The following is a 115,343-nucleotide window of genomic DNA, read 5'->3' as shown; positions in this document are numbered from 1 at the left end:
GATTTTTACCGTACCATTCTTTCGCAATTTTTAATACTAGAGTTGGGTGATCTTTCGAAATATCGTTTAAATTATTTGCTACACTTTTGCGAACATATAATGACTCGTCTTCCTTTAAGTTTTCTAGAATAGGAAGAATTGGAGTTGGGTCTTTTTTTAGATTTTTTAGAACCATCCCCCAAGGTAATTTTGGACGGCATCCTTCACTTGCAAGTCTTCTTACATGTTCATCTGGATGAGTAGACCATTTCAGCATTTGTGTCATCATTCGTTCTTGGTCTTGAACAATGAACGGTCTAACAGCAAATTCTGATGTTGAGTGCTTTGTGAATAATTCTAGGGCTTCTATTGATTTTTCCCAATGATCTAAGCCGTACACTTCAACAAAATCAGGAAAAAAAATACTACTTAATTGGCCTTTTGGAAATTTCTCTAATATACTACTTAAAATCTCTATTGATTTTTCATATTTGTTTGGAAGTGTCTCTCCCAAACAAATCGTAATATGTCTCATTCTTTCCTTTAATGTTTTTTCTTCCCAGCTCTCATTGAAAACCTTATCCATAAATGTTTCTCGATTAAAATCTGTATAAACGGTATTAATTTCGTTTGAAATTTTTGAAATTAAATTGTCGTTATATAAATCTTTTAAAGCTTCTGCCATATTAAATCTCCAAATTTTTATTTCAATCGATTCATTAAACGATCTCACCTAGTAATGTGATTGGCTGTAAGATTTCCCTTTTTAATCCCTCAATCGCATCCTTTTTAATAATTGCTAGAGCACATGTCGCGGGACCTGCCGATTTATGTAATGGGATACTAGATTGATTAACTAATTTTATATCGATAGTATGTGTTTCCATCAACTGATTCAATTCATATTGAACGCCTTTTGAACCGGTCGGTAATAGATCTGAGACTTCTTCGCAATTTGTTAATTGCTTTAATGAATTAAAGTTAATGATTTCGTTTTTATTTTCATTTAAATCCTCTAATACTTCATTTCCTACTTTTGGATAACCAATTAATATTACACGATCCCCTGAAATGACTTCTTTTCTATTAAACGGATTATAAATTTCTCCCATTAAAGTAATTCCTAAACCTGTTTGTTTTGTTGGAATATTTTCTTCTGTACTTCCTGTAATATTTATTTCTAAGTTGTCTTCATAAAAATTAGCTTCATTATATTCTTTAATCGCTTTTTCAATCCCGTTTATTATTCGCTTACCTCTTCCGTTCATTTCTACACATAAAGTATTAATTAAAACAGTAGGCTTAGCGCGAAATGCTAATGTTTCAACTAAACATAATTTGGCTGTTAAATAACCTACAATTTCTTCATCAACTTTTATGAAATCAAGCTCACTCATCCCTATTCCACCGCAGCTATCACAAGCAATAGTAAAATAACGACTCCCATCTATATGCATTAAAGTTAAATCTCTATATTTTGAAATTTGCACGTTTCATCACCTTTTGAAGTATAAATGCTAAAACAATATTTGCCGCTGAAGCTAAAGTCAATGGCACAACCATTAAGATAAAAAAACTACTAATAGTCTTTACTGTAAACGAGTGATTCAAATAAGCAATTAATAGACCACTTAACAAAGTTGCAACTGGACCATTTAAGATAATTGCCACGATCATTGCGATGTATTGATTCATTTTTTTAAATAATACGCCAAAAATCCAAACAATCACAAGCATTTGTATTGCAATAAATAGATGCACTGGTACTGTAAATGGAAAACCTGAAGTGATTGCTGTGAGAAGATGACCTAGTGCCCCTACAATCCCGCCTGCAATCGGTGAAATCATCATAGCAGCAAGAAATGCCGGCAATGAATCAAATGCAATGGAATAGACAATTTTTATATTAGATAGTACTGCACTTAATGCGATAAATAATGAAAGTAAAACAATTCTTTTTGCGTTCAATTTTCTCCATCCTCTTAATTTAGTTGAATGATATTTTTCAAAAATCCAAAACCATCGTTATACTCAATTTCAATAATACATCCATTACTCGTATAAAATTTCCAGAAATGACTTAAATCTAAATTTAGTAAATTTAAGAGTAGTAGCTTCATAATTCCTCCATGTGATACGACCATTACATCTTCATTTTTCGATCTAATATCATGACAAAATGTATTAACTCGTTCTGCACACTGCTTTAAGCTTTCCCCATTCGGAATTTGAAAATGAATCAAATCTTCATTCCACTTTTCTACAACTTCAGGCACTTCATTTAAAAGATCAGTATATGATTTCCCTTCAAATAGTCCAAAATTAGTCTCTTGTAACCGATGATCAACTATTTTTGATTCTCCTATTAATTCTTCAATCGCATCACTTAATAAAGTGCATCTACGAAGTGGACTAGAATACAAAGTATAGTGTGAAGTAGGCTCAATCATTTTCGTAAACTGGGTTATCACACCACCTATTTGACTTAAGCCTTTTTCTGTTAAATTAAAATCAGTCATTCCTGCATAAACCTTTTGTCTATTTCCAATGCTTTCTGTATGTCTAATTAAAAATATTCTCATACTAATCTCTCACCTATTACAGAAAAAATTAAAAAGCATAATTGGGATACTTCAATTGTAAATCCAATTACATCCCCTGTAATTCCATCTAGTTTTTGATTGATTCTTTTCGTTACAAAAGCTATAAAAATAAATGTAACACAGACTGCAAATATAATAGCTATTTCATTTAAAAAGATACTACTTACACAAATGAGTAGCACATAGACAATTAGAACAAATAATGAATTAGATTTTTTGGCTTCGATTATAAATTGGCTTCCAAATCCTTCATTTCTAGCATAAGTACTTATTCTGCATGTGAATAAGGCGATGCATCTTCCAATAATCGGAAATAAAAAAATAACAAATATTGTACTCTTTGATAAAAATAACCAATCCCCTAAAAATATAACAATTAAAGAAATTACCCCAAATGCACCAATGCGACTATCTTTCATAATCTCTAGTATTCTTTCTTTTGAACGATGACTAAATATTCCATCTGACGTGTCAGCTACTCCATCAAAATGTAATCCACCTGTTAAGAATAAATAGACTAGTAGAATAAGAAATGCACCCGCTTCTTTGTCCAAAATAAATGAAATTCCACTATTCAAACTAACAAGTATTAAACCAAATAACACACCTACTAATGGAACCAATCTAATTCCTTTTCCTAGTTCGGCTTCAATAAAATTGTAATTTTTAACCGGGATGGTTGAAAAAAAACTGAGGATCATTTTAAATCGATTCATATTGGTACTCCTACTTTATTCTTAATGGTATACCAGCTGTAACGAGTATAACTTCTTCTGCTCTTAAAGCTATTTTTTGATTTATACGCCCAGCTATATCTCTAAAAATCCTTCCTAATCGATAAGATGGAACAAGTCCATAACCTACCTCATTCGATACAATTATGAATGTTTTACCGTGTTGATCACAAACGTCTATCAACTCGTTCACTTCATTTTCTATATCTACTTCTAGTTTATTTATTTGTTCATTATTCATCGTCTCAAAATCAATATCAGTATAAGATTCAAACATTAAATTTGTAATCATAACTGTCATGCAATCTAAAATGACATATTTGGATTGGATAAATTCCTCATTCATTTTTAATTGATTAAATTGTTTATATCGCTCAACAGTATGCCAATCAATCGGACGATCTTCTTGATGTCTTTTAATTCTTTCATTCATATCTCCGTCAAATGGTATTGCTGTAGCAATATAAGCTACATCATTGGCGTTTGTTTGTAACTCCTTTATTCGTCTTTCGGCATAGGAACTCTTTCCACTACGAGCCCCACCAATAACTAGAATCAACGTCTTCACCTCCACGTATAAAATAATCTACCTTAATTAAAGGATCGCAATATCTTGTCCTAATTATCCTAACTCTCCAAGTACAAATAAACCAATTAACAAAATGATTATTAATATAACTGAACCAATTATTTTCTTCAAACTAGGTCTCGAACCATCTTTTAAAACTCTTAAACCAAGTGGTACAAGTGCAATGCAAAGTGCTAATGTAGCTACAATAGAAAATGGAGTTGTACCTTTTAGTACGCCTAGTGGTAATGAACTCATAAGTCCTAACAGTATGGAACGAATTAACCCCAATACATTCGCACGATATGAGCCAATAGCTAAAATAATCCAGCCAAACATAATTAAAGGGGATAGACTATGGAATATATGAAACGCTCCATAAGATTGTTCCATAACTTTTGTAGCGGTGTCCACACCTAAAATTCGAACCATTTGAAAAGCTAGATGATCGACTCCAGCATGAAATGTACGAGCAAAAAGGCCAAATATCGCAAAACTTCCTCCCCATACTGCCCAATTTGGCTTTTTTATACTGATTAATCTACAAAGTGAGATAACTGCTGGCCACAATAAGACATTCCCAGCAATAAAGAAACTATAAGATAAAAATAATAAAGTTGGATGAGCTTTGTATGCTTCAAGTTGGTCAGGAAAAAAGAAATGAAACTTACTTCTTAAAATGACACCAATCAGCATAAAAATTGGACCTAAAATTAAGGATACCCCACCTAACCATCGCCCTGGAAACCAATTATCTTTTACTCCTTCAGTCATAACCTTTCTCCTTTTACTTAGTTCATTTCTATCATAATTCATTTTTAATAAAAATGAGCATAAAAAAGAAGGTCTCTTTGATAAAAATTAACCTTCCTTTTTCGCTCTTCTCAATTCAAAACAACTTTCATCTTTTATAAACTTTACTTCCTATAATATGCACATTTACTTTTATATCTTTTATCGAATTAGTATCAACATCATTCAAGGCTCTTAAATCCCATTCTTTTCGATTAAATCGATAAGGCTTTTCCGAAATATTTAAGAGATCGGCATGAAGCTCTTCTCCTTTTTTCATTGTCTTTATAATTTCTTTTTTCATTTTATTTCTGATTTTAGAAGCAATTTTATTTCTACTTAAATTATTCTCGTTCTGTACAATAGCTACATTTGTTTTTATATTTATAATATACTTTGGCTTCTTACCACCTTTTATGACTTTAACTGAACCATTTGAGCTTCTAATTTCTATATTCAATTTATCTTTTTCAAGTATTAGTGGCAAACTATAATTTTTTTGCTGCAAATAATCCAGTGATTTTATATCTTTTAATTTTACTTGACCTTTATATTTTTGCTGCGAGATTACATAGGCACCATCAATATAGGCTATCTTATCCTCTTTTTGCTCATTAAAATTCTTATCTTCAATATCTAGTGATGGTATCAATACTGTTCCTACTGGTTGAGTATATCTTGAAATAAAGTCATGAAATTGCTTACTTAAAAGAATTAGGCTACCTCTGCTCTTTTCAGCAGGGTTATTCACTACTGTATATAAAAAGGGTAAGTTAAAAAAACTTTGACTTAACAAGATATCTTTAATTTCCAACTCGGTACCATAGTACCACATTGTGTATCTTAATAACGGTCTTCCGCTAATAAATGAATTGACATCTTTCATTTTTTTTTCTATTACCGATTTACTTAAGATGACACTGTTCACATGACCAAAATATAAAGGTATTGGTGATTTTGATTCCAATTTAGTAAACGCTGACTGTATACTTTTTCCTGTTGCTTGACCGATTAGTGGAGGAGCAGGTACTTGTAATGCCCCGCTTTCTTGCTTCGCTATATTCGAAAAGTTAAGCGCTTGAATTGTTACAATATATTGATTGTCCTTATAATCAATTCCAAAACTCGTTACCAAAGTTTGATCAATAATCGTTCGCTCTCCCCAGCATCCTGTTAAAGTGAATAAATAAAAGACCATCAGTATGATGATTAGTAATTTTGTCATCCTATACATCACTCCTTCTGACGGTCTTCATCAATTGGATTGAGAGCTTGATGTCTTGTCTTCTTATACTTTTGCGGCAACTTAAAAACTACATTTAAGAAGTCAGATAGTTTCGGAACTGACAATAAAGTTATATACGGTTGACCAAAGCTTTCTAACGAAACAATCATCGTACTAATTAGAAAAAAGCCAGTAAAAAAACCTATCAACCCTAAAATAGACGATAAAAATAAAACAAAAAAGCGGAGGATTACAATATTTCCTGATATATTTTGATTAATTAATGTATAGCCTGAAATAACAGTTAGAGCTATTACAACAAGCATAGAAGGTGATGTTAATCCTGCGCGTATCGCGGCATCACCAATGAAAAGTCCCCCTAAAACGGCTACAGTTTGACCTACTGCTTTCGGCAAGCGTATCCCGGCTTCTTTAAATAATTCAAAAAATGCTAGCATTAAACAGGCTTCTAATGGTGCTGAAAAAGGTAGTCCATTCCTAGCCATACCAATCGTGGCAAGTAATTGATAAGGTATTTGATCTATATGAAATGTCACTAATGCAATATAAAATCCCGGTAGGAAAATAGTTGTTACAATAGCAATAATTCTAAGATATCTAACTACGTTATTATAATAAAAGCTCGCATGTATATCTTCAGGTGAATAAACAAGTTGATTTAAATTAGTAGGTCCTAATAAACAAGTTGGATTTCCATCAACAATTACTGCAAATCTTCCTTGATTTAACGATTGTACAACGAAATCGGGTCTACCTATATTATCTAATAGTGGAAAAATTGAAAATGGTTGATCATATAGTGCCTCTTCAATTTCATAGCTACTTACAATTACGTCTTTTTTTATTGAGTTAAGTCGTTGCTTTGCATCAGATAGAATCGAAGGATTAATAATATCTTCCATATAAACTAATAGAACTTTCGTTCGACTTCGTTCACCGATTGTAAATCCGACACTTTTTAATGTTGAGGTCTTAAGTCTTTGACGAATTAGTGCCATATTATCGGAAATATTTTCTACAAATCCATCTCTTGGGCCACGAATTGAATTTTCTAAATTAGATTCTTCTGGATTTCGTTTTGGTGGATTCGCTACTTGTATAAAGAATACATCATTTAAATACGAACTAAATATGACTAAATCTCCAGAAAATAAATTTTCTTCAACTTCCTTTTTAATATTTGATATTTCTTTCAACCTTTTAGTCTCGACTAAGTTACTTAATAACTCAAAATTGAATTTCTCTTCTTTCTTAATCACATTAAAGATATCATTAATGATTTGATTACTAAATTGAGTGTCAATCAAATTTGGACAAAACATTATAATGACAAAATGCGAGTCTTCTCCTTCCTTATATGATTTCGTTCTGAAATCTATATCCGATGAATGATTAAAAGACTCCATAAATTTTAATAAATTAAGGTTTTCTAAAGTTGTCGAATCTTTAGTCATGCTGAATCACCTTTTAATTTTGAAATAACTAAGAATATTATCATGGTACACGATAAAAAGATTAAATTTATTGGAAAATAGTAGTATTGTAAAAAGTTATAAAATGACGTTGCATTCCAAGGAATCATTACTGCTACGAATAAAAAAAGTGACAATACTGGTAAACTCCACTTTTTTCTTCCACTATAATTGATGATGTAATTTGCAATATATAGATTTAAACTGATCCGAACAAACGCGCCTGACAACCACTGAAAAATTGATAAAAAATCCAATCTAGTAATATTCACTCCTAACGTTAGAAGTTTCCATTGTTCATAAACGGGATTTCTCATTTTTTCTGCCTCAACAGGTCCAAACTCCATAATCGCTCCTGTCAGTGGCCCTAGGATTAACATTAATAATATAAAACTTACGATCATTAACCATTTTACTTTTACTTTATCTTTTAAAAAGGAATTTAAAAATAATATGAAAATGATTTCAAAAAAACCTGAGCAAGTATATACAAAGCCATGAAAAAAATCATGATATCCTTTTTCGAAAATAGGAAATAGTAAACCATAATTTTTGTTCTTATCGTTCCCTATACCGACTAAAAAACCAAACAGAACAACTGGTGGTAAAATCAAAAATGCAATCGTACCAATTGTACGAATCCCTTTAAATGCCGCATAAAAGCAGATCATTAAAATTAAAAACGCTACAATAATATCCGGAATATCTTGGGTATAATTTGTATTTGCCCAAATAAGGGTAAATCGAAAGGTAACAAAAGCTGATAATAAAAAGTAGGCAACAAAGATGGTGGATAGTATGTACGCTATCGGTTTATGCAATACTTTAAACATCACAGATAAAATATCTTCATTTTTAAGCTTTTTATACAAATAAAAAACTAAAGTTGTCCAAATCACGAAAGGGAGAATACTAGCAACAACCGTTACCCATGAATCTCTATGAGTAGATGTCAAAATACCAGGAACGATAAATACATGCAACATAAATCCGGTAGACATAATAATCAAGATATAAATATGAGTTGAATAAATAAACTTTTTATTCATAAAAAGTCTCCCTACAAATCCTTTATTTCTTTAAATTAACCTGAAGTGAATTTTATTATGTATAAATTTACCAATAAACTAAAATAAAAAGCCTTCTCCCATAAAATAATCGGGAGAAGGCTGCTTAATATCCTTATAAAATCTCTTACTCTTTATTACTTGTTTAATCCTAACTCTGTAAAGATACTATCTAATGTAGCACCTTTATATGAACTTTTCGCTTTAGGAGGATTTGGAACTGTTGAATTTTGCAATCCAAAATTCTTAACTACATAATCCATATCTTTTGCATCAACTACTTTATCAAAGTTGAAGTCAGCAGATGCTTTGTTTGTGCCCCAGTAAGTTTGTACAGCAAATGCATCTAGTACGTCGATTACATCGTCTTTATTTGCATCACCAGCAGGTGCAACATCTAATAAGTAGCGCAATTGCTTACCAATTAAATCACCTCTGATATTATCAAATAAATTATCCATTTTTTGATTCATTGTAAAGTGTCCTGGTACATCAACAGATAATGTATAAGGTTTACTGTCTAATTTCACACCATCGAATGCATAATCACCTTGTTTTGATGTGATTGGTGTTTGTAAAACAGTTTTACCATCATAAGATGTTAATGTAATTTTCGCACCTAATTTACTTTGATCAATCGCATAGTTTGTTTCACCCGTTACAGGGTTTTTTGCTCCTTCTACTTGAAGTGTTCCTGAAAGTTTTGAAACTGTTGGTTTTACATTGTAACCTTCAATATAAGTGTAGACATTTTTCGTTTCAACATTTGATGTGTCAATTGTAGATGCACCGTTACCTGAGAAGTTGATCGCTGAACCTGTTGTGAATGATTTATCGATTGTTTTAATATCGAAATTAAATAATTGAGTATCCTCTGGTAGCTTAGCTGAACCTGAGTAAGTAAAAGTAAAGTCATATTGTGTAATATAGTCCCAAGTAGTTGGTGATGTTTTAACTGTAACTTGTGCATCGCCATATTTTTTAACTTCATCATTTACTAGAATATTGTTAAGGATACCTTGATTATTATTCAATTGAAGCGTTAATTTAGTCGTTTTTAAGTTACTAATATTATTTGCTTTCACTGAGTAGCTTACAGTATCACCAGGTACGATATTTTGCTTATTCGCTTTTAAGTAGTAATACGGAGTTGTATTTTTTACAAAAGAAATTCTAATTTGAGCAGTTGGATTTAACGCTGCATCCATTCCATAGAATGTTAATGGTAATACTGAATATTTACTATCAACTAAAATTTGATCCGTATAATCCCCATTTTTATCTACGTTAATAGGTAATGATGGGAAGAAAGAATTATAAGTATAAACAATTGTGTTATCTGATTGATCCGCTTTAATACCGTATTTTTTCGCTTCGTCAATTTCTGGATCATTTACGTTAATGTTGAAGTCGTATAACATTTGTCCATTTTTATCTAGTTGACTATCACTATACTCGATAACCTTTTGATCTAATTTGTCAAAGCTTGAAGTCATATTAGGAACAGCATATTCCAGCACAAAGTCTCTAGCTTCAGCAAATGTTTTTCCACTTTCACTCAAACCAACTAGTCTTAATTTGTAGTGGCCTGGTTTAATTAATTCATATTTACTGCTAATCGGGTTTTTCGCATCTCCAGTGAATGGGAAGTAATATCCTCCTACAAGTCGACCAATATTGTACACTACATCTTCTTTTATTACTGAGGTATTAAATGATCCAATAATACCTAAATCTTGACCAGTTGTTGGATCTTGAACGATAACATCTAATGATTTCATATGTGTTTTCAGAGAAACACTTCCATCAATAAATGGGTACGCATAAGTTGGATTTGTAATTTTATTTGAATAAAGTGGGTTGATTAAATTAAATGATTTGATCCCCTCTTCAACTACACGAACACCAAACGGAATTTGATATTGCTCAGTTGGATCCCCTGTATTCGTGAATGTAACATACCCTTCATATGTTCCTTTTTCAGCAGTTTTTGGAATGTTTAAATTAAACTTAATTGATTTTGAACTAATTCCATTTAACTTCACTGATGTAGGTCCCGAAAGTGTAACATTATTCGAAGCTGCATCCTTAGATCCTCTTAAACCAGTTTGATATTTCACGTCAACACTAAATGTTTTTGCTTTTTCACTACGATTCTTTAAAGTAACACTGCGAGAATCTGCAATATCATTATTATCAAATCCAAATGAACCAAAGCTCATCCCACCGGTTAACTCATTAATTAATTTTTCCTTGCCGTTTACGATTGTTGGTGTCTTATCAACCACTTCTAATTCTACATTTGAATGAATTGCTTCATATGCATCTACACGTCCACTACCTACTTCAAATACACTATACGCTTTTGATAATGGATCAGCTGTATTCATTAGGATTGATTTGATATCTTCTGGTTGCAAGTCTTTATTTGATTGAAGTAATAGGGCAGATACACCTGCTACATATGGTGTTGCCATTGATGTTCCAGACATACGCTCATAAGCATACTTATAATCTTCAGGCTTTGATCCATCGCCTGTTTTATTATTTACATAAAATGGTACACTTGAAAGAATTGAAACACCCGGAGCAGTCACTTCTGGCTTGATATCATAGTTTACACGTGATGGTCCTCTTGAACTAAACGTCGCTAATTCATCTGAAGCTGTTTGTAGCTTAGTATAGTCACCAAAAGAAACATCATTTCTACCTGCTTTAACCGCTGCTGTGATTTTTAATCCCTCTTCATATGATACTGAGAATGAAGGAATAGCATCTACCGACTCACCTAAGAATGCTTGGATTGCTCCTTCACTTTGGTTATCAATATTATTAGCCATTAATACACCAACAGCGCCAGCTGCTTTTGCATTTTTAATTTTATCAATCAAAGCAATCGTTCCACGTTGAATGTAAGCAATCTTGCCTTTTAACTCTTTTCCTGTAAAATCAGATGGATTTGCTAAACCTACGTCAACGAGTTGATAGTTTTTACCTTTTAATGTCGTTAAATTATCAGAGTAGTTTTGAGCTAATTGTCTAAAGTTGTATTTGTTTCCATCCTGTGATCCGTTAAATTGATAAAGATCAATTGCAACTGATGAAGCTCCGACAGTTAATGCTAATGCAGCCGCTCCCGGTGAACCTAATGTGTCCATTTTGTCTCCATCATTTCCTGCAGCTACGACAGTCGTTACGCCACTTAATACAGCATTGTTAACCGCGATAGAAGTTGCATAAAGTGGATCATTTAACGATGCACCTAATGACATATTAATAACATCCATGCCATCTTTTACTGCTTTATCAAGACCAGCGATAATCGCTTCACTTGTTCCAACCCCACCAGGTCCAAGTACACGATATGAATAGATATCAGACTCCGGTGCTGCACCAACCTGTTTGTATTCACTATCTGATGCACCACGTCCACCAATGATACCTGCTACGTGAGTACCATGCTCAGTATAATAATCAGCTCCATTTGCAAAACCTGGTTTACCAGCTTTTACCCAATCAGCATATGTAGTCTCCATTGGATCATTATCATTATCTACAAAATCATATCCACCTTTGAAAGCGTCTTTTAAATCTGGGTGGTTGTAATCGATACCTGTATCAAGAATACCAACTTTAATGCCCTTTCCTGTATAGCCTTCAGCATGTAGCTTATCCAATCCATCATATGGCGTATAGTTTGCAACTTTAGACTCGTCTGCTTTTAACTCGCTATTCTTATCTGATTCTTTTGGAGGGTCAATAGAGAACTTCTCGTTACTCCATACAGTTTTAACTGCTTTTGATTTTAATAGATTCTTAATTTGATTAGCTGGTAGACTCATTGAAACGCCGTTAAAGGCATTTTTATATGAATGTTTAATTTTAAAATCTACCTTTTTATTATTTTCATCTTTAAGAACTTGTCCCACTTCTGCACTAAAGGTAGTATGATCTTGATCAACTAATTTCCCTGCTTGTGTCTCAGTTAATGATTTACCTTCTACTTGCGCCTGAATTTGGGCCACTTTCGCAGGCTTATTTGCAAACTCTACAATAACTGATGTTTGTTTTGTAGTCGTTTGATCTATGTCTGATGAGATTTGAAGCCCTGTCGATTCATTCGTTGAAATTTGTTTTAAAGCAGCTCGTTGCTGGGAAGTTAAATTTGCAAGTATTGTTTCTGTCTTCGTTTTCCCCGCTGCCTTTGAAACATTTGTTACATGTGCAATCGGTGCAACAACAACACTAGATGATAGAGCTAATACGGTAAAGCCTGATACAAACTTACTTTTCTTCACTCTTTTCCCCATTCTTCTTCCTCCTGGCTTTTATTTATCTAAAGTAAAATTCAATGAAGATCTATGATTTATAAAATAGTAAGCTACTTTTTATCTTCATATATACCTCTTTACATCAAATTTACTTTCTACATTTATTATCATTTTTTTCCAATTTTCGGTCAATTGGGTTATCCCTCCCCTAATTTACCAAAGTTATAAATTCTCCCTCTCTACATTCGACAGAATTCTTCTAAATTCTCCTGTGAAAAACAATCGAAATAACCCAATTTTATTATCATTTTAAAAGAAGTAGTCAGTTCTTTGAAAACGCTTACCTTTTTTAATTAAACTTTAATCGTTTTAGATAAACCTCAGGATGATCGCTTTATCTTACTGATTGGACATGATAAAACTATTTTAGAATATTTTAATTCATCATTTTAATGGTCAAAAATTAACACATTTTATTGTAAAGAGTACCGAACTAGAGAAGGATGAGTTACCATTAGTAACAAAGAATACGAACGTTTGTGGACAATCTGAGAGAATGCTATTTGAGTTCTCAGTTTGAGCATTTCGATTGTTTCATTGGATTTTACTTCTGTTTTTGATCATTTTTCAATTTATCATTTTACTTATCTATGTTTTTTCACTCAATTTAATTAAAATTAATAGCTTTATATGTTGTTCCAGCAATCTTATTTGCAGATTTGACTTTTTTATTTGTAGATTTGGCAATTTTATTTGTAGTTTTCGAATATTTATTTGCACACTCCCCAATTTATTTGCAGATTTCTATTTTTTAATTGCAGTTCCAACTTTTTTAATTGCATTTTTCACTATTTTATTTGCAATTCTCTACTTCATCATTCCACGTATATTCCTATAATATAAATAAGGGAAGCCAATCTAGCTGGCTTCCCTCTTCTAAATTATGATTAATTTAAACCTAACTCTTTTAAAATACTATCTAAAGTTGCACCTTTATAAGTAGTTTTTGCTTTTGGAGCTTTATCAACAGTAGGATTTTGTAATCCAAAGTTTCGAACAACAAAGTCCATATCCTTTTTATCTACTACTTTATCAAAATTAAAGTCTGCTGTTGCTTTATTTGTACCCCAATAAGTTTGTACAGCTAATGCATCTAGTACATCGATTACATTATCTTTGTTAACGTCTCCAGCTGCAGCAGTTGCTAAACTATATTTATAGAATTTACCTACAGTTTCACCACGAATTTCATATGATAAAACAACTTGTTGGTTCATCGTAAAGTGCCCAGGTACATCCACTGTTAATGTATAGGCATTTTTATCAGCTTTTATTCCATCAACATCATATGAACCATATTTGTCTGTAATTGGTGCTTGAGTAACTGTTTTTCCATCGTACGAAGTAACTGTTACTTTTGCATTGGCTTTACTTAGATCAATAGCATAATTCGGTTCACCTGTAACTGGATCTAAGCCACCTTCAACTTGTAATACACCTCTTATTCTAGAAACAGTTGGCTTTAATTTATATCTTTCCATATAAGTGTAGATATCTTTTGTCTCAACATTTGCTTGATCTATTGTTGTTGCATTCATATCAAACCAGTAAGGACTTTCATTAAGATACTTGTTATCTATTTTAAGGTCAAAATTAAATAATGGTAAATCTTCTGGTAATGCTTTATCTCCAAAATATGTAAATGTAAATGTATGACTCGTTGGTGTAGTATTTACACTAACCTCTGCTTTACCATACTTTTTAACTGCATCATTTACAACTACATTCTCAATTGAAGCATAATTATAATTTCTCATTGTAATTTTAGTTGTCTTTAAATTTTCCACATTGTTCGAACGAACAGTGTAATTTACAGCTTCACCAGTCTTAAGAAGGTTTTTATCTGCTTTTAAATAGTAGTACGGTAAATTTTGATCCACAAATGCGACGCTTAACTTATTAGTTGCGTTAGCAGTAAAGTTTTTTGCTGCATCAATACCATAGAACGAAACTTCCAACGGCGCAGATTGTTTTCTCACTACAATTTGGTCACTATAGTTTCCATTTTTATCTGTTTTAATTGGATTTGCAGGAAATGGACTATTATAAAACGAAACAACTGAGTTACTTGATTGATCTACATCTAAACCTAATTTATTTGCTTGATCTGTTTCAGGGTCATTTAGATTAATATTAAAGTCGTATAAAAATTCTCCATTTGAATCAAACTGTGCATCATTATATTCAATTACCTTTTGATCTAAAGAGTCAAAACTTGACGTCATAGTTGGAGGGGCTAAATCGTAAATGAAATCAGAAACTTTTGTGAACGTTTTTCCATTTTCATTTGTTCCAACCATCTTTAATTGATAATGACCTGGTTGCGCAAAGCTCGGTTCATTGCTAATTGGATTTTTAGAATCTCCTGTAAATGGATAGTAAATCGAATTAAATCCTCTTCCAATAAAATACGACTGATTATCATTTAAAGTAATTGGTGTAAATGAACCAACTAAACCAAGATCTTCACCTGTCTTTGGATCGGATAAAAGAATATCCAATGTCTTCATGTGAGATTTTAATGAGAATTCAAACCCAAGAAATGGAAATGAATTTGCTGGCCAGCTAGTATCAGTTGAAAACAATGGGTCAGCTTTAAAGAAATCGATTCCTTCATTAACAACACGTCCACCAAATGGAATTTGGTATTCTTCAGTAGGGTCTGCATTATTTGTAAATACAATATACCCTTCATATGTGCCTTTTTCAGCTGTTTTTGGAATGTTTAAGCTAAAATTGATTGATTTAGAACTAATTCCATTTAACTTTACTGAAGTAGGACCAGTTAATGTTACATTATTTTTAGCCGCATCTAAAGATCCTCTAGTGCCCGTTTGGAATTTAGCTTTTACACTAAATGTTTTCGCTTTTTCACTTCTATTTTTCAATGTAACATTGCGAGATTCTGAAATATCTTTGTTATCAAATCCAATTGAACCAAAACTAAATCCACCGGTTAATTCTTTGATTGTTTTTTGTTTTCCATTAATGATTGTCGGTGTTTGATCTACTACCTGAATTTCTACATTAGAATGGATTGCTTCATATGCATCAACTCGACCGCTTCCTATCTCAAATACACTATAATCCTTTGTTAATGGATCAGCTGTATTCATTAAAATAGATTTTACATCAGCTGGCTCAAGATCTTTATTTGATTGAAGTAATAATGCTGATACACCAGCTACATAAGGAGTGGCCATTGAAGTACCTGATAGTCGTGCATACGCATATTTATAATCTTCAGGTTTTGAGCCGTCAACGTTCTTATCATTTACATAAAATGGAACAGTTGCTAGTATTGATACTCCAGGTGCTGTGACTTCCGGTTTGATATCATAATTGATTCGTGAAGGACCTCTTGAACTAAACCCTGCTAATTCATCAGATGCTGTTTGGATTTTTTTGAAATCACCAAATGTGAAATCTGATTTACCAGCTTTTAATGCTGCAGAAATTACTGAACCCTCTTCAAATGAAACTGAGAATGAAGGAATCGCATTCATTGATTCACCAAGGAATGTCTGAATTGCTCCCTCTGCCTTGTTTGCTTCATCGTTAGCCATGATAACACCCACAGCACCTTGAGCTTTGGCATATGCAACTTTAGAGTCTAATGTATAAACTCCTCGGTTCATGAATACAAATTTCCCTTTTACATCTTTATTTTTATAACCAGCTTGATCTCCAAGTCCTACATCGACTAGTTTAATCGATTTCTCTTTTAATGCTGATAAATCATCTTTGTAATTTTTCGTTAATTGTCTTAGATTGTAATTTTTACCATTGAGTACACCGGCATATTGATATATATCAATTGCAACAGATGAAGCACCAACTGTTAAAGCTAATGCAGCTGATCCTGGCGAACCTAATGTATACATTTTGTCTCCATCATTACCAGCTGCAACAACTGTCGTTACCCCACTTAATACTGCGTTGTTTACAGCGATAGAAGTAGCGTAAAGTGGATCATTCAATGATGCTCCAAGTGACATGTTAATAACATCCATGCCATCTTTTACTGCTCTATCAATTCCTGCAATAATTCCTTCACTTGTTCCGCCACCATATGGACCTAGTACACGATAAGCATAAAGATCTGCTTCTGGTGCAGCACCAACAGATGAATACTCACTATCAGCTACTCCACGCCCACCGATAATTCCTGCAACATGTGTACCATGTTCAGTATAATAAGTAGAACCGTTTACTTCTGGTTTTCCTGATTTCTTCCAATCCTCATATGTTGTTTCCATCGGATCATTATCATTATCGACAAAATCATATCCGCCTTTATATGCATCTTTTAAATCTGGATGGTTATAATCCATACCTGTATCTAAAATACCAATTTTAATCCCTTTACCTGTATAGCCTTCTGCATGTAGACGATCTAGCTGATCATAAGGAGAATAGTTTGCAACATTAAACTCGTCTGCTTTTAATTGTTCGTTTTCTTGATTTTTTGCAGGCGGATCAATTGAGAATTTCTCATTACTCCAAACTGTCTTTACCGCTTTTGATTTTAATAGATTCTTTATTTGGTTTGCTGGTAGTGTGATCGAAACACCATTGAATGCATGTTTAAATGAACGATTAATTTTATAATCTACCTTTTTACTTTTTGTATTTGTTAAAACTTGTTCTATGTCTTTTGTAAAAGTAGCATGGTCTTGATCAATTAATTTTTGTGCATCAGTTTTTGTTAATGTTTTACCCTCAACGCTCGCTTCAATTTGAGCAACCTTAACTGGTTTATTGGCAAACTCTACAATGACATTCGTTTGTTCAGTAGAGTCCAAGTTAATATCTGAAGAAATTTGAAGCCCAGTTTCTTCACTAGTAGAAAGCTGCTTAAGAGCTGCTCTTTGCTCTGAACTTAAACTTGCCAAAATATCTTCTGCCTTACTTGGACTTGCTGCATTTGATACATTTGTTACTTGCCCAAGAGAACCTAAAATAAAACTAGATGTTAAAGCTAAAACAGTAAAACTTTTTAGAACTTTACTTTTTTCTCTCTTTTCCCCCATTTTTCTTCCTCCAGTTCATTTTTCTTCTTAGATTGCCTTTTAAGTTAATACTAGAAATAAGTTTTTTTGACAACATCTTCAAGTAATCAACAAAATAGAATGACATTTGTCGTTTATTTCTATTAATTATATTATTGAGAATTTTCTATATTTAATCAATTGGGTTATAGCAAACCTTGATTTATCAACGTTTACTCAATACCCTTTAAAAAAATCGACAAATTACAACATAATTCTCCATCGGAATAAACCAATTTCATGCAATTTACATTCAATCTATTAATTTATTAGCCTATTACCACGAAATAAATTTCTATAAAAGACAAAAAAAGGAGCCATCTCAAATTTCACACGATGTCTCCTTAACTCTTTTGGAACAATTATTTGTTAATCTAAATAGTGGGGGTATTTCAGGATGTACTTTTCATTTGTGGTTGAGATACTTATCTATCTTTAAGAATAATTAAATCGTTTAGTTGAAATTGTAAGATTTAGATTACATTAGCTAGTTTTCCATTTAAACTGATCTGCTATTATACAATTTCCGATTCACAATACCCCATCCGGTATGGGTAATTATTAACTTTATTTGCGATTTCCTTGGATTTAATTGCAGTTTTGGCAATTTTAATTGCTATTCTCTAATTTTAATTGCTGTTTTATTAATTTTAATTGCGATTCTCAGATTTTATTTGCAGTTCAATGTTTTTTTACAACTCGCCAATATTTATTTGCATAGTTGGACCTCTTATTTAAATTTTTCAGCAAAAAAAACGAGGGACCCCTTTTGGGATACCCTCATGTTATTTACATGCTTACAAATGTATGTTCAATGGACTCATATAACTCGGCAGCTTTTTGAAACTCTTTAATCTCTATATAGTATTTATATAATTTCTTACCAAACTGTTCGATATAAAATTTATTATTAGTAGAATAAAAGAATGGGAGTGCCTCATCCGATAGATATTGATAAAATTTTTCACGGGCTCCCTCAGCCTTAAGCTTAAATAGTTTAATCAATGTAATATGTACTGGGCTTTTTAACATTTTTGCTAATGCTAATGCTCTTTTCATCACACCAAGAAGTATCTCTTTTTCTAATAGTATGCCTTCTGTACATGTCTCTAAATAATTGCACAAACGTCTTAAATAATTGATTGATTTTTTATTTTCGGTTTCATTAATACTTTCCTCAAAATAATACAATGCAGTTTCATACTCTTCTCGCTTAAAGTATTTCACTCCGAGATTATTTAATAAAATGGCCTTGCGTTCGCGATCTCCTAATACTTCACAGTTATGAATCAGATCTTTATAGCGTTCGACAACTTCACTAAAATTCATTTCTAATTCACTACCGTACTGCAATAGCATAAGGGTTTCGGAACTAATTGCAAATAAATAATTATTCGTCTTCTGAAAAAACTTAAGTGCCATTTCGGCATATTTATACGCTAAGATTTTTGAGCTTCCATAATGATAGGCAATTGCTAGATGGTGATAATATTCTTCATTTCGATACTCATCAATATTAATCATCTTTAATACTTTAATTGCCTTTTGATGGTCTTCACTACTTAGGCTAGTATAGTTCGATATATAGTACATACCTTGAAGATGATAGAATAAATTTTTCTCGAAAGGAGATAAATCACTAAATTCTTTTTTTACATATGTAAGTATTTGCTTAACCATATCTAAATTTTGATAATGAAAATAATACCTTGCTCTTAGTAAATTATAGTGGGCTGCATATTGTGAATAGTCAATAAAGGGCATTTGTTCAAGTTCTGCTTTATATTCTTCTATTTGAGCTTCTTTTTTCATGATTAATGCATCATGCCATAGTTGTAATTTTTTCTCTAAATTATAAAAAGATTGGACTTCTTGATTAATATTAATTCCTAAACGATCTGAAAATAAAGCAATAATATCAGGTGAGTATGCCGTCTTACCTCTTTCAATTTTACTTACATGAGTAGTTGTACATATACCTTCTCCAAGCATAGCTTGAGTTAACCCCATTTTTTCACGATAAAACTTTATGATTTCCCCCTCAATCATATGCACCCTCCTCTATCTCTATAAACATACTTATCTAAATATTCTTTACTAAATTTTAATATCCTTTTAAGGCAAAAACAATTAATGATTTTTACCTAATACTAGGAAATTCCCTTTCAATTTCAATACAATATAACTAAAAAAAAGATAGGATTTAAAAATGAAATCCTATCTTAAAGACTAATGTATTATTTTTTATTTATTCCTAAAGACCTATTCAGCCAACTATGTTTAATTTCATCCTTCTCCATTTAAACCAAATAATATTCCTTTATTGACTCTTTTTTTATCACTTAACCCACTTATTTTGAAAATTTGCTATACTAAATAGGTGTGAAAAAATTTTTTTGACAAAAATAATAATATGCGAAATTTTTTTCACATGAAAGGGTTTTCATATTATTATTAAAAAAAACTCTTTTTTCCTATATAATAATTATTAAGCAAATAATAATGCTTTTCTAAACCTTTAAAATACAAACAATTTCAATTTAATACTATATTAAAAATTTATTTATTCTAAAAATCAATTTCCTGAGGAAAGGTGTAAAGAATATGGAACAAACGAACAGCTTAGGTAAAATTCGTTCTTATTATGCGCGATTAAGTGATAAAGAAAAAAAAATCGCTGATTATATATTACAAAATCCAAAGCATATTATTCACAGTACGATTACAGAAGTAGCTGAAGACTTAAACGTTGCTGATGCAACTGTTTTTAGATTTTGTAAAAGGATTGGATTTAAAGGATACCAAGCGCTTAAAATTGCATTAGCAACTGAAATTATGACGCCGATTCAGCAAATCCACGAGGAGATTAACGAAAAAGACGATGAAATAACAATCGCAAATAAAATATTTCAATCTAATATTCGAACACTTGAAAATACTGCCCAAATTCTAGATGGTGCATCAATTAAAAAAGCAGTAAATCTTATATTAAAAGCAAATAAAGTTGAATTATATGGTGTAGGTGGATCGTCTGTTATTGCGATGGATGCGTTCCATAAATTTATTCGTACAGGAATAAAAGCGAACTCGTACACGGACTCTCACTTTCAATTGATGTCAGCTTCTCAACTGACAAAAGAAGATGTGGCAATCGTTATTTCACACTCAGGCTCAAATAAAGACATCCTTCGTATTTTGCAAGTACTAAATGAAAACGGTACCAAAACAATTGGAATTACAGGTTTTCCAAAATCACCTTTAAGTCAAAATGTTGATGTCTCCCTTTACACATCTTCTGAAGAAACAGAATATCGACCAGAAGCACTTGCTTCAAGAATTGCGCAATTAAGTATTATTGATGCATTATACGTAAACTTAATGATTTTGAACTCTCATAAAGCTAAAACATCATTTGAAAAAGTTAGAACAGCAATATCAGAAACAAGATCTTAATATTATTAGGAAACTGATGTCTCAAATAAAAGTCTTGAGACATCAGTTTTATTGCATATATTATTTAGCGATTTGACTAACAAATTTCTTCATAAACTTCAAAAGCTTCATATGCATGATTGCCATTTCTTCAGGGGTAATTGGTTCTTCTTTTTCTAGCCATTGCTCCATAAGTCCAAAAAATGCCGATGAAATAAATGCAGTTGTGTATTCATGTGGAATTTCAATCATGTATTCTTCTTCTAATAAATCCACTAGTTTTTCATAAATCGTCTCTTTTATATGTTCCTTCATTTTCTTCTGAAAAGCTGGGTCACCTTTTGTACTGATTAAAATTTTTATCAATCGTTGATTTTCTTTTAAATAATGATATACATTAAGAATAGGTGGATAGACAATATCATTTGAATAAAACTCATTCATTTCTTTAGGCCTTATAAATATAAGTCGATCCTGTAATCCTTCCAATATTTCATTTTGACTTTTTTCCATTAAATCATATTTATCTCTGTAATGTAGATAAAATGTACCGCGATTTAATCCTGCTTTTAAAGTAATATCTCTAACTGAAATAGCTTCGAATCCTTTTTCTTCTATTAAATCTAACAACGTCTCTTTTATTAATTTCTTTGTTTTTTCAACTTTTATTTCTCTCAATGATTGACTCATTTTAGATCATCCTTTTAGTTCTTACTAAACAAATCATACAAATGTGTTTAGTAATGAACACATTTGTATGATTTGCTTATTGTGATTTATTAAAACTCATTGTAATATCTTCACATAACAATAGTCAACACGTTGTTCAGTTATTTAATTAAAAGAATTAGGAGGTTATTGAAATGAACTTATTTAAACAAAAACAAGCTATATTAGCTCCTATACTAGTACTAGTCGTTGCGATTATCTTCAGTCTAACATTAGCATCATCCGTTAATCCTACACCTAAAAATCTTCCAATCGCGATCGTAAACGAAGATCAAGGATTTCAAGTACCTTCAAAAGGGACTGTTAATATAGGTGATATGATGGTTGCAAAAATAAATGCACTATCTAAAACGAAAAATGGTGAAAAACCAGCGATTAAGTGGATTCAAGTATCAAGTGAAGAAAAAGTACGTAAAGGTCTAAATGACCAAAAATACTATGCTGCCCTTATTCTTCCGAATGATTTAAGTAAAAATCAGGCTTCATTAAAAACAGCGAATCCTTCACCTATTACAATGAAAATTTTAGTTAATCAAGGTAAAAATACAAATGGATCAACAATGGCTAGTCAAATGCTGACTCATTTAGTAGAAAATCTTAACTTAACTATTCATACTGAAATTTTTAATGAATTAAAGAAAAACGTGCGCTCAATTTCAGTTAATCAAGCTGAAGTATTATCAAACCCAATCATATCGAAGGTTGAAAATGTAAATGCTATTGGAACACATACAGCAAATGGAAATGCACCAGTAAGTTTAATCACACCACTTTGGATGTCTAGCTTAATTGGTGCCGTAATCGTCTTTTTAGCGAAAAAGAAAACAGTAACATCAAATTCAATTAGTAAATTAAAAGTTATTTTTGAACAATTACTATTAGGAGTAATCCTATCCTTCCTAATCGGTTTCGGCATAACTTTAATGGCAAAGTGGATTGGCTTTACTCTTCCAAACTTCTTGGACGTTGCGCTATATTTAACGATTACTTATTTCTGTTTCCATATCTTAATTTCTGCTGTCATGTCTTGGATCGGCTTTGGTGGGGTAGGGATCTTTGCCCTAATCTTTTTCTTCTCGGGTTCTTTAATCGGAATGCCAAAAGAGCTTTTACCAACTTTTTCAAAAGACTGGATTTACTCATGGGTCCCAATGCGATTTGGTGCTGACGGATTAAGAGAAATTTTCTATTTTGATAAAGGATCTTCGATGAGTCATCCATTAAGTATTATTATTTGGATAGGTGTAATCTCCGTTATTCTTTTATCCTTATCTGCGTTTAAGCCAAAAAAAGAAGAACTAAATCAAACAGTAGTTATGAAATAAATTTCGAAATGGAACCAAAAAGGGAAACCGTATATAGGTTTCCCTTTTCTTATTACTGATTTAATCCTAAATCCTTTAAAATACTTTCTAAAGTCTTTCCTTTATAAGTAGTTTTTGGTTTTGGCGCATTATCAACTGAAGAATTTTGTAATCCAAAGTTCTTCACAATATAAGCCATATCCTTTGCATCCACTACTTTATCAAAGTTAAAATCGGTAGTATTTTTATTTGTACCCCAATATGTTTGGACAGCTATTGTATCTAAAATGTCGATAACGTTATCTTTATTCACATCACCAGCTGCTGCCCTAGTTAAATTCCAATTCATTCTCTTCCCTATTAATTCACCACGTACGTTATCTGCTAAATTCATTTTTCGATACATTGTAAAATGACCAGGTATATCGGCTTTCACAGTGTAAGGTTTATGATCAGCTTTTATGCCTTCAGCAATGTATTGACCATTTTTGTTAGAAATTGGTGCTTCTACAGTCGTTTTTCCATCATAAGAAGTAACTGTTACTTTTGCACCAATATTACTTTGATCAATTGCATAATTCATTTGACCTGTAGTCGGATCAATTGATCCTTCAGATAATATGGCTCCATCTACCCTTGATTGAGCTTCCTTGATTTTATAAGTTTCCATATAAGTATAGACGTTACTTGTTTCTACATTTGATTGATCAATCGTTGATGACGTCATTGTATACCAATCAAATGGCACACCTTTAGTCCATTTCTCAGCTGTTTTTATGTCGAAATTAAATAATTTCAAATCTTCTGTCAAACCTTTCGTTCCATTATAAGTAAATGTAAATGTATAAAGAAGTGTACCCGTTGCAGTAGGTACTGATGACACAGAAACTTGCGCATCCCCAAATTGTTTTACTTCATCACTTACATCGACATTTTGAATAGTTGCAAGATTTGGGTCAACTTTTAAATTGATTTTTGTTGTTTTTAAGTTTTTCACGTTATTTGAACGAACACTGTAATTTACAGTATCACCTGTTGTAACGGTTTGTTTATTTGGTTTTAAGTAATAGTATGGAAAATTTTCATCGACAAATATGATTCTTAAATCATTCGACGCATTTCCAGTAAAGTTTCGTGCTGCATCAAATCCATAAAATGAAACTTGCAATGGAGTAGAACGCTTTTTAACTTTAATCTTATCCGTATAGTTTCCATTTTTATCTGTATACTTTGGCTTTGCTGGGAATGGACTATCGTAAAACGATACAACTGCATTGCTTGATTGATCAACCGGAATACCTAAGGCGTTTGCTTCAGTAGTTTCAGGATCATTTAAATTAATGTTAAAGTCATATAAAAATTGGCCATTTGAATCGAATTGACTATCTTTATATTCGATAACTTTTTGATCTAAATTGTCAAAGCTAGTTGTCATAGTTGGTGTGCCAGCGTCAAAAAAGAAATCAGCTGTTTTAGTGAATACCTTACCTTCTTCATTTGTTCCAATCATTTTTAATCGATATTTACCTGCTGTTGTATTAATCGGTTCGCTACTTATCGGATTTTGCGCATCTCCAGTAAATGGATAGTAGATCGAATTAAATCCTCTTGAATTCGTATAATTTTGATTTTCGTTCAATGTGATTGGTACAAATGAACCTACTAAACCTAAATCCTCACCAGTTTCTGCATCTTGTAACACTACATCTAATGTTTTCATATATGATTTTAATGAGTAACTAAAACTTATATAAGGATACGCATTTTCAGGCCAGTCTATATTATTGCCAAACATTGGATTGTTGATCTTAAAAGTATCAATTCCTTCATCAACAAAACGTCCACCAAATGGAATTTGATACGTTTCCGTTGGATCTTGTGAATTTGTAAATATAATGTACCCTTCGTATGTTCCCTTTTCTGCAGTTTTTGGAATGTTTAAGTTAAACTTAATATTTTCTTGGCTAATTCCATCTAATTTTACAGAAGTAGGACCAGTTAATGTTACATTATTTTTAGCTGCATCTTTAGATCCTCTTAAGCCAGTTTGAAAATTTACATCTACATTAAATGTTTTCACTTTTTCACTACGATTTTTTAATGTAATCTTACGAGAATCTGTAACATCTTGATCATCGAATCCATAAGATCCGAAACTAATGCCACCAGTTAATTCTTTAATTGATTTTTCTTTTCCATCAATAATCGCAGATGTTTGATCCACCACTTCTAACTCTACATTAGAATGAATTGCTTCATATGCATCTACTCGTCCACTACCTACTTCAAAAACGCTATACGCTTTTGACAATGGATCAGCAGTGTTCATTAAGATTGATTTAATATCCTCTGGTTGTAAATCTTTATTTGATTGAAGTAATAATGCTGAAACCCCCGCTACATAAGGTGTTGCCATTGAAGTTCCAGATAAGCGAGCATAAGCATATTTATAATCTTCAGGTTTTGATCCATCAGCTGTTTTATTATTTTCATAAAATGGTACAGTTGAAAGAATGGCTACACCTGGAGCAGTTACTTCTGGTTTAATATCATAGTTCCTGCGAGATGGACCTCTTGAACTAAATGTTGCTAATTCATCTAATGCTGTTTGTACTTTACTAAAGTCTCCAAATGTAAAATCTGTTTTACCAGCTTTGATTGCCGCTGAAATAGCTAAGCCATCTTCATTTGAAACAGAGAATGCTGGAACTGCATCCATTGATTCACCAAGATATGATTGGATTGCACCTTCTGCTTTATTTGTTTCATCATTATACATTAATACGCCTACAGCACCGTTTGCTTTTGCGTTTTTAATTTTATCAATTAAAGCAATCGTACCACGTTTAATAAAGGCAATTTTTCCTTTTACATCTTTACCAGTAAAATCTGCAGGGTTTCCAAGACCCACATCAACTAATTGATAAGTTTTTCCTTTTAGTGATGTCATATTATCTGAATAATTTTGAGCTAATTGTCTTACTGAATAGTTCTTTCCATTATTTACTCCTGCATATTGATAAACATCTAAAGCGATTGATGATGCCCCTACCGTTAAAGCTAACGCCGCAGCACCAGGTGAACCAAGTGTATACATTTTATCGCCAGTATTTCCTGCTGCAACCACTGTTGTCACACCACTTAAAGCTGCATTGTTAACTGCGATAGAAGTTGCATACATTGGATCATTTATAGTTGCTCCAAGTGACATATTAATTACGTCCATACCGTCTTGAACTGCACGATCGATTCCTGCTAGAATATCTTCAGTTGTTCCACTTCCATATGGTCCAAGTACACGGTAAGCATATAGATCTGACTCTGGTGCTGCTCCTAACGTTTTATACTCACTGTTTGCTTTACCACGGCCACCAATAATACCTGCTACATGTGTACCATGTTCAGTGTAATATGCTTCTGAATTACTAACCTCAGGTTTACCAGATTTTTTCCAATCAGCGTAAGTCGTTTCCATTGGATCATTATCATTTTCAACGAAATCATATCCACCTTTATAAGCATCCTTCAAGTCTGGATGGTTATAATCCATACCCGTATCTAATATTCCAACTTTAATCCCTTTACCGGTAAACCCTTCTTTATGTAAACGATCTAAAGCATCATATGGCGTATAGTTTCCAACATTAGCTTCATCTGCTTTTAGTTGATCAGTTTCTTTTGGTGGATCAATTGAAAACGTTTGGTTACTCCAAACTCTTTTAACAGCTTTAGATGTTAGTAGATTCTTAATTTGATTTGCTGGTAATGTCATCGAAACGCCATTAAATGCATGTTTATAAGAACGATTAATTTTATAATCTACTTTTTTACTTTTTTCATTTTCATTTTTCAATACTTGAGCAACATCTTTTGTAAAAGTATCATGATCTTGATCAATTAGCGCTTCAGCATCTGATTTTGTTAAAGTTTTACCCTCTACACTCGCTTCAATTTGTGCTACTTTAACAGGTTGAGTTACAAATTCAACAATGACACTTGTTTCCTCTGTAGAATCCAAATTAATATCAGAAGAAATTTGAAGCCCTGATTCTTCATTCGTTGAAAGCTCTTTAAGAGCCTCTCTTTGCTGTGCAGTTAAGTTAGCAAGAATGTCTTCTGCTTTATTTGGACTTGCTGCATTCGATACATTTGATACTTGTCCAAGAGAACCTAACATAAAACTAGATGTTAAAGCTAATACTGTAAAACCTTTAAGAACTTTACCCTTCTCTCTATTTTCCCCCATCTTTCTTCCTCCAGTTCGTTTTCAATAAAATAGCTAATACAATTAATTACAAAAATTATCTTATATTGACAAAATTCACTGTCATTAATCATTTAAAATGATCAATTTTCGTTCATTTATCTTACTTAAATTATCGTGAATATTCTGTTTTTAATCAAATGGGTTATTGCTAGCCTTGATTTATCAGCATTTATTCCACTCGTGAAAAAATACGACAAAATTCTGCGTTTTTTTTAATAAAATTAACGTGATTTTTAACTATTTTAGGGATTCATTTTATAATTCAATTAGCTAATTAAAAATTAAAATATAAATAAAGTTATTTAGATAAACGATGGAATGTTCTAAGTAAGATTGTAAGATACCTAAAACACAAAAAAGAACCAAACAGAGTTGGTCCTTTTTTCGTAGATTAACTGTCAATTAAGTATCAAATAATATACCATGCAATGCTTCAATATATCTTTTAGCAGAATTAGAGACAACGAGCTTTGCATTCTCTTTTACAATCCCATGAAATGCATTATAAATTCTATCAAATGTTAACTTCTCTACGGCTAATGATATCTCTTTTACTTTTTTTGCTGGTAATGGAATTAAATTAGGATAACTGTACATAAAACTTACCCAATTTGGATCTGCAACTACTTGAATAATATCACCTGTTAACAGTATTCCTTTTTGCTCATTTCCAGCTTTCCATTCTAATACTGCCCCACCTTTAAAGTGACCACCTAATCGATGAATTTGAATTCCTTTGTTAAGCTTTAACGATTCGCCAGACCAAAAAATAATTTTATCACTTTTTCTCGTGACCCACTCTTGATCATCTTCATGTATGTATACAGGTACATCAAATCTTTCAGCCCATTCAATTTGACTAGAGTAATAGTGTGGATGTGATAGAGCAATCGCATTGATTTCTCCTAATCTCATAATTTCTTCAATCGTCTTCTCATCTAGATAAGTAACACAATCCCATAAAACATTAAACCCTTCATTCTTAATGAGATATGCAGTTTGACCAATCCCAAACTTGGGGCTAGTTACAATACTATATAAATTTTCTTCTTCAAAACGAATAATATTTTGATAGTTCTCTTCTTTCATTGATTGTAATGTTGTCCAACTTTGACCACTTGGATTGATGTATTGTCTTTCTTCAGAACAAATTATGCAGTACTCAGGAGGATCAATAGACTTGTTATACTGAACGCCACAAGTCGTACAAATAAATTTGAACATTTACTTATTCATCTCACTTTCCCTCTAATTTAATCTGACGTATTCCATATAGATTTTAAGGTGAAAATCCCCAATATAAATAGACACATTTAAGTATAGTAAATCAATAACTGATTTATTACACTTGAATGTGCCTAAATGATTTAGGTTCTATTATTTAATTTTTACAACTTTCCCTTTTGTCATTTCAATTAATTCATTTGGTGTTAACTGAAAAATTGCTTTTGGATGACCCGCGGCAGCCCATACTTCTTTATACTGTAATAGATCCTCATCAATAAACGTCATTACTTGGTTTTTATGACCGATTGGTGATACCCCTCCAATTACGAATCCTGTTTGTTCACGTACGAAATCAGCATCTGCTTTACCTAGTTTATCATTAATTATTTTCTCGATTTGTTTCTCATTTACACGGTTTATTCCACTTGCTACGATTAGGACAGGACTATTTGAACTTTCTAATTTAAATATAATAGACTTTGCAATTTGAGCCACTTCACAATTTAATGCATCAGCTGCTTCCTTAGCAGTTCTTGCACTATTTGGTAGTTCAATCACTTTATTTGAGTAACCTAACTCAAAAATTAAATCTTGTACGATTTTTGCACTTTCTTTTAATGCTTCCATTAACATCACTTCCCTAAAAAATTGATTTTTTATTTATTCAATAATAAAGTGTACAATCCTGCTTTTTTTCAAATAAATAAACTACTTCCACCAAACTGAATTAGGATATTCACCTGCACTTATATTAATTGTTTCTCCAATTTTAGGTGTTGCATACTTTACCCCATTTTCTTTAGCAGCCTTCACAGCAAGTTCAATTGGATCATTCCAGTCATGAAATGCTAATGTAAAAGCACCAAAATGAATTGGAACAAGAACTTCACCTTTTACATCAATAAAAGCCTGAACTGTTTCTTCTGGCAGCATATGAATTGCAGACCATCGTTTATCATATTGACCACATTCCATTAGCGCTAGATCAAACGGTCCATATTTTTCTCCTATTTCCTTAAAATGAGGTGCATAACCACTATCTCCACTAAAGTAAATTTTCGTTTTCTCACCAATGATGACCCACGAACACCACAATGTACTGTTACGATCAGTTAAATTTCTTCCTGAAAAATGTCTTGCAGGAGTACAAGCTAAAGTTAATTGATCAAATTTAAATTCATCCCACCAGTTATGTTCAGAAATACTCTCTTTTGATACTCCCCAACTCACCAAGTGACTCCCTACACCAAGAGGAACAATAAATCGATCAACTTTTTGTTTGATTTTTTTTATCGTACCGTAATCTAAATGGTCATAATGATCATGCGATAATATGACAGCATCTATTTTTGGTAATTCACTGATCTCAATTGGTAAACCTCCACTATATCTTTTACCACCAAATTGCGGAAACGGGGTTGGTGCGTTCCCAAACATTGGATCAATTAAAATATTTTTTCCATCGATTTGAATTAATAAAGCTGAATGTCCAAACCAAGTAATTTTTGAGTCGTTATTTTTCGAATGCAATAATGAAACATCGATTTTCTCCATTGGGATCCCATCTTTAGGCGTACGATTCGGATTTTTCTTAACAAAGTCTCTAATCATGGAAATATTTGTTTTGAAATCCATACTCATACTCGTAGGGACTTGGTTTATAAACTTACCATTTTTATAATGATCTAAAGCATAAAATGACTGCATTTTATCCTTTGAATATTTCTTCCCAAAATGAGGATATCTATTTAAAAACATTGTTATTATGATAACTAGCAATACTAAAATTAGTAAAAATAACATTTAATTTCTACCTCCAAATTAACTTTTACTAAATTTTACACTACCACAAATTTAGAAGATTAAACAAATATTCAGATTGCTTTTTTTTAATGAAAAAACACCTTTTATGATTCATAAAAGGTGTTTCATTTTATAGTCTAGGATCGATTTCTTTTGCCTGCTGTTCTTCGAATAATTTATTTGCAATTAATTGTTTATACTGCTCATTATCATTTGAGATTGAAGATAGTGGATATTCTAACATCTTTTGCCCTAAAACATAATCTTTAATTGAGGCATTTATCTTCTTATTGATCCGCTTTTGTTTGATTAACTTCTGATATTTATGTTCTAATTTATAATCATATCCATAAACAAGCGTTAAATAATCAGCGTTTCTAACCTTCAAGAATGGAGCACTATTGAAAGATTTATGGTTAGGTTTTATGACTACCCCTTCCATTTTTCTAGTTGTCGTTAGCGTTTCATAATAATGATTAGCTTTTTCAAAGTAATGTTCATCATCCAATGAAAGAACTAAATAATCGTCACCCGATACGAGTGAGAAAATTTCAGCAGTACTTAATGAAGGTAATTTTTCCTCACCATTTTCATAAACCATTTTTAAGAGATTAAATGGCTTATACTCTATTTCTGATTCCGCTCCATATATTCTCAGTTGCTCATCATAAATATCTAATAACTCTTCATGCTTTTTAATCGGTACGTACGACTTTAATGTTTCTTTTACTGCACTAAATGTTGAATAGTCATTATGACCATATTTATTCGTTAATATTTGTTTCGTAGTATGATTTACTTCATCATGAAAATCCGTTTGCTCATATCTAGAGATCAGTTTGTTAAAATGCTCATCAAATCCAGTCTCTTTTAATATGCTTAATTCAGACCTTAATGATTTTGATAAGACATTAAATTTACCTTCTATTAATCCCGTGCCTAATACGCTCCAAGGTAGTAACTCTCCATCTAGAATTAAAGTTCTAATATTCTCTTTTTCCATAAAGCTACCTAATCGCTCTAATAGCATTGAATACACGCCCGAAACATCAACATTTTTTACACGATATCCATTCCGACTGACTGCATAACATTCTTCAATTGTTTTAGATAAATAGATATTACATCTTGAAACCATATACTTTGGTTGAAGTACAACTTCTTGAACCTTTTTATCTTTAAAGTATTGTAGTCCTTGCTTTAAAGACTCTAAATCATTCGCATTTGTATCCTTATCAGCCGGACTCATCGTACCAGAAATATAATTAATTGAATTTTTTAATACATAATTGAGACGTCGTTTATCTCTTTGATCCAATTCATTTAGATTGATACTTTTTTCTCTTCCTTTGAATAATTCTGGTAATTCTTCTTTATTCACGACATCCTCATCAACTGAAGGAACACTATACAAATATGGGTTATTTGAATATATTCTAATACTAGTCAGTTGATTCCCACTAGCAGCACCAGTATCAATTCCATATTTATTCTTAATACGAATTAATTTCTTACTCGCAACATGACCAAATACATGATAAGGCTGATTTGAAACTGCTTCCTCAGCTAAAAATTGTAATTGCTCCTGAATCGGTTTATTACGATCAATTCGGAATGAACGTTGATGGCGTAATGAATTATTATCCATTTTTCCAATATATTTCTTTTTACATCGAGCATGAGTAATATAATATGAAGGAAAGTCTTCACCTATATAGTGATAAAACTCCTTACTTTCATTAACCAGCTCTAAAAACTTAACTTGGAGCACTTCATCTTTTTCCAACGTTTTAATAGAAGTAAAGTATGTTTCTACTAAGCTCTGATCAATCGAAGAATCTTTTAATTGACCTAATAAATACTTACTAACAAAATTTTCATGATTACCTTTTATAAAATAAAACCATTTGCGGTTTGAATAAATAAACTCAATTATTTCTTTAACTTTGTTCCCTTTATCAATCCAATCTCCTACTAATAGTATGCGGTGATTACTACTTTTCTCTGATTCTATTATTTGATTATTTTGAACCGTGAAACCAGCTTTCGATAATAGCTTTTGAAATGTGAGAACCTGTTCATGAATATCCCCTACGATTGTATATTTGTATTTTGTAGGCAGCTTTCGAGAAATATACTCCTCCATATTATCCACTTTAATCTCAAATTCAGTCGGATTAAGAAAATTCTTCTGACGAATACGATGTATATTTCGATAATTACTTCTTTTTATATTTGGAATTACTTCTGTTCGAAGACGTCTTACATGATTATCAATTAATTTCTTTGATCGGTCTGAAGAATAGTACTCACGTATATTTTTATAGTCAAATAATACTAAATCAACATTATATGAATTTTGATTTGCGATCTCTACAACTTGATCACGGAATGATTCTGATAGTCCAGTTGTATCGACAATTACAAATTCTGCATTAATGGGGAATGTTGTAACCATCTTTAATTTAGTAAATAGTAATTCAAATGCTTGTTCACTCGCCTCGAGCATAATCGTACTATGTTTATCAAAATCTTCCCCTAATATTTCTCGTCTAATATCATCAGATGATAAATACTGTATATTTGTTTTATAATTTCTCGACTCGTCTCTATAAGATAAAGATAGAATTAAAATTTTTTTTGCAAAAGTCGATTTTCCACATTCACTAGAGCCTACTAAAAGAAAAACCGTATGAACATTTGTTGAGATTTTCATTCCTGATGCTCCTTTACTTTTTGCTTCGTTATAACAACTGCCTGAGAAAGTGAGATTCCGTCTACACGATCTCCTACATCCGAGAATGTATACGTATATGTCGTATTACTTAAGATTGAATCAATCCATTTAACGAAATCTTCTTTTGTCATTTCCCATTTATGATCATCATGCCTAAATCCATCTAATTGGTATAGATTATTAAACTCTGCATTTGGAGTCGTTATGATGAAATTCTCAAAATTAACATAAGATAGTACGCTCTTTATTAAATTGGTAGCATCCTTAACACTCATATGTTCAACAACTTCAGTTAGCAATACATCAACATTCAAATCGTTGTCGTAAAACTCTAGAAAGTGAGATAAAGACTCATAGATTGCAATATTTTCAATCACTTTGTTATTTATTTTATATTTCAATCGTTCTCTTATTTCGGCATCAATATCAATTGCGAAATAATCATACTCACTGATTTTTTGACTATAAGGAATTGCATACGCTCCCTCACCACAACCAATATCAAGAATAGAACGCTCAAATTTTAACTGTTCTGAAATCCACTCTTGGCGCTGTCTTGCAGTATTTCCAAATTTAAAATCGATATCATAATGATTTGTTTTTTCAAGTTCATTTTTAAATGCAAGAAATTTTTTACGACTATTTAACACATTTCTATTAAATAAATAACGTATATAATAAGGTGCATCAATGACTTGCATACTAATTATATATTTTCTTATAACATCGTCTGTAAAATCGATATACTCATCTGAAACGATGCTCAAGAAAACTAACATGGAATTTCTATAGATTATTGGTAATTTAATAAAAAAAAGAGAGGTAAAATTCACCTCTCCTTAACCAGTTTCTTCTATTATATATATACTTAGTTTAAAGTTCTTAATAAATTAGCCATCTCAATTGCCGAAATACCAGAATCCCAACCTTTATTACCAGCTTTCGTGCCCGCTCTTTCAATTGCTTGTTCAATATTTTCTGTCGTTAATACACCAAAAATAACAGGGATACCAGTTTGTAGAGTAATAGCTGCAACCCCTTTTGCCACTTCGTTACATACGTAATCATAATGAGTAGTTGCCCCACGAATAACTGTTCCAAGCGTAATAATCGCATCGTATTTTTTTGAATCTGCTAGTTTTTTTGCAACTAATGGAATTTCAAATGCTCCAGGTACCCAAATAACATCAACGTCTGATTCTTCTACACCATGACGATATAGTGCATCTTCTGCACCACCAAGTAGTTTTGATGTAATAAATTCATTAAAACGTCCTACAATTACAGCAACTTTAAGTCCAGATCCTACTAAATTTCCTTCAAATTTCATCTTAATCTCTCCCATTTTTTAATAGTGTAATAAATGTCCCATTTTTTCAATTTTAGTAATTAAATATTTTTCGTTTTCCATTTTCATCTCAGTTTGAATTGGCACTCGATTATTAATCTGTATTCCGTGAGATTTTAACGCATCTATTTTAACTGGATTATTAGTTACTAAATCTATACTCTCAATGCCTAAATCTTTTATAATTTGAGCACTTATCGCATAATCTCTTAAATCTGAATCAAATCCTAAGTTTAAATTTGCTTCAACAGTATCAAAGCCTTCTTCCTGTAACTTATATGCTCTTAACTTATTAAGTAAGCCAATCCCTCTGCCTTCTTGTCGCATATAAACAATTACGCCTTTGCCTGCTTCTTCAATCATCGATAATGTTGATTGTAACTGAGGTCCACAATCACAACGACATGAGCCAAATACATCACCTGTTAAACATTCCGAATGAATACGTACAAGCACTGGTTCACCATCGTCAACTTTACCTTTTACAATCGCAATATGCTCTTTACCATCGATCTCATTTGTATAACCAATCATCTTAAAATCACCAAAATCAGTTGGTAATTTAATTTCAACTTCTCTTTTTACAAGTTGTTCAGTTTCTTGTCTATAATGAATTAAATCTTTAATTGTTATCATTTTTAAATTAAACTTGTTTGCTATTTTGATTAAATCGGGTACTCTTGCCATAGTTCCGTCGTCATTCATAATTTCACAAATAACACCAACTTCTTTCGATCCGGCCATTCGAGCTAAATCTACTGCCGCTTCAGTATGTCCCGGTCTCTCAATAACGCCTCCGTTTTTAGCGACTAGAGGAAACATATGCCCAGGTCTTCTAAAATCTGCTCCAGTTGATTCATCATTTAACATTTGTAAAACAGTATGTGAACGCTCAAATGCTGAGATACCAGTAGTAGAATCGATATGATCAATACTTACCGTAAAGGCAGTTCCATGTGAATCTGTATTGTTTGTTACCATTTCATATAAATCCAGTTTTTTGGCTATCTCTTCAGAAACAGGTGCACATATTAAACCGCGACCATGTGTTGCCATAAAATTTATATTTTCAGGAGTTGCAAATTCTCCGATAACAACAAAATCGCCTTCATTCTCTCTATCTTCATCATCACAAACAATAATAATTTTTCCATTTTTCAAATCTTCAATTGCTTCTTCTATTTTAGAGAACATGATCTTACTCCTTTATATATAGCCATTTTGAGATAAAAATGAAGTTGTTATTGCAGAACTCTTTTTCGTCTCATTCATACCAAGCATTTTTTCAACATACTTACCTAATAAATCAAACTCAATATTAACAACGTCTCCCGTTTTTTTACTGCCTAAGATGGTATGTGATCGGGTATGAGGAATTAAAGAGATTGTTACAATATCAGTTTCAACTTCAAATATTGTTAAACTTGTACCATCAATCGTTATACTGCCTTTTTGTAGGCAATATTTAGCAAACGAACTTGGAATAGTAATTTTATACATTACTGCGTTTTCCATTGCATTTACAGATATAATTTTACCTGTGCCATCAATATGACCCGATACAATATGTCCACCAAACCTTCCATTTGCAGCCATTGCCCGCTCTAAATTTACTTTTTGGTTTGAAACCAAAGTACTTAGATTCGACGCTTGAAACGTTTCAGGCATGACATCAACAGAAAATTCATTTTTAGTAAAATCCGTAACGGTTAAACACACTCCATTTACAGAGATACTATCTCCTAAATGAACATCCTCTAAAATGACTGGTGCCTCAATTGTTAGCAATAAAGTTTTACCTTTTTTTACGATATTTTTTACTGTTCCTATTTCCTCAACGATTCCAGTAAACAAGTTTTTTCACCTCATTTCGAAAAAGCACATTACACTCAAGCCCTTTAAATGACTTTATAAGATCTATCTCTAATTTCATAAATAGTTGATCCACCTTATCACACCTTCTAATTCAAATTAATTTGAAAAAGTGAAAAGCCCCTTAGAAAACTCCTAAGGGGCAATAGATGTTTAAGAAAGGATGCATACTTAAATAAACGCTAGTACAATATGAACTATTAAAAGACAATATTGTAGCACGTCTATTGTTGTACAAATAAAATATGTACAACGAACTAAGCCTATACGGATAGTATTTTTGAAAAAACAAATAGCCATACCGTATATGCACTCCATCCTTCTCCCATCCAGACTATACTGTCGGCTCTAGATTCTAACTAGATCAGCAACATATAAAAAATCTATATGAAGCTCACGGGCTTAGTATAAAAATATACAACACCGCCGGTTGGGAATTTCACCCGACCCCGAAGGACACTAATTATCAAATTTGGTTTCATTATAACTAGCAATTATTTGATTGTAAAGAATTTAAGATTCTATTTCTTTTAAAACGATCTAATAGAAAAGATAATTTAAGCGAAAAAACCTTATAAAATATGGAAAATTCCACACTCGATTTAGTTAAAAATTTTTTTATTTTTTTCTACTAAATTTAATCACCTTGCTATATATATTTTTTTGCAGCCAATACAAAAGTGTATAAATATTAATATCAAAGTAATTTCAGAAATTATTAGTTCATGCAATTAATGTAGACATTAAGACTTACAAATTCCAGAATTACGTTTAATTAATAATACAATTGAATTGTTTTTTCATTTGTATAAAATCAGATTTTTCATTATTTATTTATAGCAAGAAGTAATAAACTCCACTTAACAATGCTCCTATAATCATTAGGATATCAGAAATAGAAAGATGTAAACCTGATAACTACAAAAAAATATTTAATTCTAAAATAACAAAAGGCCTTTCATCTGCACTAAAAAAGCAATAGCTTCATCGTATACCAATCTGAAAAAAACGTGTAAAACTTGAGTAAATATCCATATAAAAATAATAATAAATATACAATAAGTAGAATTATTATAAAAAATTTTTTCAAAAAAAGAAACTTCTTTTAATAGAAGTTCCCTCTCTTATCCATTATTCATTTCCAACTTGTAAAATTTTTTCATGTTGTTTTAAATCTCTTTTTTGTAGCCAAATAAAGTACACTGAAACTAATATGATCAATATTAATATGACCGGTGAAGAAAATAAAAGTATTCCTAAAAAGCAAATTGCTAGAATACATGAACCCATTTTAAAAAATATGGAATCAAATAATCGGAAACATGCCAATACTCTTAGTAAGGCGTTGCATAGGAAGAATGCATTTGCAATTGCTACAAGTGTTTGAATGCTTAGGAAGTCATTAAAATAAAGAATAAATACAATTATGTGAATGCAAAACAAACTAAATAACGATCGAGTTGCCACATTATTTTTATTTTTAAAAGAAAGCCATGAAGGTAATAAACCGTTTTTGGCTTGATCGGCGATTAGCCGTGATACTGCTCCTATTACTAGGAGAACCGTACTAATACAAAGAGCAATTGTAATTGATGAAATAATCGGAGTTGACCAACTTCCAAATAAACTCTGAAGTAACGGTGCTAATGATTGATCCATCATATTTCCATTTTTAGAATGAATCCACTGGAAAGCAAATGCAACGGTTAAACTTACTATTGCTATAATCGAGAAACTTAAGACTACTGCCCTAGGAATTGTTCGTTCTGGCGTTTTTACTTCTAAAGAATAGCTACCGATGACCTCCCACCCGATTAAAGCCCAAAATAATAAAAGTAAACTTTCTCCAAAATCAGAAACAGTAATCGGATTCGATAAAGTAAAGCTCCCATCTACTGTAAATAATGTATGAATACTGCCTACTATAAGTGTCACTACAATGAAACTAGACATAAAAAAGGCAAATTTTCCAACATCGGCAATGCTTCTAGTTAAAATGATATAAACAAAACATAGTATTCCTAAAGCTAGCCACTTTTCATTGAAGAAGCTTTGATTCGTCAGTAGTTGTAGGTAATGCCCTGCCGTACCTGTAACTGCAATTGGTCCCAAACAAACTGCAAGTAAAAAGAAAATAGCTGAAAGGTTTTTTATTTGTGTACCAAATGCACGTTCAACTGCTAATGGTACGCCAGAATCTCCTGGGATAAGCAGACTTAGCTTACCAAACATTAGTGCAAATATTAAACTTAAACCAAGCATAAGAACCCAAGCAAAAATAGCATAATTACCAGCAGTCTCATACACTGCAGGTGGTAAAATGATAATTCCCGAACCTAAAATAGGTCCAATCATTAACCCGCTGAGCAAAAGAAAACCAATTTTTCGATTCCTCATTAATATCCCTCCAATAGTTATTGAAACAAATTGTAATCTCGTATACTTTAATTATATGAACCGACCTATGATCGGTAAAATGAATAGTTATGATATAAACCATAGTAAAATCCGATACTTAGGAGGTTATTATGGAAATCCGTCATTTAATTACGTTTAAGTCAATTGTGGATATGGGTGGGTTCTCTAGAGCTGCGGTCCATCTCGGATATGCACAATCTACAGTTACTGCACATATACAAGCACTTGAGCAAGAGTTAGGAGTACCTTTATTTGACCGTTTAGGTAAAAAGGTTCATCTGACTGAAGTCGGTGAGAACTTTTTAGTTCACGCAATCGAAATGATTCAGCTCTATACAAAAGCAAAAGATGTATTCCAAATGGAAAATGAAGAGGTATCCACGTTAAAGATTGGAGCTCCTGAATCTTTAACAATCTATCGTCTTCCACAAATTATTCAAGCATTTCGATCACAAAACCCGAAAGTAAATATTATGATGAAATCTGGATCATGTTGGGAATTACAAGATGAATTACGTCGAGGTGATCTAGATATTGGTTTCTTCCTACAAGCCCCATTAACGGATTCAGATTTGTATACGGAAACACTAATTGAAGAACCACTTGTCATTTTACTACCTCCAACTTCTGATACTAGAACACTTTCAACGTTTACACTAAATGCGAATGAAAATATAATTCTCACAGAACAAGGTAGTTATCGTGATTATTTTGAAGCATTTTTAAGAAGTAAAGGGATCGCAACTGAGTCTGGAATGGAATTTTGGAGTGTTGAGGCAATTAAGCAATGTGTCATGTGTGGACTTGGTATATCCATACTCCCACTCGTAGCAGTTCAAAATGAAATGCAACAACAAAAACTAAAAGTCATAAATTGGGATACAAATTTAGGAAGTGTATCTACGATCATGTCATGGCATAAAAACAGATGGCAATCCCGTGCTGCTAGAAAATTTATGGAAGTTGTTAGAGAACAGTCATCTTTATGGAATCAGTCTATCAAAAGCTAGTTTTTACTTTGGAGTTATCGTCCGGACATATAGTTTAACTTTATTGATCAAATTTTTTTGAAAAATATTCGGCCTAATCCTTGAAAATTTATTGTTTATTAATATGGTTTTAGTGGATTTTGTTTTGTTTTAGTTGTTTCTCAGTCCATTTTATTGTTATTTTTTCTATTTTTTTGATGCATTTACTCTATACCATCATGTTTCGAGACTTAATTTGCAGTTATGCTGATTTTATTGCTGATACCACTTTTTTATTTGCACTTCCCCATTCAACGTCATGAAAAAAAGCTAGCCCCTGACTAGCTTTTTTATTATACCGTCTGCCTTTCAATTAATTTAATCGCTATCTCCTCTTGATTAATGACAGAATCAATCGCTTGTATAAAAAGTTTCTTCCCTATTTCTCGTAATGGAATTTCGACTGTTGTTAACTTCATTACTTTTGCAATTGGTTGATTATCGAACCCAATTATCGCTAGATCATGAGGAATAGCGATTCCACAATCATTACAGCAAGTCTGCACACCCGCTGCCACTTGGTCACTTGTTACTAACAAAGCTGTTGGTCTCTCTTTTAAATTTAATAAAGATTGGACGATTCTTTCACCATCTTCAAAATAGTAACAATTATCGAATACGAAATCGTTATTTAGTGATTCATTATATTTATTATGAAAATCAATATAGGCAGATTCTCTTTGTTTACTATTCTTGCCTGTTCTACGGCCAATACTATAACCGATTTTCCGATGTCCTTTTTGATATAAATATTCTAATGCAATCATGAAGCAATTGTATTGATCAATAAATGTTGAGGAAACCCCCGTATTTCTCGTATCTTCAAATAATACTATTTGTCCATATTGCTTATAATTCTCGATCATTTCAATCGAACAAATTCTAGAACAAATAATGAGCGAATCTATTTGTTTATGCTGCAGCATCTTTAAAGCCTCAATTTCTCTCTTCTCCTCATAATTTGATTGAAATAGTACTAACTTATAATTATTTTTTATCGCTTCGTTAGCAATTCCATCAATTAGCAATCCAAAGTACGGATGTTGCGAGAACGGTATAACCACTCCAATTAGGTTCGTTTTGCCTTTGCTTAAATTGACTGCATTTTGATTTCGTTGATAATTTGTTAACTCAATTGCATTTAAAACTGCTTTTCTTTTTTCCTCACTAACGTATGGTTCATCATTTAAAACTCGTGAGACTGTTGTAACCGAAACGCCGGCAATCCTCGCAATTTCTTTAATATTAGACATTTCCTCACCTTTTCTAAACTTTTTCTTGCTCTGAAACTAGTTCCATACTTTACGATGTTCTAAATCATAAAAAGGAGGTACGAATATGCAAATACTTTTTGGTTTACTTTGTTTACTATTTATGTGTAGTTCAATTTTATTTTTCGCTTTCTTTGCTATCATACAACAAGAAAAGAAACGAGTTAAGTAATGCAGGCAAAACTTAAAACAATCGCTTCAACAATTACCCTCCTTGTCCTATATTACATAATCCTTTAAAAAAGCTCCTATTTTCCATGAATACTCTAACTTTACTATGTAAATAATAAAATAGGTTAGTAATTAAAGGAGGTATTATGATGGATACTGAAAGAGCCTTAGAAATCGTAGCTGCACCTGGTATGATTAATGTAACTTGCGATGGAGTACCTGTTTATATTCAGCATGTTAATAAAAATGAGGGTACAGCAAGAATTTATCCTCTTGATCAACCACAAAATGATAAAGAAGTATCATTAAGTCACTTAAAAGAACATTAAATGATAAAAAAGTCCCGAAAATAAACCTCTATTATGGAGGTTTATTTCATTTTCGGGAAAAAAGCCCAATTTTATAACTATTTAGTCTGATTTCAACTGAAACCTTTAGGAATATAGAGCTTAATGAGTGCAGTATTACTTATGGCATAACTATTAACTAGTTTATTTTTACCAAACACCTAGGTATTGGGTAATAAGTCAAATTTACTACTTATTTAAAAAAAATTTGAAAAAAAAGTCGAAAAATTGTTTGAATATTTCTATAAGTGTGTTATCATAAAAATCACTTAAGAGAGACAAATTGTTATATTACTTCGGAGCTAATTGTCAGAATTTTCTATTTTTTAATGTAAAATTAGAAAATACTAAACTTTCTTAATAGAAAATTAAAAAACTACCAAAAAAGATTAGAGGAGGCTCATATGAATTTATTTCGAAAAAAATCAGTTACAAGCAGTTCGCCTAGTTCACTTAAACAAGTTCTAGGGGCGTTTGATCTTACAATGTTAGGTATCGGTGCCATCATCGGTACAGGTATATTCGTTTTAACTGGTGTAGCAGCAGCTGATTATGCAGGTCCAGCACTTGTTCTTTCATTTATTATCGCAGGTTTAGCTTGTACATTCGCCGCACTTTGTTACTCTGAATTTGCCTCTATGATTCCAGAGGCTGGTAGTGCTTACACTTATAGTTATGTTGCTTTTGGTGAAGTTATTGCTTGGATATTAGGTTGGGATATGGTACTAGAGTATGGACTTGCCTCTTCAGCAGTAGCAAGTGGATGGTCTGGATATTTCCAAAGTTTATTACATGGTTTTGGAGTAAATCTTCCAACAGCTTTAACAAGTGCATTTGATCCATCTAAACATACTTTTATTGATTTACCAGCAGTAATCATTGTTTTACTTGTAACGTTCATTCTTACTAGAGGTGTTAGAGAATCAGCAAAACTTAACACGATTATGGTAATTGTAAAATTAGCAGTAGTAGCACTTTTCATCGTAGTTGGTGTTTGGTACGTTCAACCGCATAACTGGACTCCATTTATGCCAATGGGATTCCATGGGGTAACAGCTGGTGCTGCAGTAGTAGTATTTGCTTACTTTGGATTTGATGCAGTATCAACTGCAGCTGAGGAAGTTAAAAACCCTCAACGTAACTTACCAATCGGTATTATCTCAGCTTTAACAATTTGTACAATCTTATATATTGTCGTTTCATTAATTCTTACTGGTATCGTTCCGTTTGATCAATTAGGTGTTAAAGACCCTGTTGCTTTTGCACTAGCATTTATTCACCAAGATTGGGCAGCTGGTTTCATTTCACTTGGCGCAATCATCGGTATTACAACTGTATTAATCGTAATGATGTTTGGACAAACACGTCTATTCTATGCAATCAGTAAAGACGGTTTATTACCAGGTAAATTATCAAAAGTTAATAAGAAAACTTCAGTTCCTGTAACAAGTACTTGGGTAACTGGCGGACTAGTTGCTTTATTCGCTGGCTTAATTCCATTAAACAAATTAGCTGAATTAACAAATATCGGTACTCTATTCGCTTTCTCTGCTGTTTCTCTTGGTGTTCTAGTATTAAGAAAAACTCGTCCAGACTTAAAGCGTGGATTCAAAACTCCTTGGGTACCTGTAGTACCAGTATTAGCTGTTGTATTCTGTGTATATTTAATGCTACAACTTTCATCATTTACTTGGAAAGGTTTCGTAGTCTGGTTAGTAATCGGTTTAGTAATTTATATCACATACGGATATAAAAATTCTAAACTAAACGGTAAAAATAAGTTTGATAAGGATTCAAATCAAACTGCATAAGTAATGAAATCCCACTATAGTAACCTATAGTGGGATTTTTTTGTTCGTTACATATTTTCCTTAACAATCTAGAATAATTATAGATATCTACAGCAAAAACAGATTTACTTTATGATATGATACGACTTAAGAAATTTTATTTTCGAATGAACAGGAGCTGTTAAAATGTTCCCATTAAAAAATTATTATGAATCATTTATTAAAAAAGATCTTATTGGAGTGAAAAGAGAGATTGCATTAAAACGACTAAGTAATTTACTTGCTTGTCAAAAGATTAGTAAAGATACGAAGGAAGTTGTACATATTCGCTATTTTACTTGTACTGAAACACTTCAGCCTACTGACACTTATTTAGGTACAATTGCAGTGAAGTTTCAAAATGGTTATGTAGTTGAAACAGCAATTTCACTTCCTAAGGAAAAATAATTCATTTATTAAAACTTACTTCTAGGTATAAGCCTAATTACATAATAGACTAGTTTCATAGTTGGCAAAAAAACATACGATACATTATCCACCTCTCCTAATTGTAATTTTCAATTAGTTACATGACCCTAAGGGAGTTATCCCTTAAATATCGTATGAAGGAGGTCAAATGTATGAGTACTGGACATCACGGACACCATCTTAACGGTTTTGCTTTAATCGTTGTTCTATTTATCTTATTAATCATTGTTGGAGCAGCTTGCTGGTCTGGACATGACGGATATGGATATGGACATCACTGGTAATCTTTAAAAACTATAAAACTCCTGTTAAATTTTAACAGGAGTTTTTTTATACATAAAAAAGCTTGTACTTGATTATGTATACTCAAGTATACTTCTGTTAATAATATGGTAGGTTTCAATTATTAATGTAGAGGAGGTTATGTTATGAATAAACAACGAGCTCAAGAAATTGCTTCTTCACCTGAAATGGCTAATGTGACATATAATGGAGTACCAATTTACATTCAACATGTTGATGAAACAAATGAAACTGCTAGAATCTATCCGCTAGGTCAACCAGATCGAGAGGAAGAAGTTTCAATCAATAGTTTGTCAGAACATTAATTCTTGAGTAAAAAAACAAACCTCTTTGTTGTGAGGTTTGTTTTTTATTGTTTCTCATTTTACCAAGACAAGCTTTCAATTAAACTGCATTTAAGGCATTCTTGTATCGTATCTTTCTTCTGGAAATCGTGTACACAATTTTTTTGAATTGTGCTCAATTCGATTTTTAACTGACTCATATTTCTTTCCAAATTCTTTATTTCTTTTATGATTTCTTCTACCCTATTCATATAAGGCTCACACCCTTATTGATAGATTTCTCCGCCCTGTTTTCTAAATTCGAGCGCTTTTTCTTTCATTCCTTCTTCAATGATTGAATCATTCTGAAGTTCTTCTTGTTTTACTTTATCTCGAATATCTTGTGAGATTCTCATACTACAGAATTTTGGACCACACATTGAACAAAAATGCGCTGTTTTAGCTCCTTCAGCAGGTAATGTTTCATCGTGATATTCAATTGCTCTTTCAGGATCAAGGGAAAGATTAAACTGATCACGCCATCTAAATTCAAATCTTGCTTTTGAAAGTGCATCATCTCTTTTTTGTGCACCAGGGTGTCCTTTTGCTAAGTCAGCTGCATGCGCTGCTATTTTGTATGTAATAACACCTACTCTTACATCTTCTTTATTTGGAAGACCTAAATGCTCTTTCGGAGTTACATAACAAAGCATTGCAGTACCAAACCAACCAATCATTGCTGCACCGATTGCTGATGTAATATGATCGTAGCCAGGCGCAATATCAGTCGTTAACGGTCCTAATGTATAAAATGGCGCTTCTTGACAAATTTCTAATTGTTTATCCATATTCTCTTTAATTAAGTGCATTGGTACATGTCCTGGTCCTTCAATCATAACTTGAACATCGTGTTTCCAAGCAATTTTCGTTAACTCACCCAGTGTTTCTAACTCAGCGAATTGTGCTTCATCATTTGCATCGGCAATTGAGCCTGGTCTCAGTCCATCTCCTAAAGAGAAGGTTACGTCATAACGCTTCATAATTTCACAAATTTCTTCAAAATGAGTATATAAAAAATTCTCTTTATGGTGAGCTAAACACCATTGAGCCAAAATAGACCCGCCACGAGATACAATTCCTGTCACTCGTTTTGCAGTTAATGGGATATAGCGTAATAATACTCCCGCATGAATCGTAAAATAGTCTACCCCTTGTTCCGCTTGTTCGATTAGAGTATCTCTAAACACTTCCCAGGTTAAATCTTCAGCGATTCCATTAACCTTTTCAAGCGCCTGATAAATCGGAACTGTCCCTACTGGTACCGGCGAGTTTCGGACAATCCATTCACGTGTTGTATGAATATTCTTCCCAGTAGAAAGGTCCATCATCGTATCCGCTCCCCAACGAGTAGCCCATGTCATTTTTTCTACTTCTTCTTCGATTGAAGACGTAACCGCTGAATTACCTATATTGGCATTAATTTTCACATGAAAATTACGACCGATAATCATTGGCTCACTTTCAGGGTGATTAATATTCGATGGAATGACAGCCCTTCCTTTTGCAACCTCATCACGAACAAATTCGGCTGAAACATTCTCTCGAATCGCAATAAATTCCATTTCAGGTGTAATAATCCCTTTACGAGCATAATGCATTTGAGTAATATTTCCATTATCTTTTGCACGTAACGGTTTTCTCTTTAACCCTTTAAATACTTCAACATTATGTTGATCTGACTCTTTTCTATATCCATTATCTTCAGGCTTTATTTCACGCCCTTCATACTCTTCAACATCATTTCGTTCGATTACCCAGTTTTGTCTAATCGCCTTAAGTCCCATTCGAATATCAACTGAGCTAGCTGAGTCTGTGTAAGGTCCACTAGTATCGTATACTCTAACTGGAGCATTTTCTTCTTCGCCAAAAGTGCCAGTTGTTGGACTTAATTGAATCTCACGCATTGGCACCTTAATGTCAGGTCTAGATCCTTCAACATATACCTTCTTACTTCCTGAAAAACTAGACATGATGGAAAAATTCATTTCATTTACAGAATTGTTCATTTGATTTCATTCCCCTTTTTAATTAGTTTAAAAAGGACGAAATCCAATCCATTTAAAGCATGAAAAAAAGCCGGAATCTTATGTTTAAGACCCGGCTAAGTGTTAGCAAAACTACATTAATAATTATGTAATCATTAATGAAAATTTCTAACTTCCCCACGCTGGTATGAACCAGATCAGGTCCTGAGGGTTAAGAAACTTAATCACGTTTCTCTCTCAGCCCAATTAATTGGACACCCCTAGTCAATCTATTAAATTGTTCAAACTAAATATAAACCCATAAATTTAAAATGTAAATGTTTTTATTTCCCTAAATTTTTACAGAAACTCCAAACAAAAAAAATTTTGGTTTTTTTATACTCCTAAAAACACTTGATTTCACTATACTTCAAGCCCAATTTCTGGTAAAAAATTAGACTAGTAAAAATAATTTTAGTATTGAATATTATTTTTTATATGCTATGCTAAGATTAATTTTCATACATATTCATCACTAGGGGATCCCTTGATAAGGGCTGAGAATAAGGTAGTTACTTTTAAACCCTCAAAACCTGAACAGGCTAGTACCTGCGTAGGAAAGTGGCGCATTTTATACTTTTTTCGCGTGTAATGTAACCACTTTCTTTTTTTAGGAAAGTGGTTTTTTTGTTTGAAAAAATTTTGCAAATGAAAGAGGCTGGGCCATGGAACTTATTGCAATTACAGATGATCAGCACTCAGTCGAAGTACTTGCTACAAAAATAATTCAAATAATCGATGCAGTCGACTATGTACATATTCGCGAAAAGTCGAAAACGGCAATTGAGCTACTATCACTCTTAAATCTACTAAAAATAAACAAGGTAGATATGAAAAAAATTGTTTTAAATGATCGTTTAGATATAGCAATTTTCTCTAACCTATCAAATATTCACTTACCGGGACATGGTCTTCCACTTGTTGATGTAAAAGAATATTTTCCTAATTTACGAGTAGGAAAATCAGTTCACACACTTACTGAAGCAATACAGGCAGAAAATGATAAAGCTGACTATATTCTGTACGGTCATTGTTTTGAAACAGAGTGTAAAAATGGATTAACACCTAATGGGATTGAACTAATTCCAGAAATGAAAAAAACGTTAACTATACCAATCTATGCAGTCGGCGGAATATTACCTGATCATATCCAAGTTCTAAAAGAGAACGAAATTGATGGTATAGCTGTCATGTCTGGCATATTTTCTGCCCGAAATCCTCTAGAAGCTGCGCTGCAATATTTTGAAAGGTGCAAATTCGCTTATGAACAAGAAATTTAATGTTGTAGTAATTGGTGGTGGAATAATAGGTTGTTCCATTGCTTATTATCTAGCGAAAGAAAATATTCATGTCGCAGTTCTTGAAGGACAACAAGTTGGACAGAAAACAACTAAGGCAGCTGCTGGAATGCTTGGTGCCCATTCCGAGTGGGATCACTCCGAGTCGTTTTTTACTTTTGCTAGAAATAGTCAATTAACTTATTTTCACCTTCAAGAAGAATTAAAAGAATTATGTGGAATTGATATTGAACTTAAAAAAGGTGGCATTTTCAAACTAGCTTATACAGATTTAGAAAAAAAACAATTAACTCCGCTACTCACTCAAACTTCGGCACTTTGGTATAACCAGGAGGAGTTAAAAAAACAGATACCTGGCATTCATCCAAACATCATTGGAGCAGCTTATATTGAAGACGATGTGAATGTATTACCTGTTTCTGTCTGTAATGCGTTTTGCAAAAGTGCTCAAATTTTAGGTGCATCTATTTTTGAATATACACATGTATTTCAGATTCAAAAAAATGATTCACATTATTTAATTAAAACAACAAATGGCGATTTTGAAGCAAAAACTATTGTGGTTGCAAGTGGCGTTTGGAGTAATTCATTGTTTGGACAGCTTGGATTACAGCACGAAATTATTCCCGTTAAAGGTGAATGCATCTCGGTCAAAAGTGAAAAGGTTGCATTAAAGCATACTCTCTTCCATGAACAAAATTATATTGTTCCAAGGAATGACGGCCGCCTTGTCATCGGAGCTACCATGGTTGATAACGAATGGAATGAGAACCCTAGCTTAAGGGGGATTGAGTCATTAATACAAAGCGCTAAAAAAATGCTTCCCGAAATTGATGACATGAAAATTGATTCATTTTGGGCAGGATTACGACCGCGAACTCTCGACTATAATCCCTTTATTGGAACTCATCCAGAAGAGGATCAAATCTTATTTGCGACCGGCCATTTTCGAAATGGAATATTGCTTGCACCAGCAACTGGAAAATTAATTCGAGATTTGATCCTTAAGCGGAAAGTCAATCGTAACTGGATCGAAGCATTTAAAATCAATCGTTAATTTTAACTCTTTGGGGGTGTAATCTTTTGGAAATAAGATTAAACGGAAAGAATATTGATATTTCGAGCGAAACCTGTACAATTCAGGATCTGCTGAATGAATATCAATTAGAAAACCGAATTGTTATTGTCGAGGTAAATAAAGAAATTATTTATAAGGAACAGTATTCGTTAACTCATCTCTCTAACGGAGATTCTGTAGAATTAATACATTTTGTAGGTGGTGGCTAATTATGTTAAAAGTAGGAAATCATACGTTTCATTCAAGATTATTATTAGGAACAGGAAAATACCCTTCATTTGAAGTCCAGAAAGAAGCTGTTGAAGTATCGGAAGCCGAGATCCTAACTTTTGCTGTTAGAAGAATGAATATTTTTGAGGAATCTCAACCAAATTTTCTTGAACAATTAGATCTAACGAAATATAAATTATTGCCAAATACAGCTGGTGCAAAAACTGCTGAAGAGGCAGTTAGAATTGCACGATTGGCAAAAGCGTCAGGCTTGTGTGATATGATCAAGGTAGAAGTAATTGGGTGTGATAAATCATTATTACCTGATCCAATCGAAACATTGAAGGCATCAGAAATGTTATTAAACGAAGGCTTTATTGTATTACCTTATACTTCCGATGATGTTGTGCTAGCAAGAAGACTAGAAGAACTTGGTGTACATGCGATTATGCCAGGTGCATCTCCAATCGGTTCCGGAAAAGGAATTATTAATCCATTAAATCTTAAATTCATCATTGAGCAATCGAATGTTCCTGTTATAGTAGATGCCGGAATCGGGTCTCCAAAAGATGCAGCTTTTGCGATGGAACTAGGTGCTGATGGAGTCCTTTTAAATACTGCAGTTTCTAATGCGAAAGATCCTGTAAAAATGGCCGTTGCAATGAAGCTTGCTATTGAAGCAGGAAGGCTTGGTTATGAGGCAGGAAGAATTGAAGAAAAAAATTATGGTGAAGCTAGTAGCCCAATCACAGGGTTGGTGAATTCTTGACAAACCGTTATGCAAAGCAAGAATTATTTTTAGGAAGAGATCACCAATCAAACTTACAAAAAGCCAGTGCCATTATTATTGGTGTAGGTGCACTAGGCTCATCAATAGCAGAAATGCTTGTAAGAGCAGGAATTGGAAATATAACAATTGTTGACCGTGATTACGTTGAATGGAGTAATTTACAAAGGCAATCTCTTTATACTGAAGAAGATGCTAGAAATAAACTACCTAAAGTAATTGCAGCTAAAAATCGGCTTCAACAAATTAATAGTGAAGTGTCCATTACTAGTTTAATAACAGATATTACTAGTCTTAATATTGAAGAGCTGATTAAAGGTCAAACAATCATACTAGATGCAACAGATAATTTTGAAACTAGAATGGTAGTGAATGATGCAGCAATTAAGCATGGGATTCCTTTTATTTTTGGTGCGTGTGTTGGAAGCTATGGCCTCTCGTTTCCAATTATTCCAGGAAAAACTCCTTGTCTTAACTGTTTATTAAATCATATACCAACTTTAAATATAACTTGCGATACAGTAGGAGTAATCAGTCCAATTGTGCAAATGATTGCTGCCTACCAAGTAACCTATGCCATGCAATATCTTACTAACTATGAACTTTTACCAATCTTACAATCGATTGATGTTTGGAAGCATGAAAAGTCTGATATAAACATCGAAAAATTAAAAAATAAAAATTGTCCAACATGTGGCTCTATAAGAAGTTACCCATTTTTAAAAGATGATGACCATATGAAGTCATATGTTTTATGTGGAAGAGATGCAGTCCAACTAAGAGTATCATCTTCTAAAAACCCAACACTAACTAACCTGTCTGAAAGATTACAAGGGTTAGTAAATGATTTGATTGTAAATCCTTATTTATTGTCATGTACTTATGAAGATCATCGCATTGTTTTATTTAAAGACGGTCGAGCGATCATTCACGGTACAAAGGAACCATCTGTTGCTAAAGAACTCTATCGCAAAGTTTTAGGTTAAAATAGAAAAAATACCCTTTCAAAGACTAATAATTTACTAGTCTTTGAAAGGGCTACTTATAAACAATCTCTAAAAATTAATTAGACTCATTCCCTACTGAACTTGCTAATGTTAAGCTAGATTCTTCATCGATTGGAAATTCAATAACTGTTCTTCCAACATTAATACAGCAGCTATCATGGAAGGAATCAAACGCTGAGTTAATATCATCCAACTTAATTCGATCTAAAACTAGATCATCGAGATTAAATTTTCCATCTAAATATAGTTTAGAAATGATTGGGAAGTCTCTAAAAGGTTGCGTATCACCGTAAAAGCTACCTTTAAGAATCTTTCCAACACGGTGAAAACCATTAGCTGGTAAATTAAGAACTTTAGACGGATTAAAGGCACCAACAACTACTACTGTTCCCCCTTTTCTTGTTCCTTTCCAAGCACTTTCAGCCGCATTTGTATTTCCTGTACAATCAATCGCATAGTTAACACCAAATCCACCTGTTAATTCTTTAAGTCTTTCTTCAGCATTTTCTTCAGTAACATTGATTGTATGTGTCGCTCCAAACTTTTTCGCGATTTCAAGATTAGATTCTTTTACATCACAAGCAATAATTTTAGACGCACCAGCAATTTTAGCTCCTTGAATGGCATTAACTCCTACTCCACCAATTCCGAAAACAGCTACGGATGAACCTGGCTTTACACCAGCAGCATTGACAGCCGCACCATAACCAGTTGCAACCCCACAACCAATTAAGGACGCTTGTGCAAGGGGCATTTCATCAGGAATTTTTACACATGACATTTCAGGGACAACTGTATATTCAGCAAAAGTAGATAATAGAGAATTATGGTAAACCTTTTCTCCATCACAACTTAATCTAGAAGTCCCATCAAGTAATGTGCCATCAAACATAGGACCAAAAGCTGATTCACATAAATGAACATCCCCTGTTATACAAAACTCACATGTTCCACAATACGGAACCCAACTTAAAGCTACTTTATCACCAGGTTTTACATTTTTTACATTTGGACCAACAGCTTCAACAATTCCTGCACCTTCATGTCCAAGAATAGTTGGGATTGGTGTTGTTTTATCATCTAATGCGTTTAGATCACTATGGCAAACACCAGTTGCTACTATTTTAACAAGTACTTCATTCGCTTTAGGCTCTGCTAGTTCAACCTCTTTTATAATAAGTGGCTCACCATGTCCGGTCATTACTGCTGCATTTATTTTCATCTTTTTTCACCCTTCTATTTTAGTAAGCAAACCAAATTGCTTTTGTTTTTGTGTAAGATTGTAATGAATGAATAGCATATTCTTTACCCCAGCCACTTTGTTTCCATCCACCAAATGGACTTGCAAAGTCATAACAACCATACTTATTAACAAATACCATTCCAGCCTCTAATTTCTTAGCCACGCGATTCGCACGAGAAACATCATTTGTCCATAAGCCGGCAGCTAAACCATAAATTGTGTCATTTGCCATTTCAACGACCTCTTCTTCAGTGTCGAATGGAATGACACAAAGGACAGGACCAAAAATTTCTTCTTGAGCAATCGTCATTTTATTATGTACGTCTGCAAAAATAGTTGGGCGAACAAAATAACCGTTAGCATTTTCACCTGTTAGGTCTCTTTCTCCACCGGCTGCCAGACGCGCGCCTTCTTCTATTCCGCTCTTAATATACTTTAAAATACTTTCCATATGTGCTTCTGAAATTTGAGCACCTTGATTTGACTCTGGATCAAATTGGTCTCCTAATTTATAACTGTTTGCATATTCAGCTAAGCGACTAACTGCTTTTTCATAAATATCACGTTGGACAAATAATCTTGTTGGTGCAGAGCATTTCTCACCTTTATGAGTAAATAATCCATAGAAAGAACGTTCAATTGCTGCATCCACATCTGGAGCATCGCTGAAAATAATGTTTGGAGATTTCCCTCCAAGCTCAAGCGTAACTGGTTTAAGATTTGAATCTGCAGAATCGTGAACAAGCTGCTTTCCAACACCTGTACTACCAGTAAATGAAACTTTATCAACGTCCATATGACGAGAAATATATGAACCTATTTTTCCTTTACCTAGTATTAGATTAAGAACACCAGGTGGTAAAATATTGGCTTCATGAATGATTTCAAATAGTCTAATAGCCGAAAAAGATGTCGTACTAGATGGCTTTAAGATTACCGTGTTTCCCATAGCTAGAGCTGGCGCAAGTTTCCATGCAGCCATATCGATTGGAAAGTTAAACGGGACGATTTGGCCGCAAACACCAATCGGGTCTCTTGTTGTTACACTCAAAAAGTCACCTTCAACAGGGTTATTTTCACCATAATATTTATCAGTCCAGCCTGCATAATATTCGAACATTTCTAATGCTTCCTGAACGTCGTCATTATAAGCTTCTGTATATAATTTTCCGTTATCCAGTGCTTCTAAAGTAGCTAATTCTGCTTGATGTTCTTTCATCAACTCACTAATTCTACGTAGAATCTTTGCTCTTTCTTTACGTGTTACTTTACGCCAAGGACCGTGATCAAAAGCAAAACGCGCAGCTTCAACTGCTTTATCAATGTCTTCTTTTGTTGCACCTTGAATTTTTCCAATTACCTGTCCGTTTGCTGGATTAATCGATTCAAGCTCTTCCCCATTACTGCTATCTACCCATTCACCATTAATATATAATTTCTTTGATTCTAGTAACCACTCTTTTGCCCATTCCAATTTTGGCTGATCGATACCTTCAAAATGTTTTTTATTCTCTACTTTAGTCAATTACAAGTCCTCCTCTATGTAATAATGCCTTTACATCATTCTTACTTTTTTCTTTCATTAATTTTGAAACAACCGAATATCCATGCTTTTCCTTTAATTCAACTACTGAAGGAATTAAGCTATTTGCGTACTCTTTACATTTTTCTTTATTTACTTTTATATCTTCCAAACACTTCTCGTTAAATAAGATCAAGGACTTTTCTAGCATTTTCATAGCATCTAAAATATTTGCACCAGCTGCACCTTCAAAGATATTTAAATTTAATTCGCCATGCTCTAAAGTTGCCTGTACAACTCTGTCACAGCCTAAAACCTGAAAACAGCTTTGGATCAAGGTTTCAGGTATTACTGGATTCACTTTTCCAGGAAAGAAAGATGAACCAGCCATTACAGATGGCAAAATGATTTCAGAAAAACCAGCTTCTGGTCCAGAAGATAAAAGTCTTAAATCTTTCCCCATCTTGATTAAACATGTTGCAAGTAATGCTAATTGATTCGAAACGTTTGCTAGATCATCTATGTTTTGTGCAGCATCAATTAAATTTTCACGCTTTTGAAGCTGATACCCAGTTATTTTAGAGAGATTATGAATAACTAAATCTTGGTACGCTTTTGATGCGCCAGTACCAGTTCCAATTACGGTGCCACCTAAGTTTACTTTTTTGAGTTCCATCACACTCTGTTCAAGTAAATGATGTCTTCTCGATAACATAGCAGCATATCCACTAATAAAATCTCCTAATTGAATCCTCATCGCATCTTGTAAGCAAGTCCTTGAAATCGTTGTTATTTCAATAAATGAATCGACCATTTCTACGATCGTAGTTTGAACTTTTCTTGAAACTAAATCGAGTCGTGCAAACTGCTTAACAACTGCAAGTCTCATGGCGGTATGACAAACATCAGAGGTAGATTGAGAAGCATTCACATCATCGTTTGGATGAATAGGTGAATAAATCCCTCGCGTTCCCCCATTTAATTCATTGGCTATATTTGCAATGACTTCGTTAATGTTCATATTTGAACCAATTCCTCCCCCACCATGGAGTATATCAACCGGAAATTGGTCCAAATGTCTACCAGAAATTATTTCCTCACAGGATTGTAGAATAAATGATCCGATCGATTCTTCTATTACACCTGTTTCTATATTTGTTATTGCAGCAGCTTTCTTAACCAATGCAAGAGATTCAATATACTTGGGATATTGATTTAATGTTTTTCCAGAAAATGAAAGATTTTGTACTGCTCGAACTGTTTGAATTCCATATAAGAACTGATTTGGTATTTCTACAGTTCCAAATGAATCTACTTCTTTTCTTACTTTCTGGTTCTCAATGACACTAATGACAATCACCACCTTTATTAAAATGAAAACGTTTAAAGATTTTTTCAAAAAAAATCAATAACTATAATGAAGAGCCATTAATCAGGAAGTTTGAATACCATAAATTGCTCACATTATGAACATATAAGTTCATAATAAGAACTTTAACTAGATTATAAAACTGAAAAATTAACTGTGTCAAACAAATAATTAAATTTTTTGAAATTTATTTATTATTGTTTTTTTAATTTGTAATTAAGCTATAATGGGTAACATGAAGATAAATAACGATGTAAAAACCCAAAAAAATTCAAAGCAAGACCTTTCATCAGTACAAGCTGTAGATCGTGCACTTTTATTACTAAAGATCGTTGCTGATAGTGAAACTCCTATCTCTATAGGGAATCTTGCTGAAAAATCAGAAATGAATCGAACAACAGCTTGGAGACTTATTGGAACTCTTGAGAACCATGGATTTGTAGAGCGTGATCCTCAAACTAAGGGCTATCAGCTTGGTTATGCGGTTAATCATCTTGCGTCTAAAGTTCCGCAATACGGTTCTCTTGTTCGACGCGCAAGTAAAAGTATGGAGAATTTAAAAGAGGAAATTCAGGAAACAGTTCTCTTAAGTGTTCCAAAACAAAATGGAACTTTAACGATTGAACAAATTGATCCAGAAAACAGTGTTAGATTAGTCGTGGATTACGTTAATGCTTTTCTACCTTTACACTGTACTTCAAATGGAAAAATCCTTTTAAGTCAGCTTCCACCAAAAGAATTAGATATATATCTGGAAAAATCTTTGGAAAAATTGACTCCTTATACGATTACAGACCGTGAGCAATTACGTAAAGAAATTATTAATGTTCGAGAAAGGGGATTTGGCACTTCAATTTGCGAACTAGATGAAAATGAAAATGGTATTTCCGCACCAGTTTATGACAAATCTCAAAATCTTGTTGCGTTCATAAGTGTTTGTGGACCAAGTTTTCGTTTTACAAAAGAAAAAATGTTAGCATCAGTTGATTTATTAATTAGTACTTGTCAACAAGTAACCAATTATCTTGATTAATCATACTTCCATGTTTTTATTAGACAAAAGGCATCTGAATAGCTATTCAGATGCCTTTTTACTTTGAACTTTAGTTTTTATAAATTAAATTAATCTACCTGATTGTTAAAAATTATCTTCCTTCAATAACATTCTTTCATAAAAATAATCTCCAAAAATAGTTTGACAATTTTGTGAACTTTATTTTATACTCTTCATATATTTCACATAGTGAATAAAGACGTTCATAATACGAACTCATCTCTTTTGTTCAATCACTTTTTTTCTTTTTATCTGAAAACGCTACCAATACATAATGATATTTTCTTTTTTAGCTTTTCTATAAAAAGAGTTAAAAGTATGTTATTAAAATCTACTATACTATTATTACTAAGGGGGAAACGAGATGAAAGAAAACCAATCGATAAGAATGGATGATGCACCACTTAACAAGTTTCACATTAAAATGGCTGGACTTACATTTGGAGCCCATTTTAATGACGGTTATATTCTCGGTATAATAGGAACCGCACTCACATTACTTACTCCCCAAATGCACCTAAACGCATTTTGGCTAGGATTAATCGGGAGCTCCGCATTAATTGGGCTATTCTTAGGAAGTTTAGTACTAGGTTGGGTATCAGATATTATCGGCAGACAAAAAATATTTGTTCTAAGCTTTGTTCTTATTACAATTGCTTCGTTACTACAATTTTTCGTTGATAACCCAACACAGTTATTTATTCTTCGACTATTAATTGGGATCGGAATTGGTGGAGACTATAGCGTTGGTCATACAATGTTAGCTGAGTTTGCTCCCAAAAAACATCGTGGCGTTTTATTAGGTTCTTTTAGTGTAATTTGGACTATTGGATATGTTGTATCAACATTCGTAGGGCTTTGGATGCAAGATTTAGGACCTGATGCTTGGCGTTGGATGCTAGCTTCTTCAACAATCCCATCAGTGATTATTTTGTTCCTACGAATCGGAACGCCAGAATCACCAAGATGGTTAATTAATAAAGGTCGTATTGATGAGGCAAGAGAAATAGCAAAAAAATATGTTGGTAAAAATATAGTTTTAGATAATGAAACTCCAATAAAAGAAGATAGTAACTTTTCTGTTCTATTTAGCAAAAAATATAGAAAGAGAACAGCATTTAATAGTCTTTTCTTTGCATGTCTAGTAATGCCTTACTTTGCAATCTATACTTTCCTTCCAAATATTTTAAGTATTATGGGCCTAAAAGAAGGCTTTGGAACAGACTTCTTTTTAAATGTAATCTTAATCATTGGAGCAGTTTTAGGAATCTGGTTTACAATTATCTTTTCTCGCAGAGGTTTCTTAATTAGTTCATTCATTATTCTTGTAGTTTCCCTATTCGTATTAAGTGTTTCACCTAGTAGTGCAACAACATTAATGATTATATGCTTTGCAATTTTCACATTAATTTTATCAGCTGTAAGTAATCTTGTAGGGGTCTTCCCTGCTGAGAGTTTTCCAACCGAAGTGAGATCTTCAGGAGTTGGACTTGCTACTGCTATTAGCAGACTTGGATCAGCAATTAGTACATTCCTATTACCATTAAGCCTTACACATTATGGATTAAATCACACAATGCTAGCATTAACAGGAGTATTAGTCGTTGGAACACTAGTTTCGATTGCATGGGCACCTGAAACTAAATACTTATCACTTAACGATGCTAGTAAGACTGATGGTTTAAAAAAACCAAATAGTCATCCAGCAGATATTAAGCCGAATATTTTATAAAACAATTAATATGTAAATATATAACTTTAAGAAAATATAAAAAAGCAGGAAAACAAAGGGTTTCCTGCTTTTTATCTGTTTAATTTATGGCACATTTACAACAAATGGTACTATAAACACATCTCCATTTTGTTTAAACTGTCCCCATATTTTATATAATCCTTTTTTAGGAAAACTAGTCATAAACTCTGCGTCAGGTCCACTTGACTTTTCATTCATTGGATGGACATGTAAGTAAGTATTCGTATCACCACTAATCGCAACAACATGACCAATAGCACCCAAATAAGGCTGTAAATCAGTAATACCTTTTTTGGTTTTAGCATCCTTAATCGTAAATGTCATTTTAACTTCATTCTTTGTCGTCAATTTATCAAATTTTAAAGTAACCTCCTTTCCATCAATTACTTTTGTTAATACTCTATCTGGTATTAGTGAAACTGGTTTAGCTTGCTCACCTGACACTTGTACTAGTTTTGTTTTTACGTTTTTATCAGAGCCCTCAGGTATAAAATCTGCAAATAATTTATATTCACCACCACTTGGAAAATCCGGTGTGACTGTAAATAACCCTTTACCTTTGTATACTGGGTGCAAATGGTCAAAATATGATAAATCCTTACTTACAACAATTAAATGCATTAATTTTTCGTGCTCGAACTCAAATTTATTTACTGTTTTCCCCATCAAATCATTAACTTGAATGTTTAGATTTACTTTCTTACCACTTTCAGGATTACTGTTAAACGTAAATTGTACCTTTGTTGAATCTTTTTCTTCTTTTGTTTCATGATTCATACTTTCATGAGTAGAAGCTGTATGGGACATATTTCCACATCCACTTAAACCAATAACTGTAACAAAACTAAGTAACAACAATAAGTATTTCATCTAATTCTCTCCCCAGTCTCGCATTTTTTCCAAATAAAAAGCGAACCATTAGTTCGCCTTTTATTTTTTTGCTAAGATTAAACGATATCGTAACCTTGATCTTCAATAGCCTCTTTTACTTTCTCAATTGTTTCAGCGTTTGAAGTATTGAATGTTACTTCTTTATTTTCTAAACTTACGATTATATTATTTGTACCAGACACTCCTTCTACCGCTTTCATAACTGCAGCTTTGCAGTGTCCACATGTCATACCTTCTACTTTTAAAATTGTTTCCATTACTAAATCCTCCTAAATTTTTATACGTTTTAATCTTAATGCGTTTAAGACAACCGATACAGAGCTAAATGCCATTGCAGCACCTGCAATCCAAGGCTGCAACAACCCTAAAGCTGCAATCGGTATACCTAAACTGTTATAAAATAACGCCCAAAATAAATTTTGGCGAATATTATTCATTGTTTTCTTACTTAAGCTAATAGCTCTCGGAATATGTGATAAGTCGCCACCTACTAGCGTAACATCCGCTGTTTCAATCGCGACATCTGCACCAGTACCGATCGCCATCCCAATATCAGCTTTTGCAAGAGCTGGAGCATCATTAATCCCATCTCCAACCATCGCAACAATTTTCCCTTGTTTTTGTAGTTCAGCAACTATATCAGCTTTTTTCTCTGGTAGAACTTCAGCAAATACATTTTCAATACCCACTTGATCTGCAATCGCCTTTGCAGTGTGTTTATTATCACCAGTTACCATAAAAACTTCTATTTTTAAATCCTTTAATGCTTTTATCGCATGTCTAGAAGATTCTTTAATTGTATCGGCTACAGCAATAATACCTTCCAGCTTGTCGTCGATTGCTATTAACATCCCTGTTTTCCCGGCAGATTCAAATACGATTAATTGATCTTCAACTGGAGAAAAATCGATATTCTTTTCATTCATTAACTTCCTAGTACCGATAAATACCTTTTTATTTTCAATCAAGGCTTCTACTCCATGTCCAGGTATGGCAATAAACTCTGTAAGATCTGTTAGTTGCAATTCCTGTTTAAGTGCGTATTGAACAATTGCTTGTGCTAAAGGATGCTCTGACATTTTCTCTACACTTGCAACGAGCTTCAATAAATCCTCTCGATGATTTAAATTAATGATATCTGTTACTTCAGGCTTTCCTTTTGTAACAGTTCCTGTTTTATCAAGAATGATTGTATTAATTTTTTGGGTCGTTTCTAAAAATTCTCCGCCTTTGTATAAAATCCCATTTTCCGCACCTTTTCCACTTCCAACCATAATCGAAGTTGGTGTAGCAAGTCCTAAAGCACAAGGACATGCTATGACTAAAACAGCTATTGCTACTTCAATTGACTTAGGCAAATTTTGTGGATCGACTACAAAAAACCAAATGATAAATGTTAATATGGCTATGCCAATTACAATAGGAACAAATAGATTCGAAATTCGATCTGCTAATCTTTGAATTGGAGCTTTTGAACCTTGTGCCTCTTCAACTATTTTCACAATATTTGCTAATGCCGTATCCTTACCAACCTTCTCAGCTCGTATGGTTAAAATACCATTACCATTGACTGTTGCTCCAACAACTTTATCATCAGTCTTTTTATCAACTGGTAAAGACTCTCCTGTAATCATTGATTCATCAACTGTAGATATTCCTGATACAATGACACCATCCACTGGAATTTTCTCACCTGGTTTAACAAGAAGTAGATCTCCAACTTTTACAGCTTCCAATGGTACATAAACTTCATTTCCATTTTCTATAACAATAGCTTCCTTAGCTTGTAATTCCATTAGTTTTGAAATTGCTTCAGTCGTTTTCCCTTTAGCAATATGCTCAAAATATTTTCCAAGCAAAACTAATGTAATTAAAACCGCACTTGTCTCAAAATATAGATGCGGCATATACATACCATTATTTATTGTCTTAATTGACTCAACTAAGCTATAAAAATAAGCTGCCGAAGTTCCGAGTACGACGAGCACATCCATATTCGCACTATAATTTCGTATTGCTTTAAAAGCTCCTACATAAAAATGCCAACCTATAATAAACTGAACTGGAGTTGCAAACAATAATTGAAACCATGGATTCATTAATAAATGTGGCATCCAAATATTTGTACTAAATGGGAGATGAGATACCATCGAATACAATAGTGGAAGTGAAAGTAAGATAGAAACAATCAATTGAATCTGTTTGTTTTTTGTTGTGTCTTTTTCTTTAACTGCATTTTCTTCTTTTATAGCTGCTGCATAACCGATGTGACTAATTTTATCTATTATCGATTGGACCGAGCGTACTTCAGGTAAATAAGAAATCGTTGCTATATTCATAGCTAGATTGACATTGATTTGAACTATTCCGTCCATTTTCCCTATTACTTTTTCGATTCGAGCCGAACAAGCAGCACATGTCATTCCTTCAATATTTAACGTAATTTTTTCAACTGCAACCTCATAACCAATCGTTTGGATTTTTTCTATTAAATCAGAAGTTTGATATTGTCCTTTATCATAGGTAATAGTAGCTTTTTCTAAAGCTAGATTCACATTCGCTTTCAAGCCATCCATTCGATTTAAGCTTTTTTCGATTCGGGTTGCACAAGCTGCGCAAGTCATCCCCTCAATACCAAGGGTTAACTGCTTTGCTTCGTTCATATTAATCAACCCCCTTATTTTACGTAACGCTTAATAACCTCCATTAATTCAGTAACTGATGCTTCACCATTGTTTTCTTTAACAGCTTTAACCATACAATGATTCGCATGTCTTTCAATTAATGAGAAACTTACTTTTTTCATAGCAGCTTCAACTGCCATAATTTGCGTCAAAATATCTATACAATATCGGTCCTCTTCGACCATTTTTTGAATTCCTCTAACTTGCCCCTCTATTCTACGAAGACGTTTCATTAAATCGTTAATTTCGTCCTCACTTCTTGGAACCATTTGATCATCATGGCAATTTTCCATTTTATCACCTCACCATTATTATATACTCATAGGGGGTATAGGTGTCAATTTTTTATTCTATTTATTTTAAGTTGTCCATATGATGATAAAAAGCGAATAGTTAGGGGGTATCATATATGTTCACCAGTTGGGTATGTATTAGCATAATGCTCTTCATAACAATCATTTCGATCCACCTCAAACCAACAAAAAATGACCAGATGCATCAAATGATGTATATGATGATGATCAGTATGACTACTGGTTTAACAATAGGTGTACTCATTACACTTTCAAATCACCAACAATTTTTCAATTCCTTACTCATTTCAATGGGCTTACCTGCACTCATTGGATTATGCATCGGCTTTCGATTACATTTCCTTGCACTACTTGAAGGGATCTTTACTGGAATGATGGCCGGTATGATGGGGAGCATGATCGTCGTGATGATTTCAATTTCAGAAGCACATGCTTTATTATTAATTTGTTTATTATTATTAACTTGTTCATCTATATTTTGTTCTACTATGTTTTTAAGTCAACGATTCCCAAAACTACTATCATCATTCTTTCCAGTAATTATTATTTCTAGCCTGCTGCTCATTTTAACTGTGTTTTATTCTTTTACTCATTTTGGAAATACTCCTGCTTCCCAGAGCTATAAAATTAATGTGTTGAAAAAGTAGAAAGACACCCAACTTAGGGTGTCTTTTCTATTTTAAAAATTTCTATTTTAGTAGATTGTATTTTTTAACCTAAAGATTATTTTCATAAAGTTACATAATTTGTGATAATTTTATAACAAATTCAAAATTATCTACCAAATTTAACCATTATTTTGTATACTTACGTGAGTAATGAAACTCATTATACTTCCACATTGCTTTATTGTTTTTAGGAGGGATTTTATGATGCTATTTAATGAAACTAATGTAAGTAAAATAATTCAAAAACCCAAAGCTTCATCAGAGAAAGGACTTCATTTTGATTTCATGGATGGTGTTCTTTGTTTTTGTGTTTTGGCGATTTTAATTTTCCTTATTTATGGTATTAATTAAATATTATAAAAGTCAAAATAGCGAAGATCAAATTTTTCAGTATGACGCAAACTTAGTTTTTTATCGTAAAATTTGGTATGCGCTTTATACTTTTTTATTTGTAGGTGGGCTTGTTACATACAAAATTTTTAATACTGTTCAATTTTCAGATATTAAGGATTTGGTTACAATCCCCTTTTTAATCTCATTAATTGGGATTCCTTTATTTGTAGATATCTTTTTTCTCTTAACACCTGATAAATTTATCTGGGCTGGGAACACCATTGAAAAAAGTGTTAGTTTTAAAACTCAAATTGAAAAAAACGATCGATTAGTTGCTAAACTTCTTCAAAGGACTAATCATTATATTGAGTTCATAGAATCACTAGAATCCTATTTAGACAAGCAATTAGATCCTGAGGATGAATTAAATAATTTGCTAAAAAACTATTTATATTTTTACGAGGCCAAAGTTGTTGTCAAGATATACCCGGAAACAGATATTGCCTATACCGATTTTTTTAATATGTATAAATTAAGATTTGGTGTTGGAGATGATGTTAAGCAATCATTTTTATCCGATATTAAATCAAAAAATCAGCATAGCATTGAAGACCAAGGGATATACGTGCTACAATTTATGAAAGATAGTTATTGCTATCTTGTTGCAGTTCAATCTACGGATTTATTAACGGTAGATAGACACTATTTATTTGCAATCACAACAATGTATTCTGCTATTAGAAACTTAAGATAAGGAGTCGATATGGATGTTTAAAAAATTATTATCTTTTAAAAAAGCTCCTGAATCACAACCTAAGTCCTCTCCTAAACGTAATGGAATCGTAATTGAACCATCCAGTGAAATCACTAATTTAAGAAAAACAAACAGATTAGCAATTAGAGCGTTAAAAAATAGAGGCGTATAGGGTGCAATGGTTGTACTCTTTTTTTGTTTTGAATCATATCTTATAAGAGATACTAATATACTATCTATTAGTGACTAAGAGGTGATTCAATTGAGCAAAAACAATCAAATTGAAGATGTACTTCAATCAAATGAAGAGATATTGCGACGAATGAAACATATCAAGTCCAAACCATTAGGCGTAATCAATGAAGAAAATGTATTAAAGTCAAATAAAGATTATCTAAAATCATTAAAAGATGAGCAAACGAACAAGAAAAAAAGATGGTGGAAACTTTAATTCCCCATCTTTTTAATTATTTTTTTCTGAAATTTGTCGCTTAATTCGATTATTGAGGTTACTTGTTGCTTAATACTGTTTCCAAATGTTTGTTATTTTTGTAATCAACAATTTCATCAAAATACTTTAAATGAATTTGTTCTTTATTTATTTCATCTTTAAAATATCGTTCATGGATCAATATTTTTGCAATGTACTCTTTTCGAATATGATCTTTTGCATCTTCAAGAGCAGTAACTGCTTCAATTAAATCTGCCATTTTATTTGCTATTTTCTTAGCATTATATGATTGAGTATTAGTATCTAAAGTAGCTGTATATTGAACGATTTCATTTAACTCCTCAAGCTTTTTCTTTATGATTTCACTTTCATCTATTAATGTTTGAGGTGTATCTACCAATTTTTCTTCAATAAATGATTTAAAGACTTGATAACCATTTATTTTGTTAAACAGTCTCAAAATCTCTAAACCTAAAATATTGGCAGTTCCTTCCCAGACTGTAAGTACTTGAGCATCTCTTAGAAGTCGAGGTGTAACAAAATCTTCAATATAACCATTTCCTCCATGCATTTCAATCGCTTCGTGGGAGAAATGAATTGCTTCATCTGCAGTACGCATTTTTAATATAGCAATCAAAAGTCTTACTAATGTTTGCTCCTCGGTTGTTCCGTTTTCTTTCCCCACCACTCGATCAAATAAGGTCACTAAATTAAATACTGCACTTGTTTGCACTTCCTGAATGGATGCAAGTTTTGCTAATGTCTCTTGGATCATTGGAAAATTCGTTAATATTTGTCCAAATGCCGGTCTATTTTCAGCATATTTCTTCGCCTCCACATAGGCTCTTCTCATAATTCCAACTGATGCTACAGCATTACATATTCTAGATAAATTCAATGCTTCCATCATATAGTTAATTCCTCTAGAAGGGTCTCCGATTAGAAATGCTTTCGCTCCATTAAATTCAACTTCTCCTGATGGAACAGCTCTTACACCTAGCTTATCTTTTAAGCGACGAATCGTAAATCCGTTATTTGTACCGTCATCATTCTTCCAAGGCACTAAAAATAAACTTAACCCCTTACTCCCAGAAGGCGCTCCCTCAATTCTTGCTAAAATTGTTGTAATACCACACTGACCTGCATTGCTAGCAAAATATTTTTCTCCGTAAATACGATAGTAATCTCCTTCTTTAACTGCTTTCACTACATTGGCTCCAACATCTGAACCACCCTGTCTTTCCGTTAAAAAAGTCGCTCCTTCATATAATTCTGTTTCCCCAGTTGATAATAGATGGGGGAGATATTTTTCTTTTAATGCTTCATCTGCATATTTTTCAACTAAAAACGTAGCAGCCATTGATAATGTTACTGGACAATAAAAACCAGCTTCAGTCTGTGATAATAAATAACCTTGTGCATAGGAATAAATATAATTCCCCTTTATACCAATTTCAGGAATTGGCTTATGAATATAACTAACAATCCCTCTATTATAAGTATCTTTTACAGTTTGCTTATAACCTTCATTTACCCAAACATGTGAAATATCATTACCATATGCATCATATTTGATTAAACGTGGTTGACCTTCTCGGTCTGTGTGAATTGCACGTTGATCGATTTCATTCGCACAAAGCTCACCAAATTCTTCTAATTCTTTATTAGCCCATGTAAAAAAATCTTCATTAAAATATTTTCCTAAAATCAACTGTAGATTACGATCTTCTTTATAAAAATTCATTAAACCTTCCACATCCTTTTTCGGAAGTATTTCATTCGATTTCTAATAAATTCCGCTCAAGATTACTCTTCATTCTCATAATTTCTTCTTTTAATTGAATTAAATCGTTAATTTTTTTATCTAACTCTAAAATTTTTTGATTTCCATATTCAATTGTTTTTTGTAATTGTTTTTCACCTGTTCGATCGAGCGTAAATAAATCAATCATTTCTTTTATTTCCTGCAAATGAAAGCCTAAATTTTTACCCCTTTGAATTAAATAAAGACGTGTACGATCTTTATGAGAATACCTTCTTCTACCACTTTCAGTATAGGATGGGTGTAATAATCCAATTTCTTCATAATATCTAAGGGTTCTATGAGTCGTATTAAATTCATTCGTCATCTCTCGAATCGAATAAAACTTCAAAATGCCCTCCTCCTTCTAGCTATAGATATATTATAAATCTTACGTAAACGTAAGTTTCAAGATGAATTCCTTCGACAAAAAATTCGAGGTTAAGAGATTTTTAAAGTATTTAATTCTTAATGCATCCTACTTTTCCTGCCTTTTTTTGGTATAACGTTTTACATTTCTGCAAAGCATAAATTTATCTGTAGCCTAAGGCTTATTAAATTCAATTAGTTCCTATTAACAGTGAACTAGAAGGAGATTACAATGAGGAAAACAATTGCAGATTTACTGATTGATTCATTGATTCAGGCAGGAGTTACTAGAATTTACGGTATTGTTGGCGATTCTTTAAATGCTGTTTTGGATTCAATTAAAAACTCAAAAAGAATTGAATGGATCGGCGTTCGCCATGAAGAGGTTGCGGCTTTTGCTGCAGGTTCAGATGCTCTAATGAGTGGAAGTATCGCAGTTTGTGCGGGAAGCAGTGGTCCAGGTAATCTTCATCTAATTAACGGATTATACGATTGTCATCGAAGCCGTATTCCTGTACTTGCGATTGCGGCTCAAATTCCAAGCATCGAAATTGGAAGTGAGTATTTTCAACAAACTCGTCCTGAGCAATTATTTAAAGAATGCAGTCACTTCTGTGAAACAGTCTATAGAGCAGAACAAATGCCTCGTCTAGCAACGATTGCAATGCAGCATGCAATCGCAAGAAAAGGTGTATCTGTACTTGTTTTACCTGGAGACATAGCTGCTTTAGAAGATCGACAAACTGTTCCAGAACAAGTTATTCATGTAACGAATCCACTGATTAGTCCATCGAAACCTGAATTGGAAAAACTAGCTGGATTTCTCAATGATGGTAAGAAAGTTACACTACTTTGCGGAGCAGGCTGTGAAGGTGCTCATTCTCATTTAATGCTTCTTTGCGAAAAGTTAAAATCTCCCATGGTTATTGCGCTTAGAGGAAAAGAATTCCTTGAATACGATAATCCATACAATGCTGGGCTAACTGGATTAATTGGCTACTCATCTGGATATCACGCGATTATGGACTGCGATGTCTTGTTAATGCTTGGGACAGATTTCCCATATCGACAGTTTTATCCGGACGATGCAGTTATTTTACAAGTTGATGTTCGAGCTGAGCATCTAGGTCGACGAGCTGCACTTACTTATGGACTATGTGGAGATGTAAAAGAAACAATTAGTCAGTTATTACCTCTCTTAACAGATGTGAAAGATTCAAGCCATTTAGAAAAGTATGTTTCAGCATACAAAAATGTACGTGAAGATTTAGATAAGTTTGCTGTAGGAAAACCAGGACGAACACCAATCCACCCTCAGTATTTAACTAAGATTGTAAGTGATCTTGCAAGTGAAGATACGATCTTTACATGTGATGTCGGTACGCCTACATTATGGTCTGCACGATATTTACAAATGAATGGAAAAAGAAGATTACTTGGATCATTTAATCATGGAACGATGGCTAATGCCATGCCTCAAGCAATTGGTGCTCAAGTTTCTCAACCTGGACGTCAAGTAGTGGCATTATGCGGAGATGGTGGATTATCAATGTTAATGGGTGATTTATTAACGATCCACCAGCATAAATTACCTGTAAAAATAGTCGTATTCAATAATAGTGCGCTAAGTTTCGTAGAATTAGAAATGAAAGCTGCTGGTTACCTAGAAACTGGTACAACTTTAGAAAACCCTAACTTTGCATCATTAGCTCAAGCGATGGGGATTGAAGGAATTCGTGTAGAAGACCCTGCTGATTTAGAATCCGCTGTACAACGTGCGTTTGAACACAATGGACCGGCTCTAATCGATGTTTTAGTAAACCGTCAAGAACTGGCAATGCCTCCTAAAGTAAGTATTGAACAAGCGCATGGATTTACACTATGGACATTAAAAGCTGTATTAAATGGCCATGCAAGTGATGTAATTGATCTTGCTAAATCGAATCTTTTAGATCGATTACATCTATAAAAAAGAACCCGTTCGATTTGAACGGGTTCTTTTGTTTATTCAGAATATATTCCATACTCCGGGTTAATGAGTCACTAAAGTAGCTCATTGTTCTAAATTTCTTACTCATAACAGCTTCATGAGTCACTAAAATAGCTCATTGTTCTAAATTTCTTACTCATAAACAATCTAAAAGAACCCGTTAATTAAAACGGGTTCTTCCTTAAATTTGTTCAGTAAGTTTTCCATTTTCAATATAAACAACACGGTCACACAAATCTAACATCCTTTTATCATGAGTAACCATTATCGCAGCTTTTTGTCTTTGCTTCACTTCTTTAGATAGCATTTCAACAACAGCTCTTCCTCTTTCAGAATCGAGACTAGCTGTAGGTTCATCCGCAAAGATTACTTCTGGATCGTTCATTAATGCTCGTGCAATGGCTACTCGTTGTCTCTCTCCACCTGATAAATTTTCTGGATAGTTTCTCATCCTCTTTGATAATCCTAATTGTTCAAGTAATTCGTTAGCTTTCTTCTCGGCAATTTTGTTTTTTATTCCAGCTAATTCAGCAATTAATAGAAGCTGATCTTTAACTGTTAAATAAGGGATTAAATTAGACATTTGAAAAATAAATCCGATTTTTGATAATCTAAATTCATTCAGTTTATTTGCTGGAAGATTACTTATTTCAATATCATCTATTAAAATTTTCCCATTAGTCGGAGATAATAATGCTCCTGCTATTGAAAGGAAGGTACTTTTCCCTGAGCCAGACGGACCTACAACTGCTACTAGTTCACCAGCTTTTACTTGAATGGAAACTTGATCTAATACGGTTGTTGCTAAAGAATCTCCGTCATTGTATGTTTTGCTAATATTATCTAGTACTAGTTTATTACTCATTAAAAAGCCCTCCCTATTGCTTCAATCGCATCAATTTTTACTACTTTTAATAAAGATATTAACGAGCCAACTATTGCTACAAATAGGAATAATAATGAACTTCCGATGATTAACTGAGCATCAAATACAAAAGGTAAGCTAGCTGGTAATACTTTAGATAATCCAAATGTGATTGAAATACTGATCATTAGACTTAATAGTGTAAGTGTTAAAACTTGAAAAATAATATTCTTAGCTAAATAACTAGTTTTTGAACCTATTGCTTTTAGCACGCCAAATTGATTAATTTTTTGAATCGTAATGATATAGAAAAAGACTGCTAGCACAAATGCTCCGATAAAGAATAGGAATACAATCATCATTAGTAAAGATCCCTGTTCTTCTTTATAACCAGGTATGCCTTTTAATGCCTGATTTTTATTAATTACTTCTACTCCTGATACTTTTTCACTTACTTTTTTTGCTGTACTTTCGTTTGTTTTTAATGCAATTGCATTAAATGAATTCTTACTATTGACCATTGACCACTCTTTGTAATTCATATGAATAACCGGTGCGTGACTATATGATTGATTCTCGGTAAATCCAACAACTTTAAATTCTTTACCCGAGATTTGATCTGAAATTATGTCCCCAAGCTTGATTCCTTTTTCTTTTAAAGAAATATCTCCTACCACTTCATTCTTTGTTGAATTATTAATCATTTCTCCTTCAATTACCTTTGGGGCTGCTAACCCATTCACATCAATTCCAAATAAGGTAGCATCAATTTTTTTAGATGTTCCATCCTTTAGAAACGTAGTCATTTGAACTCCTAAATTAGTGGAATTTTTCTCATCAACCAATTTCTGAACTTCATTTATTTGATTTTCCGTTAACATTGAATGATTAATTTGTTTACCCGATTCTTTTTGTAATACAAAATAATTTGAGGCCATGCTATCAATAGAAGAAGCATTATCAAAAGATAATCCTTTCGCTAATCCTGAAACGAATAATACTAGGAATGATATAAGGATCATGATTAGACTAATTAATAAAAAACGTAATTTTGCGTGTTTAAATTCCCTCAATGCAAGAAACACCTGTCATTCATCTCCTTTAACATACTAAATTTTAAAGAGTGTAAAAAGTAGAATCACTCTCTGTAATTTAAAGTATAGGAATGTTAGATGAACAACAGGTGAACAGTCGATTACAATTTTAAATCAGAACTCTTTAATATTAGGTATGGTTAGATGAAATTTAGTTCCTTTGCTTACTTTACTACTTACTACTATATGCCCATTATGTAATTCAATGATTTGTTTAACAATCGCTAAACCTAAGCCACTACTGGATTCCTTTCGATTTCTTGCTTTATCAGCAATAAAAAATCGATTAAATATTTGTTGTAAATCCTTTTCGGAAATACCAATTCCAGTATCTTGAAATTCAATTTGAACATACTCTTCATTACTACTCAGTTTTATTGAGATTGATCCACCTTCATGATTAAATTTAATGCTATTCGTCATTAGGTTTGTCCAGACTTGATGTAGTAGATTCTTATCAGCATATACATAGGTTTGTGGTAATTCCAAATCAATGGCCAACTCTTTGTTTCTCCAACTCCATTCAGTTGTAAAAACTACTTGTTTAATTTGCTCGGCAACATCAAAAGTTGTTTTTTGCAATATACTTTCTTCCTTATCTAAGGCAGCTAACGTTAATAATTGTTTACTTAACAAGGACATTCTTTTACTTTCTTCCTCTATTATTGATAAGTAATGATTCTTTTGCTCATCGGTTAATTTTTCAGTTTGTAGTGACTGCGAAAACCCTTGTATTGATGCAAGTGGTGATTGAATTTCATGCGATACATTCGAAACAAACTCCTGACGCATCGCTTCAATTTGTCCTAATTTTTGAGACATGTGCGAAAAGTGATTAGCAAGTTTTCCTATTTCATCTTGGCGTTTAATTTGCAATTGAACATTATATTTTCCTTCTGCAATTTTTTTAGTTGCTTCAGTTAATTTAATAATCGGTTTTACAATATATCTTGTACTAACTAGAACGAATACGATACTTAATACAATTGTCAGTAAGAGGAGAATGGAAAAGAGTATACGCAATTCACCAAATTGAAGCTGTACATTTGGACGCATAAAAAGCGCTAAATGATTAGTAGTCGATTTTAAAGGAACACCAACTGTATTACTCAATGTATTATCAAAAAAACCCGTCACAAATAATGATGTTGGAAATTCGGCAATACCATGGTAGACCTTCCCGTTTAAAACAGAATCAATCACTTTTCGATCTAGTTTTTTTTCTCTAAAAGAACCACCATAAAAGGATTGATTTCCTTGTTGATCGACTAGTAAAATTTGATAACCTAATTTACTAATACTTTTTAAGTAATTGCTTAATTCGATATTATTATTTTTTTCATAAAAAGTACCAACGTCTAATGCCATTTTAGTTAATTTTTTATCATTATATGGCTTTAGATTATAGTGGTAATACACATTTGAAAGAAAGAAAGCCAATAAACTGCTACAAATCATTACACCGAGGATTGTAAGAACAATTCTTATGTATAAAGTTTTCACTTTCTAGTGACCTCCAATTTATAACCAACGCCACGAACGGTTTTTATACTAAAGTCATTCGTTAAACTAGAAAACCTTTCACGTAAACGTTTAATATGAACATTGATTGTTCGATCATCACCTTCAAAATCAACACCCCAAATTAATTGGATCAGCTCATCACGTGTAAAAATTCGATCTGGGTAACTTGCCAATTGAGACAATAATTCAAATTCCTTCATTGGAAGCATAAGTAATTTTCCATTACAGTAAACTTCATAACTTTTTCGATCAATAACGGTTTCGTTCAGTTTTATTTTTTGAGCACTAATCATATTGTATCTTCTTAACAGTGCCTTAATCCGAAATAGTATTTCTTTTGGTTCAAATGGTTTGGTCAAATAGTCATCTGTGCCTACTGCAAAACCTTTTTCTTTATCAGAAAGCTCGCTTTTTGCAGTTAACAATATAACGGGAAAATCATAATACTCTCTTATTTCTTCACAAAGTTGGTACCCATCTTTTCCTGGCATCATTATATCTACAATCGCTAAATTAATTTGTTGTTGCTCAAGCAATGCAGAAGCTTCGTCTCCGTTAGCTGCTTCAAATGTCGTGTAGCCTTCAGTTTGTAAATACATTTTCAATAACTCTCTTATATGAGAATCATCATCCACAATTAAAATTCGAATCATAATTTATCCCCATTCTTTGAATTTAGTGCAATTATTTAAAAAATCATATCATATTTTAATTTTAATATCCTTTTACTATTTTTCATGGGCTTAAAATGCGGATGTATTATAACATGAAAAAAAAAAATTCTGTAATATAGTTTGTCCCCCATACATTTTTGTATTTTAGACATACTATTAATATGTAGTTTAAAATGGCTGTTTTCGTAAATCTTGTTGCTCTTTAAGGAGATGTCTAGTTGAATATAATCGTGAGACATCTCAAATTTCCACTTTTCTGATTGCCCTATAGAAACCCCACACCTTGTTTCCAACCAGCTTCTTTCTTTACTGTGTGATTTAAAAATGATCGGTTTATAAACAACAACCATTTCGAAAAGAGTCAATCATGATAGAATTGTGTTAGAAATAGTAATATTTGTCCCTTTTCCGATATTGTTATTTCAACATAATAATATTTTAAAAAAGTTCCTTTATGGAACTTTTTTTAACATTATTGAAAAAATTAGTTTCCAATTAAATTTAGTGGCACATTTAATCATTATTGATAAATTTAATTGCGTGCAACTTTATTCATCACACTCCTTCTTTAATCTGAAAAAATAAAAAATAAAAAAACTGTCCTACAACAGTCCTTTAGTTATGTATTTTAATAGCATCTATTAAGAAGTTAGACATTTCAACTGCCTTCTCAAACTCTTTTTCTTTCACATAATAATCATACAACTCCTTACCATATCGTTTCATAAAAATAGTATGATTGCGTGACTTAAAGTATGGAAAAGCTGTTTTTTCTATGTACACTATATACTCTTCCGTTTTATTTTCAATCAAATAGATCAGTAATGTGAAAAGAATTTGATAATGTTGATTCTTTAAATCATTCGCGATTGTTAGACCTTTTTGAGCACTATTTAATAAAGCAGATTTGCGCATTAATTTACCTTCAAATGAACTTCTAAGATAATTATTAAGTCGTTGAAGATAAATCACCGATGGCTTTTTCTCCAATTGTAATGCTGCCTTATAATATTTTTGCGCCTTTTCATAGTCTTTTCTTTTATAATATTCTAAAGCAAAGTTATTTAATAACATACCCGTTTTATCTGGCGCATTGAGCGTTTCACTATCATGAATCAGGTTTTTATATGATTGTTTCAATTTTTTAAAGTCTAAGTGCCCATCGTTGCTTGATTGTAAAAGCATAATTGATTCAGCATTTATGGCACGTAAATAATTACTTGTATCTTTAAAATATTTAAGCGCTTTTTCTGCGTATACATAAGCCATTACCTTAGAATCAACCCATGCATATGCAACAGCTAAATGATAGTAGTATTCTGGATTTCCGTATTCGTTTAGATCAATCTTCTTTAAAGTTTGTATTGCTTTATGATGATTCTCTGTACTTGAATTATTGTAATTATTTAAATAATAAATTCCAATTACATGCAAAAAGAGATTTCTTTCAAAAGGAGGTAGGTCTTTATAGTTACTTTCTATACTTAGAATAATTGTATAAGTGTTTTTATAGTCGTTCTTTAAGAGATAATATCTTGCTAGTAGCAATTGATACAAAGCATCATATTTTGGCGAATTAATAAAAGGGCTTTTTTCTAGCTCTTTTTTATATGAATCAACTTCCTTCATTCTTACTTTAATAATTGCTGTATGCCAGTTTAGTAGTTTATTTTCAAGATTTTCAAAGTTCGCAATTTCTTTTCGAATATCAATTTGTAATCGTTCAGAAAACAAGGTAATAATCTCAGATGAGTAGGAAGTATTCCCTCTTTCAATTTTTCCAACGTGCTTTGAAGAGCAGATTCCTTTTCCAAGTTCTTCTTGTGTTAGCCCGGCTTTCGTACGATAAAATTTTATAACTTCTCCTTCGATCATTGATTGCTCCTCCTATCCTAAAACTTATACTAAATATACAATAGTTCAACTTAGTTTCCATCATGCTATACACACAAATTATTAAGTTATTCTAATAAAAAATTAATAATAAAAAATAGTAATTTAATACTAATCTTATTGATTAATAGGTAAAAGTTAATAGATTATAAGAAAACCATGAACAGACAAATGTTCATGGTTTTTAAGTTTATTTATTATTGAACACCTACGGCAGTATATGCATCCATGACTGCTTTTGTTTGTGTTGATGGTTGACCAGTAGTTTTGCTATCTGGGTATAAATCACGAGCTGCTTGAATTGCAGCTTCTCGCATTTCTTTAAATCCAGAAGAAGGCGTTAAATACATTGTTAATGCACGGTAATAGATTTTCTCTGCTACTGTACGCTGCAGTTTAGTAACTGTTATACCGTTATGTGTCCCACCTTCAGCGATTAAATATGCAGCTTTATTGTTGATACTACTGTTAATGTGTACGCCACCTTTATCTTCTGTACCTAAATAACGATCCGCGTAATTATCTGGATATTTATTATCCTTTAACCCATAAATAGGACTAAGTGACTTAGATTTTGGATTGCTTAACGAACGAAGTCCTCCATCACCATCTTTTGTAGGAGTGTAGATATCTTCACCCATCTCCCAATCAGATGGAGATGTAGCACCTGCAGCGTTCATTTCAGCTAATGCTCCGAAGATATCTGCCAATGATTCATTAATTGCACCAGACTCACCTTGATACGTAAGGTTCGCAGTATTTGATATTACACCATGAGTCATTTCGTGACCTGTTACATCTAATCCGCCTGCTAAAGAACCAAGAACAATCCCATCACCATCTCCGTATAGCATTTGCTTTCCGTTCCAAGCTGCATTATTCCATTTTGATCCGATGTGAACCGTGCTGATTAACGTCATTCCTTTATTATCTAAACTGTTACGCTTGTGCACTGTTTGATAATATTTATTTACTTTATCAGAGTTCATATGAGCTGATACTCCAGCAGGATCATAGAAAAAATTAGTTGAACTTTTTGTTTCTATTTCAAATCCTGTAAAACCTAATAGTGCTGAAAGAAGAATAAATGGAGTTTCACCCATACGATGAGCATCGAAAGTTGCAAGTGGCACGATATTTGGTGACGTTGTAGTACCGCCAGCAATTGATCCACCATATAAATAGCTAGTTCCAGTTGTAGTGTCTTTTCCTACAGGGAATGACTGCATTTTGCCAAATACGTCTAACCCTCTTCCAACCGCAACAGTAAGTTTTGCTGGGTCAGCTAAGTTGTCAATTGCATCAAAGCTGTCTACTATTTCTCCATTAGTTGCATTCACAAAATAATGGAAGTAACCAGGTGCTGGCACAGAAGTTGAAGCCTTAACTAAATAGGTTAAATAATACTTTCCATTGTGTGGGTAAATTGTTAATTCAGTATCAATTCCATCATAATTTTTAACAGTGCCAATTTGAGATTCGATACTCTCCTTAGCAGTTGTTTCTGCATCTTCTTTAGAAATAACCGCTTCAGTTGGAATAATTGTACGTGATAATTTTTGAGTTATATTACCAAATGATGCGTATACATTGTTATTTGCGTCTAGTGCAACAGCTTGTCCAGATCCATAAATTGGAATTCCTTTGTACTGTTCGACTGTTCTGACATGGTAAGTATTTGTTGTGCTGTCAGCTTGTTCACTAATAACTTTAAATTGTTCCCATGCGGAACCTGATCTTGCAAGACCTTCTACTTTTGAATTAAGAAAAGCTTTTACAATTTCATCCTTACTTAAAGCTTGTTCAACTGTTGCTGCACTTGCTTTTACATTTACAAATGAAGGTAAAGTTATTAAACCTCCTCCAAATGCTACGGTTAACGCCATTACTGCTGGAATTGCTTTTCTTCTCATTCTTTTCTCTTTTTTCATTCTCAAAACTTTCACCCCTTATTTAATTTTGTTGCGACTGCAATTTTCATTATTGAGAAAATTCAAAATTAAATCAATATGTCAAACCCGGGTTCTTTTCGAGCTGTTTTTTAAGCTTTTCACCTTAAAATCGACTATTTATGACAAAATACTACCAATAATTGGCTCAAAAATAACCCGGTTTCAATTTTCCGACAACTGAGCAATAATGAATTTCAACAGGGCTTTTGCAAAGGAGTGAAAATTTGAAACAAGCAAGAAAAAAAGTCTCCATCATCGTCAGTTTATGTTCTATTCAATTTTACTTGGCAATGCAAACAGTTGGTCAAACGGAGGCAACCTTTTCTAGTCAAGTATCTACAGAACAAGTCGTTTCAGCAGCAATCGTGTTTCCTAAAACAATCCAACAATTAGAAATAGCTGCAAAAGATCATTCAACAAGAGCTAATCATTTATATAAGACGATCCTACAGACATCAATTAATGGTAATTGCTCTGAATTGTCAAGTTTACTTACTACTGTTCTTAATGAGGAACAAGAATTAAATAATGAGATTAAGAGTTTACAAAGTATTCAAGAGCAGTTGAACTCTTATCACAATCAAATTCATGAACTTTCTGAAACTGAACAAAGTAACTATGAATATGAGAGAAAAGGCTACCAGGTTGTTAATCAACTAATCCAGCAATTAAATGAAACAATTAATCTTCAAAAGATAGCGTCCATTAAATCTACAATTCAATCCCAACTAGGTGAAAGTAAAGAAATGATTAATAACGATACTAGTGAGCCTAAAAATGCTACTGATTCTGCTCAGGGCCAAAGTTCTAATCGTTCTGATACAGATTCAATTCCGAGCCAGAATTCTAATAACTCTGATACAGATTCAATTCAGAGCCAGAATTCTAATAACTCTGATACAGATTCAATTCAGAGCCGGGATTCTAATAATTCTGATACAGATTCAATTCCGAACCAGAAATCTAATCATACAGATATAGATTCAGTTCCGAACCAGGATTCTGATCAGACCAATACAGATTCAGTTCTGAGCCAAGATTCTGATCATACCAATACGGATACAATCTCAAATTAAATTTCTAATAATTCAGTAAATACAACTCAAAACGAATAGGTGATATCTCATGTTGAAGAAAATTTTATCAATTGTAGGTAATATTTTTAAAAGTATTTCTATTGTCATCTTGTGTTTCTTAGCTTTTATTGTGATTTCTTCTAGATTTACAGGTGGAGATTCTACCATTTTAGGCTATCAATTAAAAGCTGTTTTATCTGGATCGATGGAACCAACTTTTCATACGGGTTCAATTATTGCCGTTAAGCTAGGTGCAAATCCATCGTCTTATCAAAAAGGCGAGATTGTTACCTTTCACATGGACAATAAGCTAATTACTCATAGAATAGCAGCTGTTCATCATAAAAATGGTGAAATTTCATATAAAACGAAGGGTGATAACAATAATGCCCAAGACTTATGGACTGTGTACCCTCAAAATATCGTAGGAAAATATTCGAATTTCACGATTCCATATGTTGGTTATGCATTAAATTTTGTAAGCTCAAAAGCTGGATCAGCGCTATTGTTAATTGTTCCAGGTATCCTTTTAACTCTTTCAGCGCTACGCAATTTATTCCAATTAAGAAAAGAGTTTGAACAAAAAACTGCAGGATGAAGTTGGTTAGATCTCTTAAGTACAAAATAAAAGCTTAAGAGTTTAATAAATAAACCTTAAGGGGGAAATGAAATGAGTTTTACTAAGAGAATTGGTCAAGTTGTAATGAGTGGAGCAGTCGGTTTGTCATTAATTAGTGGAGGTACCTTTGCATACTTTAGCGATACAATTAAAACTGATAATACGTTCGCAGCAGGTACATTAGACTTAGGTATGAATCCTAATGCTGTTGTAAACATTAGCAATTTAAAACCTGGTGATGAAGTATATCGTGAATTTACGTTAGAAAACAATGGAACTCTTGATATTAACAAAGTTTTATTAAGCACTAAATATCAAGTTGAAGACGTAAAAAATAATAATACTGAAGATTTAGCTAAAAATATTAAAGTAACAATTATGTATAACACTAGCAGTGCTACGAACGAGGTTGTTGATACAACATTATATGACCTACAAAATCAAACTCCTGATTTAACGGCAATTACTCAATTTGTAGGTAGTACAAAAGATCCAGACGGCATTGCAGCAGGTCAAAAAGAAAAGATTTTCGTATTATTCGAGTTTGTTGATAATGGACAAGATCAAAATCAATTCCAAGGCGACAAGTTAAAAGTTGATTGGACATTTAATGCTCAAACTGGTGGAAGTACATACCACGACGACACTGATCCTAACAGCAACTAATAAAAAACAAAACCACCTAAATTTGATTAGGTGGTTTTTCACGTTGTTGAAAAACAATCTTGTCTATTAATTAATAAACTTTCGTATAAGGTGAAAAGTGTGCTTGATTTCCACTAAAGCTTACTTTATCTTTTTGTTTTTGAGTAAGATATTCTCCTTAAGAACCTATCAGTAAACGATACTGAAAATTAAAAGTGAATCTATTACTTACAAAGCAAATCTTTCTTTTATTAATTTAGCTACTTCTTCTGCACTCATATTTGTGTTATTTATTTTTAGATAATTTTCCTTCTGAATTTCCCCTTCTATCGAATTTAATCTAAATTTTTCCATTGTCTTTATTAAATTGTTTTCAGACCATTCAATATCTCTTTTTGTTGGCTTATGTTCTAATCTGTACGGTGTTTTATTTCGTGCAAGTCGCACGTCTAGTTCTGCTTCAAGTTCAACAAAATAGGTTGTTGCCCCTTTTGACTCAAATATGGAACAAACTTTCTCGACATACTCCCAATCAGATTTATGATCCAGAGCCCACACATATGTAAAAATAAGTCCATATAGGTTACTTTTTGACACATCTTCAAATATTTCATTTCGAAATAAATTGACTAATCTACTCCCTTCCTTTGTTCCATAATCAAAAAACTTGCTAACCAAATCGATTGTCATGTGATTATGAAACAATTTTAAATCTGTTATTTTTTCTAGTTCATGGCCTACAGTCATTTTCCCGACGGCTTGAGGCCCGAATACTAATACAAACTTCATAGCTCTCTCTCCCAAATAGATTAATTTTTTTATAAGCGCCCACAAATATAACAGAATTTTTCGACTAGTATATCATACTTGTAAATAATTAACCTGTTAATAAACTTCAACATACAAAAAGAACTGAACAATCTGAATGAATTGCATAAGAAATAGTAAAAAAGCAGAAACAAAGACAAGGTAAATATTCTACGTATATTATCTGTTTACTAAAAATTTACGAAGTTATCAAAAATTTTTTATTACATTTGGGAACTATTGTGTTAAAATCAGCATATAATTTAAAAACTTTCCCTAGGGAAAAACTATTTGATGTGTACAATAAATGAGGTGGTGGGAAACATGTCACAAGAATCACAAGAAAAAGTCATATATAACGAAGCCGGCTGGAGACAGGAACCTACACAACCTAGTTTGCAAGAGGTTCATCGTTCATTATCTGTTCCAAAGAAAGCTAGTAATTTCCGAAAGTTTCTTGCATTTGCAGGACCAGGTTATTTAGTTGCAGTTGGATATATGGACCCTGGAAACTGGGCAACATCAATAGCAGGCGGATCTGCTTTTAATTACACTTTATTATCTGTTATTTTAATTTCTAATCTAATGGCCATCATTCTACAATCATTAGCTGCTAAATTGGGTATCGTTACTGGTAGAGATTTAGCTCAAGCATGTCGAGACCATTTCAGTAAACCTGTATCATTTATACTTTGGTTACTTTGTGAAGCCGCAATTGCTGCATGTGATTTAGCTGAATTAATTGGGTCAGCCATCGCTTTAAATCTATTATTTGGTATTCCTTTGTTTTATGGAATCTGTTTGACAACTTTAGATATATTACTTGTTTTACTTTTACAAAACAAAGGATTTAGATATATCGAAGCATTTGTTATTTCTTTAATCATTTTAATTACAGGTAGCTTTGTATTTGAGTTGATCATGTCTCAACCTGATATAAAAGCTGTATTTGGTGGATTTATTCCAAGTTCTCAAGTTATTACAGATCCAAAAATGCTTTATATTTCTTTAGGAATTTTAGGGGCAACTGTTATGCCTCATAATTTATATCTTCACTCTTCAATCGTTCAAACTAGAAAGATTGAACAATCTGATGCTGGTAAAAAAGAAGCAATTAAATTTGCGACAATTGACTCAACAGTTGCATTAATGATTGCATTGTTTGTAAACGCAGCGATCTTAATATTAGCTGCTTCAACTTTCTACAAATCGGGTCATACAAATGTAGCATCCATTGAAGATGCATTCCAGCTTCTTACTCCATTACTTGGAACGACTTTAGCAAGTACATTTTTTGGATTGGCATTATTGGCTTCAGGTCAAAATTCTACTTTAACCGGTACGCTAGCTGGGCAAATTGTCATGGAAGGCTTTTTAAATATTAAGCTTAAACCTTGGATTAGAAGAATGATTACTCGTTTAATCGCTGTTACACCTGCTCTTATCGTCACTTATTTTTATGGAGCAAATGGAACTGCAGATTTATTAATACTAAGTCAGGTAATCTTGTCTTTACAGTTATCTTTCGCGGTTATACCATTAGTCATGTTCACTAGTGATGCTAAGAAAATGGGTAAATTCGTTAATAAAACATGGTTAAAATCAGTCGCTTGGTCGATTGCTTCAGTTATTGCAGTATTAAATGTATATTTACTTTGGGCAACATTCTTTAAATAATAAATTGAACCAAAAAAGATTGAACAGATGTTTGAATGACATTTGTTCAATCTTTTTTTACTTTCTCTTTTCTGTATACGTAAATGGACTGCAATTAAAATTCGAAAATCGCAAATAAAAATAGCAAAACTGCAATTAAATATCTAAAAACCGCAATTAAGATGAAAAATTACCCGTACCAGTTAAGGTATTATGACTTGAAAATTGTACAATATTGGCTATTCACAAACGGAAAACCTGCAAGTATAACCTAATTCTTACTATATTGGAAAAATCTACTTAATATTTATAAAAAAGGGCAAAGATATTAACTACAAATATATAGTAAAGGTATGATCCCCCCACATAGTTCATCAATTATATTTTCAATAAAAAATGCCGCTCCTTAGTCAGTTAACTCGACAAAAGGAACAACCCACAATTTCAAATAGATCAAATAAATCTATACTTCTTTTAAAAATTTATCAATAATTGAGATTTGCTCATTTGTATTTAAAGCAGGGGCATGACCAACTTTAGGTATTGTTTCCATTTGAAACTTCTGCGTTCCCTTCATTTTTAATGCTACATCCAGTGGCAAGACGTCCGAAACTTCTCCTCGAATGAGTAAAATCTTGGACTGAATAGATTCCCAGTAATTCCACAAAGTTAAATCTTCAGTATGCTGAAATTGTAATGCAATTTTAGGATCATAATCTGGACCAATTCCACCCTCATCTCTTCTACGGCAAGAATTTTGCGTAAAATCATTCCATTCTTCTTCATTCGAAACACCAAATGAATGATAAATTAACTTATAGTAATTCTTCAATTCAGTAAATGTTTTAAATTGAGGTGGCGTACCAACATAGCTAATTATTCTTTTAATTCCTTCAATATCTTGTGGTTGGTTTTCTGACGCTCCTGCCCCGATATCATTTAAGACTAAATGAGAAATTCGATTTAGATGTTTCGGCGTGCCAGCAAGTCGCATTCCAATTGCTCCACCCATCGAAGTCCCTACCCAATGAACTTGTTCAATTTCTAAACGGTCTAATAAACCAATCGCTAGATTTACATAGTTTTCAAAACAGTAATCTTGCTCAGGAGAAGTACTCCACTGACTTAACCCTCGCCCAATCGTATCTGGACAAATGACATGGTAATCCTTAGCTAAATGACGAGCTAAAATATCAAAATCCCTACCATTCCTGGTTAATCCATGCCAGCAAACAACTGTTGGATTTTTTCTTTCTCCCCATTCCGTAAAATGAAGCTCCATTCCATTAATCGATTCAAACCTAGACTCAGGATAAAAAATATCAATCACTCCATTCATTTTAGTGTCCACTTTATGTAATATTCGATTTTTATAAAAATATCCCTATAAAAAAAACAGCGAAAAAACTGATACTATTCACGTTTAGTTAAATAATAATAAAGACAAATACAGCACAATCATGAATAGTAAAAAAGAAAATAAAATTGATACAAGAATAATTGAATGATGGGCAGGTATAAATTTTCCATTTTGAATTTCTTTCCGCTTTTTACTGTACTGAATAGTGGCTAATACTCCAGAAATTAAACCAACAACACATGCATATATGCCAAGAAAAATTGCTAATGTATTGATGAACTGGTTATCACTAATTTTAATTGTAAAGTGTAGTGAAGTTGTTAAAAATCCTACACCAGTAATTGATATTGCAGTTCGCAGCCATGCTAAATATGTCCTTTCGTTTGCTAGATGCTGTTGTGCATATTTAACACTATCATCTGATAAATCTTTTACTTTACTTAAAGAAGCCATATTAAATTACCCCTATCAAAGATTTATAGAGTGATTAACTTGTAGAAAACATTTCTAAGTTTTAGTTTAATCTTTAAAATTTAAGATTTAGTAAACTTAGGATTACGTTTAGATAAAAATTGTAATGGGGGAATGTTAAAATAATTGAACTTTCAAAAATAAAACGGTCAAAAAGATGGTAATTCCGTCCATCTTTCTGACCGTTCAATCTAACTATTTTTCTGTTTGTTGAAATTCATTTTGAACTTTTTCCAAAAGGTTTTTATCAGTTATTAAACGATAGCCCGTTAGAGCTAATGCTTTTGCACCCGTTACTAGAGCATGATCACCAAGTGGCGATCTCGCAGCTTCACGGAATTCATTTGTATGAGCAATTAAATCATCAGGTCCAATTTTAATATATGCGTGAGAAGTCGGAACAACATGGCTTACATTTCCGGCATCAGTAGATCCAAGCCCGCCGCTTTTGCTATTCACTACTTCCCCCAATAGTCTTAGTTCCTCACCAACAATCTCATCAAGAGATTGATTGATAATAAAATCATGGACTTCATTTTGGAATCTTTCAATTTTCACAGTACTACCAGTTGCATGTGCTGCTCCTTCGGCAATATTACGAATCTTAGTAGATACTTCCTCCGTACGATTCCAAGTACTAGCACGGATGAAGAATCTTGCTGAAGCATACTCTGGAATAATATTTGGTGCATCGCCTCCATGAGTGATAATTCCGTGTATGCGAACATCACTAGAAAGTTGCTGACGAAGAGCATTAATGCCATTGAATAATTGGATTACTGCATCTAAGGCATTAATTCCATGTTCTGGTGACCCAGCAGCATGAGCTGCTCTTCCATAAAAATGGAAGTCTAATGGATCTACTGCCAACGATGGACTCGACAAACCTGTTTTACCACTTGGGTGGAGCATAAGAGCTGCATCAACACCTTCTAGTAATCCATTTTTTACGAAACTCCCCTTTGCACTTCCATTTGGTCCACCCTCTTCTGCAGGTGTTCCAAATATGACAACCTCTCCTCCAGTTTCAGAGATGACCTCAGCAAGGGCGATTCCTGCTGCCACACTTGTTGTTCCAATAATATTATGTCCGCATGCATGACCAAGACCAGGTAGTGCATCGTATTCTGCTAAAAAAGCGATGGTTGGGCCTTGCTTAGACGACTTTTTCCTTGCTACAAAGCCTGTTTCATGTCCTGCAATATTACGCGTGACATCGAATCCAGCTTCTACTAGAATTTTAGTATGTGTTTCTGATGCAAAAAATTCTTGATTGCCAATTTCAGGTTTCTCATGAATTTTGTGGCTAATTTCAAGATAAACTTCCTTCGATTCCTCAATACTTTTCACAATTTTTTCTCTTTGTGTTTCAATTTTGACTGTCATTTAGAGATCTCCCTTCCATTCTTTTAAATAAGCATGAACTAGCTTTATAGATTTTTAATTTTATCAATCGAAATGAATACTGGAACTGTAGCACCTTTGTCACGTTTAATAATGTAATCATGAACTTCTTTTGATTGATAGGCCTTTACAATCTTTGCAAAGTCCTTGTCATTTTTATTCTTCGTACGGGATGCAATAACATTGATATACGGCATAGCTGCTTTATCATTAGGATCTTCTTTATAAAGTGGATCCTTTGCAGGGTCTAAGCCCGCTTGAACGGCGAATCCATTATTGATGATCGCTGCTGCCACATCATCCAATGATCTAGCAGTTTGCCCTGCAGCAATCGGTTTGATTTTTAGATGCTTAGGATTTTCTTTAATTTGTTCAATACTTCCTTTAGGGTCAAAATTATCTACTAAACTAATTAACTTTGAAGATTGTAATAGTTTAAGTGCACGGCCCGCGTTTGTAACATCATTTGGTATCGTAATCGTTGCTCCATCTGGAATATCACTTAGCTTTTTAAATTTATGTGAGTAAATCCCCATTGGCGCAATCACTGTCGAGCCAATTGCTGAAATATCTAAATTATGATCGCCTTTAAATTGGTTCATATAAGTAATCGTTTGAAAAGAATTTAAATCAAGGCTACCGTCATTAAGTGCTGTGTTAGGCTGAACATAATCTGAAAATGAAATGATTTTCAATTTAATGCCATCATTTTTCACTTGTTTTTGTACAATATTCCAAAGTTCATAGTCATCACCGTTAATACCAATCTTAACTGTTCTCTCTTTTCCATTACCTGATGATGCGTTAGAACCACATGCTGATAATACCGAAACTGTTAATAATAATGCTGCAAAAATAGTAAAAAACTTTTTCATCCTCTTTTCCTCCTTACGTATCTTGACCACGTATTTCCTAAACTTTGTATGAGTTGAACAATAACTACTAGTAATACAACTGTAATGACAATAACCAATGTTTCAAAGCGTTGATAACCATATGTAATAGCTAAGTCACCTAATCCACCAGCACCAACAGCACCAGCTGCCGCAGTCGATCCAATCAATCCAATCGTTGCTGTTGTAAATGAAAGAATCAACGATGGAATCGCTTCAGGTAAAATGAACTTCACGATAATTTGAAACTTTGTTGCTCCCATAGAATAGGCTGTTTCCAGCACTCCCTTATCTACTTCTAACATGGAGTTCTCAATTAATCTTGCCAAATATGGTCCTACAAAGATTGAAAGTGGAACAATTGCAGCAACTACTCCAATGGACGTTCCCGTCAATAATCTAGTAAATGGAATAATGGCAACTAGCAAAATAATAAATGGAACAGATCGAACAATATTAATAATGGTATTTAACAACGTAAATAAAGGTTTGTTTTCCATTATATGACCTGGCCTTGTTACAACTAGGATAATACCTAAAGGCAATCCTATGATTGTGCCAAAAATAAATGATCCTAGCACAGTTAGAAATGTATCTTGAGTTGCCTGCAAAAACTGCGGCCAAAAGAATTCCCAATTAAGCTCCATTTAACTCAACCTCCCTCACATCTATCCCCTTTTCCGAAATAAATTTAATAGCTTTTGCGCTTTCCTCTTTTGTTCCTTCTAGTGCCACAAGCAAATTCCCATAAGGTCTTTCTTGTAACTCTGTAATCGATCCATAAAGAATATTTAAATGTATATCGAATTTTTTAAGAACCTCTGATAATAATGGGTTGCCTGCCTTGTCACCTAGGAAGACTAATTGATAATATTTTCCCTTTGATAATGATTTGGATAACTTAGGCGGCACCTCATTTAGTAAGACAGTGTTAACAAAATTCTTTGTAATACTTTTTTGTGGATTCGTAAAAACGTCATAAACATTACCTTCCTCGACAATTTCACCATCATCAATGACCGCCACTTTATCACATAGATCACGAATTACACTCATTTCATGGGTAATAAGGAAAATTGTAAGATTATAGGATTTATTTACCTCCCTTAAAAGCTCTAATACATTCTTTGTTGTTTCAGGGTCTAATGCAGATGTAGCTTCATCACATAGCAAAAGATCTGGATCTGTTACGAGTGCCCTTGCTATTCCCACTCTTTGCTTTTGTCCTCCCGATAAGTGCCCCGGAAATACATCTTGCTTCCCTGTAAGTCCAACAAATTCAATTAACTCCATTACCTTTTCCTGAACATCCCGTTTCTTTTTTCCTTCAAGGTATAGCGGCATTGCTATATTATCAAATACCGTTTTAGCAGAAAGTAGATTAAAGTGTTGGAATACGACACCAATTTTTCTACGTGTCTTACGTAACTCTTCATCTTTTAATGTCATTAGGTCCAATCCATCAATGAGAACTGATCCTTCTGTTGGCTCTTCAAGTCTATTTAAACAACGAATCAATGTACTTTTTCCTGCTCCGGAAAAACCAATGATCCCAAAGATTTCCCCTTTCTCTATTTTCATATTAATATTATTTAAAGCTTTAATTGGTGGTCTTCCAGGATAAACCTTGGAGACATTTTTTATCTCAATCAAATTACTTCCCCCATTGCAAGTTATTTCAATCACCATAACTAAGTAAACAGATTTGAAAACTAGGATTTATAACGATATTTCCCCCTTTTTCTCCTATGCCACCACATCAAAAAACCCCTCTTCTTATCCAATAAAACAGATAAGAAGAGGGGTTATAATATATAAGCCACTTTACTTCTTATCTTTCAAATCGCTTGAACGATTTGCAGGAATTAGCACGGTATTTGTTACGAAACAACAAACCCGTTGCCGAGGTATCGCAGGGCCAGTCCCTCCACCTCTCTGGATAAGTAATAGAATTTATTAAGTTTTTAAATTATTGAGTTCATGTTATCCCTCTTTTTAGAATCCGTCAAGAATTATTTTTAAATTTTTTTGTGAAAATTGTGTTTGTAAATAACATTTTTTTACGAACACTGCTTTATATACTCCTTAGGACCTATATATTCAAATCAAAAAAAACTATTTCATATACCGTCCGAAATAGGTCAGGATACTTATTTTTTTGAGTTTTTATTAGTATTTCATTTAAGAGAAAGACAAAAAAGCAGACAAGGCTTCTACGATAAACGAGAACCTGTCTGCTTTTTTGAATTATGCCTACCATAATGCAGGCTTTACTACCATAAACCATAGCATAACCATCAAAAGAACGATGTAAATCCAGATAGATCGACGAAGCTTCTGAATCAGCATTCTCTGATCATGGGTAGGTTCACTGAATTTCCGAATGGTCGGTGAAAAGGCTCTAGCTAGGAAAAATAATGAACTCACCAAAAGAAGAATGGTCATCACAATCCAAGATGTCTTCCACGACCAATGACCCACTAGTACCAACAAAACCCCTGATCCAACCAGTACATGCCCAGCATGCTTTGCCAATCTAACAGCAAACCGGAATACATCCAAATAGCTCTGTTGTATCGCAGACTTCGAGGTATGCAGCTTTTTGAGTATCGGAATCAATACAAAAAAAGGGCCAATCGATAAGATTACACTAGCAATATGTATGTAAAGAAGCAATCTATACAGCATTTAAATTAATCTTGGATGAGACGGAACTCATGAACCCATACCCTCATTTGTGGCAGCCAAGGCATTCCAGGATGGATTGACAGGATGGATTGCTTATACTCTTCTACAGTTGAATAGCCTTCCTGCTTAGCATCCTCATCTGTCAATTCACCAAGAGCTTGAGAATAAACTTTTTCAACAACATACTGATTATTTTGAAGGGTCATCACTTCCCCAACATCTGCATATCTACCATTTCGGCGAGTAGCAGTTTTTTGTCCTGACAATACCTTTTCAACATCCTCTTGAAGCGTAACAAGGCGTTCAATTGTACATGTTTTTGGCGGTAAAGCGTTCGTTTCATTTTGATTTGACATTTAATTCATTCTCCATTTCAATTTAATTTTTAGTTAAGGCTTAAAAAAACGACTAGTTCTATTTTAATTAAAATAGTACAAAATTAGCAAATTTTATTTAAGAATATTGCTATAAGAAGCAACAAAAAGGAGCTCACATCTAGCACCATATTAAAGACCAATAGAAAAACAGAAAAACTCCCAAAATAGTTTTTCTGTTTTTTATAGTTATTCCTTATTCAACTAATCCATGATTTTATAATCGTAATCCAAATTTTCAAAGCAGTAAAACCAATTAGAACTGCCAGAATCCCTCGTAAAACCTGTGTTTTTGTTTGTTTGCCTATTTTTGCACCTAATGGTGAAGCGATTAAACTTGCAATTACAACAATAATTGTCGGCAAAATTTCAACCTGACCAGTAGAAATTTTCCCGATCGTTACGCCTATTGATGAGATAAATGTAATGGCTAATGACGATGCAATAGTCACACGAGTTGGTATTTTTAAGATTGTTAACATGATTGGTACTAACAGAAATGCTCCTCCTGCACCAACAATCCCTGCACTAGTGCCCACAACAAATGCTAGGCCAGCCGCAAGCCATACATTAATTGAAATTTGACCATCCGCTGACATCTCGACGTTTTTTCTAGGAATAAACATTAAAACGACCGCAATCATTGCTAAAATTCCGTATACAAGATTAATTCCATGTTCTGAAAGTAGATTTGAACCGAATCCACCAAGAAAACTTCCTATTAGTACACTTATTCCCATACTTACTATTACTTTTTTGTTTAGATAACCGCTTTTACGATAGCTTAATACTCCACCTAAAGTTGCAAATACTACTTGGACGGCACTTATACCTGAAACTTGATGTGGTGTGAAAGCAGCAAATCCTAATAATGGAGGAATAAATAGGAGCATTGGATAATTTATAATCGCTCCACCAATTCCTACCATTCCTGAAATAAAGGACCCAAAAAAACCAACTAAGAAAAGTACTAAAATTAAGGTCCACTCCATTTAAAGTCCTCCTATAATAGAAAAGGAGATGTAACTATTACCTCTCCTTTTCCTATTAATCTATTAGCTTAACCTTTTTTAATCCAAAATTTTAAAACATTGTCTTCTTCGGTATAATTTAATAATTCGTGTCCACCTGATTTAGCCCAAGCTGCAAGGTCGTTTTTAGCACCTTTATCAGTGACATGAATTTCTAATACTTCGCCTGCTTCAATCTCTGCAATTGCTTTTCTTGTTTTTACAATTGGAATTGGACATGCTAAGCCTTTTGCATCTAATAATTTTGTAGCTTCCATTCTATTCTCCTCCAAGTCTCATTATCGTACTGCACAGCGATTTGGACCAATTTCCATTTCTCTCTGTTTTTCTTCATTTAAACTAATTTTGCCCATATTAACTTCACGGATTTCTTGATATGAGTTCGGTTGTGGCGGTAAGTTCTCAGTTACTAACTTTCTAAACTCACTTTCACTCTCAATGTTCAATCCATGATTCTGATCAAATAAATATCCTAATTTTTTATAAACACTACCATCCTCGTTCAATTCACTAATCACCATAAAATGTGATGGTAGCACGATTAATTCAAGCGATAAATTTCGGTATTTTTTATAAAGTGTTTCGCGTAAGTCCCCTACCCAATCCTCTGCCATACCAGCAAGATCGGGTCTTCCAATTGAATCGATAAATAAAATATCACCAGAAAGTAAGAACTTTTCATCAATAACAAATGAAGTTGATCCGATTGTATGACCTGGTGAATAAAAAGCCTCAATACTGATTGCTGTTTGACCAATCATTACCTTATTACCATCTTCTAATGGACTGTATTTAAAAGTAACCTCTTTAGCATCCTTTGGAGGTAACCAGTATGTTGCTCCCGTAATCTCAGCAATTTTTCTTCCACCAGAAATATGGTCTGCATGAAGGTGAGTATCAAATACATTTGTAATTTTTGCGCTCTTTGTATTTGCAAAATCAATATAGATATCCGTCATTCGAGTAGAATCAATAATAGCAGCCTCATCATTTGAAATAACCATGTAGGATAAACATCCCTTACCGATTCTGACAAATTGATACAGTTCTCCACCATTTTTCAGATCTGCAATTTTTACTGGTTCTAGATGTTCACTCCACTCTTTCATTCCGCCTTTAAGGTAAGCTACGTCTAGTCCCTCGTCTGAAAGCATCTCTGCAATCATGATGGAAGATCCTTCTTTAGCACACACAACTAAAACATCTGTACTTGTAGGAATCTTATCTAAAATATCTTCAACCCCATCAAGTAAATCAAAATAAGGTATATTTAAATGTTCAAAATTTGAACCTTCTATTTTCCAATCGTTATAATCGTCAGTATTTCGGACATCTAAAATAAATAGTTCTTCTTTATCGAATATTTTTTTTGTAATCTCTTTTGCAGACATTGCTGTGACTGCCATCCTTAATACCCCCTAAAGTATAAATTTTTTCAAAAAAAATTAAATTAACCTTTTATTCTTGCTGTTTGCCCAGACCATTCAGTCATTCCAGGTATTACATTAAACACATTAGTAAAGCCGCTAGAAACTAATAATTGAGCAGCAAGGTCACTGCGGTTTCCAGTTCTGCAAACGATATATATTTCATTTTCTTTATTTAATTCTGTCATACGGTTCTCCAATTCACCTAAAGGGATTGATACCGCATTTGGTATATGATTAAATACATATTCCGCTTCTTCTCTTACATCTAAAACGATTATATTTTCATTTTGTAGTTTTTGACTTAATTGATCGTTCGAAATGACATTTTCAAATCTTTTTTCAATTGTATTTTCATCTGAAGATTTTCTTAAATAATGTAGTAATACTTCTCCATTTTCGATTGTTCCTAAGTATTGATTTCCAGTGCTTTCCGCCCAAGCTTTAATGTCTGCTTTTGAACCTCTGTCAGTCGCTTGAACCTCGATTACTTGCCCATTATCTAAATCCTTCATTGCTTTTCTAGTCTTTACAATCGGCATTGGACAAGCTAATCCTTTTGCATCTAATTTCATGTTTGTTTTAATGAATTCCATATTATGACCTCCGCACTTAGAATACCACTTGGGGTATTTATTTAATCAAAAAAAATTATTCTACGTTACCGAACCAAGAAAGCATTCCGCCTACCATGTTTTTAACGTTAAACCCTTGAGATTGAAGGAATTCTGTTGCACGGCCACTTCTAGCACCTGAACGACAAACCATAATATATTCTTTTGATTTATCTAATTCGTGTAATCGAAATTCGATTAATCCGAGTGGAATATGAATAGCTTCTGGGATTTTCCCTGCTGCAACTTCATCTACCTCACGAACATCAATAAGGGTAACTTCTTTTCCAGTTTTTAAATTATTTTCAAGCTCAATCGCAGTAATTTCTTTCATGTTATCCAATCCTTTCTAAATTATATAAATAAGTTAACTTGACCTTCTTCTGCTTCACCAATGTATGCGGCAACACCAGCATACTGAATATTCTCTAATAGCTCTTCGGTTTGTAGACCTAACAGATCCATTGTCATTGTACATGCTACTAAATTTATTTCTTGTTCTTGGGCCATTTCAATTAATTGTGGTAAAGGCAATGCATTATGCTTTTTAATGATATCCTTAATCATCTTTGGTCCAAAACCAGCAAAATTCATTTTAGAAAGTCCCATTTTATCAGCGCCTCTAGGCATCATCTTTCCAAACATCTTTTCAATAAAACCTTTTTTTGTTGCTATATGTTCACCTTTTCGTAAAGCATTTAAACCCCAGAATGTATGAAAAATAGTTACCTCATGATCAAAAGCTGCAGCACCGTTCGCAATAATGTAGGCAGCCATGGCTTTGTCATAATCTCCACTAAATAAAATGATATTTGTTTTCTTAGCTGTCATATTCTTTCTCCTTTTCATTCTTTATACCCACTAGGGTATATAACAAAACAAAAAAATATATCTTATATATACTATTACCCCTATGGGTATATGATATTAAAAATAAAAAATTGTGTCAAACCATATATTATCTACTTTTTACAAGTAAGTTTACTGCTTCTTTCACTAAATCTTCAGCATCTTGCCCGTTTTCATTCGCATTTCGGACACAATCAACTAAATTCGAGCTTACTATAACGCCAACCGTACGATCCAAAGCTGATTTAACTGCTGATAACTGTGTAATGACATCTTTACAGTCCTTGTCTTCTTCTAGCATCTTTAAAATTCCACGAATCTGTCCCTCAATTCGTTTTATTCTATTTTTTACTGGATCATCATATTTCATTAAATCACCCCTAAATTTTAAAACTAAGCTTAACCATTTATTTAGAATATATAAGTAATATATACCCCATAGGGTATAATGTCAATCAATTAATTTTATATAACTTAGTCTTCTTTTAGTAAGTTAAAAGTAGATATGAACAAAAAAGATCACAATAATGTGATCTTTTTTTCGTTACTTTGAAATTTTAAGATTTCACTGTCATTTCCATCTCAAAATAAGTCCCTACATCCATAACTACTTCGTCTTTATGGATGTAGTCATTTTTCTCTTTAAGATAAATATAGTCTTTAGACCATTCACCAATGTTTTGAAGAATATCTTTTAAAGCATTCGTAAATAATAATACCTCTTCATTTGTAGTCGTTGGATGAACACTCATGCGAATCCAACCAGGCTTTACACTAATATTTCCATTATCAATTTCATCTGTAATTGATTTAGACATTTCTTTTGTAATATTCAGAAGCATATGTCCATAAGTACCTGCGCATGAACAGCCGCCTCGTACTTGAATTCCGAAACGATCATTTAATAATCTAACAACTAAATTATGGTGAATATCCTTTAAATAAAAAGAATAAAAACCTAATCGTGGATTGCTTGAATTTTCAAGTACCACTACATTTTCAATTGACTTAAGTTCATCTACTACGATGTGTTCTAATTCTTCTTCACGGTTTAAGATGTTCTTTGTACCCATTGCATCTTTTACCTTAATAGCAAGAGCTGTTCTAATTGTTTGCAGAAATCCTGGCGTACCGCCATCTTCTCTTTCACGAATATTGTTAATATATTTTTTCTCACCCCATGGATTTGTCCATTCTACAGTTCCTCCGCCTGGGTGATCTGGAATTTTATTTTGATACATCGAAGAGTCAAATACTAAAACTCCGCTACTACCAGGCCCTCCTAAAAACTTGTGTGGAGAAAACAGAATCGCATCAAGTTTTTCCATTGGATCACTAGGATGCATATCAATGTCAACATAAGGTGCAGAAGCTGAGAAATCCACAAAACAAACGCCATTATATTCATGCATTAGTCTAGCTAGCTTATGATAAGGGGTAATTAATCCAGATACATTCGAGCAAGCACTGAATGATCCAATTAATTTTCGTTTATTTTTATAGAACTCAAGTCGCTCTCTTAAAAATTGTAAATCAACTACATTATTACTGCAATTAGGTACAACTTCTACATCACAAATCGTTTCCAACCACGAAGTATGATTGCTATGATGCTCCATACTTGTGATAAAAACGACTGGTCTTTCTTCCTCAGGTATACTTAAACGGAAGTGGAAATTTTCATGTATTTTTAGCCCTAAAATACGTTGAAACTTATTCATAACGCCAGTCATTCCTGATCCATCAGTTATAATTGTGTCGGAAGCGCTTGCATTAACATGCTCTTTTATGATCTGTAATGCTTCATGATAACAATTCGTCATCGTGCTTCCAGTTATATTTGATTCCGTATGAGTATTTGCAACATACGGTCCAAAAGTTGTAAGTAATTTTTCTTCAACTGGTCCATATAACCTACCGCTCGCAGCCCAATCTAAATAGATAATTTTCTTTTCACCAAATGGAGATAAGAATGTTTTTTCATTTCCAATAATCTCTTTTCTAAATTGTGAAAAATACTTTTCTAAATTCAATTTTATCGCTCCTAATGAGAATATGTTTTGTGCTTTTTAATCGGAAATCTCTGTTTAAGGTAATTAAGATAAAACCGAGTATTCCAATACCCTATTGGGTATTATATAAAGTGCACTGAAGCCAGTCCGATCATGACGGAATGGCTTTTTTAAAGTAATTTATCAATTTTTAAACAGAACTAATTAAAAAGAAAATATCTTGCGTCAAAATCTAAATAGAAAACTTATTTACATATACAAATATATGTCATATTATTCTGCATTAAAAGAATTTTTTCACTTTTAAAATATTAATAAAATTTTACACTATCTATTTTATTTAAAAAGAGACCCTTTTTGATAGTACTCTTTCATCATTTTTTCCGGGACCATACTACCACCTGTACCCCAAACGACATGGGTACTATTTTCCATTTTTTTCAATAAATTATTTTTTAGTAAATAATCTTTGCCTTCTTTAAATAATTTTATTGGACCGATCATACCAGCTAGTGCTGACGGTTCTAAATAAAGATCCTCAGTATCGACTAATTCTTTTAACATGGTATATAGTTTTTCATCACTTATTGTATAGCTACCGCTTAAAAAAGGCTCCATGATTTTTCCTACAAAGCCAGATGGTCTCCCTACAGCTAGGCCATCTGCATCCGTTTTATTATCAATGCCAAAATCTTGTACAGAAACTTGATCGTGAAGTCCTGTCATTAATCCAATCAACATACAAGGAGAATGCGTTGGCTCGGCAAAAAAGAAATGAACATTATCTTTAAATAATAGTTTCAGACCAAATGCGACACCACCAGGTCCTCCTCCAACTCCGCAAGGTAAATAAACAAATAATGGATGATTTTCATCAATTGTAATGTTCAATTCTTCAAATTGCTTTTTTAAACGTGAAGCAGCTACTGCATATCCTAAAAATAAATCATTTGAATTTTCATCGTCTACAAAATAACAATTAGGATCTGCTTCTGCTTGAATTCGTCCTTCTTCTACTGCCTTACTATAATCCGCTTCGTACTCTATAACATTTACGTTTTTACTTCTAAGTAAGTCCTTTTTCCATTGCTTTGCATCCGCAGACATATGTACGGTTACTTTAAAACCTAACTTTGCACTAATAATTCCAATGCTCATACCTAAATTACCAGTGGACCCTACAGCAATTGAGTAGTTTGAGAAAAAATCTCTAAAAATATCACTATCTATTTTTGAGTAATCATCTTCAATCGTTAATAGTTGATGCTTTATAGCAAGGCTTTCAGCATGCTTTAATATCTCATATATGCCACCTCTTGCTTTAATTGACCCTGATATTGGTAAGTGACTATCACATTTTAAAAATAGTTCTCCTAATATAGTTTGTTGATAATTTTTTTCTAACGATTGTTTCATGGAAGGAATTTGTACTAAAGGAGACTCAATAATGCCATTTGTATCTTTTGTTTCTGGAAAAACCTTTGATATATATGGGGCAAACCTTTTTAATCGATCATCTGCGTCGTTTACATCATCTTGAGTAAGTGGTGACATTTTCATTACTTTTTGAAACGTCTCAAAATTTGGGTTCAACCAGAGGTATTCCTCTAAGTTCATCAGTTTTTTTAGGATTGGATACTTTTCTACATATGACTGTATATCAATTCTTTCCATCTATATTCCTCCTAGACTTAAACAGTTTATATATAGTTTATCAGATATTAGAATAGCTTTGATTGTTAATCTTTTGTAAATTCTCATAAAAAGAGATTGGTTTAGATTTTGATTCAAACTATACTATTTCTATGTATCAGATTGGAGGGAATATGAATTCTAAACATAAAATTAGTAAGTTATCTCTTTTGCTAGAAATACTTATTGTTTCTACTAAACTGGGCTTAACTTCTTTTGGTGGACCGATCGCTCATTTAGGTTATTTTCGTGAAGAATATGTAAGAAGGAAAAAGTGGATTGACGATCAAAACTATGCTGATTTAGTCGCTTTGTCACAATTTTTACCTGGACCAGCAAGCAGCCAAGTTGGCATTGGTATTGGCTTAATACGTGCAGGGGTCTTAGGTGGAATTGTCTCATTTATTGGATTTACATTACCATCAGTCATTGCACTTATATTATTTGCATTATTACTACAAGATATGGATTTAAAAAATTCTGGTTGGATCCATGGATTAAAACTGGTTGCGGTGCCAATTGTTGCACAGGCTATTTTAGGTATGGTGAAGAACTTGACGCCTGATTTAAAAAGGAAAGCTCTTGCTTTGTTTGCAATGATCGCTACACTAATATGGCAAACGACATTCACTCAAATTGCTGTCATTTTAATTTCTTCAATTTGCGGATATTTTCTATATCAGGATAATGAAAATAGTGATAAAACTGGATTAGTTACGAATATATCAAAAAAAGTTTCAATCATTTGTTTGGCTATATTTTTTATATTATTAGTTTTATTACCCTTAATTAGTTCATTTACATCGTCAAAATGGATTTCTATATTTGACAGTTTTTACAGATCAGGATCTATGGTATTTGGTGGTGGCCATGTTGTTCTCCCTCTACTTGAACGTGAGTTTGTTCCTACTGGATGGCTAAACAAAGAAACATTTTTGGCTGGATATGGGGTCACGCAGGCTGTACCTGGACCATTATTTACGTTTGCATCCTACTTAGGAACTGTAATGATGGGCTGGCGAGGAGGTTTAATTGCAACAATTGCCATCTTTTTACCAGCTTTCTTACTTATTTTAGGTACTCTCCCATTTTGGGCTAGTATGCGTCGTAGTTCGAAATTAAGGAGAGTTTTATTAGGCGTAAACGCAGCAGTAGTTGGGATCTTAATTTCAGCTTTTATTAATCCAATATGGATAAGCTCTGTATTTTCGATTGTTGACTTTCTAATCGTAGCTGTCTTATTTAGTATGTTAGTAATGATGAAATTACCACCATGGGTTATTGTACTTGTTGGAGCAATTAGTGGGGAAGTTTTATCTAGAATTTGAATTTTATTTTGTTAATAAAGAACTGCCCTCGTCATTTTTAAAAGAAGGGCAAATCCAATAAAAAAGCAGAAAAACCATACAATGTTTTTCTGCTTTTTTATTTTCAATTATTTTAACAATACAGCAATATTTCTTGCAGTTCTCTCAATATTTTCAAATGCGTTTTTCATAATATTTTCAATCGGTAAGATTGCAGGAATCGTAGGGAAAATAGCATCGATTCCGTGTTTATACAATTCCTCTATTCCATCACCGATACTACCACAAATTGCAATTACTTTCGCATTAGATGGGGCACAAGCAGCCGCTCCAACAGGTGCTTTACCATAAATTGTTTGTCCATCCATTCGACCTTCTCCTACAATTACAATGTCAGCATCCTTACATACTTCTTTAACATTTAATTGTTCAAGAACCAGTTCAATCCCTTTTTTTATTGAAGCATTTGCGAATAGCATTAGGCCTGCACCCATGCCCCCACCAGCTCCACTACCAGGAATCTCTTGGACGGATTTATTTAGATAATGCTCAGTAATCTGATAGAAATTTCCCATTGCTTCATCTATTGTAGCTAATTGATCTGCAGAAAGTCCTTTCTGTGGTCCAAATATATATGTTGCTCCATTTCTTCCAATCAATGGATTAACAACATCTGCCGCAATAGTGATTTTCACATTGTCTAGTAGTGGTGACTTGTTTTCGTCAGACATTGAAGCTACTCTTAACAATGCCTCACCATTGCTTTCAATTTTCTCACCATTTTGATCGAAGAATTGGTAACCTAGCGCTGTTGCCATACCAATCCCACCATCATTTGTTGAACTACCTCCAACACCAACAATAAGCTCAGAAGCTCCACGCTCAATAGCATAAAGAATTAATTCTCCGACACCAAAGGAAGTAGTTTGTAAAGGATCACGTTTTTCAATTGGTACAAGATGCAAACCACAGGCTTCAGCCATTTCTATAAATGCTGTTTTATTATCTTTAGAAAATGCAATTTTAGCTTGAACACTTTCATTAAGAGGGCCTGTTACATTAATCGTTTCTACTTCTCCACCATTTGAAGCGATTAAAGCTTGAACAGTGCCCTCCCCTCCGTCTGCTAATGGTAATAAATGATACTCTGCATTCGGATATACGGAATGAAAGCCTTTATGAATGGCATTAGCTACATTCGTTGCATCCAAGCTTTCTTTAAAGGAATCAGGTAATATTACTATTTTCATTTGTCCTCCTCCTTAAAGTGATGCGATAATTTGATCTGTTAAGTTAAATAATTCTCCATTAATTTCGATTACAATTTCTGTATCAGTTTGTTTTGTTACCGTTACAGATTCATGCGTAATTGAAATCTCAAGATTTGTACCTTGCCAATGGAACGGGAATGAAAGTTTGTCCCAGTTTTTAGGTAGGTTAGGATTAATTTTTATCTTATTTGATTCTATCGTAACGTTTGCAAAACCAAATATGGTTGCTAACCAATTCGCACCTAGAGATGCTGCATGTATTCCTTCATCTGATGATTTCGGATTTGGACCTAGATCGATTAAGCAAGCTTCTTGGAAGAATCGATAAGCATTTTCTTTTTCTCCACATCTTGCAGCAACAATTGCATGGATGGCTTTACTAAGTGAAGAATCATGAATTGTATGCTCCTCATAATAGTGCAAATTCTTTTTAACAACATCCTCTTCAAATAAGTTAGGGAAAAGGTATAATAGCATAACTACGTCAGCTTGCTTTAAAATTTGCATCTCATTTACTTCTTGACGTGAATAATCAAAAAGAATTGCCTGACTACCTTGTTTTTGTTTATATTTTGATAAATTAATTTCTGGTTTTGATAAAAATGTATCATCTTGTGGAATAATATTCTCTGCATTTGGTCTTGGTAAGTAAAGTCGATTTAGAAAATCCTTACCACTCTCAATAATTTCAGCATCGATGTTATTATATTTTCCCATAAAACTCAAAGCTTGTTGAACATTATAATAAGCCATATAGTTCGTATAAGCATTATTATTAATATGTTCAGTATATTCATCTGGTCCGATTACATCTTTAATAGAAAGTGCTTGATTTTCTTCTGTCGTACGACTTATCCAAAATCGTGCTGTTTCTTTTAGTAATTCAAGCCCTTCATTTGCCATAAATGATTCATCAAGTGTATTTTCATAGTATTGAATAACCGAATATGCAATGTCAGCAACAATGTGATGTTCAGCAAGAGCTGAAGCTACTTTTTGGCGTTTACCCGTTAGTATATTAATAGCTGCATATTCTGGCGTTTCTTCCATACCAGAAAATGCACTTTCCCATGGGAATAAAGATCCAGAATAGCCATTTTTAGTAGCCTTCTCTTTTGCTTCTTTAATATGAAGATAGCGATATCTTAATAAGTTTCTTGTTACATCCGGATCAGTGAACAAATGAAACGGTGCAATAAAGATTTCCGTATCCCAGAATACATGACCTTTGTATCCTTCACCTGTTAATCCTTTTGCTCCAACGCTAAAGCGATCATCATGTGCAGGTGTCATTATTTCAATATGGTAAAGTGAAAAATCTAATGCTACTTGATCTATAGCTTCTTTAGAAGAAATGATTACGCGTTTCTTTTTCCAAAACTCATTCCATTTTATAGATGAGCTTACTAATAGACGATCGTATCCATTATCAAGATTTTCTTGAACAGTATGAATACTTGATAGTGCTGGATCATCCACAGACAAGTCATTTGAAGTATAAACAGCACTTATTTTTTCTAATTCAAACGGCTGGTTAACGACTAAATCATGTTTAATGATCGTCAAAAGCTGTCTGTTTTTAGCCACAAAAGAAACATCACTTTCACTTGAAACTTTACATGAAGTTGCGATTGCGATTGAGTGATCGCTTTCAGTTGTTCTATATACAGCATGCATTATTTTTCTATCAATAACTCGTACATTTTCTTCTAAAAGATGTTGCTTTCCAAAGTTAGACATTTGCGCATCGATACCAGTCGTAACTTTAATTGATGCACTACAATCTAAACTGACTACACTAACTTTAGATGCAAGTAAATGTAAATTATCTTTTGAAACAAAGCGTTGGAATTTTAAACAAAAGCGATTACCTTCTTTGTTTTTCCAGATAACTTCTTTCGTCAGTTCTCCATTTTGCATATTTAAAGTCCGGTCATAAGATAGTACTTCTCCTGTTAAAACTGAAAATATTTCATTATTTATTTCAATTTTTATGCCAACTAAATCTGGCAGATTGACTAGCTCTGTAATATCATTTGATGTAAATTTATTATAAATACCTGCCACATACATACCACGAGTTTGTTCAGAATAATATTCCTCATGACTAGCACGTAAACCTAAATACCCATTTCCAAGAGCCATGATCGTTGCATATTTATTTATACACTGTAAATCAAATTGTTTTTCATTAATTACATTTACTTCATTCATAAAGATATACTCTCACCTTTTTCAGCTGATTGATAGATCGCTTCAACAAGTCGTTGAATAGCATAACCCTGTTCTCCATCTGCTACCATAACGTTGTGTCCTAAGCAACGATTAACAAAGGCTGCCATACTTTTAGTATGACGGTCAGGGTCAGCCTCTTCTCTCTTTAATAGGGATACAAGCTCACCTTTTTCATCCGTATAGATTTCAGCCGGGAACATTGTTGCACCAGCTTCTTCTCCGCATAGTTCTACATTCATTTCTGATTTTTCTTTTATATTTAATGCAAAGGATGTTTCAAGCTGAATTAAACATCCATTCTCTAACTCTATATAAGAAAATAAAGAATCTTCTACTTCAAATTTTGATGGGTCCCATTTACCAAATGCACCTTCATCTTTCTTAGTACCAATCTTCTGAAACATTTTTGCTGTAACTTTTTTTACTTTTGGATAATTCATAACGAAAAGTGCAGTATCAAGCATATGAATTCCCAAATCGATTAGAGGTCCCCCACCTTGAATTTCTTTATTAGTAAAGCTACCCCATCCAGGAATACCATTACGTCTTAAAGCTTTTACTTTTACAAAATAAATTTGACCTAATAAACCTTGATCTATTTTTTCTTTTATAATCGTTACGTCATCAGCAAATCGATGATGAAAATCATAAGCAAGGATAAGCCCTTTTTCTAAAGCTGTTTCATGCATTTTTCTTGCATCCTCTGCCAAAATTGCAGGAGGTTTTTCACAAAAAACATGACAATTATTTTCTAATGCCTGCATTACATTATCAAAATGAAATTTATTCGGGGTGCAAACACTTACAATTTCCGGTTTTTCATTCGCATACATTTCAGCAGCATCCGTGTAATAGTTAGGAATCTCATTACGCTCTGCAAAGCTCTTTAATGCTTCCTCATTTACACCGACTACGGCAACTATTTCTAAATCTTCTCTAGTTTTATAGTAAGCAACGTGAACTTTTTCAGCCATTTGGCCCCCGCCAATAATAGCTACTTTCTTTTTAATCACAATGCTTCACCCTTTAAAGCTTCTTTTATATGATGAAATGCTTTAATATATTCATCTTCTAAGTTATTTCCTCTTACACGACATTCAAATGTTAAAAAGCCTTCGTACCCATCTTCTTTAAGTCGGTCAAAATGCTTTTTGAAATCAAGAGATCCACTTCCTGGCTGGAAACGGTGGTTGTCTGCGATGTGAATATGTTCAACTAAATCACGATTAGCTTGAAGTGCCTCAGAAATACCATCTTCCTCAATATTCATATGATAAAAATCTCCAATGATTTTAACGTTTTTAAACTGATTATCTTCAATATATTTACGTGCATCAGCTAAAGTATTAATCATATGATCCTGATAGCGGTTTAAAGGTTCTAAGTAAATAGTCGTTCCTGTTTCACCTGCGACTTTATCTAGAAAAACTAGTGATTCAGTAACTGCTTTACGATCTCCTTCTAGACTTCTTGGAGAAGACATAGGTGGCAATCTAAATGTAAACATTCCCCATGCTGCAGGTACAACGATACCTTTTCCTCCAACTTCTTTTAAAGCTTTTAGAATTTCTTCAATATCTGCTAAACCTTTTAAACGACGCTCTTCAATAAAATCACCAATCCAACCATAATAACCACCACAAGCTGTCGTTACCGGTAAGCCAGTCTCAGCAATTGCTTCCTTAACTTCTTCTAAATTATCAACTAAAAACTTGCCATCGATTTCAAATCCTTCAAAACCAATTTCTTTTAAGTATTTAAATTTTTCTTTAATATTTTCTGGAAAAAATGCTTGATTTTGTGTTCCAATTTTCAACGAAATCCACTCCTAAACAGAAGGGAGTGTAATACACTCCCATAATTTTAATGATTGATATTCTTATTATTTTTTAAATTGAACACCCATCTTAATGCTTAGCTCGGGCTTTTGATCAACAAATTCCATATACGATTCAGCTACTTCTTCAAATGAAACAACTGGTTCAATTAAATCTTCACAATTTAAATAACCATTCATTAATAATTCCCAACAAGTATTTTCGATTCGTTTACGTGACCAACGTGGATAATCCGGATTTGGTTCACTACTACCTCTTGAAAATACAATTTTAGCATTGTTAAAATGTGCTTCACGACCAAGATTAAATCCTTCTGGGAAAGGTTTAGCAAAAGCTACATAAGAAATTGTTCCACCGTATGCAATTCCTCTTAGTGCTGCTTGCAGTGAACTTGATACACCACTTGTTTCAATGATTGAATCTGCACCTAATTTATTAGTAATTTTTTTAATTTCATATCCTAAATCGCAGTTAATTGGATCGAAGCAATAATCCGCTCCATTTTTTAACGCGATATCGCATCTATGTTGTAATGGATCTACACCAATTACAATACTAGCTCCAGCTTTCTTTGCTAACTGGATAGCAATTTGTCCAATTGCACCTAGTCCTACAACTACTACATAATCACCCGCTCTAACATTCGCATCCCTAACTCCGCTCATTGCAAATTGTGCTGGATCATAATAAACTGCATTCTTCCATGAAGAACCTTCTGGCATTTTACGTAATTTATAATTATCTACAGCATTAACGATTACGGTTTCCATGATTGGACCATAAGTACAAACTTGATCTCCTAATTTGTACTCAGTCACTTCATCACCGATTTCACAAATGCTACCTACAACCATATTTCCTAATTGAAATTCACCAAATACGATTCCACGAGCAGCTCCTTCTTCACGTGGCATAAACATTTTCCATTCTTCATTGAACTCTTCATCAATAAATGGACTAAGTCCTCTAAAATCAACCACTTCTGTACCATGTTTTGGTGAAGCAAATTCGACTTTAATTTTTACTTCATTTGGTTGTACAAGGCGATCTTCGTACTCGACTAATGCTGCAACTCTTGGTTCAACTGCTACTAATTTTTTCATTTTATTTCATCCTTTCAGTAAAAAATTGTTTCGAATTAACCTTTTACTCCACCTTCAGTTAAGTTACCTTTAATAAAGTGCTCAGATAATGCATACATAATAACTACTGGTAAAGCAGTAACTAAAGATGCTGCCATCATACGACCCCACACATAATCTGGTGTACTGAATAAAGTATTTAAACCGATTGGTAACGTAAAGTTTTCTGAACTTGATAAGAAAATTGATGCAAATAAATAATCATTCCATGCAATCATAAATGCATATACGAAAACAGAAATGATTCCCGATATTGACAAAGGAATAATAATATAGAAGATTATTTTTAATCGACTAAGACCATCAATCATAGCCGCTTCTTCCAAATCTTCAGGAATTGTATCAAAATAACTCTTTAACATAAAAATCGCTGTTGGTAGAGTTTGAACAATCATCGTAATAATCAATGCCATTTTTGTATCATATAAGCCGAAACCAGAAATGATTTTAAATAATGGGACAACTAGTAAGATCCCTGAAAACATATAAACAGTGTAAAAACTAGCATTTATCGTCACTCTTCCTTTAAACTTTAGTTTCGATAAAGCGTACGCTCCTAAAATACCAAGAACGACTGATAATGAAGCTGCGATTATAGCGACAATTAAACTATTTTTAAAGTAGATTAAATATGGGAAAATTGTCGGATTAAAAATATCAATATAATGCTGGAAAGTCCATTCATGTGGCAATAATGTCGGATTTGTTGCAATTGCTTCTTTTGAACTTTTTAATGACGTCATTAGCATTACAAAGAATGGGAATAACATGATTCCTAATAAAAGGATTAATACTACATAAAAACTTGTTTTCTTAATGATCTTGCTTCTTTTACTACTTGCTGCCATTTAAGTTCACCCTCTTTCTTGAAACGATAATTACGATGAATAAGATAATAAATAGGATTACTGAAATTGACGAAGCTTTTCCTAAGTTATTGAAAGCAAACGCAGTTTCATATAAATAAATACCTAAAATATTTACTTTGTTTGTTAATAAGTAAACATCTGTAAACATGTAGAACATCCAAATAAATCGTAAAGTTACAACCGTTAATAATACCGGCATAATCGCTGGTAAAGTTACAACTTTAAACTTTTGCCATAGTGAAGCCCCATCGATATCAGCAGCTTCGTATAATGATTTATCAATCGTTTGCAAAATTGCTAAAAACGATATAAATGCGTAAGGGAAATACTTCCAAATTGCAAAAACCACTACAACTATAAAACTACTAACTGGATTGTCAAACCATAGTGGCGCACTTTTAAATAGATGAAAAACATCCGTTCCTAAGTAATTAATAATCCCATATGAGTTATTGAACATATATTTCCAAGCAAAAACTAATGATATTGAAGGTGTTACATAAGATAAAATAATTAATGAACGAGCAGTTTTACGGAACTTAAATGGGCGATTAAAGAACAGCGCTACAGCAAGCCCAAGTACTGTACTACCAACTACAGTTAAAACGGTATATAAAATGGTAATACCTAAAGATTTATAAAACTCAATATCTTTTATAACATCAGTATAATGAGATAAACCAACAAACTTAGCTCCTAATCTCGGATTAATCGGTTGATCGAAAAAGCTTATTTTAATATTTGATAACATCGGATAAGCAACTAATAATAGTAGTAAGAACATACTTGGTAAAAGAAGTATTAGCGCTAGTTTTATATCAGATTTTTTTTTGGCAATCGGTTTCATGCTACCTCCTAAAAAACAATCTATTCCCTATCTGGTTAGATTGGTGATAAAAGAAAAGTTGTTTAAAAAGCAACTTAGCCTGCTTTTCAAGCGTTCGTTCTTCATAAACAACTTTCACTAATTAAGAAATCAAATTACTATTACTAGGTATATTGAATTAAAAGTAATTATTTTAATACACCTTTTAATTTTTCTCCTGCTTCTTTAATAGCAGAATCTACGCTTTTTCCACCTACAGTAACTTCATTAATTAACTTAGCAACCGCACCTGAACTTGTAACATCACCCATTTTTAAGAAGTTCTTGTTATCAACAAGACCAAATACTTGAATGTTATCAAACGCGCTTGCGATTTCAGTTGAAAGCTCACCAAATGAATTTACAACTTTATTTTCTTTATATTCTTTGCTTTCTGTTACTTCTTTATTTACTGGTTGAGATCCACCTGGAGACATTAATACTAACTTCGTATTATTTTCAGGTTTTGCCATAAACTCTACTAATTTTTCTGCTGCAGCTTTTTGGTCATCATCTAAACCAGAAGAAATCGTGTAAGCAGATACTGTTCCATAAACTGCTTTTGTTTTTTCAGTTGGAATTACAAATCCAATATTGTTTGTTTTACCTTCTTCATACACTGATGGAAGAATATAAGTTGAATAAACTGCCATTGGAGCAGATCCATTCATGAAAGCATCTTTTACTTCTGTAACATCATTAGAACCTGGCATTGTATATTTGGATAATTCTTTATAGTAGTTTAAAGCTTCTTTCATTTCAGGTGTATTTAATGTTAAATCACCTTTGCTATCGAACATATTTGCATTGTTTGATAAAGCGAATTGTGAGAAGGCTTGCTCAGAAAAACCACCTTCAGCAGTTGGAATTGCAATACCGTATTTTTTACTTCCACTATTCGTAAATGCCTTTGCAATCTTTAAAACATCATCCCAATTTTTAGGTTCTGCGAATCCTTTGTCAGCAAGCATTTGCTTGTTATACCAAATTCCTTGTACCCAACCACTAATTGGAACACCAGTATAATTTTTGCCGTCCTCAGTTTTTAAAAGCTTTAACGCACCTTCATAATACTTATCTTCTCCAACTTTAGAGATAATTGATTTAACTGCATCTTTATCAATTAATTCGTCCTTGTCCATAACTTTTGCATAGTCTTGTCCAACTTCAATAACCGCTGGAAGCTTGCCTGAGCTTGCCAAAGTTACAACTTTCGTATTGTAAGAATCTTCCTCAACTGGAACTTGCTTTACTGTAATATTTGGGTTTGCTTTTTCAAATTTAGAAATTAAATCAGTAATTACTGCTAATCTCTCTTGTTCAACAGAAGAATGCATAAATTCAATCGTTACTTTACCACTCTCTTTTTTACCGCCACCACAAGCTGTTAAACCTACAGCTAACATTAAAACCAAGAACATACTTAAAAGTTTCTTCATTGTTCTTCCTCCTAATTTACTGGTTTATACCAAAGGAATTGATATGGATCTAAAGAAATGTATTCATTAAATTCTTCTACTTCTCCAGTTAAAATATTCATATACTTTCCATGGAAACCGCATATAGTTTGTTCATTTGATAGATTGTGAAGAATGACGATGCTATCATCTGCATCTTTTCGTTTAATAGCGAATACATTTTCATTCATATCAAGTACTTCCATTTTTACATTCGGATTAAATAGTTTTTCTTCCTTACGTACTTGAATAATATTTGTAAGCCCTGTGAAAATCTTATTTCTTAATGTTCCTACATCATTTAATTCTTTTTCTATTTCAACAAGTGAATATTTTTGGCGATTAATTGAGCGATTCATACCCGTTTTTTCAACACCTGCATAATCATTTCTAGAACCAAGCATACTTTGGATATAAATTGCTGGTACACCTTGGAATGTTAATAAGATTGAGTGTGCTAACAGGAATTTCTTTACGCGCATATCATCATCTGATGTTTGTTTATTTAAAGCATCTAAGTAAGTTACATTAATTTCATATGGACTTTCTGTGCCATCTGAATTTTTCTTATAATTTACTAATGCTCCTTCTACCTTTAAATCTTCTACTAACGAAAGAATTTCTTCTTCAGGGATAATTCCACGAATCGGATTTAAACCAATTCCATCATGTGAAGCTAAGAAGTTGAAAAAAGTTGTATCTTCTCCAGAACCTTCTAGATTTTTTGCCCAATTTGTTAATACACTACCATTCCCTTTATGAAGTGAATATAAAACTAATGGAGGTAGTGGAAATTGGTAAACCATATGTGCCTCATCATGACCATTTCCGAAGTAAGAAATATTATCTAAATGAGGTACATTTGTTTCAGTAATCATTACTGTACCTTTTGCTGCCTCATCTAATAAATCACGGAATAATTTAACGATTTCATGTGTTTTTTCAAGATGGATACATGAAGTACCAACTTCTTTCCACATATATCCTACTGCATCCAGTCTTACATATTCCGCACCTTGTTCAAGGTAGAAAAGTAAAACATCAATCATATCTAATAAAACTTGTGGATTGCTAAAGTTCAAATCAATTTGATCGTCACTGAAGGTTGTCCAAATGTACTTCTCTTCACCGGTTGCTAATTTGAATTTTGATAGTAATGGAAGTGCTCTTGGTCTAGTTACAGAGCTTAAATCAACCGAAGGATCCATATCAATGAAATAGTCTTGATATTTTGGATCACCGTTTAAGTATCCTTGGAACCATTCACTCTTACTTGAGATGTGATTACATACATAATCAAACATGATTCTTGCTGATTTCGATAAACTTTCAACATGTGACCAATCTCCTAAATCAGGATTTACTTTCTTATAGTCAACTACTGAAAAACCATCATCAGAAGTGTAAGGATAAAAAGGTAAAATATGAACAAGTTCAAATTTATCTACTAAATGTTCATCAAACATCTTTTTAAAAGTTTCTAATGTTGGAATTCCCTCTTCTTGGAACTGATCACCGTAAGTAATTAAAACTACATCTGATTCGTCCCAATTTTGTTTTCTTTTTTTCGTAATTTTTATTTTAGCTTCTTCAATGCGATTTACGATTGCACTATAAAGTTGATCAATGTCTTTGTTTTCATAAATATAGGCTAATCTTTCTTTAATTTTACTCATAAGATTCCTCCTTATGGTATCGCTCCCACAGAGATTAAAAAATAAATTGGTACCGCTCCCAAATTCAATATATTATAGAAAGCGCTTACTGTCAATTTAAAAAATTTACTTAAAAAAATATTTTTGTCAAAAGTTTATTTATTTCATAATAGTATCTATTTATTTAATCATTTTACTAATTTTTAGCTATTGATACTTTCTTATATTATCCATATAATTGCCCTAGTATTATTACAAGATTTAACAAGTTATTTTTCATATTCTTTGATCACAGTCTTGACAAATTTTTAAAAAAATCGATACTATCATTTATATTAAGAACAAATTTTTTCGATAAACCGCTCCTAAATTATTATTTGAAAATAACGTTCCAATATACTCTTTTTTAATTCCACCTCATATTTTTTTAAAATTTATAAACTATAAAATGTAAACGGTTAATTTCAAAAATCGCTTTAAATTAGAAGAGGAGAATACAAATGGGCCCTACAATTTATGATATAGCTCGTGTAGCAAACGTTTCAAAGTCCACTGTATCTCGCGTACTAAATAATAAAGATAATATTTCAGAAGAAAGTCGTAACCGCGTTTTGAAAGCTATTGAAGAATTAAATTACCAACCTAATAAATTAGCTCGAGCTCTTACATCATCAGGATTTGACGCCATTTTGGTAATGTCTCGTTCTACGAAAACAACCGCGGGAAATACCTTTTTCTCTGAGATTATTCACTCTATTTCAACGAGATCAGAAGTAGAAAATTTTGACGTGATTATACAAACATCAAAAAATAGTAAAGATGAGTTAGATAAGTGTATAGAAAAAATTCGTGGGAGAATGATCAAAGGAATTCTAATGTTGAGTTCACCTGCAAATGAGGACTTTTTTAAAGAATTAGATAAATATGAAATTCCAGTAGTCGTTATTGGAAGAGTTGAAGGAAACTATCAACATATTTACTCAGTTGATACCGATAACTTTAATGACAGTTATCAATTAGTTCAACATTTGATTAATCAAGGGCATACAGATATTGCATGCCTTCATTCTTCACTTGATTATCATGTATCAATTGACAGATTGGAAGGATATAAAAAATGTCTACTTGATAACGGAATTCAACTTCGATCTGATCGTATTATTGATAGTGGATATACAATGGAAAAAGCATATGAAACTTCAGAGTCACTATTGAAATCTAAAGATTTACCTACAGCAATTTTTGCAATAGATGATCTCAAGGTTATCGGACTTTATAATACAACATCAAAGTTGGGCATATCTATTCCGAAAGATATTTCAATTATAGGTTATAATAATGGAATTTTTTCTCCGTTGTTTTCTCCACCTTTAACTGGAATTGAGATCCCTGTTATGAAGCTAGGGGAAATTGCTACAGACTTACTATTCAAGCATGTAAAAAATAAAACTGCAAAAACGAATCATATTATAGTTCCCACAAAGTTGATCGAACGAAAATCAGTTGCAAAATTAAATTGATCGAATCTATGGAGGTATCATTTTGAAAAAACAAATTGAAGCATTTATTTTTGATTTAGACGGTGTAATTACTGATACTGCTGAATTTCATTATTTAGCGTGGAAAAAGTTAGGTGAAGACTTAGGAATTCCTTTTGATCGTGAATTTAATGAAACATTAAAAGGTGTAAGCCGAACAGATTCATTAGAAAGAATCCTAACATTAGGAAACCGACAAAATGATTTCACTGAAAGCGAAAAAAATGATTTAGCAACAAAAAAGAATGCACAATATGTGGAACTAATTCGCAATATATCTGAAAAAGACTTATTACCCGGTATTGAATCATTTTTAAAGCAAATTAAAGAAGCTGGTATTAAAATTTCAATGGCATCTGCTTCAAAAAATGCATTAATGGTCGTTAAAGCTTTAGGCATTATTGATTATTTTGACCATATCGTTGACGCTGCAACAGTCATTAATTCTAAGCCAGATCCAGAAGTATTTTTAAAAGCTGCCGAAGCAGTTTCTGCTAAACCTGAGAACTGCATCGGTGTGGAGGACGCGGCAGCTGGTGTAGACGCGATTAACTCGGCTAATATGTACTCAGTTGCGATTGGAGATGCTGCAATTTTAGGCCATGCTAACCTAGTTTTATCATCAACTGAAGAATTAGAACTTAATCGTATTATTGATAAGTATTTAACAGTTTAATACCAAAGTATCATTTTGATTAATTAATAATAAAAAAACGAAAACCNNGGTTTTCGTTTTTTTATTATGAAAATATCTCTTCTTGTTTTCCAACCAATTCAATCTCAAACCCTAAATCTTCTAGCATTGCATGGTCACTATTTGTCTCCTGACCTTCCGTAGTCAAATAATCACCTATAAAAATACTATTTGCAGCATACAGTCCTAGTGGTTGTAAACTGCGCAGATTTACTTCTCGTCCTCCTGAAATTCGAATTTCTTTCGTTGGATTTATAAAGCGGAATAGTGCTAATACTTTTAAACAATAACGCGGATTTAATTCGTTCACGCCTTCTAGTTTCGTTCCATCAATAGCATGTAAAAAGTTTACCGGAATGGAATCTGCATCCAATTGTCGTAATGTCCTCGCGATTGAAATAACATCTTGTTTTGTTTCTTTCATCCCAATAATGGCTCCTGAACATGGAGATATACCTGACTGTTTAACTTTCTCAACAGTATTGATTCGATCCTGATATGTATGAGTTGTCGTAATATAATTATGGTGCTCAGCTGATGTATTTAAATTATGATTATATCGATCAACACCTGCTTCTTTAAGCTCATTTGCTTGATGATCCTTAATAAGTCCTAAACACGCACATACTTTCAAACCATACAATTCTTTAATTTCCTTAACTGCATCCGTTACTACATTTACATCTCGATTCGTTGGTCCGCGCCCACTTGCAACAATGCAATATGTACCTGCTTTTAATTCAAAAGCACGCTTTGCCCCATCAAGAATTTCTTCTTTAGATAGAAAAGGATATTTCTCAATCGGTGCACTAGAAATTGAAGACTGGGAACAATAACCGCAATCCTCAGGACAATAACCACTTTTAGCATTAATGATCATATTAAGTTTAACTTTTTTTCCATAATAATGTTTCCTTATGATAAATGCACCGTTTAAAAGTGAAAGTAATTCATCATCTTCACATGACAAGATGCTTAAAGCTTCCTCATTTGAAATTTCTTTACCTAAAATAACCTCTTGCGCTAATTTAGTCCAATTCATATCATCACTCACCATTTCATTGATTTTTCGTTAATAATTCCTGGAATTCTAAAATAGATGTTTCTGTAAAAAAATCCATCTGCTCCGGTATAACACCAAGAACGTTATGACCTGTTAATTTTTCTAGCATAACTAAATTATCTTTTTCCATTTCACCCATAACTGAAGGTACATTATTAATTAATAATCCCATTAGATTAATTTGGTGTGATTTTAAATATTCAGTTGTTAATACAGTATGGTTAATTGTTCCTAGCTTTAAAGATGTAACAAGGATTACTGGTAAGTTTAATAGTTTTATTAAATCAATCGTTCCAAAATTTTCTTTTAGCGGAACCGCAACTCCGCCCGCTCCTTCAACAAAAACAACATCATGCTTATTTTCTAATTGCTTATATTTTTCTAAAATAACTTGCTCATCAATATAAACATCTTCTAGTTTACTAGCTAAATGTGGTGAGACTGGTGTTTTCAATGTATATGTACTGTAGTAATCATGCTCTTCTGTTAGTTCTAGTTTTTCTTTATAAAAGGCTGTATCTTCCCCTATGAGTCTATTGTTAATATTAACGACTCCACTTTGTATTGGTTTATAGGGTATTGCATCAATCCCTTTTTTCTGCAAGCAATCCACCATTTGGGCAGTAACATAGGTTTTTCCAATATTCGTATCGATACCAGTAACAAAATATCCTTTTCCCATCTTAAGCAGCCACCTTTTTTTCATTTTCTCTAGCTTTTGCAAAATGGGAATGTAGGCGCACCGCCAATACTCCCCCAAAAACAGCTAGTAATAAATCTTGTCCAATACTATATACGAGTCCCATCATTAGAACGTCTTTAAATGAAATGGAACTATCTAACCAAGTGTTTAATGAAATATATACATATGTAATGCCTAAAATATAAACAATAATTAACCCTATTACATTAGCAAAAATAAAATTCTTAAGTTCTGGTTTCTTTGTTTTTTCAACAATTGATCCAATTACATACGCAGCAATAATGAAACCGATTAAATAGCCAAATGTTGGTTTTAAAACATATTCAGGTCCGCCACCCGAAGCAAATACTGGTATTCCGATTAATCCAATTCCAACATACAGTAGTTGACTCATCATTCCTTTTTTACTTCCTAAAAGGCAGCCCGCTAAAAATACGAAAAGAATTTGAAGCGTAAAAGGAATCACTGGTAAAGGAATCTTTATAAAGGCTCCAATCGATGTTAGTGAGGCAAATAATGATATTACTGTTAATGATAAAGTTCTATTTTGCATCGTATCCCCCCTATTAGTTTATGAGTTTGGCATATTAGCAAAATTTGACAAACTCACAAAATTAAATTAACATGCAATTGAAATATATGTCAACCAAACTAAAAAAATGGTTAACATATAAAACAGGGGGAAACATATATGAACCATGAACTCTATCAAGATTTATCTAAAAAAAATAAACAGTATCTTTGGCACCCTTTTACTCAAATGAAGGATTATCTAAACGAAGATCCGCTAATTATTTCACATGGTAAAGATCGAAAACTATATGATGTATTAGGCAATGAATATTACGATGGTGTATCCTCTATTTGGTTAAATGTTCACGGTCATAATATTCAAGAATTAAATGAAGCCATTCATGAACAATTAGAGAAGGTTGCCCATTCAACACTTCTTGGAATGGCCAATATACCTGCAATTCTTTTAGCAGAGAGACTAGTTGAAATCTCTCCAAGCGGATTAGAGAAAGTTTTTTATTCAGACTCAGGTGCTACCTCAGTAGAAATTGCGATTAAAATGGCCTATCAATATTGGCGAAACATAGGAAGATCCGGTAAAAATACTTTTGTTACAATGAAGGAAGCTTATCACGGAGATACAATCGGAGCAGTGTCCGTAGGGGCAATCGACTTGTATCATCAAGCATATAACGAGTTAATGTTTCCAAGCTTAAAGGTTTCCTATCCACATCTTTATCGTTCAAAATATGTGGGAACTGAAGAAGAAATAATCAATTCCTATTTAAAAGAGGTTGAAAATTTATTCATCGAAAAGGCTAACTCAATTGCGGCATTAATTATTGAACCAATTGTTCAAGGAGCTAGTGGTATTATTGTCATGCCAAAAGGGTATTTAAAAGCAATACAGGAATTATGCATAAAGTATGATGTATTGTTAATTGCTGATGAAGTTGCAACAGGATTTGGGCGAACAGGTAAAATGTTTGCTTGTGAACTAGAAGGAGTTACGCCAGATATTTTAACTTGTGGCAAAGGGTTAACTGGTGGCTATTTACCAGTTGCAGCAACTTTAACGACTAACAAAATTTATGAAGCATTTTTAGGTACATACGAAGAACAAAAAACTTTCTTTCATGGGCACAGCTATACAGGTAATCCCCTTGGATGTGCTGTTGCATTAGCGAATCTAGATTTATTTAATAAAACGAAATTATTACAACATGTCGAAACAATCTCATCTTATGTCCAAGAGAAACTGATGCAATTTAATGAGTTAAAACATGTTGGAGATATACGTCAAAGTGGCTTGATGATTGGAATTGAACTAGTAATATCAAAGGATACTAAAGAAGCTTTCCATTGGAACGAACGAATTGGTGTGAAAGTAACCAAAAGAGCAAAAGAGCTTGGACTACTAACCCGTCCCCTTGGAAATGTTATTGTATTTATGCCTCCATTAGCTTCAAAAGAATCGGAGCTTGATGAAATGATTGATATTCTTTATCGCGCTATTTCTGAAGTTACAGAAATGTAAACTAGTCACTTGAGTTTTAACTTTTTGATAAACTTATCATTCTTTTAAAGGTTGAGTTAGAATGCCTTCATCATCATTAATTTTCCAGAAAAAACAGAAAAACCCTTCATGTTGGTTTTTCTGTTTTTTTCCAATAATCTATTTAGTTTTTTAGTCACTTCTTAAATTTCTTTAACGTTCTCGTTAACAATAAAGCAGTAAATAATGCAATCACTCCATTAATATAAAATGAAGTAGTAGCTCCAAATTGTTGCCATAACCATCCTGTTAGCAACGAAGCTGGAAAAAATCCAATTCCGGAAACCATCGCATAGAAACCGAGTGCCGTTCCCTTCGCATCAGGGCTCGCTAATTCTACGACAAGTGCTTTTTCAACCCCTTTTGTTAAAGCTGAATAAAGTCCGTATAGAATAAAAAGAATGACTAAACCAGTGGCTGAGTGAGCTGCTGCAAATCCGATATAAACGATTCCATATAAAGCATATCCAGCTGTTAGTATTCCTCTACGTCCATATTTATCGGAAAAAGCACCTGAAATATAAGAAAAAGAAGAAGCTGTTAAATGAAATAGTAAATACATCAATAATACACTTTGATTCGAGAATCCAAGATTTGCCGCTCTTAATAACAAAAAAGAATTGGATGAATTTACAATTGTAAACAATAGTACAATTAATAATAGTTTCTTTATATTGGAATCTAAAAGCTCCCATTTAAAATCTAACTTTCTTGATGGCTTATTTGGTTGCCCAATT

Annotated in this window: 101 protein-coding genes and 4 riboswitches (2 of these 105 cut by a window edge); of the genes, 29 read left to right on the top strand and 72 right to left on the bottom strand. The window is 32.9% G+C overall.

Going from position 1 to position 115,343, the window contains the following annotated elements; all coding sequences use genetic code 11:
- The 13 genes from COJ46_RS05745 to COJ46_RS05685 all read right to left on the bottom strand — a co-directional run.
- Positions 1 to 664 carry the 5' portion of a DNA alkylation repair protein gene (locus COJ46_RS05745; RefSeq protein ID WP_097976614.1) on the bottom strand. It extends 425 nt beyond the left edge of the window, so only the first 664 of its 1,089 coding nucleotides appear in the window; its start codon is at positions 662 to 664; its stop codon lies beyond the left edge, outside the window.
- Positions 665 to 698: 34 nt separating this feature from the next.
- A complete protein-coding gene (locus COJ46_RS05740; RefSeq protein WP_097976616.1) occupies positions 699 to 1,469 on the bottom strand; it encodes a hypothetical protein in 771 nt (256 codons plus the stop codon).
- Positions 1,450 to 1,947 carry an ECF transporter S component gene (locus COJ46_RS05735; RefSeq protein ID WP_176522547.1) on the bottom strand — a complete coding sequence of 166 codons (498 nt, stop codon included), beginning with the start codon at positions 1,945 to 1,947 and terminating at the stop codon, positions 1,450 to 1,452. Before COJ46_RS05735 ends, COJ46_RS05740 begins: the two co-directional genes overlap by 20 nt.
- 14 nt (positions 1,948 to 1,961) lie before the next feature.
- A complete protein-coding gene (locus COJ46_RS05730) occupies positions 1,962 to 2,561 on the bottom strand; it encodes a histidine phosphatase family protein (protein WP_097976620.1) in 600 nt (199 codons plus the stop codon).
- Complete coding sequence (gene cobS, locus COJ46_RS05725) at positions 2,558 to 3,298, bottom strand: adenosylcobinamide-GDP ribazoletransferase (protein WP_097976622.1); 741 nt, start codon at positions 3,296 to 3,298, stop codon at positions 2,558 to 2,560. Before cobS ends, COJ46_RS05730 begins: the two co-directional genes overlap by 4 nt.
- A gap of 10 nt (positions 3,299 to 3,308) precedes the next feature.
- Positions 3,309 to 3,875 carry a bifunctional adenosylcobinamide kinase/adenosylcobinamide-phosphate guanylyltransferase gene (gene cobU, locus COJ46_RS05720; RefSeq protein WP_217993267.1) on the bottom strand — a complete coding sequence of 189 codons (567 nt, stop codon included), beginning with the start codon at positions 3,873 to 3,875 and terminating at the stop codon, positions 3,309 to 3,311.
- A 63-nt stretch (positions 3,876 to 3,938) separates the two neighbouring features.
- Positions 3,939 to 4,658 carry a hypothetical protein gene (locus COJ46_RS05715; protein WP_286133571.1) on the bottom strand — a complete coding sequence of 240 codons (720 nt, stop codon included), beginning with the start codon at positions 4,656 to 4,658 and terminating at the stop codon, positions 3,939 to 3,941.
- 127 nt (positions 4,659 to 4,785) lie between these two features.
- Positions 4,786 to 5,901: a Ger(x)C family spore germination protein gene (locus tag COJ46_RS05710; protein ID WP_176522548.1), complete on the bottom strand. Its 1,116-nt coding sequence runs from the start codon at positions 5,899 to 5,901 to the stop codon at positions 4,786 to 4,788.
- A gap of 8 nt (positions 5,902 to 5,909) precedes the next feature.
- Positions 5,910 to 7,376 (bottom strand): spore germination protein, encoded by a 1,467-nt coding sequence (locus tag COJ46_RS05705; protein ID WP_097976625.1) that lies wholly within the window; start codon positions 7,374 to 7,376, stop codon positions 5,910 to 5,912.
- Entirely contained in the window at positions 7,373 to 8,443 is a 1,071-nt protein-coding gene (locus COJ46_RS05700) for a GerAB/ArcD/ProY family transporter (protein WP_098565742.1), read from the bottom strand. Before COJ46_RS05700 ends, COJ46_RS05705 begins: the two co-directional genes overlap by 4 nt.
- Before the next feature lie 155 nt (positions 8,444 to 8,598).
- Complete coding sequence (locus tag COJ46_RS05695; protein WP_097976628.1) at positions 8,599 to 12,771, bottom strand: S8 family serine peptidase; 4,173 nt, start codon at positions 12,769 to 12,771, stop codon at positions 8,599 to 8,601.
- 908 nt (positions 12,772 to 13,679) lie between these two features.
- On the bottom strand, positions 13,680 to 17,825 hold the full coding sequence (locus tag COJ46_RS05690; protein WP_098565741.1) for a S8 family serine peptidase: 4,146 nt from the start codon (positions 17,823 to 17,825) through the stop codon (positions 13,680 to 13,682).
- 807 nt (positions 17,826 to 18,632) lie between these two features.
- A complete protein-coding gene (locus COJ46_RS05685; RefSeq protein WP_097976632.1) occupies positions 18,633 to 19,892 on the bottom strand; it encodes a helix-turn-helix domain-containing protein in 1,260 nt (419 codons plus the stop codon).
- Between the two features lie 555 nt (positions 19,893 to 20,447).
- Between COJ46_RS05685 and COJ46_RS05680 the strand changes: the two genes are divergently transcribed.
- Positions 20,448 to 21,296, top strand: coding sequence for a MurR/RpiR family transcriptional regulator (locus tag COJ46_RS05680; RefSeq protein WP_025672344.1), 849 nt, complete (start codon positions 20,448 to 20,450; stop codon positions 21,294 to 21,296).
- Between the two features lie 60 nt (positions 21,297 to 21,356).
- Here the strand turns inward: COJ46_RS05680 and COJ46_RS05675 are convergent, their stop codons facing one another.
- Entirely contained in the window at positions 21,357 to 21,965 is a 609-nt protein-coding gene (locus tag COJ46_RS05675) for a TetR/AcrR family transcriptional regulator (RefSeq protein ID WP_097976634.1), read from the bottom strand.
- A 173-nt stretch (positions 21,966 to 22,138) separates the two neighbouring features.
- Between COJ46_RS05675 and COJ46_RS05670 the strand changes: the two genes are divergently transcribed.
- On the top strand, positions 22,139 to 23,329 hold the full coding sequence (locus COJ46_RS05670; RefSeq protein ID WP_097976636.1) for a YhgE/Pip domain-containing protein: 1,191 nt from the start codon (positions 22,139 to 22,141) through the stop codon (positions 23,327 to 23,329).
- A gap of 52 nt (positions 23,330 to 23,381) precedes the next feature.
- On the opposite strand, the gene COJ46_RS05665 is transcribed toward COJ46_RS05670, so the two are convergent.
- From COJ46_RS05665 to COJ46_RS05620, 10 genes are all read right to left on the bottom strand, one after another.
- The gene (locus tag COJ46_RS05665) at positions 23,382 to 27,554 is read right to left on the bottom strand and encodes a S8 family serine peptidase (RefSeq protein ID WP_098565740.1); all 4,173 of its coding nucleotides are present in this window, start codon (positions 27,552 to 27,554) and stop codon (positions 23,382 to 23,384) included.
- Between the two features lie 423 nt (positions 27,555 to 27,977).
- Positions 27,978 to 28,799: an MBL fold metallo-hydrolase gene (locus COJ46_RS05660; protein ID WP_097976639.1), complete on the bottom strand. Its 822-nt coding sequence runs from the start codon at positions 28,797 to 28,799 to the stop codon at positions 27,978 to 27,980.
- A 153-nt stretch (positions 28,800 to 28,952) separates the two neighbouring features.
- Complete coding sequence (locus COJ46_RS05655; protein ID WP_097976641.1) at positions 28,953 to 29,429, bottom strand: YbaK/EbsC family protein; 477 nt, start codon at positions 29,427 to 29,429, stop codon at positions 28,953 to 28,955.
- Positions 29,430 to 29,510: 81 nt separating this feature from the next.
- The gene (locus COJ46_RS05650; RefSeq protein WP_420488133.1) at positions 29,511 to 30,509 is read right to left on the bottom strand and encodes an MBL fold metallo-hydrolase; all 999 of its coding nucleotides are present in this window, start codon (positions 30,507 to 30,509) and stop codon (positions 29,511 to 29,513) included.
- A gap of 226 nt (positions 30,510 to 30,735) precedes the next feature.
- Positions 30,736 to 33,321 (bottom strand): metallophosphoesterase, encoded by a 2,586-nt coding sequence (locus COJ46_RS05645; protein WP_098565739.1) that lies wholly within the window; start codon positions 33,319 to 33,321, stop codon positions 30,736 to 30,738.
- On the bottom strand, positions 33,318 to 34,121 hold the full coding sequence (locus COJ46_RS05640) for a class I SAM-dependent methyltransferase (protein ID WP_141437795.1): 804 nt from the start codon (positions 34,119 to 34,121) through the stop codon (positions 33,318 to 33,320). The genes COJ46_RS05645 and COJ46_RS05640 overlap by 4 nt, the downstream gene beginning before the upstream one ends.
- An 89-nt stretch (positions 34,122 to 34,210) precedes the next feature.
- Positions 34,211 to 34,672, bottom strand: a complete 462-nt coding sequence (gene ribH / locus COJ46_RS05635; protein WP_097976649.1) for a 6,7-dimethyl-8-ribityllumazine synthase — start codon at positions 34,670 to 34,672, stop codon at positions 34,211 to 34,213.
- 18 nt (positions 34,673 to 34,690) lie between these two features.
- Positions 34,691 to 35,884, bottom strand: coding sequence for a bifunctional 3,4-dihydroxy-2-butanone-4-phosphate synthase/GTP cyclohydrolase II (locus COJ46_RS05630; RefSeq protein ID WP_097976650.1), 1,194 nt, complete (start codon positions 35,882 to 35,884; stop codon positions 34,691 to 34,693).
- Positions 35,885 to 35,896: 12 nt separating this feature from the next.
- On the bottom strand, positions 35,897 to 36,544 hold the full coding sequence (gene ribE, locus COJ46_RS05625; RefSeq protein WP_097976652.1) for a riboflavin synthase: 648 nt from the start codon (positions 36,542 to 36,544) through the stop codon (positions 35,897 to 35,899).
- 331 nt (positions 36,545 to 36,875) lie between these two features.
- Positions 36,876 to 37,023, bottom strand: a riboswitch (FMN riboswitch).
- Between the two features lie 670 nt (positions 37,024 to 37,693).
- The gene (locus COJ46_RS05620; protein ID WP_098565738.1) at positions 37,694 to 38,959 is read right to left on the bottom strand and encodes an APC family permease; all 1,266 of its coding nucleotides are present in this window, start codon (positions 38,957 to 38,959) and stop codon (positions 37,694 to 37,696) included.
- A gap of 131 nt (positions 38,960 to 39,090) precedes the next feature.
- Here COJ46_RS05620 and COJ46_RS05615 point away from each other — a divergent pair, with 131 nt between their 5' ends.
- Positions 39,091 to 39,990 (top strand): LysR family transcriptional regulator, encoded by a 900-nt coding sequence (locus COJ46_RS05615; protein WP_098565737.1) that lies wholly within the window; start codon positions 39,091 to 39,093, stop codon positions 39,988 to 39,990.
- A gap of 311 nt (positions 39,991 to 40,301) precedes the next feature.
- On the opposite strand, the gene COJ46_RS05610 is transcribed toward COJ46_RS05615, so the two are convergent.
- Positions 40,302 to 41,261, bottom strand: coding sequence for a LacI family DNA-binding transcriptional regulator (locus tag COJ46_RS05610; protein WP_098565736.1), 960 nt, complete (start codon positions 41,259 to 41,261; stop codon positions 40,302 to 40,304).
- A gap of 338 nt (positions 41,262 to 41,599) precedes the next feature.
- Here COJ46_RS05610 and COJ46_RS05605 point away from each other — a divergent pair, with 338 nt between their 5' ends.
- From COJ46_RS05605 to COJ46_RS05585, 5 genes are all read left to right on the top strand, one after another.
- A complete protein-coding gene (locus COJ46_RS05605; RefSeq protein ID WP_056471502.1) occupies positions 41,600 to 41,779 on the top strand; it encodes an H-type small acid-soluble spore protein in 180 nt (59 codons plus the stop codon).
- 422 nt (positions 41,780 to 42,201) lie between these two features.
- Positions 42,202 to 43,608, top strand: a complete 1,407-nt coding sequence (bcaP, locus tag COJ46_RS05600) for a branched-chain amino acid transporter BcaP (RefSeq protein WP_097976659.1) — start codon at positions 42,202 to 42,204, stop codon at positions 43,606 to 43,608.
- A gap of 165 nt (positions 43,609 to 43,773) precedes the next feature.
- Complete coding sequence (locus COJ46_RS05595) at positions 43,774 to 44,034, top strand: hypothetical protein (RefSeq protein WP_056467548.1); 261 nt, start codon at positions 43,774 to 43,776, stop codon at positions 44,032 to 44,034.
- A 173-nt stretch (positions 44,035 to 44,207) separates the two neighbouring features.
- Entirely contained in the window at positions 44,208 to 44,339 is a 132-nt protein-coding gene (locus COJ46_RS05590; protein ID WP_097976661.1) for a YjcZ family sporulation protein, read from the top strand.
- Positions 44,340 to 44,483: 144 nt separating this feature from the next.
- Positions 44,484 to 44,663 (top strand): small acid-soluble spore protein H, encoded by a 180-nt coding sequence (locus COJ46_RS05585; protein ID WP_056467551.1) that lies wholly within the window; start codon positions 44,484 to 44,486, stop codon positions 44,661 to 44,663.
- Positions 44,664 to 44,908: 245 nt separating this feature from the next.
- Here COJ46_RS05585 and thiC read toward each other — a convergent pair whose 3' ends face one another.
- A complete protein-coding gene (gene thiC, locus COJ46_RS05580) occupies positions 44,909 to 46,687 on the bottom strand; it encodes a phosphomethylpyrimidine synthase ThiC (RefSeq protein ID WP_097976663.1) in 1,779 nt (592 codons plus the stop codon).
- 136 nt (positions 46,688 to 46,823) lie between these two features.
- Positions 46,824 to 46,938, bottom strand: a riboswitch (TPP riboswitch).
- 234 nt (positions 46,939 to 47,172) lie between these two features.
- Positions 47,173 to 47,282, top strand: a riboswitch (TPP riboswitch).
- 88 nt (positions 47,283 to 47,370) lie between these two features.
- Between thiC and COJ46_RS05575 the strand changes: the two genes are divergently transcribed.
- From COJ46_RS05575 to COJ46_RS05555, 5 genes are read left to right on the top strand one after another with little or no spacing between them, the layout of a single operon-like run.
- Positions 47,371 to 47,985: a thiamine phosphate synthase gene (locus COJ46_RS05575; RefSeq protein ID WP_098565735.1), complete on the top strand. Its 615-nt coding sequence runs from the start codon at positions 47,371 to 47,373 to the stop codon at positions 47,983 to 47,985.
- Positions 47,969 to 49,060, top strand: coding sequence for a glycine oxidase ThiO (gene thiO / locus COJ46_RS05570; protein WP_097976667.1), 1,092 nt, complete (start codon positions 47,969 to 47,971; stop codon positions 49,058 to 49,060). Before COJ46_RS05575 ends, thiO begins: the two co-directional genes overlap by 17 nt.
- Positions 49,061 to 49,086: 26 nt before the next feature.
- Positions 49,087 to 49,290 (top strand): sulfur carrier protein ThiS, encoded by a 204-nt coding sequence (gene thiS / locus COJ46_RS05565; RefSeq protein WP_097976669.1) that lies wholly within the window; start codon positions 49,087 to 49,089, stop codon positions 49,288 to 49,290.
- Between the two features lie 2 nt (positions 49,291 to 49,292).
- Positions 49,293 to 50,060 (top strand): thiazole synthase, encoded by a 768-nt coding sequence (locus COJ46_RS05560; protein WP_097976671.1) that lies wholly within the window; start codon positions 49,293 to 49,295, stop codon positions 50,058 to 50,060.
- Positions 50,057 to 51,064 (top strand): ThiF family adenylyltransferase, encoded by a 1,008-nt coding sequence (locus COJ46_RS05555; protein ID WP_097976673.1) that lies wholly within the window; start codon positions 50,057 to 50,059, stop codon positions 51,062 to 51,064. The genes COJ46_RS05560 and COJ46_RS05555 overlap by 4 nt, the downstream gene beginning before the upstream one ends.
- A 76-nt stretch (positions 51,065 to 51,140) precedes the next feature.
- On the opposite strand, the gene COJ46_RS05550 is transcribed toward COJ46_RS05555, so the two are convergent.
- Genes COJ46_RS05550 through COJ46_RS05540 form a run of 3 tightly spaced genes read right to left on the bottom strand, consistent with a single transcriptional unit; the run spans position 51,141 to position 55,249 of the window.
- Positions 51,141 to 52,307: a Zn-dependent alcohol dehydrogenase gene (locus tag COJ46_RS05550; protein ID WP_097976675.1), complete on the bottom strand. Its 1,167-nt coding sequence runs from the start codon at positions 52,305 to 52,307 to the stop codon at positions 51,141 to 51,143.
- Positions 52,308 to 52,326: 19 nt separating this feature from the next.
- Positions 52,327 to 53,853, bottom strand: a complete 1,527-nt coding sequence (locus tag COJ46_RS05545) for an aldehyde dehydrogenase family protein (protein WP_097976676.1) — start codon at positions 53,851 to 53,853, stop codon at positions 52,327 to 52,329.
- Entirely contained in the window at positions 53,846 to 55,249 is a 1,404-nt protein-coding gene (locus tag COJ46_RS05540) for a lyase family protein (protein ID WP_286133572.1), read from the bottom strand. The genes COJ46_RS05545 and COJ46_RS05540 overlap by 8 nt, the downstream gene beginning before the upstream one ends.
- Before the next feature lie 205 nt (positions 55,250 to 55,454).
- Between COJ46_RS05540 and COJ46_RS05535 the strand changes: the two genes are divergently transcribed.
- Both COJ46_RS05535 and COJ46_RS05530 read left to right on the top strand, forming a co-directional pair.
- Positions 55,455 to 56,252 (top strand): IclR family transcriptional regulator, encoded by a 798-nt coding sequence (locus tag COJ46_RS05535; protein ID WP_097976678.1) that lies wholly within the window; start codon positions 55,455 to 55,457, stop codon positions 56,250 to 56,252.
- Positions 56,253 to 56,637: 385 nt separating this feature from the next.
- Positions 56,638 to 58,005, top strand: a complete 1,368-nt coding sequence (locus tag COJ46_RS05530) for an MFS transporter (protein WP_097976680.1) — start codon at positions 56,638 to 56,640, stop codon at positions 58,003 to 58,005.
- A gap of 84 nt (positions 58,006 to 58,089) precedes the next feature.
- On the opposite strand, the gene COJ46_RS05525 is transcribed toward COJ46_RS05530, so the two are convergent.
- The 4 genes from COJ46_RS05525 to COJ46_RS05510 all read right to left on the bottom strand — a co-directional run bounded on the left by COJ46_RS05525 (position 58,090) and on the right by COJ46_RS05510 (position 61,894).
- Positions 58,090 to 58,896, bottom strand: coding sequence for a hypothetical protein (locus COJ46_RS05525; protein ID WP_097976682.1), 807 nt, complete (start codon positions 58,894 to 58,896; stop codon positions 58,090 to 58,092).
- 77 nt (positions 58,897 to 58,973) lie between these two features.
- Entirely contained in the window at positions 58,974 to 59,174 is a 201-nt protein-coding gene (locus COJ46_RS05520; protein ID WP_088014159.1) for a cation transporter, read from the bottom strand.
- Between the two features lie 12 nt (positions 59,175 to 59,186).
- The gene (locus tag COJ46_RS05515; protein WP_097976683.1) at positions 59,187 to 61,580 is read right to left on the bottom strand and encodes a heavy metal translocating P-type ATPase; all 2,394 of its coding nucleotides are present in this window, start codon (positions 61,578 to 61,580) and stop codon (positions 59,187 to 59,189) included.
- Between the two features lie 14 nt (positions 61,581 to 61,594).
- Positions 61,595 to 61,894, bottom strand: coding sequence for a metal-sensitive transcriptional regulator (locus COJ46_RS05510; protein WP_088014157.1), 300 nt, complete (start codon positions 61,892 to 61,894; stop codon positions 61,595 to 61,597).
- A 116-nt stretch (positions 61,895 to 62,010) separates the two neighbouring features.
- Between COJ46_RS05510 and COJ46_RS05505 the strand changes: the two genes are divergently transcribed.
- The 5 genes from COJ46_RS05505 to COJ46_RS05495 all read left to right on the top strand — a co-directional run bounded on the left by COJ46_RS05505 (position 62,011) and on the right by COJ46_RS05495 (position 64,121).
- Positions 62,011 to 62,562, top strand: a complete 552-nt coding sequence (locus tag COJ46_RS05505) for a hypothetical protein (RefSeq protein ID WP_097976684.1) — start codon at positions 62,011 to 62,013, stop codon at positions 62,560 to 62,562.
- A gap of 222 nt (positions 62,563 to 62,784) precedes the next feature.
- On the top strand, positions 62,785 to 62,934 hold the full coding sequence (locus COJ46_RS24400; RefSeq protein WP_176522549.1) for a hypothetical protein: 150 nt from the start codon (positions 62,785 to 62,787) through the stop codon (positions 62,932 to 62,934).
- The gene (locus COJ46_RS05500; protein WP_097976686.1) at positions 62,921 to 63,670 is read left to right on the top strand and encodes a type II toxin-antitoxin system SpoIISA family toxin; all 750 of its coding nucleotides are present in this window, start codon (positions 62,921 to 62,923) and stop codon (positions 63,668 to 63,670) included. Before COJ46_RS24400 ends, COJ46_RS05500 begins: the two co-directional genes overlap by 14 nt.
- Positions 63,671 to 63,683: 13 nt before the next feature.
- Positions 63,684 to 63,842 carry a hypothetical protein gene (locus tag COJ46_RS24395; RefSeq protein WP_176522550.1) on the top strand — a complete coding sequence of 53 codons (159 nt, stop codon included), beginning with the start codon at positions 63,684 to 63,686 and terminating at the stop codon, positions 63,840 to 63,842.
- A 90-nt stretch (positions 63,843 to 63,932) separates the two neighbouring features.
- Positions 63,933 to 64,121 carry a hypothetical protein gene (locus COJ46_RS05495; protein ID WP_097976688.1) on the top strand — a complete coding sequence of 63 codons (189 nt, stop codon included), beginning with the start codon at positions 63,933 to 63,935 and terminating at the stop codon, positions 64,119 to 64,121.
- Between the two features lie 58 nt (positions 64,122 to 64,179).
- Here the strand turns inward: COJ46_RS05495 and COJ46_RS05490 are convergent, their stop codons facing one another.
- Together COJ46_RS05490 and COJ46_RS05485 are read right to left on the bottom strand one after the other, a co-directional pair.
- Positions 64,180 to 65,865: an acyl-CoA dehydrogenase family protein gene (locus COJ46_RS05490; protein WP_097976689.1), complete on the bottom strand. Its 1,686-nt coding sequence runs from the start codon at positions 65,863 to 65,865 to the stop codon at positions 64,180 to 64,182.
- A gap of 31 nt (positions 65,866 to 65,896) precedes the next feature.
- The gene (locus COJ46_RS05485; RefSeq protein ID WP_097976690.1) at positions 65,897 to 66,274 is read right to left on the bottom strand and encodes a MerR family transcriptional regulator; all 378 of its coding nucleotides are present in this window, start codon (positions 66,272 to 66,274) and stop codon (positions 65,897 to 65,899) included.
- A gap of 249 nt (positions 66,275 to 66,523) precedes the next feature.
- Here COJ46_RS05485 and poxB point away from each other — a divergent pair, with 249 nt between their 5' ends.
- Positions 66,524 to 68,260, top strand: a complete 1,737-nt coding sequence (poxB, locus tag COJ46_RS05480; protein ID WP_097976692.1) for a ubiquinone-dependent pyruvate dehydrogenase — start codon at positions 66,524 to 66,526, stop codon at positions 68,258 to 68,260.
- Between the two features lie 202 nt (positions 68,261 to 68,462).
- Here the strand turns inward: poxB and COJ46_RS05475 are convergent, their stop codons facing one another.
- The 6 genes from COJ46_RS05475 to COJ46_RS05445 form a co-directional block, all read right to left on the bottom strand.
- Positions 68,463 to 69,146, bottom strand: a complete 684-nt coding sequence (locus tag COJ46_RS05475; RefSeq protein ID WP_097976694.1) for an ABC transporter ATP-binding protein — start codon at positions 69,144 to 69,146, stop codon at positions 68,463 to 68,465.
- Positions 69,146 to 70,231, bottom strand: coding sequence for an ABC transporter permease (locus tag COJ46_RS05470; protein WP_097976696.1), 1,086 nt, complete (start codon positions 70,229 to 70,231; stop codon positions 69,146 to 69,148). Before COJ46_RS05470 ends, COJ46_RS05475 begins: the two co-directional genes overlap by 1 nt.
- Positions 70,232 to 70,354: 123 nt before the next feature.
- A complete protein-coding gene (locus COJ46_RS05465; RefSeq protein WP_098565734.1) occupies positions 70,355 to 71,743 on the bottom strand; it encodes a sensor histidine kinase in 1,389 nt (462 codons plus the stop codon).
- Positions 71,740 to 72,417, bottom strand: coding sequence for a response regulator transcription factor (locus COJ46_RS05460; protein ID WP_097976700.1), 678 nt, complete (start codon positions 72,415 to 72,417; stop codon positions 71,740 to 71,742). The genes COJ46_RS05465 and COJ46_RS05460 overlap by 4 nt, the downstream gene beginning before the upstream one ends.
- A 636-nt stretch (positions 72,418 to 73,053) precedes the next feature.
- Positions 73,054 to 74,313, bottom strand: a complete 1,260-nt coding sequence (locus COJ46_RS05450) for a helix-turn-helix domain-containing protein (protein WP_097976701.1) — start codon at positions 74,311 to 74,313, stop codon at positions 73,054 to 73,056.
- A 215-nt stretch (positions 74,314 to 74,528) separates the two neighbouring features.
- On the bottom strand, positions 74,529 to 76,244 hold the full coding sequence (locus COJ46_RS05445; protein WP_097976875.1) for a M4 family metallopeptidase: 1,716 nt from the start codon (positions 76,242 to 76,244) through the stop codon (positions 74,529 to 74,531).
- A 263-nt stretch (positions 76,245 to 76,507) separates the two neighbouring features.
- Between COJ46_RS05445 and COJ46_RS05440 the strand changes: the two genes are divergently transcribed.
- From COJ46_RS05440 to COJ46_RS05430, 3 genes are all read left to right on the top strand, one after another.
- Positions 76,508 to 77,359: a DUF4047 domain-containing protein gene (locus COJ46_RS05440; protein ID WP_097976703.1), complete on the top strand. Its 852-nt coding sequence runs from the start codon at positions 76,508 to 76,510 to the stop codon at positions 77,357 to 77,359.
- 49 nt (positions 77,360 to 77,408) lie between these two features.
- Positions 77,409 to 77,957 carry a signal peptidase I SipW gene (gene sipW, locus COJ46_RS05435; protein WP_097976705.1) on the top strand — a complete coding sequence of 183 codons (549 nt, stop codon included), beginning with the start codon at positions 77,409 to 77,411 and terminating at the stop codon, positions 77,955 to 77,957.
- A 72-nt stretch (positions 77,958 to 78,029) separates the two neighbouring features.
- Positions 78,030 to 78,644 carry a TasA family protein gene (locus COJ46_RS05430; RefSeq protein WP_097976706.1) on the top strand — a complete coding sequence of 205 codons (615 nt, stop codon included), beginning with the start codon at positions 78,030 to 78,032 and terminating at the stop codon, positions 78,642 to 78,644.
- Between the two features lie 207 nt (positions 78,645 to 78,851).
- On the opposite strand, the gene COJ46_RS05425 is transcribed toward COJ46_RS05430, so the two are convergent.
- Positions 78,852 to 79,412 (bottom strand): DEAD/DEAH box helicase family protein, encoded by a 561-nt coding sequence (locus COJ46_RS05425; RefSeq protein ID WP_097976708.1) that lies wholly within the window; start codon positions 79,410 to 79,412, stop codon positions 78,852 to 78,854.
- A 342-nt stretch (positions 79,413 to 79,754) separates the two neighbouring features.
- On the opposite strand from COJ46_RS05425, the gene COJ46_RS05420 reads away from it, so the two are divergent.
- Entirely contained in the window at positions 79,755 to 81,107 is a 1,353-nt protein-coding gene (locus tag COJ46_RS05420) for an Nramp family divalent metal transporter (protein ID WP_097976710.1), read from the top strand.
- Positions 81,108 to 81,549: 442 nt separating this feature from the next.
- Here COJ46_RS05420 and COJ46_RS05415 read toward each other — a convergent pair whose 3' ends face one another.
- From COJ46_RS05415 to COJ46_RS05335, 17 genes are all read right to left on the bottom strand, one after another.
- The gene (locus COJ46_RS05415; RefSeq protein WP_097976712.1) at positions 81,550 to 82,425 is read right to left on the bottom strand and encodes an alpha/beta fold hydrolase; all 876 of its coding nucleotides are present in this window, start codon (positions 82,423 to 82,425) and stop codon (positions 81,550 to 81,552) included.
- Positions 82,426 to 82,509: 84 nt separating this feature from the next.
- On the bottom strand, positions 82,510 to 82,899 hold the full coding sequence (locus COJ46_RS05410; RefSeq protein ID WP_097976713.1) for a YidH family protein: 390 nt from the start codon (positions 82,897 to 82,899) through the stop codon (positions 82,510 to 82,512).
- Positions 82,900 to 83,112: 213 nt separating this feature from the next.
- Entirely contained in the window at positions 83,113 to 84,303 is a 1,191-nt protein-coding gene (locus tag COJ46_RS05405; RefSeq protein ID WP_097976715.1) for a M20 family metallopeptidase, read from the bottom strand.
- Between the two features lie 44 nt (positions 84,304 to 84,347).
- A complete protein-coding gene (locus COJ46_RS05400) occupies positions 84,348 to 85,196 on the bottom strand; it encodes a MetQ/NlpA family ABC transporter substrate-binding protein (protein ID WP_097976717.1) in 849 nt (282 codons plus the stop codon).
- The gene (locus tag COJ46_RS05395) at positions 85,193 to 85,861 is read right to left on the bottom strand and encodes a methionine ABC transporter permease (RefSeq protein ID WP_056467650.1); all 669 of its coding nucleotides are present in this window, start codon (positions 85,859 to 85,861) and stop codon (positions 85,193 to 85,195) included. The genes COJ46_RS05400 and COJ46_RS05395 overlap by 4 nt, the downstream gene beginning before the upstream one ends.
- Positions 85,851 to 86,867, bottom strand: a complete 1,017-nt coding sequence (locus tag COJ46_RS05390) for a methionine ABC transporter ATP-binding protein (RefSeq protein WP_097976719.1) — start codon at positions 86,865 to 86,867, stop codon at positions 85,851 to 85,853. The genes COJ46_RS05395 and COJ46_RS05390 overlap by 11 nt, the downstream gene beginning before the upstream one ends.
- A 175-nt stretch (positions 86,868 to 87,042) precedes the next feature.
- A riboswitch (SAM riboswitch) is annotated at positions 87,043 to 87,160 on the bottom strand.
- A gap of 307 nt (positions 87,161 to 87,467) precedes the next feature.
- Complete coding sequence (locus COJ46_RS25340) at positions 87,468 to 87,902, bottom strand: hypothetical protein (RefSeq protein ID WP_097976721.1); 435 nt, start codon at positions 87,900 to 87,902, stop codon at positions 87,468 to 87,470.
- Between the two features lie 5 nt (positions 87,903 to 87,907).
- Positions 87,908 to 88,258, bottom strand: a complete 351-nt coding sequence (locus COJ46_RS05380; protein ID WP_097976722.1) for an ASCH domain-containing protein — start codon at positions 88,256 to 88,258, stop codon at positions 87,908 to 87,910.
- A gap of 218 nt (positions 88,259 to 88,476) precedes the next feature.
- Positions 88,477 to 89,268: a sulfite exporter TauE/SafE family protein gene (locus COJ46_RS05375; RefSeq protein ID WP_097976724.1), complete on the bottom strand. Its 792-nt coding sequence runs from the start codon at positions 89,266 to 89,268 to the stop codon at positions 88,477 to 88,479.
- A gap of 68 nt (positions 89,269 to 89,336) precedes the next feature.
- Complete coding sequence (locus tag COJ46_RS05370) at positions 89,337 to 89,564, bottom strand: sulfurtransferase TusA family protein (protein WP_088014286.1); 228 nt, start codon at positions 89,562 to 89,564, stop codon at positions 89,337 to 89,339.
- A 21-nt stretch (positions 89,565 to 89,585) separates the two neighbouring features.
- Positions 89,586 to 90,713 carry an MBL fold metallo-hydrolase gene (locus tag COJ46_RS05365; RefSeq protein WP_097976726.1) on the bottom strand — a complete coding sequence of 376 codons (1,128 nt, stop codon included), beginning with the start codon at positions 90,711 to 90,713 and terminating at the stop codon, positions 89,586 to 89,588.
- Positions 90,714 to 90,757: 44 nt separating this feature from the next.
- Positions 90,758 to 91,330: a sulfurtransferase TusA family protein gene (locus tag COJ46_RS05360; protein WP_097976728.1), complete on the bottom strand. Its 573-nt coding sequence runs from the start codon at positions 91,328 to 91,330 to the stop codon at positions 90,758 to 90,760.
- Between the two features lie 55 nt (positions 91,331 to 91,385).
- A complete protein-coding gene (locus COJ46_RS05355; protein ID WP_097976730.1) occupies positions 91,386 to 91,682 on the bottom strand; it encodes a rhodanese-like domain-containing protein in 297 nt (98 codons plus the stop codon).
- 20 nt (positions 91,683 to 91,702) lie between these two features.
- Positions 91,703 to 92,179 (bottom strand): DsrE/DsrF/DrsH-like family protein, encoded by a 477-nt coding sequence (locus COJ46_RS05350; RefSeq protein ID WP_097976731.1) that lies wholly within the window; start codon positions 92,177 to 92,179, stop codon positions 91,703 to 91,705.
- 127 nt (positions 92,180 to 92,306) lie between these two features.
- Positions 92,307 to 92,567: a metal-sensitive transcriptional regulator gene (locus tag COJ46_RS05345; protein ID WP_097976733.1), complete on the bottom strand. Its 261-nt coding sequence runs from the start codon at positions 92,565 to 92,567 to the stop codon at positions 92,307 to 92,309.
- A 187-nt stretch (positions 92,568 to 92,754) separates the two neighbouring features.
- Positions 92,755 to 94,230 carry an aminotransferase class V-fold PLP-dependent enzyme gene (locus COJ46_RS05340; RefSeq protein ID WP_097976734.1) on the bottom strand — a complete coding sequence of 492 codons (1,476 nt, stop codon included), beginning with the start codon at positions 94,228 to 94,230 and terminating at the stop codon, positions 92,755 to 92,757.
- A gap of 315 nt (positions 94,231 to 94,545) precedes the next feature.
- Complete coding sequence (locus tag COJ46_RS05335) at positions 94,546 to 95,883, bottom strand: D-serine ammonia-lyase (RefSeq protein WP_097976736.1); 1,338 nt, start codon at positions 95,881 to 95,883, stop codon at positions 94,546 to 94,548.
- A gap of 152 nt (positions 95,884 to 96,035) precedes the next feature.
- Between COJ46_RS05335 and COJ46_RS05330 the strand changes: the two genes are divergently transcribed.
- A complete protein-coding gene (locus COJ46_RS05330) occupies positions 96,036 to 97,229 on the top strand; it encodes a chromate transporter (RefSeq protein WP_097976737.1) in 1,194 nt (397 codons plus the stop codon).
- A 107-nt stretch (positions 97,230 to 97,336) separates the two neighbouring features.
- Here the strand turns inward: COJ46_RS05330 and COJ46_RS05325 are convergent, their stop codons facing one another.
- From COJ46_RS05325 to COJ46_RS05285, 9 genes are all read right to left on the bottom strand, one after another.
- The gene (locus COJ46_RS05325) at positions 97,337 to 98,458 is read right to left on the bottom strand and encodes a glycerate kinase (protein WP_097976739.1); all 1,122 of its coding nucleotides are present in this window, start codon (positions 98,456 to 98,458) and stop codon (positions 97,337 to 97,339) included.
- A 12-nt stretch (positions 98,459 to 98,470) separates the two neighbouring features.
- Positions 98,471 to 100,693, bottom strand: coding sequence for a glycoside hydrolase family 65 protein (locus COJ46_RS05320; RefSeq protein WP_097976740.1), 2,223 nt, complete (start codon positions 100,691 to 100,693; stop codon positions 98,471 to 98,473).
- Positions 100,690 to 101,724 carry a Gfo/Idh/MocA family protein gene (locus COJ46_RS05315; protein WP_097976877.1) on the bottom strand — a complete coding sequence of 345 codons (1,035 nt, stop codon included), beginning with the start codon at positions 101,722 to 101,724 and terminating at the stop codon, positions 100,690 to 100,692. Before COJ46_RS05315 ends, COJ46_RS05320 begins: the two co-directional genes overlap by 4 nt.
- Positions 101,724 to 102,530, bottom strand: a complete 807-nt coding sequence (locus COJ46_RS05310; RefSeq protein ID WP_097976742.1) for a sugar phosphate isomerase/epimerase family protein — start codon at positions 102,528 to 102,530, stop codon at positions 101,724 to 101,726. Before COJ46_RS05310 ends, COJ46_RS05315 begins: the two co-directional genes overlap by 1 nt.
- 66 nt (positions 102,531 to 102,596) lie before the next feature.
- On the bottom strand, positions 102,597 to 103,655 hold the full coding sequence (locus COJ46_RS05305; RefSeq protein ID WP_097976743.1) for a zinc-dependent alcohol dehydrogenase: 1,059 nt from the start codon (positions 103,653 to 103,655) through the stop codon (positions 102,597 to 102,599).
- 35 nt (positions 103,656 to 103,690) lie between these two features.
- Positions 103,691 to 104,542, bottom strand: coding sequence for a carbohydrate ABC transporter permease (locus COJ46_RS05300; RefSeq protein ID WP_097976745.1), 852 nt, complete (start codon positions 104,540 to 104,542; stop codon positions 103,691 to 103,693).
- A complete protein-coding gene (locus COJ46_RS05295; protein ID WP_097976746.1) occupies positions 104,529 to 105,410 on the bottom strand; it encodes a carbohydrate ABC transporter permease in 882 nt (293 codons plus the stop codon). The genes COJ46_RS05300 and COJ46_RS05295 overlap by 14 nt, the downstream gene beginning before the upstream one ends.
- Before the next feature lie 167 nt (positions 105,411 to 105,577).
- Entirely contained in the window at positions 105,578 to 106,867 is a 1,290-nt protein-coding gene (locus tag COJ46_RS05290; protein ID WP_097976748.1) for an ABC transporter substrate-binding protein, read from the bottom strand.
- An 11-nt stretch (positions 106,868 to 106,878) separates the two neighbouring features.
- Positions 106,879 to 108,561: a sugar phosphorylase gene (locus COJ46_RS05285; protein ID WP_097976750.1), complete on the bottom strand. Its 1,683-nt coding sequence runs from the start codon at positions 108,559 to 108,561 to the stop codon at positions 106,879 to 106,881.
- A 479-nt stretch (positions 108,562 to 109,040) separates the two neighbouring features.
- Here COJ46_RS05285 and COJ46_RS05280 point away from each other — a divergent pair, with 479 nt between their 5' ends.
- Positions 109,041 to 110,060: a LacI family DNA-binding transcriptional regulator gene (locus COJ46_RS05280; protein ID WP_097976752.1), complete on the top strand. Its 1,020-nt coding sequence runs from the start codon at positions 109,041 to 109,043 to the stop codon at positions 110,058 to 110,060.
- Between the two features lie 22 nt (positions 110,061 to 110,082).
- Positions 110,083 to 110,754 (top strand): beta-phosphoglucomutase, encoded by a 672-nt coding sequence (gene pgmB / locus COJ46_RS05275; protein WP_097976754.1) that lies wholly within the window; start codon positions 110,083 to 110,085, stop codon positions 110,752 to 110,754.
- 64 nt (positions 110,755 to 110,818) lie between these two features.
- Here the strand turns inward: pgmB and bioB are convergent, their stop codons facing one another.
- Genes bioB through COJ46_RS05260 form a run of 3 tightly spaced genes read right to left on the bottom strand, consistent with a single transcriptional unit; the run spans position 110,819 to position 113,091 of the window.
- Positions 110,819 to 111,814 (bottom strand): biotin synthase BioB, encoded by a 996-nt coding sequence (bioB, locus tag COJ46_RS05270; RefSeq protein WP_097976756.1) that lies wholly within the window; start codon positions 111,812 to 111,814, stop codon positions 110,819 to 110,821.
- A 16-nt stretch (positions 111,815 to 111,830) separates the two neighbouring features.
- Entirely contained in the window at positions 111,831 to 112,517 is a 687-nt protein-coding gene (gene bioD / locus COJ46_RS05265) for a dethiobiotin synthase (protein ID WP_176522551.1), read from the bottom strand.
- 1 nt (position 112,518) lies between these two features.
- Positions 112,519 to 113,091: a biotin transporter BioY gene (locus tag COJ46_RS05260; RefSeq protein ID WP_097976760.1), complete on the bottom strand. Its 573-nt coding sequence runs from the start codon at positions 113,089 to 113,091 to the stop codon at positions 112,519 to 112,521.
- Between the two features lie 138 nt (positions 113,092 to 113,229).
- On the opposite strand from COJ46_RS05260, the gene bioA reads away from it, so the two are divergent.
- On the top strand, positions 113,230 to 114,588 hold the full coding sequence (bioA, locus tag COJ46_RS05255; RefSeq protein WP_097976762.1) for an adenosylmethionine--8-amino-7-oxononanoate transaminase: 1,359 nt from the start codon (positions 113,230 to 113,232) through the stop codon (positions 114,586 to 114,588).
- A gap of 154 nt (positions 114,589 to 114,742) precedes the next feature.
- Here the strand turns inward: bioA and COJ46_RS05250 are convergent, their stop codons facing one another.
- Positions 114,743 to 115,343, bottom strand: the 3' portion of a protein-coding gene (locus COJ46_RS05250; RefSeq protein ID WP_097976764.1) for an MFS transporter. It continues 560 nt past the right edge of the window; 601 of the gene's 1,161 nt are visible here — the last part of the coding sequence; its start codon lies beyond the right edge, outside the window — the gene reads right to left on this strand; it ends in the stop codon at positions 114,743 to 114,745.

The organism is Bacillus sp. AFS077874 (assembly GCF_002566505.1).
Classification (GTDB): domain Bacteria; phylum Bacillota; class Bacilli; order Bacillales; family Bacillaceae_G; genus Gottfriedia.
The sequence above is the reverse complement of the archived record's forward strand: the minus strand, read 5'-3'. Positions and strand labels throughout refer to the sequence as shown.

What these genes read in the sequence shown, in the direction of transcription:
- COJ46_RS05615 (WP_098565737.1), top strand. Translation starts at nt 39,091, where the DNA reads ATGGAAATCCGTCATTTAATTACGTTTAAGTCAATTGTGGATATGGGT.
- COJ46_RS05550 (WP_097976675.1), bottom strand. Translation starts at nt 52,307, where the DNA reads ATGAAAATAAATGCAGCAGTAATGACCGGACATGGTGAGCCACTTATT.
- COJ46_RS05645 (WP_098565739.1), bottom strand. Translation starts at nt 33,321, where the DNA reads ATGAAAATCTCAACAAATGTTCATACGGTTTTTCTTTTAGTAGGCTCT.
- poxB (WP_097976692.1), top strand. Translation starts at nt 66,524, where the DNA reads ATGAGGAAAACAATTGCAGATTTACTGATTGATTCATTGATTCAGGCA.
- COJ46_RS05490 (WP_097976689.1), bottom strand. Translation starts at nt 65,865, where the DNA reads ATGAATTTTTATAAAGAAGATCGTAATCTACAGTTGATTTTAGGAAAA.
- COJ46_RS05415 (WP_097976712.1), bottom strand. Translation starts at nt 82,425, where the DNA reads ATGAATGGAGTGATTGATATTTTTTATCCTGAGTCTAGGTTTGAATCG.
- bcaP (WP_097976659.1), top strand. Translation starts at nt 42,202, where the DNA reads ATGAATTTATTTCGAAAAAAATCAGTTACAAGCAGTTCGCCTAGTTCA.
- thiC (WP_097976663.1), bottom strand. Translation starts at nt 46,687, where the DNA reads ATGAACAATTCTGTAAATGAAATGAATTTTTCCATCATGTCTAGTTTT.
- COJ46_RS05515 (WP_097976683.1), bottom strand. Translation starts at nt 61,580, where the DNA reads ATGAACGAAGCAAAGCAGTTAACCCTTGGTATTGAGGGGATGACTTGC.
- sipW (WP_097976705.1), top strand. Translation starts at nt 77,409, where the DNA reads ATGTTGAAGAAAATTTTATCAATTGTAGGTAATATTTTTAAAAGTATT.
- COJ46_RS05290 (WP_097976748.1), bottom strand. Translation starts at nt 106,867, where the DNA reads ATGAAGAAACTTTTAAGTATGTTCTTGGTTTTAATGTTAGCTGTAGGT.
- COJ46_RS05670 (WP_097976636.1), top strand. Translation starts at nt 22,139, where the DNA reads ATGAACTTATTTAAACAAAAACAAGCTATATTAGCTCCTATACTAGTA.
- COJ46_RS05450 (WP_097976701.1), bottom strand. Translation starts at nt 74,313, where the DNA reads ATGATCGAAGGAGAAGTTATAAAATTTTATCGTACGAAAGCCGGGCTA.
- COJ46_RS05655 (WP_097976641.1), bottom strand. Translation starts at nt 29,429, where the DNA reads ATGGAAGCATTAAAAGAAAGTGCAAAAATCGTACAAGATTTAATTTTT.
- COJ46_RS05650 (WP_420488133.1), bottom strand. Translation starts at nt 30,509, where the DNA reads ATGCAGTCATTTTATGCTTTAGATCATTATAAAAATGGTAAGTTTATA.
- COJ46_RS05705 (WP_097976625.1), bottom strand. Translation starts at nt 7,376, where the DNA reads ATGACTAAAGATTCGACAACTTTAGAAAACCTTAATTTATTAAAATTT.
- COJ46_RS05590 (WP_097976661.1), top strand. Translation starts at nt 44,208, where the DNA reads ATGAGTACTGGACATCACGGACACCATCTTAACGGTTTTGCTTTAATC.
- bioB (WP_097976756.1), bottom strand. Translation starts at nt 111,814, where the DNA reads ATGAATTGGACTAAATTAGCGCAAGAGGTTATTTTAGGTAAAGAAATT.
- ribH (WP_097976649.1), bottom strand. Translation starts at nt 34,672, where the DNA reads ATGAAATTTGAAGGAAATTTAGTAGGATCTGGACTTAAAGTTGCTGTA.
- COJ46_RS05610 (WP_098565736.1), bottom strand. Translation starts at nt 41,261, where the DNA reads ATGTCTAATATTAAAGAAATTGCGAGGATTGCCGGCGTTTCGGTTACA.
- COJ46_RS05260 (WP_097976760.1), bottom strand. Translation starts at nt 113,091, where the DNA reads ATGCAAAATAGAACTTTATCATTAACAGTAATATCATTATTTGCCTCA.
- COJ46_RS05685 (WP_097976632.1), bottom strand. Translation starts at nt 19,892, where the DNA reads ATGATTGAGGGGGAAATCATAAAGTTTTATCGTGAAAAAATGGGGTTA.
- COJ46_RS05420 (WP_097976710.1), top strand. Translation starts at nt 79,755, where the DNA reads ATGTCACAAGAATCACAAGAAAAAGTCATATATAACGAAGCCGGCTGG.
- COJ46_RS24395 (WP_176522550.1), top strand. Translation starts at nt 63,684, where the DNA reads ATGTTTAAAAAATTATTATCTTTTAAAAAAGCTCCTGAATCACAACCT.
- COJ46_RS05400 (WP_097976717.1), bottom strand. Translation starts at nt 85,196, where the DNA reads ATGAAAAAGTTTTTTACTATTTTTGCAGCATTATTATTAACAGTTTCG.
- COJ46_RS05370 (WP_088014286.1), bottom strand. Translation starts at nt 89,564, where the DNA reads ATGGAAGCTACAAAATTATTAGATGCAAAAGGCTTAGCATGTCCAATT.
- COJ46_RS05520 (WP_088014159.1), bottom strand. Translation starts at nt 59,174, where the DNA reads ATGGAAACAATTTTAAAAGTAGAAGGTATGACATGTGGACACTGCAAA.
- COJ46_RS05320 (WP_097976740.1), bottom strand. Translation starts at nt 100,693, where the DNA reads ATGAATGAAGTAAATGTAATTAATGAAAAACAATTTGATTTACAGTGT.
- COJ46_RS05690 (WP_098565741.1), bottom strand. Translation starts at nt 17,825, where the DNA reads ATGGGGGAAAAGAGAGAAAAAAGTAAAGTTCTAAAAAGTTTTACTGTT.
- thiO (WP_097976667.1), top strand. Translation starts at nt 47,969, where the DNA reads ATGAACAAGAAATTTAATGTTGTAGTAATTGGTGGTGGAATAATAGGT.
- COJ46_RS05660 (WP_097976639.1), bottom strand. Translation starts at nt 28,799, where the DNA reads ATGTTCAAATTTATTTGTACGACTTGTGGCGTTCAGTATAACAAGTCT.
- COJ46_RS05620 (WP_098565738.1), bottom strand. Translation starts at nt 38,959, where the DNA reads ATGAGGAATCGAAAAATTGGTTTTCTTTTGCTCAGCGGGTTAATGATT.
- COJ46_RS05505 (WP_097976684.1), top strand. Translation starts at nt 62,011, where the DNA reads ATGTTCACCAGTTGGGTATGTATTAGCATAATGCTCTTCATAACAATC.
- COJ46_RS05530 (WP_097976680.1), top strand. Translation starts at nt 56,638, where the DNA reads ATGAAAGAAAACCAATCGATAAGAATGGATGATGCACCACTTAACAAG.
- COJ46_RS05360 (WP_097976728.1), bottom strand. Translation starts at nt 91,330, where the DNA reads ATGGAATTCATTAAAACAAACATGAAATTAGATGCAAAAGGATTAGCT.
- COJ46_RS05730 (WP_097976620.1), bottom strand. Translation starts at nt 2,561, where the DNA reads ATGAGAATATTTTTAATTAGACATACAGAAAGCATTGGAAATAGACAA.
- COJ46_RS05695 (WP_097976628.1), bottom strand. Translation starts at nt 12,771, where the DNA reads ATGGGGAAAAGAGTGAAGAAAAGTAAGTTTGTATCAGGCTTTACCGTA.
- COJ46_RS05325 (WP_097976739.1), bottom strand. Translation starts at nt 98,458, where the DNA reads ATGAAAATAGTAATATTACCTGATTCCTTTAAAGAAAGCTTGGATGCA.
- COJ46_RS05715 (WP_286133571.1), bottom strand. Translation starts at nt 4,658, where the DNA reads ATGACTGAAGGAGTAAAAGATAATTGGTTTCCAGGGCGATGGTTAGGT.
- COJ46_RS05445 (WP_097976875.1), bottom strand. Translation starts at nt 76,244, where the DNA reads ATGAGAAGAAAAGCAATTCCAGCAGTAATGGCGTTAACCGTAGCATTT.
- COJ46_RS05680 (WP_025672344.1), top strand. Translation starts at nt 20,448, where the DNA reads ATGGAACAAACGAACAGCTTAGGTAAAATTCGTTCTTATTATGCGCGA.
- COJ46_RS05640 (WP_141437795.1), bottom strand. Translation starts at nt 34,121, where the DNA reads ATGTTAGTTTTCTTGAGCATCGTTTCAGATGAGTATATCGATTTTACA.
- COJ46_RS05510 (WP_088014157.1), bottom strand. Translation starts at nt 61,894, where the DNA reads ATGGAAAATTGCCATGATGATCAAATGGTTCCAAGAAGTGAGGACGAA.
- COJ46_RS25340 (WP_097976721.1), bottom strand. Translation starts at nt 87,902, where the DNA reads ATGCTGTATAGATTGCTTCTTTACATACATATTGCTAGTGTAATCTTA.
- COJ46_RS05595 (WP_056467548.1), top strand. Translation starts at nt 43,774, where the DNA reads ATGTTCCCATTAAAAAATTATTATGAATCATTTATTAAAAAAGATCTT.
- COJ46_RS05675 (WP_097976634.1), bottom strand. Translation starts at nt 21,965, where the DNA reads ATGAGTCAATCATTGAGAGAAATAAAAGTTGAAAAAACAAAGAAATTA.
- bioD (WP_176522551.1), bottom strand. Translation starts at nt 112,517, where the DNA reads ATGGGAAAAGGATATTTTGTTACTGGTATCGATACGAATATTGGAAAA.
- COJ46_RS05355 (WP_097976730.1), bottom strand. Translation starts at nt 91,682, where the DNA reads ATGAAAGAAATTACTGCGATTGAGCTTGAAAATAATTTAAAAACTGGA.
- COJ46_RS05410 (WP_097976713.1), bottom strand. Translation starts at nt 82,899, where the DNA reads ATGGCTTCTTTAAGTAAAGTAAAAGATTTATCAGATGATAGTGTTAAA.
- COJ46_RS05330 (WP_097976737.1), top strand. Translation starts at nt 96,036, where the DNA reads ATGAATTCTAAACATAAAATTAGTAAGTTATCTCTTTTGCTAGAAATA.
- COJ46_RS05375 (WP_097976724.1), bottom strand. Translation starts at nt 89,268, where the DNA reads ATGGAGTGGACCTTAATTTTAGTACTTTTCTTAGTTGGTTTTTTTGGG.
- COJ46_RS05700 (WP_098565742.1), bottom strand. Translation starts at nt 8,443, where the DNA reads ATGAATAAAAAGTTTATTTATTCAACTCATATTTATATCTTGATTATT.
- COJ46_RS05560 (WP_097976671.1), top strand. Translation starts at nt 49,293, where the DNA reads ATGTTAAAAGTAGGAAATCATACGTTTCATTCAAGATTATTATTAGGA.
- COJ46_RS05665 (WP_098565740.1), bottom strand. Translation starts at nt 27,554, where the DNA reads ATGGGGGAAAATAGAGAGAAGGGTAAAGTTCTTAAAGGTTTTACAGTA.
- COJ46_RS05605 (WP_056471502.1), top strand. Translation starts at nt 41,600, where the DNA reads ATGGATACTGAAAGAGCCTTAGAAATCGTAGCTGCACCTGGTATGATT.
- COJ46_RS05460 (WP_097976700.1), bottom strand. Translation starts at nt 72,417, where the DNA reads ATGATTCGAATTTTAATTGTGGATGATGATTCTCATATAAGAGAGTTA.
- COJ46_RS05535 (WP_097976678.1), top strand. Translation starts at nt 55,455, where the DNA reads ATGAAGATAAATAACGATGTAAAAACCCAAAAAAATTCAAAGCAAGAC.
- bioA (WP_097976762.1), top strand. Translation starts at nt 113,230, where the DNA reads ATGAACCATGAACTCTATCAAGATTTATCTAAAAAAAATAAACAGTAT.
- COJ46_RS05405 (WP_097976715.1), bottom strand. Translation starts at nt 84,303, where the DNA reads ATGACAGTCAAAATTGAAACACAAAGAGAAAAAATTGTGAAAAGTATT.
- COJ46_RS05575 (WP_098565735.1), top strand. Translation starts at nt 47,371, where the DNA reads ATGGAACTTATTGCAATTACAGATGATCAGCACTCAGTCGAAGTACTT.
- COJ46_RS05425 (WP_097976708.1), bottom strand. Translation starts at nt 79,412, where the DNA reads ATGAAGTTTGTATTAGTATTCGGGCCTCAAGCCGTCGGGAAAATGACT.
- COJ46_RS05585 (WP_056467551.1), top strand. Translation starts at nt 44,484, where the DNA reads ATGAATAAACAACGAGCTCAAGAAATTGCTTCTTCACCTGAAATGGCT.
- COJ46_RS05430 (WP_097976706.1), top strand. Translation starts at nt 78,030, where the DNA reads ATGAGTTTTACTAAGAGAATTGGTCAAGTTGTAATGAGTGGAGCAGTC.
- COJ46_RS05630 (WP_097976650.1), bottom strand. Translation starts at nt 35,884, where the DNA reads ATGTTCTCTAAAATAGAAGAAGCAATTGAAGATTTGAAAAATGGAAAA.
- COJ46_RS05365 (WP_097976726.1), bottom strand. Translation starts at nt 90,713, where the DNA reads ATGGCAGTCACAGCAATGTCTGCAAAAGAGATTACAAAAAAAATATTC.
- COJ46_RS05395 (WP_056467650.1), bottom strand. Translation starts at nt 85,861, where the DNA reads ATGGAGCTTAATTGGGAATTCTTTTGGCCGCAGTTTTTGCAGGCAACT.
- COJ46_RS05335 (WP_097976736.1), bottom strand. Translation starts at nt 95,883, where the DNA reads ATGGAAAGAATTGATATACAGTCATATGTAGAAAAGTATCCAATCCTA.
- COJ46_RS05525 (WP_097976682.1), bottom strand. Translation starts at nt 58,896, where the DNA reads ATGAAATACTTATTGTTGTTACTTAGTTTTGTTACAGTTATTGGTTTA.
- COJ46_RS24400 (WP_176522549.1), top strand. Translation starts at nt 62,785, where the DNA reads ATGATGCTATTTAATGAAACTAATGTAAGTAAAATAATTCAAAAACCC.
- COJ46_RS05300 (WP_097976745.1), bottom strand. Translation starts at nt 104,542, where the DNA reads ATGGCAGCAAGTAGTAAAAGAAGCAAGATCATTAAGAAAACAAGTTTT.
- cobS (WP_097976622.1), bottom strand. Translation starts at nt 3,298, where the DNA reads ATGAATCGATTTAAAATGATCCTCAGTTTTTTTTCAACCATCCCGGTT.
- COJ46_RS05305 (WP_097976743.1), bottom strand. Translation starts at nt 103,655, where the DNA reads ATGAAAAAATTAGTAGCAGTTGAACCAAGAGTTGCAGCATTAGTCGAG.
- COJ46_RS05475 (WP_097976694.1), bottom strand. Translation starts at nt 69,146, where the DNA reads ATGAGTAATAAACTAGTACTAGATAATATTAGCAAAACATACAATGAC.
- COJ46_RS05280 (WP_097976752.1), top strand. Translation starts at nt 109,041, where the DNA reads ATGGGCCCTACAATTTATGATATAGCTCGTGTAGCAAACGTTTCAAAG.
- COJ46_RS05345 (WP_097976733.1), bottom strand. Translation starts at nt 92,567, where the DNA reads ATGAAATATGATGATCCAGTAAAAAATAGAATAAAACGAATTGAGGGA.
- COJ46_RS05295 (WP_097976746.1), bottom strand. Translation starts at nt 105,410, where the DNA reads ATGAAACCGATTGCCAAAAAAAAATCTGATATAAAACTAGCGCTAATA.
- COJ46_RS05710 (WP_176522548.1), bottom strand. Translation starts at nt 5,901, where the DNA reads ATGACAAAATTACTAATCATCATACTGATGGTCTTTTATTTATTCACT.
- COJ46_RS05380 (WP_097976722.1), bottom strand. Translation starts at nt 88,258, where the DNA reads ATGTCAAATCAAAATGAAACGAACGCTTTACCGCCAAAAACATGTACA.
- COJ46_RS05500 (WP_097976686.1), top strand. Translation starts at nt 62,921, where the DNA reads ATGGTATTAATTAAATATTATAAAAGTCAAAATAGCGAAGATCAAATT.
- COJ46_RS05285 (WP_097976750.1), bottom strand. Translation starts at nt 108,561, where the DNA reads ATGAGTAAAATTAAAGAAAGATTAGCCTATATTTATGAAAACAAAGAC.
- COJ46_RS05350 (WP_097976731.1), bottom strand. Translation starts at nt 92,179, where the DNA reads ATGACAGCTAAGAAAACAAATATCATTTTATTTAGTGGAGATTATGAC.